Genomic DNA, 107,413 nt, shown 5'->3' on the forward strand with positions numbered 1-107,413 from the left:
TTCGCACGGGCCTACGCGCCCTCGACGTTGGGTTCGTTCCTGCGGGCGTTCACCTTCGGCCACGTCCGGCAGCTCGACGCGGTCGCATCGAGGTTCCTGATCGCGGTGGCCGGACTCACCCGACTGCCGGTCGTCCGTGCCTGTCCGGGCGCGTCCTTGGGCATCCACCGCGAGGGCCCGCCGGCGAGTTGACCCAGTGCGAGCGCCTCCGATGCCGCCGGGCCCGAGGGAGCGTCGGCCCGCACAACGATGCCCCTGTTCGCCTGGTCGAGTTTGTTCGAGCGCGATCGCCCAGGTGCGCCCAGTGAGGTGCCCGAGGTGCCCTGGTCTGCGCCGGTGCGCTCGACCAGCGCGTCGACGCAGCGGCCGGAAGAAGTTCGGCTCCAGATGTCCGATCCACCCACCGGTTGGTTGCCTCTTCGGTCATCAGAACATCCGCATTCACAAACCACCAGGAAAGGAGGTCGGACGATGACCATCGCTCCGATCGAAATCCCCGCTGGGTGGGACGACAACGACATCGTCCTCTTCGAGGAGTTCTGCTCCTTGATCCGCACTCCCCAGCGAACGGTCAGGTGTTGGCGCGTCCAGGAGCACGGCCCACAGTGGCGGCGCTTCAACGGGACCGGGCGCCTCTACACGACCGTCGCCGACATCAGGCGCTTCATCCGGGCCGGTGAGTGACATGAGCTCTGTCCACCCGCAGACGCCCGGCACTGAGACCAACTGGATGACCCTCCAGCAGGCCGCCGTCTACGTCGCCGCGTCGGTCAAGACGATCCGCAGGCTGATCGCCGCAGGCGACCTGCCGGCGTACTTGTGCGGCAAGCGGGGCCTGCGCGTACGCCGCGAGGACCTCGACAACCTGATGAGGCCACTCTGATCGGCAGCGTCTTCCCCCACCAATTCTCGTGACAGCGTCACGACAATCCGGACTGTGGTTGGCGTGGCGCTGTCGCCCTGCACAATCCGTTCGCCCCTGGCGACCACGCGATGCGATCGTGCTGGGCCACCCATACAGCCCACCAGGGCGACGTTATGCCCGATCAGCCCATCCCCGGCAGCTTCGACGGCTGCGCCACCACCTCGAGAGCCTGCCCCTGCCGTGCCTGCTGACGCGCTGGGTGACGCCGACACTGGGCAGTCTGCGGCGGGCAACGTGCGCAAGGTCCATCTGCGCTCCTGCCACCACCGCCAGAAATGCACCTGCGGCAGCCGCGGCACGCACACCAAGCCCTGCTCGAAGGCGATCCGCTGTCGCTGCGACGGCCGCTCGCACCCCGGGCGGCGAGCATCTCGCGCAGCTCGACGGGGATACTGAGGATACCTGGGCGAAGATATCCCGATTCACCCCGGACCTCGTGAGTCAGGCGGTGGGCACTCGGTCGGCCCAATAGCCCGGGCGACGGTTCTGATGGGCGTAGGCCAGGATGACGATCTCGGTCTCGCGGAGCAGGTAGGCGATCCGATACGGATACCCCTTGACCAGCACGCACCGGACGGTCTCGTCGCCTGTCCAGCCTGGGAATGCTGGTGCGGCCTCCGGCCAGGCGCTGATGTCAGCGCGCGACGCTTCCGCCCGGTCGAGCAGGGCCAGACCAAGACCCTTCTCGCGGTCCTCGTACCAGCGCAGGGCCGCGTCGAACTCCGCGGCCGCCTCCGGGTGCTCGCGTTGCGGAAGACTCACGCGGGCCGAGCGGCCAGTTCGCTGCGGAGCCGTGCGTAGTGCTCGTCAGCGTCGATCAGCTCGACACGATCGGCCAGCACGTCGTCAACGCGCCGCGCGATCTCAGTCGCCCAGGCGCTATCGATCGCTGTGTGGTCCTCGGCCGATTCCGGCAGACTGGCCAGCAGGGCGCGCGCAACAGCGGCTCGATCGTCCAGATCGAGCGCAAGACCCGCCTTGATGATCGCGGCTGCGTCCGGTGCCATGCCTCCCAGTGTACGGCGCGCCCGGAGTCGCGGGCTCTGACATTCTCCCCGTCAATCTGGCACCAATCTGGCACCGAGGCTCCGTTCTGGCACCACCGACCGCCCACCACAAACGACAGAAACCGCAGGCTGACCTGCGGTTTCTTGTGGTGGAGCCTAGGGGACTCGAACCCCTAACCCCCTGCTTGCAAAGCAGGTGCGCTACCAATTGCGCCAAGGCCCCGTGTCTCGAGTCGGTCGCAGCGCGACCTCCTCGACAACCGCAGCTCAGGACTCCGGCAGCTGGTCGGTGGCCTCGGCCCAGAGGGCCTGCTCCGCCTTGCTTTCCTGCAGCTTCTTGACTGCGAATGCGACGCCAGCCGCCGCGAGTGCTGAGAGCACGAGCTTCTTGATCACGCTGCCTCCATCGGTGGGCGTGGGAGTGGGCCTAACAGGACTTGAACCTGTGACCTCTTCCTTATCAGGGAAGCGCTCTAACCGTCTGAGCTATAGGCCCGAGTGGCCTGCGGCAAGGTGGAAGCCCCGACCGCAGACCGGAGGGAACGGTACCCGACCGGAGCCGGGGCGAACAAAACGGGGCCGGTCGGCTCAGGCGTCCTCGGCGAGGGTGACCTCGATGCCGCCGAGAAGGGCTGCGGCCATGTTGTAGAGGAAGGCCGTGAGCGTCGCGCTCGCGGTGATCAGGATGACGTCGATCGCGGCGACGAGCATCGTGAATCCGAGGACCCGGCTGGTGCCGACGTAGTCCTGCACCTGGAAGCTGGAGACGTCCTCGCCGCCGATGCCTTCCTGGATGGTGCTGTTGATCGACTCCCACACGCCGGCGGCGCCGAGCACCTGCCACACCATGGCGACCGACACCACGGTGACGACCGCGAACGCGATCGACAGCAGGAACGCGGTCTTCATGACCGACCAGGGATCGATGCGGGTCAGCCGGAGCCGGGCCCGGCGCGGACCGCGCTGACGAGCGGTGGGCGTCTCAGCGGTCGGGGTGACCGCGGTGGGACCGGCGGGTGCGGACGGCGTGGGTGCGCCGGCGGGGCGCGGCGGCAGGCCGGGCAGCGGCTGCACCGGGGCGTTGGCGTCCGTCGGACGGGCCCCGGACTCCGTGCTCACGGGCCCGGCCGGGGGTGCAGGCACGGTGGTCGGCTCCTTGGTGCGGTCCGACATCTACCCTCACTCTCCCCCGGGGCTCTCGGCGTCCCCGCTGTCGCCCGACTCGACGGGCTCTTCACCCTCGATTGTTGCATCCGGGCCTGAAACGGGCGATTCGTCCGTCTCGTCGTCGTCGGTGGGAGCGGTGCCGGCCGACTCGTCCTCGTCGACCTTCGACTCGACCGAGCGGGCCACGACCGCGACCGCGTCGCCGGACTTGGGCGACACGAACCTCACACCCTGGGTGGACCGGCCGACCGACGGCTTGAAGTTGTCGTCGATGGGGCTGCGGACCACCTGGCCACCCTGCGTGATCGACAGGATCTCGTCGCCGTCCTCGACGATGAAGGCGCCGACCAGGCCGCCTCGCTCCTCGTTGGTGAGCTTCATGGTGGTGATGCCGAGGCCACCCCGGCCGGTGAGGCGGTACTCGTTGATCCGGGTCCGCTTGGCGTAGCCGGCGTCGGTCATCGTGAAGACGTACTGCGCCTTCACCTCGCTGACCTGCTCGGCGGTCGCCTCCACAGGAGCCGCTTCGTCGTCGTGCTCGGCGAGCCCGGCCGCCTCCTCGGCGGCCACCTGGGCGGCGCGGATGACGGACATCGACAGCACCGAGTCGTCGTCGTACTTGAACCGCATGCCGGTGACACCCGACGTCGCGCGGCCCATCGGCCGCAGCTGGTCGTCGCTGGCGCGGAACCGGATCGCCTGACCCTTGCGCGACGCCAGCAGGATGTCGTCCTCGCCGTTGACCAGCTCGGCGCCGATCAGCTCGTCGTCGTCCTCGCGGAAGTTGATCGCGATGACGCCGGCCTGGCGGGGACTGTTGTAGTCACCGAGCCGGGTCTTCTTGACCAGGCCGTTGCGCGTCGCGAGGACGAGGTACGGCGCCTGCTCGTAGTCACGGATCGCCAGCACCTGGGCGATCGACTCGTCGGGCTGGAAGCTGAGCAGACCGGCGACGTGACCGCCCTTGGCGTCGCGCTGCGCCTCCGGCAGGTTGTAGGCCTTGGTGCGGTAGACGCGACCGGCGGTCGTGAAGAACAGCAGCCAGTGGTGGTTGGTGGTCGCGATGAAGTGCTCGACCACGTCGTCGCCCCGCAGGGCCGCGCCGCGCACGCCCTTGCCGCCGCGCTTCTGGGTGCGGTACTGGGTCGCGAGCGTCCGCTTGGCGTAGCCGCCGCGGGTGATCGAGACGACCAGCTCCTCGTCGGGGATCAGGTCCTCCATCGAGAGGTCGCCGTCGGCCGCGATGATCTGCGTGCGCCGGTCGTCGCCGTACTTCTCGACGATGGCGGCGAGCTCCTCCGACACGATCGACCGCTGCCGGGCCTCGTTGGCGAGGATGTCCTTGAGGTCGGCGATCTCGAGCTCGATCTTGGCGAGGTCGTCGATGATCTTCTGGCGCTCGAGGGCGGCCAGGCGACGCAGCTGCATGTCGAGGATCGCGTTGGCCTGGATCTCGTCGATGTCGAGCAGCTCGATCAGGCCCTGGCGCGCGTCGTCGACCTCGGGCGAGCGCCGGATCAGCGCGATCACCTCGTCGAGCATGTCGAGCGCCTTGACCAGACCTCGCAGGATGTGGGCCCGCTTCTCCGCCTCGGACAGGCGGTAGCGGGTCCGGCGCTGGATGACGTCGACCTGGTGGGCGATCCAGTTGCTGATGAACTGGTCGATGCTCAGGGTGCGGGGCACACCGTCGACCAGCGCCAGCATGTTGGCGGAGAAGTTGGTCTGCAGCTCGGTGTGCTTCAGCAGGTTGTTGAGTACGACGCGCGCGACCGCGTCCCGCTTCAGCACGACCACCAGCCGCTGGCCGGTGCGGCCGGAGGAGTCGTCGCGCACGTCGGCGATGCCCTGGACCTTGCCGGAGTCGGCGAGCTCGGCGATCTTCAGCGCCAGGTTGTCCGGGTTGACCATGTAGGGCAGCTCGGTGATCGACAGGCAGGTGCGTCCGCGGGAGTCCTCGTCGATCTCGATCACCGCGCGCTGGGTGACCGAGCCGCGGCCGGTGCGGTAGGCCTGCTCGATGCCCTCGCGGCCGACGATGAGCGCGCCGTTGGGGAAGTCGGGGCCCTTGATCCGCTCGATGAGCGCGTCCTGCAGCTCCTCGCGGGTCGCGTCGGGGTGCTCGAGCGCCCACTGGGCGCCGTCCGCCACCTCGCGCAGGTTGTGCGGCGGGATGTTGGTGGCCATGCCGACCGCGATGCCGGCCGAGCCGTTGACCAGCAGGTTCGGGTAGCGCGCCGGCAGGACCGTCGGCTCCTCCGAGCGGCCGTCGTAGTTGGGCTGGAAGTCGACGGTCTCCTGCTCGATGTCGCGAACCATCTCCAGCGCCAGCGGCGCCATCCGGCACTCGGTGTACCGCATCGCGGCAGCGGAGTCGTTGCCCGGCGAGCCGAAGTTGCCCTGGCCCTGCACCAGCGGCGCGCGCATCACCCACGGCTGCGCCAGGCGGACCAAGGTGTCGTAGATGGCGGTGTCGCCGTGCGGGTGGTACTGACCCATCACGTCACCGACGACGCGCGAGCACTTGGAGAAGCCGCGGTCGGGGCGGTAGCCCCCGTCGTACATCGCGTAGAGCACGCGGCGGTGCACCGGCTTGAGCCCATCGCGTACGTCGGGCAGCGCGCGGCCGACGATGACCGCCATCGCGTAGTCGATGTAGGCGCGCTGCATGGACGTCTGCAGCTCGATCGGCTCGATCCGACCGCCGGGGCCGGGTCCCTCGCCGCCGCCGAGGTTGGTGGGCGTCTCAGTCATGTTCGATCTTCCTGTTTCTACCGATGTCTAAGTTCTGGGCTAGATACTCAGATATCGAGGAATCGGACGTCCTTGGCGTTGCGCTGGATGAAGGACCGCCGCTGCTCGACGTCCTCCCCCATCAGGATCGAGAAGATCTCGTCGGCCTGGGCGGCGTCGTCGAGCGTCACCTGGAGCATGAGGCGCTGGTCGGGGTTCATCGTGGTCTCCCACAGCTCCTCGGCGTTCATCTCGCCGAGACCCTTGTAGCGCTGGACCGGGTTCTCCTTGGGGAGCTTCTTGCCGGACTCCAGGCCGTCGCGCATCAGCGCGTCGCGCTCGGAGTCCGAATAGACGAACTCGTGCTCGGCCGGCTTGTTCCACCGGATCCGGTAGAGCGGCGGCTGGGCCATGTAGACGTAGCCGTGCTCGATGAGCGGCTTCATGAAGCGGAACAGCAACGTCAGCAGCAGGGTGTTGATGTGGTGGCCGTCGACGTCGGCGTCCGCCATCAGCACGACCTTGTGGTAGCGCAGCTTCTCGAGGCTGAACTCCTCGTGGATGCCGGTGCCCAGCGCGGAGATGATCGCCTGGACCTCCGTGTTGGCCAGCACCTTGTCGATGCGCGCCTTCTCGACGTTGAGGATCTTGCCGCGGATCGGGAGGATCGCCTGCACCCGCGGGTCGCGACCCTGACGGGCGGAGCCACCGGCCGAGTCACCCTCGACGATGAAGACCTCGCACTCCGCAGGGTTCGTGGACTGGCAGTCCGACAGCTTGCCGGGCAGGCCGCCCCCGCCGAGCAGGCCCTTGCGGTTGCGCGCCAGGTCGCGCGCCTTGCGCGCGGCGATCCGGGCCGACGCCGCGGCCTGCGCCTTGCGCACGATGTCGCGACCCTCGGCCGGGTTCTTCTCGAGCCAGTCCCCGAGCTGGTCGTTGACCAGGCGCTGGACGAAGCCCTTGGCCTCGGTGTTGCCGAGCTTGGTCTTGGTCTGGCCCTCGAACTGCGGCTCGCCGAGCTTGATCGAGATGATCGCGGTCAGGCCCTCGCGGATGTCGTCGCCCGAGACCCGGTCCTCGCGCTTCTTGATCAGGCCCCACTCCTCGCCCCAGTGGTTGATCAGCGAGGTGAGGGCGGACCGGAAGCCCTCTTCGTGCGTGCCGCCCTCGTGGGTGTTGATCGTGTTGGCGAAGGTGTGGACCGACTCGGTGTAGGAGGTGTTCCACTGCATGGCCAGCTCGAGGCTCATGTGGTTGGCGTCGTCGCCGCTGACCTTGGACGCGAACGCGTCGGAGTCGGCCTCGAACGCGATCACCGTCGGGTTCGCCTTGTCCTTGCGGCGGTTGAGGTGCTCGACGTAGTCGATCAGCCCGCGGTCGTACTTGAACTTGCGCTCGATGCCGCCGCTCTCGCCGCGGTGGATCGCGTCCGCCCCGGTCTGGTCGATGTCGTTGCTGATCGTGTCGTCCTCGACGGCCTCGGCGACCTCCTCGGCGGAGGGCCGCTCGTCGCGGACCACGATCTCGAGGCCCTTGTTGAGGAAGGCCATCTCGCGGAAGCGGTTGGTGATCGTCTCGAAGGAGTACGTCGTGGTCTCGAAGATGTCCTCCGAGGCCCAGTAGGTGACCGTGGTCCCGGTGCGCTCGTCCGGCTCCATCGGCCGGACCTGCTCGAGCTCGCCGTCGGGCACGCCGATGGTGAACGACTGGCGCCACACGTGGCCGCGGTTCTTCACCTCGACGATCAGGTGGGAGGACAGCGCGTTGACGACCGAGACGCCGACGCCGTGCAGACCGCCGGAGACCTTGTAGCCGCCGCCGCCGAACTTGCCGCCGGCGTGCAGCATCGTCAGCGCCATCGTGACCGCCGGCATGTCCTGGCCCGGCGCCGTGTCGGTCGGGATGCCGCGGCCGTTGTCCTCGACCCGGATGCCGCCGTCGGCCTGGAGCGTCACCACGATCCGGTCGCAGAAGCCGGCCAGGGCCTCGTCGACCGCGTTGTCCACGATCTCCCAGATGAGGTGGTGGAGGCCGCGCTCGCCGGTGGAGCCGATGTACATGCCGGGCCGCTTGCGGACCGCCTCGAGGCCCTCGAGGACCTGGATCGCGGAGGCGTCGTACTCACCGGTCGGGGCCGATGACGGTGTCGCGTTGGTCGAGTTCGTGGTCGGCTCTTCGACGGTCACGGCACCTCTTCGGGTCAGGGAGCGGGCAAGCAGAAGGCCGATGCTCACGCTTGTGGGGCGTGCGCCCGGCCTCGCGTCCATAATACCGTCCGGAGTGGCTCTGAACACGTTCCGCCCCTCGGGGGCGGGGGGTCTGTGGACGAAAGACGGTCCTGAGCGCCCCGGAAAGGCCATTTGCAGCGCCGAACAGGGGTGCCACCAGCCCCCGGTACGACGGCCGGCCCGTTACGACCGCCTCCGCGGCGCCCTGGCGACCTAGCCGTAGGTGTCGCGCGGACCGCGCCCGTCGCGGAGTCCGCGGTGGCCGTGCTTCCAGCTCGGCGCGTGCGGACCGAGCACCTCGACCACCGTCACCGTGCCGGTGCCCAGCTCGGTGTTGAGCCGCTTGACCAGGGTGGGCGCGAGCAGCTTCAGCTGGGTGGCCCAGGCGCTGGAGTCGGTGCGGACCACGAGGGTGCCGTCGGTCAGCGACTCCGGGGTGGAGTGGGCGCCGATCTCCTCGCCGACCACCTCGGTCCAGCGCGCGAAGACCCCGCGCACCTGGAGGTCGAGGCCCCAGCCCCGCTGGCTGACGAGCCGGCCGATCTCCCCACCGAGCAGCTGCGGGTCCCGCTCGTCGGGGTAGGCGCCACTCAGCCCGCCCTCGTTGCCCCGGCGCGCCCGCCGGGTCTTCGCACCGGGCCGGCGGAGCGGCTTCCGCGCGGCCGGCGACCCTGGCGCCACGGCGCCCCGCATCATCGCGCGGGCGAGGTCGAGGCCGTCGGTGCGGTGGTCGCCGTCGGTCTCGTCGGCGCCCCCGTCAGTCGGGGTCGGGTCCTCGGTCGACACGGGTCACCTCCCCTCCCGCGACCGTGAAGGTCGCTCCGGCCAGCATGGCAGGCACGTCCGCCAGGACCGCCGCGGTGACGAGCACCTGCTCGGCACCGGCGACCAGCCCGGCGAGCTGGTTGCGCCGTTCGGCGTCGAGCTCGGCGAACACGTCGTCGAGGATCAGGATCGGGTCGTCGCCGTCGGAGCGCAACAGGTCGTACGACGCCAGCCGCAGCGCGAGCGCGAAGGACCACGACTCGCCGTGGGACGCATAGCCCTTCACCGGCAGCCGGCTGTCCTCCCCCGGTCCGAGGGTCAGCTGCAGGTCGTCGCGGTGCGGGCCGACCAGGGTGAGTCCCCGGCCGATCTCCTCGTCCTGCCGCCGCGCCAGCTCCGCGCGGAAGGCCACGCCGAGCAGGTCGCGGGATGGGGTGTCGCCGCGACCGCCCTCCTCCTCGATCAGCGACATCCGCGTGCTGTAGGCGATCCGGGCGTCGTCGCGCGTGGCGCCGCGGGCCACCGCCTCATAGGCCTTCCCGACGTACGGCGCCAGGTCGGCCACCAGCGCCGTCCTGGCCTCCAGCAGCTCGGAGCCGGTCGCGACCAGGTGGTCGTCCCAGACCGCCAGGGTGGCGAGCGCCGCGTCGCGACTGCTGCCGCGCGCGGCGTAGATCGTCTTGAGCAGGCTGTTGCGCTGCTTGAGCACCCGGTCGTAGTCGGCGCGCACGCCCGCGAGCCGCGGCGTCCGCAGCACCAGCAGGTCGTCGAGGAAGCGCCGGCGCTCCGACGGGTCGCCCTTGACCAGGGCCAGGTCCTCCGGGCTGAAGACCACGGTCCGGAGCACGCCGACGAGGTCGCGAGCCCGGGACAGCGGGGACTTGTTGATCCGCGCGCGGTTGGCGCGGCCCGGGTTGAGCTCCACCTCCAGTACGGCGGTCCGCCCGTCCCGCACGACCGCGGCCCGCACCAGCGCCTGCTCCGCACCAGCGCGGATGAGCGGTGCGTCGGTCGCCACACGGTGCGAGGTGAGCCGGGAGAGGTAGTCGATCGCCTCGACGAGGTTGGTCTTGCCCTGCCCGTTGCGCCCGACGAACGACGTAACTCCGGGGTCGAGCGGCACGTCCACGTCGCCGTACGACCGGAAGTCGTGGAGAGTCAGGTGCGAGACATGCACCGTCCCATCATCCCTTGCCACGCGCCCGCAGCGCGGGCGGAGGCACCCCAAAAGGGAATGCGTCCGGGGGAATGATGTTTGAAGGGTGCCCCGGGGACCTAGGCTGCTCCCCATGACTCAACCTCCAGTTCCCCCGCCCCCGGGCGGCTACGGCGCCCAGCCGCCCGCCATGAACCCCGGCGGCCCCTTCTACGTCTCGGTGCTCGGCCAGGAGCAGGGCCCGCTCGACTTCAACACGCTTGCGCAGATGGCGGTGTCGAACCAGATCAAGTCCGACACCCCGGTCCGCAGCGCCGACAGCCAGCAGTACGTCGCGGCCAAGGACGTCCCCGGCCTCTACTCCGACAAGGAGTGGCTGACCGTCGTCCTGCTGTCGTGGCTGCTCGGCACCTTCGGCGTCGACCGCTTCTACCTCGGCCAGACCGGTCTCGGTCTCGGCAAGCTGTTCACCTGCGGTGGCTGCGGCATCTGGGCGATCTACGACCTGATCATGTTCGCGCTGCGCAAGCAGCACGACGTCGACGGCCGGCCGTTCCGCTGATCGCGACCCGCTAGTCCCAGCATGACCACGACGACCCCGTCCGCCCACGAGGAGCCCCGGCTCCTCCGACGCCTCCGCATCTCTGGTGCGGAGGCCGTCGCGGCGGGCGGGGTCGCTGCCATCGGGGCGTCGTTCCTGCTGTCCCCCGAGCACATCGAGGACGGGCCGGTCATCTGCCCGTTCCGCGCCCTCACCGGGCTGCCGTGCCCCGGCTGCGGCCTGACCCGTTCCTGGGTCTACGCCGCGCACGGCTGGTGGAGCGAGTCCGTCGCCGCCAACGCCTTCGGGCTGGTCGTCGTCGCGGCGATCCTCGCGCTGGCCGTCACCGTCGTCGTCCGACGGGTACGACGTACGCCGCCCCCCGAGCTCGACAAGTTCCTGCGCCACCCGATCTTCATCGGCACCGGCGCGATCTGGCTGGTCTACGCGCTCGTCCGGCTGGCCTACGCGCTGTAGCGCTGCGTCAGCCCTTCTTGACGGCGTGGCCGCCGAAGCCGTTGCGCATCGCGGCGATCGCCTTCATCGCCACGTCGTCCTCCTGACGGGACACGAACCGGGCGAACAGGCTGGCGGAGATCGCCGGCATCGGCACCGCGTTCTCGATCGCGGCCTCGACGGTCCACCGACCCTCACCGGAGTCCTCGGCGTAGCCCTTGAGCGCATCGAGGTGCTCGTCGGCCCGCAGCTGGTCGACCAGCAGGTCGAGGAGCCACGACCGGACGACGGTGCCGGTGCGCCAGGAGGCGAAGATCTCGGGCACGTTCTCGACGATGTCGACCTTGTCGAGCAGCTCCCAGCCCTCGGCGTACGCCTGCATCATGGCGTACTCGATGCCGTTGTGAACCATCTTCGCGAAGTGGCCGGCGCCGGGCTTGGTGCCGCAGTGGACCAGGCCGTCGGTGGTGTCGGCGGGCTTGAGGGCCTGGAACGCGGGCATCACCTTCGCGGTGTCCTCGGCCGAGCCGCCGTACATCAGCGCGTAGCCGTTCTGGAGACCCCACACGCCGCCGGAGACGCCGCAGTCGACGAAGCCGATGCCCTTCTCGGCGAGCGACGCGGCGTTGAGGGGGTCGTCGGTGTACTTGGAGTTGCCGCCGTCGACCACCAGGTCGCCCTCGCCGAGCAGCTCCTTGAGCTGGGCGATCGTCGTCCGGGTGGGCTCGCCCGCGGGGATCATCACCCAGACCACCTTCGGGGCGGGCAGCGCCTCGACGAGCGCCTCGAGACTGTCGACGTCGGAGACCTCGGGATCACGGGAGTAGCCCACGACCGTGAGGCCGGCGTTGCGCATCCGGGTGCGCATGTTGCCGCCCATCTTGCCGAGGCCGATGAGTCCGATGTGCATCGAGGTGTCCTATCCCAGGAGGCGGCGGGGCATCAACAGGTAGCGGAACGAGCCAGCGGTGTCGGAGGCGGACTCGTCGGCGGTGCCCGTGATCACGACCGGCTTCGACGCCTGCGTGAACGCGAGCTCGACCACGGACTCGTCGATGGCGCCGAGGCCGTCGAGCAGGAACTGCGGGTTGAAGCCGGTCACGAGGTCGTCGCCCTCGATCTGCGCCTCGACCGACTCCGACGCCTGCGCCTCGTCACCCGAGCCGGCGTCAAGGGTGAGGACGCCGTCCTTGAACGCGAGCTGGACGGCCGTGTTGCGCTCCGCGACGAGGGAGACCCGCTTGAGGGACTCGATCAGGGTCGCCTTGTCGAGCTTGGCGACGGTGAGCCGCTCGCTGGGGAACAGGCTGCGGACCTTGGGGAACTCGCCGTCCAGGAGGCGCGTCGTCGTACGCCTGTATCCAATCCTGTCGCCGCCCGGACCGATGACACTGCCCTCGAAGCCGATGAGGCCGTCACCGCTGCCGCTGGCCGACAGCGCGATGGTCACCTCGGGGCCGGCGGTGAGGGACTTGGCGGTGTCACCCAGCACCTTGGCCGGGACCAGCGCAGCGAGGCTGGCGTCCGGCTGGCCGGGCGTCCACGAGAGCTCGCGCTGCGCGAGGCGGAACCGGTCGGTCGCGAGCAGCGCGATCGTGTCGCCCTCGATCTCGACCCGGACACCCGTGAGCACGGGGAGCATGTCGTCGCGGCCCGCGGCGGTGACCGCCTGGGCGACAGCGTGCGCGAACGCGTCGCTCGACACGGTGCCGGTCGCCGCCGGCATCGAGGGGATCGACGGGTAGTCCTCGACCGGCATCGTCTGCAGGGAGAAGCGGGCCGAGCCGCAGGTGAGCGAGACGCGGGCACCGTCGATCATCACGTCGATCGGCTTGGCCGGGAGGCTGCGACAGATGTCGGCCAGCAGTCGACCGCTGACGAGCGCGGATCCTTCGTCGCTCACCTCTGCGGTGAGCGTGGCGCGGCACGAGGTCTCGTAGTCGAACGTGGAGAGGACCAGGCCGCCATTCGTACCGTCCCCCGCCTCGATCAACAAGCCGGCCAGGACCGGGGCGCTCGGGCGGACGGGGAGGCTGCGGGCAGCCCAGGCGACGGCGTCGGCGAAGACATCGCGGTCGACACGGAACTTCACGGTGGCGTCCTAACGCGTTGCAGAGGTGCGGGGTGTGTGCAGGTAACGAGACGTCGCGTGGGGAATTACACGGTTGTGCCCCCCGTTGTCATCGTGGTTCATCCTGCCATGGCGGGGGGTTGTCCACAGATGAGCGGCCTGGAGTTCGTTGACGTCGAATCGAACCAGTTGGAATTCAGGAGTAGTCATAGCGTCGGTGGAATCTGTGGAGAAGTCGTGTCTGTGCAGGTGAGAGGTCGATCCGGGGTGTGCACGAGCGTGTGGAGTTTCGCGTGCGCCCGCAGGCGCCGGTGTGGACGGCGACGGCCTGTGGAACCGGCCGCCCCGTCGAACCACAGAATCCTCCCCGTGTAGTTCGTACCCTCCGGGGCGTGTCGTCCACAGGCGTCGGCGCACCAGGGGTCAGCTCTGACGGGCTGTCATCTTCACCCGGTTGGTCAGCTCGCTGACCTGGTTGAAGACGGCGCGGCGCTCACCGAGCAGCTGGTTGATCTTGCGCTCGGCGTACATGACGGTCGTGTGGTCGCGGTTGCCGAACTGGGCGCCGATCTTGGGCAGCGAGAGTCCGGTGAGCTCGCGACACAGGTACATCGCGATCTGGCGGGCCATCACCAGGTGCCGGCCGCGGCTGGGCCCGGTGAGCTCCTCGATGGACAGGCCGAAGTACGCCGCGGTCTGGGCGATGATCAGCGGCGCGGTGATCTCGGGCTCGCCGCCCTCGGGGATCAGGTCCTTGAGGACGATCTCGGCGAGGGTGAGGTCGACGTCCTGCCGGTTGAGGTTGGCGAACGCGGTGACCCGGATCAGCGCCCCCTCAAGCTCGCGGATGTTGGTCTGGATCTTGCTCGCGATGAACTCGAGCACGTCCGGCGGCGCGGTGAGACGGTCCATCGCCGCCTTCTTGCGGAGGATCGCGATCCGGGTCTCGAGGTCAGGCGGCTGGACGTCGGTGATGAGACCCCACTCGAACCGGTTGCGCAGCCGGTCCTCCAGCGCCTCCAGCCGCTTGGGCGCCTGGTCGGACGTGAGGACGATCTGCTTCTGCGCGTTGTGCAGGTAGTTGAAGGTGTGGAAGAACTCCTCCTGGGTCTGGGTCTTGCCCTGGAGGAACTGGATGTCGTCGATGAGGAGTACGTCGACCTCGCGGTAGCGCTTCTTGAACCGGTCCTGCCGGTCGTCGCGGATCGAGTTGATGAACTCGTTGGTGAACTCCTCGGAGCTGACGTAGCGCACCTTCGCCCCGGCGTAGAGGCTGCGGACGTAGTGGCCGATCGCGTGGAGCAGGTGGGTCTTGCCGAGTCCGGAGTCCCCGTAGACGAGCAGCGGGTTGTACGACTTGCCCGGCGCCTCGGACACCGCAACGGCTGCCGCGTGCGGGAACCGGTTGGACGAGCCGATGACGAACGTCTCGAACGTGTACTTGGGGTTGAGGCGCGACTCGGCGGTGTGCGGGACCTGGCCGGTGATGCTCGGCGGCGGGGAGGGGAACTTGTTCCGGATCGCGTCGAACGTGGGGGTCGAGTCGTCGTCGTACGCCGATTGATCGACAAGTCGATTTGTCGACAAGTCGCCGAATCCGTTCGGCTCCACGGGCTCGACCGCGAGGGGCGCCGGACCTGCGGGCTCGGGGTGGCCGGTGTCGACACCGTCAGGGCGCAGGGTGGGGTCGACGGTGACGGCCAGCTGGACGTCGTGGCCGAACCGGTCGGTGAGCGCGTCCTCCAGGTGACCCCGCACCCGGCCCTCGAGCCGCTTGCGGGTGAAGTCGTCGGGGACGGCGACGATCGCCGTGGTGCCGTGGAGGGTCACCGGCCGGCTGGCCTGCAGCCATGCCCGCTGCGGCGCCTGCAGGTCGTCGATGACCGCGTGCCAGGCCTCCTCGAGCCGGGCCAGTGCGGGATCGGCCTCCGGGCTCTCGGACCGCATCTCCACGTGCTCGTCGTTCCCGCTCACGGCTTCCTCTCCCAGATCTGTCGTCCGGCCTGCTCCACAACTTTGTCCACAGGCTGTGAACTCGTGGTCGGCGCCGTTCCCGACGCCCTGCCGAGGCCGTCCCGGTCGCTGTCGACTCCGCGTTTGCGCAGGTCAGACGCCAGTTCTTGGATTGGCGGCCGACGATTGCGGCAACGCGTGGGTCCTCTGCAACCCGAACCGGCGGGGAATCCCGGAACCACCGAACCTAACCGGGCTGCGGCCTTCGATCAACCCGTTCTCCACAGGATCTCAGGATGGATTCCACAGAGGTGCGGCGGGGTGCGCGCGAACCGGCCGGCGATCGGCGTAGGGTCGGCTGTTTCGCCGGTTTGACCCGCCAGATGCCCGCCGCGTACCGTTGTGCGGTCATCCGGTGTCGACCGGTGCCGCATGTCCGTGGCCAGCTTGCCGGGGGTCATCTCCTGCTCGAGGTCCACGGACGCGCGGTGCCAGCCGAAGCTGCCACCACCGCATCGGGCCGAGTGCGCAAGCCTGCACTCTGCTGCCGGGCCGCGCCGGATGGCCTGCCCGAAATATAGGCAGCCCAAGACGTTCCATCTGAGAGGTCGATCGTGAGCAAGCGGACGTACCAGCCGAACAACCGTCGTCGCCACAAGACGCACGGGTTCCGACTGCGGATGCGCACCCGCGCCGGTCGCGCCATCCTGGCGAACCGTCGCCGGAAGGGTCGCAAGAGCCTGGCCGTCTGAGGCTGCGGGCCATGCCCCAGCTCTCTGACCGGGCCCCCTGGAGGGCTCAGTGCTTCCTGCCGATCACCGGCTGACGCGCCCCGAGCAGTTCCGACGCGCCGTCAAGGCGGGCCGTCGGTCGGGAGCGCGCACCCTGGTGACGCACCTGGCGGTGGGCGATGACGCTGCGGCAGGCAGAGCCCGGATCGGCTTCGTCGTGAGCAAGGCGGTCGGTCCGGCCGTCGTCCGCAACAAGGTGAAGCGGCGGCTGCGGCACGCGGCTCGGGCCCGGACTGCGCTGCTTCCTGGCGGGGCGCTCCTCGTCGTACGCGCTCAGCCGGCAGCGGCCGCGGCGTCGTACGAGGAACTCGTCGCCGACCTGGACCGTTGCCTGGACAGGAGCCTGAGAACCCCTGAGCGTCGGGACGCTGCCGGTTCCGGACAGGTGGAGCGGTGAAGTGGCTGCTGGTCGCGCTGCTGCGCGGCTACCGCGCGGTGATCAGCCCGTTGTACGGCGAGGTCTGCCGCTACTACCCCTCCTGCTCGGCGTACGCGCTCGAGGCGGTGCAGACGCACGGCAGCATCAAGGGCAGCTGGTTGGCTGCTCGACGCTTGGCCCGGTGCCACCCGTGGGCGGCCGGCGGCGTTGACCACGTACCACCCCGAACCCCACGCGGCGGCGCGATCGCCGCGGACGTGACGACCCGACAAGGAGCCTGAGTGGGCATCATCGGCGACATCGGCCACTTCATCATGGTGCCGCTGTACTACATCATCTCGGCGGTACTGATCGGCTGGCACAAGCTGTTCGAGCTGTGCGGTCTGGACCCCGAGGGCGGGCTCTCGTGGACGCTCTCGATCATCGGGCTGACGCTCGTGATCCGCGCGGCGCTGATCCCGCTCTTCGTGAAGCAGATCAAGTCCAGCCGGAACATGCAGCTGATCCAGCCGAAGGTGCGGGAGCTGCAGAAGAAGTACGGCCACGACCGGCAGCGGCTCGCCGAAGAGACGATGAAGCTCTACAAGGACGCGGGCACGAACCCGTTCGCGTCGTGCCTGCCGATCCTGCTGCAGATGCCGATCTTCTTCGCGTTGTTCCGGCTGCTCGACCAGGCGGCCAAGCACAACAAGGCGCACGGCTTCCTCACCACGGATCTGGCCAAGAACTTCGGCGAGTCCAAGGTCTTCGGCGAGATCCCGCTCGCGGACTCGTTCTGGGGCGCCAGGACCTGGGGCACCGAGCCCAACGGCCTGGTCATGATGGTGTCGCTGGTGCTGGTGCTCGCGATGACCGCGACCACCTTCTTCACCCAGCGTCAGCTGATGGCCAAGAACATGCCGGCCGACGCGCTCACCGGCCCCTACGCCCAGCAGCAGAAGATGCTGCTCTACATCCTGCCCGTGGCCTTCGGCCTCGGCGGTGTGGCGTTCCCGATCGGCGTCCTCCTCTACTGGACGACGTCGAACCTGTGGACGATGGGCCAGCAGTTCTACGTCATCCGCAACAACCCCGCACCCGGCACGCCCGCAGCCAAGGCGAAGCAGGAGCGGGACAAGGCCAAGGCCGCGAGGCACCCCGAGAAGTACGCCGCTTACGAGCCGGCCGCCGAGGGTGACGAGGTCTCCGAGGCCACGACGAATCGTCCTGCGCAGCGGCAGCAGCCCAAGCGGCAGACCCGTGCGCAGCGCAAGTCCGGAAAGCCGGGCACTGGATCCAACCCGAGCAAGGGAGGCAGCAAGTGAGCACCGAGACCGACGTTGACGAGACCGTGACCGACGAGGCGGCAGTAGCGGAGAACGAGGCGGAGGACACCGACGCCGGCGAGTTCGAGGCGGAGGAGAACGACGCCGAGGAGAACGAGGCGGAGGACGAGGTCGAGGACTCCGACGCCGAGGACACCGACGCCCCTGTGGGCGAGGACCTGGTGGCCCGCCTCGAGCGTGAGGGCGACATCGCCGCGGACTACCTCGAGGAGCTGCTGGACATCGCAGACCTCGACGGCGACCTGGACATGGACGTCGAGGCGGACCGCGCCGCGGTCTCCATCGTCGGCGCCGATCTGTCGCAGCTCGTGGGCCCGGACGGCAAGGTTCTGGAGGCGCTCCAGGAGCTGACCCGGCTGGCCGTCTACCGCGAGACCGGCGACCGTTCGCGGCTGATGCTGGACATCTCCGGCTTCCGCGCGGACAAGCGGTCCCGGCTGACCAAGCTCGGCGAGGACGCCGCGGCGGAGGTCAAGGCGTCGGGTGAGCCGATGTCGCTGGACCCGATGTCGCCGTTCGAGCGCAAGATCGTGCACGACGCGGTGGCCGCGGCCGGCCTGCGTTCGGAGTCCGAGGGCGTGGAGCCGCGGCGGTACGTCGTCGTGCTTCCGGCTGACTGATTCCGGACGTTTCACGTGAAACATCCCGCCGGCGACCCCGCCGGCGCAGGGCCCGCACCTGAACTGGTGCGGGCCCTCTTCCCTTCCGATCGCCTTCCGCTCGTGGAGCAGTACGGCGAGCTCCTGGCGACTGACGGCGTCGTCCGGGGCTTGATCGGTCCGCGCGAGGTCCCGCGCCTGTGGGACCGGCACGTGGTGAACTGCGCTCTCCTGGCCACCGCACTCCCCCGCGATGCCACGGTCGCCGACATCGGTTCTGGCGCCGGGCTCCCCGGCCTCGTCGTTGCTCTGGCCCGGCCGGACCTGCGGGTGACGCTCGTGGAACCGCTGCTGCGCCGGACCACGTTCCTCGACGAGGTGGTCGTGGCCCTGGGCCTCGACAACGTCGTCGTACGCCGCGACCGGGCCGACGCACTCCACGGCAAGGAGACGTTCGACGTGGTGACCGCACGCGCTGTCGCCCCCCTGGAGCGGCTGCTCGGTTGGTGCATGCCGCTGGTCGCGCCGTCCGGTTCGCTCGTCGCCATGAAGGGCGACTCGGCAGAGGAGGAGGTGGCAGCTGCCGCTTCCGTCCTCAAGAAGCTGGGCTGCGCGACCCCCACGATCGACGTGATCGAGGCCCCTCAGCCAGGGGACGGCGACGATGCCACTCCTTCTCCACAGACCCGCGTGGTACGGGTTACGTGGGCCGATCCTGCACGAGTATCGTTGCCGACTTCCGGGGCTCGCGGCAGCAGCCGGTCCGTCCAGGGCCGACCGCCGCGTCGGAAGAGGAGACCTTCGTGACGGATCCATGGCAGGGACGAGTGCCCGCCGGCGAAGGTCCGCATTCTGAGTTTTCCACCGGTTCCGAGCGGCCCTCTGAGCCTGAGGTTCCACAGTCCGCCCCTAGTTATCCACAGGAGGCCCCGGTGTCGGGTGACCCGACCGACTCGCCCAATGAAGCCCCGAGGGGCGACGTTTCACGTGAAACCAACGCGTCGAACGTTTCACGTGAAACACGATTCGCAGTGAAGACGGCGGGCGACCTCGCGGCGTACGACACCGACTTCGACAACAGCCAGACGCCGCTCGCGGCCGAGGTCCAGCAGTCCGTGTTGATCCGCCAGAGCATCCATCGCGAGCCGGCCCCCCGGCCGCAGGCGACCCGGGTGTTCGTCGTGGCGAACCAGAAGGGCGGCGTCGGCAAGACCACGTCGGCCGTGAACATCGCGGCCGCGCTGTCCGAGCTCGGTCAGCGGGTGCTGGTGGTCGACCTCGACCCGCAGGGCAACGCGTCGACCGCGCTCAACGTCGAGCACCGTCAGGGCACGCCCGGGACGTATGAGGTCCTGGTCGACGGGCTCACCCTCGCTGAGGTCATCCAGTCCTGCCCCGACTGCGAGTCGCTGGACGTCGTACCGGCCACGATCGACCTGGCCGGTGCCGAGATCGAACTGGTCAGTGTCGTGGCGCGTGAGGGCCGGCTGAAGAAGGCGATCCTCGCCCACCCGTGGGTCGGCACCGCCGCCTCGGCCGGCGAGGACCGCTACGACTACGTCCTGATCGACTGCCCGCCGTCCCTCGGCCTGCTGACGCTCAACGCCCTCGTCGCGGGAGCGGAGATGCTGATCCCGATCCAGGCGGAGTACTACGCCCTGGAGGGGCTCGGCCAGCTGCTCTCCACCGTCGACATGGTCCGGGCGCACCTCAACCCCGAGCTGGCGGTCTCTACGATCGTCCTCACGATGTACGACGCCCGCACCCGTCTCGCGGCCGGCGTCGCGCAGGAGGTCCGTGAGCACTTCGGCGACCAGGTCCTGAAGACCGCGATCCCCCGCTCGGTCCGGGTGTCGGAGGCCCCGTCGTACGGCCAGACGGTGATGACCTACGATCCGGGCTCGCCGGGTGCGCTGAGCTACCTGGAGGCCGCTCGGGAGATCGCGACCAAGGGGAGTCTGAGTTGAGCAGCAACACGCCGCGCCGCGGCCTCGGCAGGGGGCTCGGGTCACTGATCCCCACCGCTCCCCCGGACGCCGCGACGTCCACCGCGACGCTCACGGCCTCCCCGACGTCGGGCGAGTCGGTGTCCGACGGGTCCAGCACCTCCCCCACGCCGTCCGGGTCATCGGACGCGACCGCGTCCACGACGGACGGACGACCGCTGGTCACGGTCGACGGCGCCTACTTCGCCGAGCTCGAGCCCACGTCGATCACGCCGAACCGCGTCCAGCCGCGCCAGGTCTTCGAAGAGGAGGCGATGGAAGAGCTGGTCCACAGCGTGCGGGAGATCGGGCTCCTGCAGCCGATCGTGGTCCGCGAGCTCGAGCCGGGCTCGTTCGAGCTGATCATGGGCGAGCGCCGGTGGCGGGCGGCCCAGCAGGCGGGGCTGGACAAGATCCCCGCCATCGTCCGGCAGACCGACGACTCTGACATGCTCCGCGACGCGCTGCTGGAGAACCTCCACCGCGCCCAGCTCAACCCGCTCGAGGAGGCGTCGGCGTACGCCCAGCTCCTCGAGGACTTCGGCTGCACCCACGACGAGCTCGCCCAGCGGATCGGCCGCTCGCGCCCGCAGATCAGCAACACCCTCCGGCTCCTGAAGCTGAGCCCGGCCGTCCAGCGGCGGGTCGCCGCCGGTGTCCTGTCCGCGGGTCACGCCCGCGCCCTGCTCGCGGTGGTCGACGGGGAGGTCCAGGACCGGCTGGCCCAGCGGGTCATCTCCGAAGGCATCAGCGTCCGCGGCCTGGAGGAGATCGTCGCCGTCGGCGACACCGGTACGACGAAGCCCCGTGCCAACCACGCCCGGCCCTTCGCTCCCGGCCTGGTGGAGATCTCCGACCGGCTGGCCGACCGGCTCGAGACCCGGGTCAAGATCGACCTGGGGAAGGCCAAGGGCAAGATCACCGTCGAGTTCGCGACCCTCGACGACCTGCGCCGGATCGTCGACATCATGGATCCGCGCAACCGCGACGACCGCCCGATCTAAGGCCGACCGGCGCTCCCACCACGCGCGATGGGGCCTCCGACCTGCACGAACGCTGACATGTCGACAAAGCGACATCTCGACTTGTCGAGAAGTCGACCTGTCGATGAGTCGCCCTAGCGACGGGTGGCGAGGAACTCGGCGATCCGCCCGATCGCCTCTTCGAGGACGTCGACGTCGGGCAGCGTGACCAGCCGGAAGTGATCGGGCGCCGGCCAGTTGAAGCCGGAGCCGTGGGTGACCAGGATCTTCTTGGCGCGGAGCAGGTCGATCACGAACTGCTCGTCGTTGTCGATGGGGTAGACCTCGGGGTCCAGTCGCGGGAAGCAGTAGAGCGCACCCCGTGGGCGGACCGAGGTGACACCGGGGATCTCGTTGAGGAGCCGGTGGGCGAGCATGCTCTGCTCGTAGAACCGGCCACCGGGCACGATCAGCTCGTTGATCGACTGGTAGCCGCCCAAGGCCGTCTGGATCGCGTGCTGCGCGGGGACGTTGGCGCACATCCGCATGTTCGCGATCAGGGTGAGCCCCTCGAGGAACTCCTCCGCGATCTCCTTGGGGCCGGAGATCATCACCCAGCCGGCGCGGTAGCCGCACACCCGGTAGGCCTTCGAGAGGCCGCTGAACGTCAGGCAGAGGACGTCGTGGCCGGCCGCAGCAGCGGCGTGGTGGTGGACGGCGTCGTCGAAGAGGATCTTCTCGTAGATCTCGTCGGCGAAGACGACCAGCTGGTGCCGACGCGCGATGTCGACCAGCCCCTCGACCATCTCCTTGCTGTAGACGGCTCCCGTGGGGTTGTTGGGGTTGATGATGACGATGGCGTGGGTGTTGCTGGTGATCTTGGACTCGATGTCCTCGAGGTCCGGCATCCAGTCGTTGTCCTCGTCGCACCGGTAGTGCACCGGGGTGCCGCCCGAGAGCGTCACGGCGCCGGTCCACAGCGGGTAGTCCGGGGCGGGGATCAGGATCTCGTTGCCGTCGTCGACGAACGCCTGCAGCACCATCGAGATCAGCTCGGAGACGCCGTTGCCGATGAAGACGTCCTCGACGTCGGTCTCGCGCAGCCCGCGGGCCTGGTAGTACTGCGCGACCGCCGTGCGCGCGGAGTAGATGCCCTGGGAGTCGCTGTAGCCCTGCGACTCCGGCAGGTGGTGCATGACGTCCGCCAGGATCGCCTCCGGTGCCTCGAAGCCGAACGGAGCCGGGTTGCCGATGTTCAGCTTCAGGATGCGGTGGCCCTCGGCCTCGAGGCGCTGCGCCTCGACGAGGATGGGACCGCGGACGTCGTACCGGACGTTGCGGAGCTTCTGGCTCTGGCGGATCTTGCGCACCGGCCCATCCTCGCAGGCCGGGTTCCGCAGCCGCAGGTCGATATCGCCCGCTGGCGCCTACTCTGGTGACGTGGCTCGCACGACGGTCCCGTTCACGCTCGACCACCTCGACGCCCTCGATGAGCTCGGGGTGCCGTGCCGCAGCTGCCTGTTCTGGGAGCTCGACCCGGTCCGGCGCGGCCGGCTCGCCGACGCCGAGACCCGGGCCGGGGTCAAGGAGTCCTGGATGTCCGAGGTGCTGCGCGAGTGGGGTTCCTGCGGGCGGGTGGCGCTCGTCGACGGGCAGGCCGTCGGCTACCTGACCTACGCGCCGCCGTCGTACGTCCCGGGCGCCGCCCAGTTCCCGACCGCGCCGGCGTCCCCGGACTCCGTGCTGCTGATCACCGCCCACGTCTCCGACGGGTACGACGACGGCGGGATCGGGCGGCTGCTGGTCCAGGGCATGGCCCGCGACCTCGTCGGCCGCGGCGGGATCAAGGCCGTCGAGGCGTTCGCGCACCGCAGGCGCCGGCTGTCCCCCGAGTCGGGATGCCTGCTGCCGGCGGAGTTCCTCGCGCGGGTGGGGTTCAAGACCCACCGGCAGCACCCGTTCACCCCCCGGATGCGGATGGAGCTGCGCTCGCTGGTGACGTGGCGGGACGAGGTCGAGGCAGCGTTCGAGCGCCTGGTCGGCGTCGTCCACCCCACCAAGCGGCCCACCCCCGCCCACCGCGACCTCAACTGAGCGCGCTGCGGGCCCAAAAGGTGGGTAGTCCCTGACGTTTCTGTCGTCAGAACCGGAGTTCGACGACAGTTTCGTCAGGGACTATCGCGCGTGCGTCAGGCGATGTAGTCGGCCAGCTCGTTGAGGATCGCGGCCTTCGGGCGGGCGCCGACGATGGTCTTCACGACCTCGCCGTTCTGGTAGACGTTGATCGTCGGGATGCCGGTGACGCGGTACGACGCGGGGGTGACCGGGTTCTCGTCGACATTCATCTTCAGGAAGGTGATCTTGTCGCCGTGAGCGGCGTTGATCTCGTCGAGGATCGGGGCGACCTGGCGGCACGGGCCGCACCACTCGGCCCAGAAGTCCACCAGCACGGGCTTGTCGGACTTGAGGACCTGCGTGTCGAACTCGGCGTCGGTCACGGCGGGGATGTTGCCCACGGTTCTTCCCTTCGATGGATCAGCTGGGGTTGTCGGTTCTCAGTGAACACGAGACGGCTGGGGGTTTGTTCCCTGATCAGACCGGCTGGCCGACGGTGGACGAGACCTCGGCCTCGGTCTCCTCCGCGGAGCCGGCCGAGGACGCGGCGTGGTCGAGCATCGCGATGTAACGCTCGGCGTCGAGCGCGGCGGCGCAGCCGGTGCCGGCCGCGGTGATCGCCTGCCGGTAGTGGTGGTCGACCAGGTCGCCCGACGCGAAGACGCCCGGGAGGTTGGTCGCGGTGCTCGGGTGCTTGACGAGGACGTAGCCGTTGTCGTCGAGGTCGACCTGGCCCTTGAGCAGCTCCGAGCGCGGCTCGTGGCCGATCGCGATGAACAGCCCGGTGGCGGCGAGGTCGCGGGTCTCGCCCGTGACGGTGTCGCGCAGAGTGATCGACTCGAGCGACTCGGCGCCGTTGATCGAGGCGACGTCGGCGTTCCAGATGATCTCGAGCTTCGGGTCCGCGAACGCACGCTCCTGCATGATCTTCGAGGCGCGGAGGGTGTCGCGGCGGTGGATCAACGAGACCTTCGAGCCGAACCGGGTCAGGAACGTCGCCTCCTCGACCGCGGAGTCGCCGCCGCCGATGACCGCGATGTGCTGCTCGCGGAAGAAGAACCCGTCGCAGGTCGCGCAGTACGAGACACCGCGCCCAGCAAGGGTTTCCTCCTCAGGGAGCCCCAGCTTCCGGTAGCCCGAGCCGGTCGCGAGGATCACCGATCGCGCGGTGTAGGTGTCGGTGGCCGTCTTGACGATCTTGATGTCGCCGGTGAGGTCGACCTCGACCACGTCGTCGGCGATCAGCTCGGCGCCGAACCGCTCGGCCTGCGCCTTCATCTCGTCCATCAGCTCGGGACCCTGGATGCCCTCCCGGAAGCCCGGGAAGTTCTCGACCTCGGTGGTGTTCATGAGGGCGCCACCGGCGGTGACCGAGCCCTCGAAGACCAGCGGCGCCAGCTGGGCGCGGGCCGCGTAGATCGCGGCGGTGTAGCCGGCCGGCCCGGAGCCGATCACGATGACGTTGCGCGGCTCGGTGGGCTGCTCGATCGACTGGGTGTCGGACATAGGGGCCTCAATGCTCGGGTTCGCCTGACAGGGATGCAAACCCGATCGTAAGGGGCCGCATTCCCTGGGTCTCGCGGACGGCCGCAGACCGACCGCCTCGACCTACGGAGGCTAGCTCGGAACGGGCAGGGTCGTGGAGCGCAGGACGTCACCGGTGCCGCACTGCAGCACCTCGACCACCTGCGACTCCCCCATCGGCTCACGGAACGCCACATAGGCCGGATCACCGTCGTACCGCACGCCGACGAGGATGCCGCGTCCCCACGACGCGTTCTGACAGGCGAAGCTCTTGGGGGCGTGGATCAGCCCCTTCTGGTAGTCGGCGACGGCCGTGTCCGCGAGCACGTCGGTCTGGATCCGGGCCAGGTCACGGGTCAGGTGCCGCGAGTGGACGGGGTAGGCCCGGTCGCCGACGAGCTCGCGACCCATCTCCGGCGACTCGTCCGGGCTGTTCTCGCTGAGCGCGTCGTCGCTGGTGGCCGCCGCGGAGGGTGCATCGGCGGCCGCGTCATCGTCGCCGCGGTCGACCTGGGACTCCGCCGAACCCGCGTCGTTCGCGCCCTCCGGATCACGCTCGAGCACGGCGCCGACGCCGAGCCCGAGCACTGCCACCGCGGCTGCCGCGCCGAGGAGCGCCGCGACCCGGTGCCGGCGCGAGCGGGTGATGGGGTGCACGCTCGCGCCGTACCCGGTCGCCTCGGTCAGCTGTGCCTCGTCGACCTGGCGCTCCGCAGCGAGCCCGGCCAGCGCGTCGTCGAGCCGTGCGACGACGGCGGCCGGCATCGGGGCGGTCTCACGCGCGTCGGACAGCAGCGCGCGGATCCGCGTCTCGTCCTCGGGGGAGGCAGGAACGAGCTGCTCGTCGGGCTCGTCGGTGGTCATCGGGGTCCTTGCGTCGGGTCGCGGGGGTCAAGCAGTGTCAACGGCGGGGTCGGCGGTGGGGTCGCCGGGTGGTCCCCGGCGGGACAAGGATCCGACGTCCGGGCTCGTGTCGGGGTTCCCGGTGGCGAGTGTGGGGCTCGCCTCGTCGGCGTCCGCGTCGAGCAACGGCCGCAGGAGTACGGCGAGCTTGGCCCGCCCGCGCGCACAGCGACTCTTCACCGTGCCCTCGGCACAGTCCAGGATCTGCGCGACCTCGGCGACCGGGTAGCCCTCCATGTCGACCAGCACCAGGGCGGCCCGCTGCTCGGCCGGGAGCTCCTTGAGCGCGGCGAGGACGTGCGCCCGCCGCTCGCTGCGCAGGCCGTGCTCCGCAGGGTCGAGCAGCTCGTCGGTCGCGTCGTTGGCGGTGACGACGGATCCGCGCCCGGCCTCGTCCAGGTCGTCGGGCAAGGGCTCGACGCGCCGTACCTTCGCCGCACGCAGCCGGTCGAGGCAGGCGTTGACGATCACCCGGTGCAGCCAGGTCGTCACGGCAGCGTCGCCGCGGAAGCTGCCGGCCCGGCGGAACGCCGCGATCAAGCCGTCCTGGAGGCCGTCGGCGGCTGACTCCGGATCGCCCGTGGTGCGGAGCGCAACGGCCCACAGCCGGTCGCGGTGGCGGGCGAAGAGCAGCCCGAAGGCCTCGGCGTCGCCGGCGACGTGGGCGGCGAGCAGGTCGGCGTCCGTGCGCGCAGCACCGGGCATGGCATCAGCGTCCACGCACGACCACCTCCGAGAGCCCGGCTCGGAAGCCGTCCGAGACCGCCGGAAGCGAAGTGAACCACACGATGACGTAGCGACCCGTGACGGCTGCCGCCGCGCCGTCGGGTGAGACGGGCTCGAGCGTGATCTCGGGGCCGGAGGCCGTCTCGTCCGCGAGCGGTCCGCCGGTCGGGGCCTCGCTCGGCTGGTCGTCGGTGACGTAGAGCTCGACCTCGGTCGGCGAACCCACCAGCTCGAGCTCGACGGCGGCCACCTCGCGGACGACACCGAGGTCGAGGTAGACGCCGACGCCGGACTTCAGCGCGGGTGCGACCGGGCCGAGCTGGTCGGAGTAGGTCGACGTCGACCAGGTGGTCGCAGGGTCGCCATCGACCACCAGGGGGACGTCGGAGTCGTTCTCGTCGCCGGCGCCGAGCGGGTCGAAGGCGAAGGCGACCACGTCCGCCAGCGGGCTGGGCGTCGGCTCCGCGGGCGTCGTCAGTGTCGGCGCAGTCGTGGGGTCGTCGCGCTCGGCGCCCAGCGGCGTCCGGCCACGGCCGAGGTTGAACGCCACGGCCACACCGAGCAGCAGGGCGAGGGCCGCCGCGACGACCATCGCCAGCCGCAGCCAGTTGCGGCCCGGGACCGCGTCGTTCTCGGCGGTCTGCTCCCCGGAGTCCGGACCGTCACCGACGTCCCAGGGCCAGAAGCCCGCGGCTGCGAGCGAGGCGTCACTGACCTGCAGCGGCTTCGGTACGTCGTCGCGGGGCCGCCGTACCGGGGAGCCCTCGGGCGGCTCGGGCGCGAAGAGCGGGCGCTCGGGTGGCTCGTCGAACGGCGGCGGGGGCGGGGGCGGCGTACTCCGGGCGCGCAGCCAGGCGACCTCGTCGTCCTCGTCGCCGAAGACCGGCATGCCGGCCTCCGTCGGGAGGTCGACGATGTCGGCGACAGAGGGGATCGGCGGGTCCTCGGGTACGGCGACGGTCGGGGGCCCGACGTCCTCGGCCTCCTCGACGCGTTCTTCCGCGAGATCGATCGGTGCCTCGGCCGGCGGCTCGGGCCGCGGCTGGGCCCGTTGGAAGTCGTGGGGCGTCATCTCCGGGACCTGCGGCAGTACGACGGGCCGGATCTCGTTGATCGGCGGGATCGAGTCCGCCAGCGCCTCGGTCAGGCCGGCCGGGTCGCCGAGGAACTCGAGCAGCCGGTCGCGCACCGCGCTCGCGGTCGACACGTCGAGCTCGTGGTGGACCGGCCACCGCCGCTTGTGGTGAGCCGCCTCGGTGATGTCGGTCCACAGTGCGTCGAGGGGGCGCGGTACGCCGGCCCGGACCCGCCGGGGCGACAGCACCGAGTCGTGGTGGTGGGGCGCGGCGGGGACGATCGAGTCCGACGGACCGGGCCAGGTCGCGGTGAGGGCGCAGTAGAGGAGCCCGCCGAGGTCCTGCCGGTCGTGGTCGAGCCGCCCGGCCGGCAGCCCGTGGAGTGCGGCGTCGACGCAGAGCCCGATCAGCCGGACCGCGCCGAGCCGGTCGATGAGCACGTTCTCCGGGTTGAGCCGGCCGTGGGCCACCCCGCGTGAGTGGGCGGTCGCGATCGCGCCGGCGACCTCCGCCGCCAGCCACGCCGACCGACGCGGCCCGAGCGGGCCCCCGTGGGTCACCAGGATGTCGAGGGAGGTGCCGGTGCCCCACTCGTTGACGACGAAGCACCTGCCGTCACGCATCTCGGCGTCCAGCACCCGCAGGATCCGCGCGTCGAGCACGGTCGCGGACTCGCGCGCGGCCGCCAGCAGCAGTGGCGCTCGGGGGTCCGCCTCGGGGATCACGTGCAGCGCGACGAACCGCTCCAGGACATGGTCGTGCGCACGCCAGAACCGCCCGCCGCCGCTCTCGGTCAACAGGTCGATCAACCGGTAGCGGCCGGCCAGCACCTCGCCTGGCCGCGTCGACGTCGTCAACCCCAGTCCTTCTCGTTCGGGCTCGTTCGGGACAGTCCTCGTTCGCGTAGAGCACGCTGCTGATCCATCGTAGGGTGCCGTGCCCCGCGCCGAGGGGATCTGGGCAGAGACCCCGCGAGCTCGACGCGGATCCGCCGAACGCGAGCCGGCCGGGCGGGTCGTCAGCCGCGGCGCAGCCGGGCCGTCACCGTGTCGATGACCGAGGTGACCTCCCGCAGCTGGAGCGGCCGGGACAGCGCGATCAGGACCCCGAGCGCCACCAGGCCGAGCACGCCGGCATGCACCGCGGCCCACCACCAGCCGTCCGGGGCAGGCGCCTGGGCGAGCACCTCGTCCAGGCCCAGGCCGACGATCCAGGCGGCGGCAGCGCCGAGACCGCCGGCCACCAGCAACCGCGCAGCGAAACCGAGCAGCGACCCGACCGGCAGCCCACCGAGCCGCCGCGCCAGCACGGTGAACGAGAGGAGGGAGCCGACGCCGTACGCCGCCGTGTAGGCCAGGACCAGCATCGGCGAGGTGTGCTCGGGGTCGGCCCGGCCGACGAGCACGATCGCCACCGTGATGTTGACGGCCGAGATGACGCATTGGATCAGGAAGACGGTGCGGTTGAGCTCGAGCGCGTAGAACCCGCGCAGCGTCAGGTAGTGGAGGGTGAAGAAGACCAGGCCACCGCCGAAGAGCGCGATCGTCGTCTCGAACCGCGGGTAGATGGCTGCACCGGCGCCGTGGCCCCACAGCACCTGGGCCATCGACAGCGCGATGAACGGCAGCAGCAGCGCGAACGGTACGACGACGACCAGTGCGGTGCGGATCGTGCTGACGAGGGTCCGGCCCAGGGCGGCGGCGTCGTGCGCCGCGGCGGAGGCCGAGAGGCGCGGCAGGATCGCCGTCGCCAGCGAGACGGTGATGATCGAGTGCGGCACCATCACCGCCAGCTGCGCCGACGAGTAGATCGTGATGCCGGTGCCCTCCGCGTCGGACGCGGTGCCGTGGGAGGCGAGCCGGACCACGACGACGTACGCGGCCTGGTTGACGACCACGAAGAGCACCGTCCAGATGGCGAGGCGCATCGTGTGACCGAGGCCGACGCCGCGGAAGTCGAACCGCGGCCGGAGCCGCACGCCGGCCGCCCGCAGGTAGGGCACGAGGATCAGGAACTGGGCGACGATGCCGAGCGTCGAGCCGATGCCGAGCAGCAGCTCCTGCGACATCGTGAACGCGCCGTACTGCTCGGCCGTCGTCGCCGCACCGAACGCGAACAGGTAGACGACGAGCACGCCGACCGCGATCACGTTGTTGGCGATCGGCGCCCACATCATCGGGCCGAACCGCCCACGCGCGTTGAGGATCTGGCCCACCAGCACGAACACGCCGTAGAAGAACACCTGCGGCAGGCAGAAGCGCGCGAAGTCGATGGCCGACTGGCGTTGCGCTGCGAGCTCCGGCTCGCCGAACTTGGGATCGAGGAGCAGGTCCATCACCCACGGCGCGGCGACGACCAGCAGCGCCGTGACCGCGCCGAGGAACAGGACGGCGAGGGTGACGACGCGGTCGACGTACGCCGTGCCGCCGTCGGGGTCGTTCTTCATCGACCGCACCAGCTGCGGCACCAGCACGGCGTTGAAGACGCCGCCCGCCAGCAGGATGTAGAGCATGTTGGGGACCGTGTTCGCGATGGTGAACAGATCCGCGTGCAGGCCGCCGCCGAGCGCGGCCAGCAGCAGGGTGGAGCGGATGAACCCGCTGAAACGCGACACCACGGTGCCGGCCGCCATCACCGCGCTGTTGGCGAGGATGCCGCGCTGCTCGCCGCTGGCGTCTGTCGGGTCGACCGGGTCTGTCGGGTCCGCCGGGTTGGGTGTCTCCGTCATGCCTCACCTGTGGTGGGTGCGCCCGAGCCCCGCCGGTGGTCGCGGATCCGCCGGTAGAGCCGCAGCGCGATCGCCACGAACAGGATGGTCCCGCCCGCGCCGAGGATCACCCAGATCACCTCGCTCACCTGGCCGGACCGGATCGGCACCTCGACCGACGACCCGAGCGGGGTCCCGTCGAGGTCGGTGACCGACAGGGTCACGTTGTGCACGCCGGTGCCCCTCGTGTGCGTCTCGAGCTGGACCGTGGTGCGGCTGTCCGCGGCGAGCACGATCGGCTCGCCCACCTCGACCTCGATCTCGTCGTCGACGCTCTCCGCCGCGAGCCGCACGGTGACCGTGCGCTCCAGGTCGTTGGTGACGGTGACCGCGAACGTGCCGTCGGCACTCGACAGGGTCACGGCCGGTGGGCCGTCGATCCCGACCTTCCGGAACTGGCGCTCGATCCACCGTCGCGACCGGGCGAGCCGGGACGCGGCGCCCTCCGGGTCGGTGCGGAGGTGGTACGACGCTCCGGCGAACGCCTCTGCGCGGACGTCGGCAGCCACCGAGCCGGCGTCGGGGTAGAGGTTCTGCAGGGTGCTGCCCGCCTCGATCAGCTGCTCCGCCTCGGTGAAGACGGCCGAGTCGAGCTCGTCGGTCTCCTGGGCGAGCGGGTAGGACAGGCTGGTCGGGTCGATCACCGTCGGCGTCTTGGCGGTCGCGTCGGCGACCGTGGTGAGGTTCAGCCAGGCGGGGTCCATCCCGCCCCAGAAGGTCGAGCCGGCCTCACCGTCGACGGTCCGCGGGACGACCACGATCAACGGGTGCCGCCGGCCGGGGGCGATCAGCCGCAGCGCCGCCTCCGCGAGCACCCGCTGCCGGAAGGACACCGCTCCGTGGCGGGGCTCGGGGCCGGGCCCGCCGGACGCGGCGCCGTACGACGTCACGGCGATCGTGTGGGCGTCGTACTCACCGACGACCGGAGGGCCGCGGCGGTAGTCGCCCGGGTCGAACATCCGGTCGGTGACCAGCAACGTGCTGTCGTCGTCGATCCCCGCGATCGCGGACGGGTCGAGGAAGCCACCCGGCGACGCGATCGCCGGCGTGGTCGGCGTCTCCCACGCGGAGATCAGGTCGCCCGGCCGTTCGCGGGCCAGTGGGTAGAGCGCGGGCAGCCGCTCCGGCGTGGCCGACATGTCGAGGTCGCCGTACGGCAGCGCGAGCACCTCCTCGCCGCGGAGCTGCACCTCGAGGGAGTCCAGCCAGTCGCCCGCGGCCCGTGCGACCGCGTCGTCGTCGGCGGTCTCGGTGTCGTCGGTCGCGTCGTCGCCCGCCTCGTCCGCCGGGTTTCCGGCGTCGGTCTCGTCCGGGCCGAGGTCGCGCGGCGGGTTGCCGCGGCGCAGCCGGCGGGCCGCGTCGGGTACGGCGGGGTCGATCAGCCAGGTCACCGGCCGGCCGACGGCCGCGGCACCGAACGCGAGCGGCCCGCCCAGCTCGCCGTCGGACTCGAACGCCGACTCCCAGTCCTGCTTCCTGGCGAGGCGGCCGCTGGCCAGGTAGCGGATCCGGTGACGCAGGGGCACCACGACCGCGGTGTCGATCTTGCCGCGCACGCCGTCCCTGCCGCGCGGGATGTAGGGGAGGAAGGTGCGCGCGCGACCGTCGGCGACGGAGTCGTCCGAGGTGCTCGCGCTGGCACCGAGGGCGTGCACGCCGAACCAGTAGACGCCCGGGGTGGGCACCTCGAGCAGGCTGCGCGGGATGCGGATGGAGTACGGCTGCACCTCGCCCGGCTCCAGCTCGTCGATGTCGTAGCTGACCCGGGCGTCAGTGATCCGGTTGCCGACGACCGCCTCGGGGTCGGCCTCCGCGGCCTCGGCCAGCTCGGCCGCGGTCGTGATCGGCGGCGGGCAGCCGTCGCACTGGGAGCCGGCGTTGATGACGGGATAGACGGCGATCCCGGTCCAGGCCTCCACGTCGCGGTTGACCACGGTTCCCGACACGACCACCGGGCCCCGTCGCGGCAGCTCGCCCGGGGTGAGCTCGTCGATGGTGACGAGCAGGGGGGCGTCGTACGACGCGGGGACGGGATAGAGGTGGTCGTCCTCGGCCGCCGACGCCCCTGCCGACGCCCCCGCCGGCACCGCCGCGGCCGCCGACGGCGTGATCGCCACTCCGGTCGCCAGCGCCGTCGCCGCCCCCAGGGCAGCACGCAGCAGGAGAGGGCGGAGGACCACGCCCCGAGGGTAGTGCGACCGGCTGTGAGCGACGGGGAGGGGCGCTCCGTAGACTCCCGCCCGTGTCCGAGCCCCCTGCTGAGCCGATCCGGCTCGTCGACGTCCAGCAGTCGGTGGCGGCGGAGCTGGCCCGGATCGGGCCCGTGATCGACGAGCTGGGTGAGCGCTTCGCCGCGGCGGGGCACGAGCTGGCGCTGGTCGGCGGGCCGGTGCGGGACGCGATGCTCGGTCGGCACTCCAACGACCTCGACTTCACGACGTCTGCCCGGCCGGAGCAGACGGACCGGATCCTCAAGTCCTGGGGCGACGCCTGGTGGGACATGGGGCGCGACTTCGGGACGATCGGCTGCCGCAAGGGCGACTGGGTGGTCGAGGTGACGACGTACCGCTCGGAGGCCTACGACCCGGCCTCGCGCAAGCCCGAGGTGAAGTACGGCGACACCCTGGCCGGTGACCTGGGCCGGCGCGACTTCACCGTCAACGCGATGGCGGTGCGGGTGCCGGGCCAGGACATCGAGGACCCGTACGGCGGCGTGCTCGACCTCGCCAACCGGGTGCTGCGCACGCCGGGACGGCCCGAGGACTCCTTCTCCGACGACCCGCTGCGGATGATGCGGGCCGCCCGGTTCGCCGCGCAGCTCGGGTTCACGGTCGACGACGCGGTGATCGCCGCGATGCGCGACATGGCCGACCGGATCACGATCGTGTCCGCCGAGCGGGTGCGCGACGAGCTGGTGAAGCTGGTGTGCGCCCCCTACCCCCGGCGCGGCCTCACCCTGCTCGTCGACACCGGTCTGGCCGACCACGTGCTGCCCGAGCTGGTGGCGCTCAAGCTCGAGCGCGACGAGCACCACCGGCACAAGGACGTCTACGAGCACACGCTGACCGTGCTCGAGCAGGCCATCGACCTCGAGGACCGGCTGGGCGGGAAGCCTGATTTCGTCTCGCGGTTCGCGGCCCTGATGCACGACGTCGGCAAGCCCAAGACCCGCAAGTTCCTCGACGACGGCACCGTGACCTTCCACCACCACGACGTCGTGGGCGCCAAGATCACCCGCAAGCGGATGCAGGCCCTGCGCTTCTCCGGCGACCAGATCGACGCGGTCTGCCACCTGGTCGAGCTGCACCTGCGGTTCCACGGCTACGGCTCCGGGGAGTGGACCGACTCGGCCGTACGACGCTACGTCCGCGACGCCGGCGACCAGCTGGCCCGGCTGCACGTGCTCACCCGCGCCGACTGCACGACCCGCAACGCGCGCAAGGCCGACCGGCTTCGTCGTACCTATGACGACCTGGAGGCCCGGATCGCGCGGCTGTCCGAGGAGGAGGAGCTCGCCGCGATCCGGCCCGACCTCGACGGCAACCAGATCATGGAGATCCTCGGCATCCCGCCGGGCCGCGAGGTCGGCGAGGCCTACAAGTTCCTCCTCGAGCTGCGTCTCGACAACGGGCCGATGACCGAGGAGGACGCGACCGCCGCGCTGCGGGAGTGGTGGAATACCCGCGCCTGACCGGAACCGGTGTCACCATCGACGCATGCGCACGATCCTCTCGGGTCTCGTCACCACTGGATCGACGTCGACGGCGACGGGTGCAGCACCCGGTACGAGGTCCTCGACCTCGAGTCCGAGACCTCGGTGACGTGCAGCAACGTCTCCGGTGGCCGCTGGTTCTCCTACTACGACCGGGTCTCGTGGACCGACCCGGGACGGATCGACATCGACCACGTGGTGCCGCTCGCCGAGGCCTGGGACTCCGGCGCGCGCAACTGGACCAGCAGCCAGCGGCAGTCCTACGCCAACGACCTCGGTGACTACCGCTCGCTCGTGGGCGTCACCGACAGCGTCAACCAGGCCAAGGGCGACAAGGACCCGGCCGAGTGGCTCCCGACGTACGACAAGTGCCGCTACCTGCGGGAGTTCGTCGCCGTGAAGATCCGGTGGCGGCTCACGGTCAACAGCGGCGAGAAGACCGCGATGCAGAACCTCGCCGCCGGCTGCAGCAACGTCACCATCACCGTGACCCGCGCAATCTGACCCGGATCGTGATGCCTACCACGGTCGGATGACCCAGCCCGTGGCCCGCACCTAGGGTCGCGGGCATGACGACGATCGAGGCGAAGACGCTCGAAGCGACGCTCGAAATTGCGGCGACCCCCGAGGAGATCTGGCCGCTGGTGTCGGACCTCCCGCGGATGGCGTCCTGGAGCCCGCAGGTGGTGAAGACCATCTAGCGCGGCCCGGGCGGGCTCGGCACGAAGACCCTCAACATCAACCGCAGCGGCTGGAAGGTGTGGCCGACCCGGTCGAAGGTGATCCGGTTCGAGCCGCCCCGCGAGCTCGCGTTCCGCGTGAAGGACAACTTCACGATCTGGTCCTACACGCTGGAGCCGCTCGCGGACGGCGGCACCCGGGTCGCCGTACGGCGGGAGGCGCCGGAGGGCCTGGCGCCCATGTCGGCCAAGCTCCAGGGCGTCGTCATGGGCGGGCTCGACCGGTTCGACGAGGAGATCCTCGCCGGCATGCACAAGACCCTCGAACGGCTCAAGGCCGAGGTCGAGGCCTGACGGTCAGCGCTCGGCGCGCTTGTCGAGCAGGGACTGCACGGCTGCGGGGCTGAGCACCTGGTCCAGCGCCATCGCGGCGCACCCGACGAGGCCGGCACGGTCGCCGAACGTCGACGGGAGTATGCGCAGCTCGCGGGTCGCGATCGCGGACGCCCGGGCGTAGACGCTCTCGCGGACGCCGGCCGCATAGACGTCGAATGCCGCGGCCATGTCGCCGCCGATCACGACGGCCTGCGGGTTGAGCAGATTGATGGCGACCGCGAGGGGTTCCCCGAGCCGGCGGCCGCTCTCGCGCAACAGGTGCTTGGCGTCGGGGTCGCCGGCGACCGCCATCGCGGTCAGCTCCCGGACGTGGTGGATCGGGCGACCGGCCTCGACCATCTGGTTCACCAGGGACCACCCCCCGGCGACGGTCTCGAGGCAGCCGCTGTCACCGCACCGGCAGGGCCGCCCCGCGGCCACGTCGACCTTCGTGTGCCCGATCTCCCCCGCCGCGCCGAGGTGTCCCGACACGACCCGTCCCTCGGCGATGATGCCCAACCCCAGCCCGGTCGAGGCCTTGACCACGATCAGGTCGTCGTACTGGGCGGCATGGCCCATCCGCTCGGAGCGGGCCAGCACGTCGGCGTCGTTGCCAACGTAGGTCGGCACGGCACCCAGCTCGGCGAAGGCGGGCGCGAGATCGACGCCGGCCCAGGCGGCGAGCACCGGTGAGTCGACGCTGATCCCGTCCGTGGTGTCGATCGCGCCCGGGACGCTGACGCCGACGCCGAGCAGCGGCCGACCCGCGGCCTCGAGGAGGGCCTGCAGGCGCTCGGTCACCGCCGGCATCACGACATCGGGGCCGGCGCCCAGCTCGTGGTCGAAGGACGCCGTCGCGAGCTCCCCTCCGGCCAGGTCGAAGACGGCCACCTGGGAGCGGGAGCGCCCGATCGCCGCGGCGAGCACGACCGCGGCGTCCTTGTTGAAGACCAGACCCCCTGGCCGGCGGCCGCCGGTCGACTCGAGCTCGGCGCCGAGGAGGAGCAGGCCGGCGTCGGCCAGGGCGTCGACCCGCGCCACGACGGCGGTGCGGGAGAGCCCGGTCAGCCGGCGCAGCTCCGAGCGGGTGTGCGCGCGACCGGTGCGCACCAGCTCCAGCAGATGTCCTGCACTGTCCGACACAAGGCGCACCCTACTTTGGTTTTCAAAATACCGAAGTATGTATTGCGAAACACCCACTTCGGTCCGTACCGTAACCCAACGTGACCGTTCCCGCCGTCGAGCACCTCGCCGACCTGCCCGAGTGCGACATCACCGTCTTCGGCGGCACGGGCGACCTGGCGCTCCGCAAGCTGCTCCCCGCGCTCTACCACCGCGAGCTCGAGCACCAGCTTCCCGAGGCGACGAGGATCGTCGGCGTCTCTCGCTCCGACCTCGACGCCTCCGCCTACCGCTCGCTGGTGGCCGACGCACTGTCCGAGCACGTCGACCAGGTCGACCCGGGCGCCGTACGGCGACTGCTCGCCCGCCTTCACCACCTGACCCTGGACGCGTCCCGGCCCGATGACTGGCACCTGCTGCACGGGTTGCTCAAGGAGGACCGGCCCCGGGACGTGGTGCGGGTCTTCTACCTCGCGGTCTCCCCGGTGCTCTTCGGACCGATCTGCCGCCGGCTCGGGGAGATCGGCGTGGTCGACCCGACCTCCCGCGTCATCCTCGAGAAGCCCATCGGGCACGACCTCGCCTCGGCCAGGGCCATCAACCAGGCGGTGGGCGAGGTCTTCAGCGAGCAGCAGATCTTCCGGATCGACCACTTCCTGGGCAAGGAGAGCGTCCAGAACCTGCTGGTGACCCGCTTCGCCAACACCTTCCTCGAGCCGCTCTGGAACTCCCGCTGGGTCGACCACGTCCAGATCACCGTTGCCGAGACGCTCGGCGTCGGCGACCGGGGGGAGTACTACGACCAGTCCGGTGCGCTGCGCGACATGCTGCAGAACCACCTGCTCCAGCTGTTGTGCCTGGTGGCGATGGAGCCCCCGACGTACGTCGGGAAGGAGACGGTCCGCGACGAGAAGCTCAAGGTCCTCCAGGCGCTGAAGCCGATGACGCCGGACCAGGTCGACCGCGACACCGTCCGGGGCAGGTACGGGGAGGGCGTGGCTGACGGGGCGGTCGTGCCGTCGTACACCGAGGACGTCGGCCGGCCCCACAGCACGACCGAGACGTTCGTGGCGATCAAGGCCGAGGTGCAGAACTGGCGCTGGGCCGGCGTGCCGTTCTACCTGCGCACCGGCAAGCGGCTGGATCGCAAGATCTCCGAGATCGTCGTGGTGTTCAAGGAGCCGCCGCACGCGATGTTCCCGCACAGCCAGGGAGTGTCGGCGCCCAACCGGCTGCACATCCGGGTGCAGCCCGACGAGGGCATGCACCTGCACCTCACGGCCAAGGAACCCGGTCCCGGCGGCATCCGGCTGCGCCCGGTGTCGCTCGACCTCAGCTATGCGACGGCGTTCGGACAGCGCTCGCCCGACGCCTACGAGCGGCTGCTGATGGACGTGATGCGCGGCAATCCGACGCTGTTCATGCGCCGGGACGAGGTAGAGGCCGCGTGGGCGTGGGTCGAGCCGATCCTGCGGCAGTGGGCGGCCTCGCCCCACCGACCCCGGCGCTACGCCGCCGGTACCAGCGGGCCGACCGCGGCCACCACGCTGATCGAACGTGACGGCCGGACCTGGCAGGAGGAGGACGAATGAGCACGCACCCCGTCGTCGCGGAGGTGACCGCGCGGATCACCGCGCGCAGCGCACCCGGTCGCACCGAGTACCTCGCGCGGATCCGCGCGGCCGCAGGTCGCGGGCCGGCACGGGGCCGGCTGGGCTGCGCGAACCTGGCCCACGGCTTCGCCGCCGCGGAGGGAGCGGAGAAGGAGTCGTTGCGTCGCGGCGGCAAGCCGAACCTGGCGATCGTCACCAGCTACAACGACCTGCTCTCCGCGCACCAGCCGTACGGCGACTACCCGCCGCTCCTCAAGGACGCCGTGATCAGGGCCGGGGGGATCGCCCAGGTGGCGGGCGGGGTGCCCGCGATGTGCGACGGCATCACCCAGGGCCGCGACGGCATGCAGCTGTCGCTCTTCAGCCGCGACGTGATCGCGATGTCCACGGCGATCGCGCTCAGCCACGACATGTTCGACGGTGCCCTGATGCTCGGCGTGTGCGACAAGATCGTGCCGGGCCTGCTCATCGGGGCGCTGGCGTTCGGGCACCTCCCGACGGTGTTCGTCCCGGCCGGCCCGATGGCGTCCGGCCTGCCGAACGGCGAGAAGTCCAGGGTCCGCCAGCTGCACGCCGAGGGAAAGGTCGGCCGCGACGAGCTGCTCGCGGCAGAGGCGGCGTCGTACCACTCCCGCGGCACGTGCACCTTCTACGGCACCGCCAACTCCAACCAGCTGCTGATGGAGGTGCTCGGCCTCCACCTCCCCGGGTCGTCCTTCGTCAATCCGGGCACCCCCCTGCGGGAGGAGCTCACCCGCGCCGCTGCGGCCCGGGCGGTGGCGATCACCGAGCAGGGTGGCGAGCCCACTCCTATCGGAGAGCTCGTCGACGAGAAGGCGATCGTGAACGCCTGCGTGGCACTGCTCGCCAGCGGTGGTTCGACCAACCACACCCTGCACCTGGTCGCCATCGCCCGCGCTGCGGGCATCACGCTGACCTGGGGCGACCTCGCCGACCTCTCCGCAGTGGTGCCGCTGCTCGCGCGGATCTACCCCAACGGCTCTGCCGACGTGAACCACTTCCACGCCGCGGGAGGCGTCGGCTTCCTCATCCGCACCCTCCTCGAGTCGGGTCTGCTCCACGACGACGTCCGGACCGTCATGGGGAATGGCCTGTCGCGCTACCCGGCCGAGCCGCGGCTGCGCGACGGCGTGCTGACGTGGGAGGCCGGACCCCGCGACTCCCTCGACCGTGCGGTGCTCCGGCCGGCGACCGATCCCTTCGCGGCCGACGGCGGCGTCAAGGTCCTGCACGGTCCGTTGGGCACCGGCGTGGTCAAGGTGTCCGCGGTCGAGCCCGAGCACCGGGTCGTCATCGCTCCGGCGCTGGTCTTCGACGACCAGGCCGACTTCCTGACCGCGTTCCAGGACGGCCGACTCGACGGCCGCGACCTGGTCGCGGTGATCCGGTTCCAGGGCCCCGCCGCCAACGGCATGCCCGAGCTGCACAAGCTCACCCCGGCGCTCGGGGTGCTGCAGGACCGCGGCCAGCGGGTCGCGATCGTGACCGACGGCCGGATGTCGGGTGCGTCCGGCAAGGTCGCGGCCGCCATCCACGTCACCCCGGAGGCCGCCCTCGGCGGACCGCTCGCCCGGGTGCGCGACGGCGACGTGATCACCGTCGACGCCGAGCGCGGCGTGCTCGCCGTCGCGGATGCCGAGGCGCTGCGCGACCGGCAGCCGGCCGACAGTGCGGTCTCGTCGTCGTGGGCGGGCACGGGCCGCGAGCTCTTCGGCGCGTTCCGGGCGGCGGTCGGTCCGGCCGACGCGGGCGCGAGCGTCTTCCCGTCGTACGACGCGGCTGCCGCGCGCGTCCCGGAGGTCGGCCATGTCCGGTGAGCTGCTGGACGTCGTCCCCGTGATGCCGGTCGTCGTGCTCGAGCGGCTTGCGGACGCGGTGCCGGTCGCCAGGGCGCTGGTGGCCGGCGGACTCCCCGCGATCGAGCTGACCCTCCGCACCGACGTGGCGCTCGACGCCATCCGGGCCATCGCCGACGAGGTGCCCGAGATCCTCATCGGTGCCGGGACGATCGTCCGTCCAGAGCAGGCCGGGCAGGCCGCAGCCGCCGGCGCGCGGTTCCTCGTCTCGCCGGGCACCACGCCCGCCCTCCTGGCGGCGATGGCCGACACGGGGCTGCCGTTCCTCCCGGGCACGGCCAGCGTGTCGGAGGTGCTGGCCGTCCTGGAGGCCGGGTTCACCGAGATGAAGTTCTTCCCGGCCGAGGCGGCCGGCGGTGCGGCGTACCTCCGTTCGATCGCGTCGCCCGTTCCCGAAGCGCGGTTCTGCCCCACCGGAGGGGTCACGCCCGCGACGGCCGCGGACTACCTGGCGCTCCCCAACGTCGGATGCGTCGGAGGCTCCTGGCTCACTCCCGCCGCCGCTCTCGCTGCCGGCGACTACGCGCGGATCGAGGCCCTCGCCCGCGCCGCCGCAGCCCGGTAGCCAACGCGCCTGTGGGCGTGCCTGAACGACAGAACCGCCGGCCCTGAGAGGGCCGGCGGTTCTTGCTGGAGCAGGAGTGCTGAGGTCACTCGCCCTTGATGAAGGCCTCGAGCTGGGCGCGGCCCTCGGTGTCCTCGATCTGCACCGGCGGCGACTTCATCAGGTACGCCGACGCGGGGATGATCGGGCCTCCGACGCCACGGTCCTTCGCGATCTTCGCGGCCCGGACGGCGTCGATGATGATGCCGGCGGAGTTGGGGGAGTCCCAGACCTCGAGCTTGTACTCCAGGTTGAGCGGGACGTCACCGAACGCGCGGCCCTCGAGCCGGACGTAGGCCCACTTGCGGTCGTCGAGCCACGCGACGTAGTCGGACGGCCCGATGTGGACGTTGCGGGAGTCGGTCAGGCCGGACAGCTCGCCGGTGAGGTTCGACGTGACGGCTTGCGTCTTCGAGACCTTCTTGGACTCCAGGCGCTCACGCTCGAGCATGTTCTTGAAGTCCATGTTGCCGCCGACGTTGAGCTGGTAGGTGCGGTCGAGGGCGACGCCGCGGTCCTCGAACAGCTTCGCCATGACCCGGTGGGTGATGGTCGCGCCGACCTGGGACTTGATGTCGTCGCCGACGATCGGGACGCCCGCGTCCTCGAACTTCTTGGCCCACACGGGGTCGGAGGCGATGAAGACGGGGAGCGCGTTGACGAAGGCCACGCCGGCGTCGATCGCGCACTGGGCGTAGAACTTGTCGGCCTCCTCGGAGCCCACCGGGAGGTAGGAGACGAGGACGTCGGCGCCGGTGTCCTTGAGGACCTGCACGACGTCGACCGGGTGGGCCGTCGACTCGTCGATGGTCATCCGGTAGTACTTGCCGAGACCGTCCATGGTCGGGCCGCGCTGCACCTCGACGCCGAGCGTCGGGACGTCGGCGATCTTGATGGTGTTGTTCTCCGAGGCGTTGATCGCCTCGGACAGGTCCTTGCCGACCTTCTTGTCGTCGACGTCGAACGCCGCGACGAACTCCACGTCGCTGACGTGGTAGTCACCGAACTGGACGTGCATGAGACCGGGGACCGTGCCGTTGGGGTCGGCGTCCCGGTAGTAGTGCACGCCCTGGATGAGCGACGTGGCGCAGTTGCCGACGCCGGCGATCGCTACTCGTACCGAACCCATGGGATCCCTCTCCTTGGCTTTCTTGCTTCAGTCGTTGTCAGTTGCTGCGGCTGCAGGCGGCAGGGGGGTGCCGCGCTCAGCGTTGATGAGGTCCGACAGCCACCGGACCTCGCGTTCGACGGACTCGACGCCGTGCCGTTGCAGCTCGGTGGCGTAGCGGTCGACTTCCTTCTGGGTCATCGCGAGCTCCCGCTGCACCCGGTCGAGCCGCTCCTGGAGCCGCGAGCGGCGTCCCTCCAGCACTCGCAGCCGGATCTCCATGTCGGTCGACGAGAAGAACCGGAACCGGATGTCGAAGTTGCCGTCCTCCCACGCGGTGGGGCCGACCTCCGACATCAGCCGGTGGAACTCGGCGGTGCCCCGCTCGGTCACCTGGTAGGTGATCCGCGGCCGGCGGGAGGCCGTGGACCCCGGCGTCGAAGTTGCGGCGACCTCTTCGATGAGGTTGCCTCGGAGCATCTTCTTCAGCGCCGGGTAGAGCGAGCCGTAGGAGAGCAGGCGACCCCACCCGAGCATCAGGTTGAGTCGCTTGCGGAGCTCGTAGCCGTGCATGGGTCCCTCGTGCAGCAGTCCGAGGACTGCGAGCTCGATGGTGTCTCCACGGCGCGTCACCCGACCTATCGTAGCGATATATCCGCGGAATCTGAACATCCGATGGATCGGCAGTGGCGAATCGGTGCGCCGTACGCCGGGTGCGTACCCTGATCTGCGGCATGTCGGGTACCACCGACGCACCCCCCGTTGCACATGAGTGAGGCAGGACGTTGGCCGACGGCAAGCGCAAGGCAGGCACGACTTCTGAACCGACCACGTGGAAGCGACGGCTGCGGAAGGTGGCCAAGTGGGGGTCGATCAGCGGTCTCGTGATGGTGCTGATCTTCAGCGTGCTCTTCTTCGTCGCCTACCGGTCGATCGACATCCCCAGCCCGAACTCGGACTTCACCACCCAGACGACGCACGTCTACTACTCCGACGGCAAGACCGACCTCGGCCAGTTCGCCATCCAGGACCGGACCCCGATCGACCTCGAGGAGATGCCGGAGACGCTGAAGGACGCGGTCGTCGCGGCCGAGGACCAGTCGTTCTGGACCAACGAGGGCATCGACCCCAAGGGCATCCTGCGCGCGGCGTTCAGCAACGCCTCCGGCGGGGTCACCCAGGGCGCGTCCACCATCACCCAGCAGTACGTCAAGGTCCTCTACCTCACCCAGGAGCGCTCCTGGAAGCGGAAGGCCAAGGAAGCGATCCTGTCGCTCAAGGTCGAGAACCAGCTCTCCAAGGAGGAGGTCCTCGAGGGCTACCTCAACACCATCTACTTCGGGCGGGGGGCGTACGGCGTACAAGCGGCCTCGCAGGCGTACTTCGACGTCGACGCCAAGGACCTCGACCTCAAGCAGAGCGCCGTGCTCGCCGCGGTCCTCAACAACCCCAACAACCTCGACCCCGCCAACGGCAAGGCCGCCAAGCAGGAGCTCAAGGAGCGATACCAGTACGTCATCAACGCGATGGTCGACATGGATGAGATCGACAGCGACCAGGGCAACCGCGCCTACCGCAGGCTCCCGCAGTTCCCCCCGGTCGAGTCCGAGGACTCGTACGGCGGTCAGCGGGGTCACGTGCTCCAGATGGTCAAGAAGGAGCTCATCCGCCTCGGCTTCAGCGAGCAGGAGATCAGCGGCGGCGGGCTCGAGGTGACGACCACGTTCACCGAGAAGGCGATGAAGGCGGCCGAGAACGGCATGAAGGCGGTCCGGCCCGACGGCTACGGCTACAAGGAGCTCCACGTCGGCATCGCCACCGTCGAGCCCGGCACCGGAGCGGTGCGCGGCATCTACGGCGGCCAGGACTACCTCGAGTCGCAGCTGAACTGGGCCGTCGCTGGTGGCCAGGCCGGCTCGACGTTCAAGCCGTTCGCGCTGGCGGCGGGCATCAAGGACGGCTTCTCCCTCAAGGACACCTTCGACGGGAACTCGCCCTTCACGGTGGACGCCAGCTACGCACCCGAGAACCAGGGCGACGAGGACTACGGCCGGGTCAACCTGATCACGGCGACCGAGCTCTCCGTCAACACCGCCTTCATCGACCTCACGACCTCGATGGAGGACGGCCCGCAGAAGATCGTCGACACCGCGGTCGACATGGGGATCCCGCCCGCCGAGACGCCCAACGACCCGTGGGGCTTCCCGACGTACTCGAACGGTCTCCAGGCCAACGTCCAGGTCCCGCTCGGCTCGCAGACGGTGAGCCCGATCAACATGGCCAACGGCTACGCGACCATCGCCAACGGCGGGGTGGCGGCCGAGCCGTTCATCATCGAGAAGGTCGTCGACCAGAACGGCGTCGAGCGCTACGACCACAAGGTCCAGGACCACCGGGCTCTCACTGAGGACATCGCAGCGGATGTCTCCTACGCGATGCAGCAGGTCGTCGCGACCGGCACCGGCGCGGACGCGATGAGTGGCTTCGCCTGGCCCGCTGCGGGCAAGACCGGGACGGCGACGAAGACCGGCGGAGCGGTGTCGTCGGCCTGGTACGCCGGCTTCACGGCTCAGTTCGCGACCGCCGTGGTCTATCTCCGCGGCGACGGCACCGGCCAGCTCGACGGCTGGCTGCCGACGTTCTACGGCGGTGACTACCCGGCCGACACCTGGCGCGCGGTCATGGACCAGGTGATGGAGGGCGAGGAGCCGATCGAGTTCCCCGAGCCGGCGTACGTCGACGGCGAGGCGCCGGAGACCGGCCACGAGCCGTACACCCCGCCCCCGCCGCCTCCGACGAAGACCAAGGAGACCGAGGAGCCGGAGACCTCGGAGCCGACGGACGAGCCGACGACCTCGGAGCCTCCGACGACGCAGCCCCCGACCACGGACCCGACGCAACCGACGGGTCCCACGCTTCCGACGGACCCGACGGACCCGACGGACCCGACGGGTCCGACCGACCCCGAGACCACCCGATCGGGCCAGGGCGGCGGCGGACGCCCTCGCTCGGCAGGCCGGCGCGCCCCGCGCGGATGACGGTCGGATGACCCACGTCCACCCGACCCGGGACGACCGGGTCGTCGCCGCCGTCAGCGAGTCCGTCGGCGGACCGGTGGGCGAGCACGCGCGGCCGCACCCGTGGTGGACCCCGGCCCGGGTGCTGCTCCTGCTGACCGCGATCGTGTTCGTGCTCGGCATGGTGCAGAAGGCGCCGTGCTCGCTGGCCGAGGGCAAGGACCAGCAGTGGGTCTACTCCCACATGTGCTACACCGACCTCCGGCCGCTCTACGTGCCGCGCGGCCTGGCCGAGCTGTCGTGGCCCTACTCCGATGACGAGGAGACCCGCGACCGTTACGAGGTGATGGAGTACCCGGTCGGCATCTCCTACTGGGCCTACGGCACGGCTTGGCTGACCCAGACCCTCAACGGCAGCCCGGACCGCGACGAGCGCTCCGACCAGCCCGTCAGCGACCTCCATGCGTCCGACGAGGTCGACGACGAGCTCACCATCTTCGTGCTGGTCAACGCGGTCGGCTTCGCCGCGCTCGCCCTGCTGTCGGTGTGGCTGCTGTCGAAGGTCGATCGCCAGCGGCCGTGGGACGCGGCCGCGTTCGCGCTGTCCCCGACCCTGATCCTGACCGGGCTCATCAACTGGGACCTGATCGCGGTCGCGCTCGTCGCCGGCGCGCTCTTCGCGTGGTCCCGCGACAGACCGGTGCTGACCGGCGTGCTGATCGGTCTCGGTACGGCGGCCAAGCTCTACCCGCTGTTCCTCCTCGGCGGCCTGCTCATCATCTGCATCCGGCAGCGGAGGTACGGCGCGTTCGCGCTGGCCACCGTCTGGGCGGCGGTCGTCTGGGCGGTGGTCAACCTGCCCGCCTACCTCAGCGGACCCGACGAGTGGAAGGTCTTCTGGTCGTTCAACGCCGACCGCGGCGCCGACCTCGGGTCGGTGTGGCTGATCGTCGACCAGCTCTGCGACAAGGGCGTCGCGGTCGACACGATCAACGACGTGTCGTGGCTCTTCTTCGGCGCTTGGTGCGCGGCCGTCCTGGTGATCGGGCTGCTGGCCGGTCGCCGTACCGGCCACGTCCCGCGGCTGGCCCAGCTCGGCTTCCTGGTCGTGGTCGGGTTCCTGCTCGTCAACAAGGTCTACTCGCCGCAGTACGTCCTGTGGCTGCTGCCGCTCGCGGTGCTGGCGCGGCCGCGCTGGCGCGACCAGATCATCTGGCAGGCCGGCGAGGTCTTCTACTTCTGCACGGTGTGGTGGTACCTCGGCGGTTACCTGCAGCCGGCGGGCGGCGGTGACGTCGGCTTCTACTGGGTCGGCATCGTGGTGCGGATCCTCTGCGAGCTCTACCTGGTGGTGCTGGTGGTCCGCGACCTGTTCCTGCCGCGCCACGACCCGGCGGGCGAGCGCCCCGAGCTAGCTGATGTCGATCCGGTCGAAGGTGGTCGCGGTGTAGCGGACCCGGACGTCGATCCGGTCGCCCACGGCCGGCACGCGGGCGCCGTTCGGTAGGAACAGCATCGACGCCTGCATGTGCGGCGGCTCGGCGAAGAGCCGCTGCTTGCCGTCGATGGAGTACGGCGACCGCACGAAGCCGACCGCGTCCAGGCCGCCCCTCGCCAGCGTGGCGGCCCGGGCCTTGATCGACTGGTCCCCGGTCGGCGCCTCGAGCCCGATCCCGTGCGCGGTGCCGCCGCTGACGACGAGCAGGTGGCCGGACTTCGGGGCGGTGCGGGCCCGGTAGCCGAAGATGTCGCCGCGCTCGACGGGGTGCACGTCGAGGACCGTCGCCGTCACGTGGAGCGCGCCCCGGTCGCCGAGCCAGAGCTGGGTGCCGATGCGGGGGCGGACGGTGAAGTCGCCGTACTGCTCGCACAGGCTGGTGAGCTCGCCGTCGGTCAGGTGGCTGACCCAGACGGTGTCCTTGCCCTGCTTGGGGACCGCGGCGGCGACGTAGTCGTTGAGCAGCCGGCCGACCTCGCCGAGGTGGTTGCCCTGCGCGAGCGGGAGGTGGAGGGCGACGCCCTCGAGCCGGCCGTCGGGGTGGCGGCGCAGCACCTCGCCGGCCTCCCACAGCTCACGGCCCGACATGCCGTGGCGCTGCATGCTGGTCATGCGCTCGAGGACGATCCGCGCCGTCGGGGCCAGGGCGAGCAGCTGCTCGAGGTCGACCAGGCGGCTGACGGTGTGGATGACCCGGTTCGTCAGCTTGGGGTCGAACGGCGGGACGAACGGGCGCCACGGCGTCAGCACCAGGATGTCGCCGTCCCAGCGCGAGGCGACCTCGGGGATCTCGTCGTACGTGCCGACCGCGAGGGTGGTCACGTCGTGGCCGCGGTCGCGCAGCCACTGGGCCTTGCGGGCCAGCCGGCCGAGCGTGAACCCGTAGCCGTTGCCCTTGGCGACCGGCACGATGCCCGGGTGGCCGTCGGCGACGGACTCCAGGTGAGCCCGCCAGCGCGGGCCGTCGACGCTCAGGGTCAGGCTCATCTGCCAGCCTCCGTCAGCGCCGCGCGAGGTAGATCTGGAAGGCCTTGTAGAGCACCCGGTTGATCGGCAGGTCCCACTCCCCGGCGTACTCGACGGCCTCGCCGCCGGTGCCGACCTTGAACTGGATCAGCCCGACATGGGAGTCGTCGGCGTCGAGGGTGTCGGTGATGCCCCGCAGGTCGTAGACGGTGGCGCCGGCGGCGAGGGCGTCGCGGATCATCGCCCACTGCACCGCGTTGGAGCCGCGCACGTCGCGCTTCTCGGTCGAGGAGGCGCCGTAGGAGTACCACGAGTGCTGGCCGACGCGGACCGCGAGCGTCGCGGCGACCAGGTCGCCCTGGTGGCGGGCCAGCCACACCTTGAGCTCACTGACGGGCTCGGCGGATCCTTCGGGGTTGAGCGCGTCGTACATGACCTCGAAGTAGTGCAGCGGGCGCGGCGTGAAGTGGTCGCGCTCAGCGGTGTGGACGTAGAGGTCGTGGAAGGCCTTGAGGTCGTCCTTGGTGCCGACCGAGACCTCGACGCCCTCCTTGGCGGCCTTCTTGATGTTGCGGCGCCAGAGCTGGTTCATGGTCTTGAGGAGGGACTCCTCGGTGTGCCCATGTGTCCCAGTGCCGTCGGTCCAGGTCAACGGGATCTGGTAGACGAACTGCGGCTGGCCCGCGGCGAAGCCGCCCTCGGCCGCCTGGTGGCGCCAGCCGAGCTCGTGCAGCTGCGCGACGACCCGGGCACCCGCAGCGGAGCGGTCGAGCGGCGGCACCTGGCCGAGACGTCGTACGTCGGGGTCGGCGATGCCGTCCTTGATCTGGGCCGCCGACCAGCGACGGGTGACGACCGGAGGCCCGATCCGTACGGCGAACGCGCCCTGTCCCTTGACGTGGCGCGCCAGCGGGCCGAGCCAGTCGCCCAGCCGGTCGGTCGACCAGTCGATGACCGGCCCCTCGGGCAGGTAGGCGAGATAGCGGTTCAGCTTCGGCAGCTTGCGGTAGAGCACCAGCGCCGCGCCGACGGTCTGGCCGGAGTCGTCGACCCACGCGAGGTGCTCGGCCCGCCACTCGGCCTTGACCTTCGCCCAACCGGGCGTCTGGAGGAAGCTGGCCGTCGGGAGGGTGGCGAGGTAGTCGCGGTGCTCGTCGGCTGAGATCACCCGCATGCTCGGCATGACGTCAGGCTAGCGGGGGTGCAGGTTCGGGCTACACCCGCTCGCGGAGCCAGGCGGTGTCGGCGACGTGTGCTGCGGCCGGGCCCGGCGTCTCGAGGACCACCGGCGCACCGGCGTCGCGGACGATCTGCGCCAGCAGGTCGGGGTCGACCTGGCCATGGCCGAGGTTGGCGTGACGGTCGGCACCGGAATCGAACGCGTCGCGGCTGTCGTTGCAGTGGACCAGGTCGATCCGGCCGGTGATCTTGCGGACGTCTTCGACGATCGTCTCCAGCGGGTTGCCGCCGGCGTGGGCGTGGCAGGTGTCGAGGCAGAAGCCCACCATGTCGGCGCCCTCGGTGCCGTCGATGGCCGCCCACACCCCCGCGATCCGGTCGAGGTAGCGGGTCATCGCGTTGGTGCCGCCCGCGGTGTTCTCGATGAGCAGCGGGATCTTGATGTCGGTCGCCGCGACCGCCTTGCGCCAGTTGTCGAAGCCCTTGGCCGGGTCGTCGTCGTCCTGCACGTGGCCGCCGTGGACGATCAGGCCCTTGGCCCCGATCTCGGCAGCGGCGTCCATGTGCTGCTGGAGCAGCTTGCGGCCGGGGATCCGCTGACGGTTGTTGGTGGTGGCGACGTTGATCAGGTAGGGCGCGTGCACGTAGAGGTCGATCCCGGCGGCCTCGGCGTCGGCGCGCAACCCCTCGGCGCCGCCCTCGTAGGCCACGACCGGCCCCTTGAACGACTGCGGGTTGCCGAGGAAGAACTGCACCAGGGGCGCGTTGCGGGCCTTGGCCTCGGCGATCGGGTCGGTCTGCTCGACGTGGGCGCCGATCCTGATGGCACTGGTCTCGCTCATGGCTCCACCCTAGGAGCCGGCACCGACGATTGGGCCGGCGCCGTACCTCGTTGTTAGCCTGTCTCGTCGCGCTGCTTCCATAGGGGGAGCTGATCGCGATTGCAGAGCCCTCCTGCCACGGAGAGTCCGTGGCCGCCTAGTCCAGAGGAGGTGGAGACCGCTTTGCGTGCATACGAAGTCATGGTCATCCTCGACCCGAGCCTCGACGAGCGCACTGTTGAGCCGTCGCTCGACAAGTACCTCAACGTCGTCCGCAAGGACGGAGGCACCGTCGACAACGTCGACATCTGGGGCCGCCGGCGCCTTGCCTACGAGATCAAGAAGAACGCCGAGGGCATCTACGCCGTCATCAACCTGACGGCCACGCCCGCGACGGTCGCCGAGTTCGACCGCCAGCTCGGTCTCAACGAGGCGATCCTGCGCACGAAGGTCCTGCGTCCCGCTTAGTGAGCCGAGGGCGCTCGCCTGTGGACGAGACCTATCCAATGTCGGTAGGTCAGGACACGATGAGCGCCGACGCACGTCTTACTCACTGATCACGAACGCTAGGGAGACCTGAAATGGCAGGCGAGACCGTCATCACCGTCGTCGGCAACCTTGTCGACGACCCGGAGCTGCGCTTCACCCCGTCGGGTGCGGCCGTGGCGAACTTCCGGATCGCGTCGACGCCGCGCACCTTCGACAAGCAGTCCAACGAGTGGAAGGACGGCGACGCGCTGTTCCTCTCCTGCTCGGTGTGGCGGCAGGCCGCCGAGAACGTCGCGGAGTCCCTCCAGAAGGGGATGCGCGTCGTTGTCCAGGGCCGGCTGAAGTCGCGGCAGTACGAGACGCGCGAGGGTGAGAAGCGCACCGTGTTCGAGATCGAGGTCGAGGAAGTCGGCCCGTCCCTCAAGTACGCGACGGCCAAGGTCACCCGCGCTGCCCGCTCCGGCGGCGGCGGTGGTTACAGCGGCAACCAGGGCGGCGGTTACAGCAACCAGGGCGGCGGCGGCGCACCCGCTGCCGACCCGTGGGCCTCGTCCGGCCCGGCCGGCAGCCCGCAGGGCGCCGGCCAGGGCGGTGGCGCTCCTGCAGGCGACCCGTGGGGAGCCCCGGGCGTCGGCAGCGACGAACCGCCCTTCTGATACATCAACCAACAACCATTCCGCCCCCGTTCGACTGACGCGGGCGGGCTCTGAGGAGGAGCACCACAATGGCTAAGCCAGTCATCCGCAAGCCGAAGAAGAAGGTTTGCCAGTTCTGCAAGGAGAAGGCGACCGGTGTCGACTACAAGGACACCACCCTGCTCCGCAAGTTCATCTCCGACCGCGGCAAGATCCGCGCGCGTCGCGTGACCGGCAACTGCGTCCAGCACCAGCGCGACGTCGCCATCGCCGTCAAGAACGCCCGCGAGGTCGCCCTGCTGCCCTACACGGCCACCGGCCGCTGACGCTGCAGGCTGAGAAGGAGAGAGCAGACATGAAGATCATCCTGACCCAGGAGGTCGAGGGTCTCGGCGCCGCCGGTGACGTGCTCGAGGTCAAGGACGGTTACGGCCGCAACTACCTTTTGCCGCAGGGCCACGCGATCCGCTGGACCCGCGGTGCCCAGAGCCAGGCCGACGCGATCAAGGCGGCCCGCTCCGCCCGCGCCGTCCGCGACGAGGCGCACGCCGCCGAGATCAAGACCAAGCTCGAGAAGAGCCCGGTCGACGTCAAGGTCAAGGCCGGCGAGGGCGGTCGCCTGTTCGGCGCCGTCACCGCCGGTGACCTCGCGGTGGCCATCGGTGAGGTCGTCGGCGAGTCGATCGACAAGCGGACGATCATCCTCGGCAACCCGATCAAGACCCTCGGTTCCCACCAGGTCTCGATCAAGCTGCACGACGAGGTCTCCGCGGCGGTCGCGCTCAACGTGATCCCCGCCTGAACGAACCACACAGAAGAACGGCCGGTCCCGATGGGGCCGGCCGTTCGCGTTTTGGGTGTGGCGCGGGCCGGTGAAGTGCGTCGTACCTGAGCTTTCGGCCCTGAATTCGGCCGAAATGGGGCCGGAACCTCAGGTACGACGCGCTTCTGCCGGCGAGTTGCGCAAGGATCGGCCGCATGGCTTCCCTGCGCCCGTTCCTGCCGGCCATCGCCGTACTGCTCCTCGCACCCGTCCTGGCCGCGTGTGGCGACGACGGCGACGAGCAGGACAACACCCCGCCCAGCTCGTCCTCGCCGTCGCCGCCGGAGTCGTCGGAGCCGACCGAGAAGACCGACGCCACGAGCATCGCGCCGCCGACGGCCACGTCGGCCACGGCCGGCGCCGAGCTGCCGGCCCCGTGCGATGTACTGACGCCGGCGGACGTGGAGGCGGCGTTCGGCGTGGCGTTCGGCGAGCCCTCCCAGGGCGGCGGTGGCTACACCCAGCAGGACCTCGTGTGGCAGAGCGAGGACTGCAACTTCGAGGCCGAGGACCTGGTCGAGGTCGACTTCGCGCTCACCGGCCCGGACGACTTCCGGCAGGGGGAGTTCCAGTGCCCGAAGCCGACCGAGATCGTCGCGACGGTGACCCGGGTCCGGGGCCTGGACGCGGTGGAGGCGTGGTGGAAGCGCGACGAGAACCCGCCGCTCGAGGCCACGTTGCGCGTGTGCACCGAGAGCTACAACTTCGACATCGAGCTCGATTACGAGGACGGTGTGGACTTCCAGGGTGACCCGAAGCAGCAGAGCATCGCGCTCGCGGAGACGGTGCTGACGAACATCGGCTAGGTCGAGTCGCCCTCGGGCTCCGAAGCAGTGGCCGGCTCGGCCTCGGGCGGGGCGCCCGCCCAGGCCTGGCCGGCGAAGACGAAGCACAGGATGACGAGCGCGAGCTGGACGACCTGGGCCGCCACCTCGCCCGCGGGGCCGACCCCGTCCCAGCCGGCGCCGAACGCGAGCGGCGGCGCGGCGAGCACGAAGATCAGCACCATCGCGCAGATGCTGAACGTGCTGGCTCCGGACGTGTGCCGCGCCCTCAGCGCTGCCTGGCTCAGCTGGTGGCAGAGGACGGCGAAGAACGCGAACCGCGGTACGTCGGCCGACCAGCCGAGCGACGGGTCGCTGGCGAACCACCGCGCCACGTCCGGCACCACCAGCGCAATGGACAGGACGAGCGCGAGAGCGCCCAGCACGCGGAGCACCGGGACCCGCCGGTCGTCGAGCGCGCCGCTGAGGCCGTGCAGGCCGATCAGGACGAAGACCCAGCCGAGCGGGTCGGGAAGCGGGTCGAAGGTCCCAGGGTCCGCATCGGTGGGTCCGAGTGCCAGCAGGACGAGCCCGAGGGCGATGGCCTGGAGCGGCTTCATCGGCCGGCCCCGGTCACCAGCCAGCGGTCGCCGGCAGCGCGGCGGGTGAGGGTCAGGAAGCGGCCGCCCATGAACACCAGGGCGAAGACGGCCCACAGCCAGGGCAGGCCACCGCCCACCCAGTCGTCGGTCACCACCGCTGCACCCAGCACGACGGGAGCGTAGCCGCCGAGGACGGCGAGTCCGGCCCAGGCCAGGTACCGTCCGTCCCCGGCGCCGATCAGGACACCGTCGAGCACGAACACCACGCCGGCCACCGGTTGGGCGAGCGCCGCGACGAGCAGCACAGGCACGAGCGCGCGCCGTACGTCGTCGTCCGTCGTGAACAGGACGCCCAGCACCGGGCTCGCCGCCGCCAGGCCGAGGCCGGTGACCACGCCGGTGACGACGCCCCAGCCGACCATTCGCCGGGTGACCCCGCGGGCCGCCTCGGCGTCACCGGCCCCGAGGTGCCGTCCGGTGAGCGCCTGGGCGGCGATCGCGATCGCGTCGAGCACGAACGCGAGGAAGCCCCAGATGGTCATCGCCAGCTGGTGCGTGGCGATGGGGACCGCCTCGTCCGTGGCCGTCTGCGCCGAGAGGACGACGGCGTACGTCGTGACCAGCAGCGAGGCGCGCAGGGTCAGCGTCCGCACGAGCAGGGGTACGCCGGCGCGGGCTGCGGTCCGGATGCCCGGTGCGTCGGGGCGGAGCGAGGCGCCCTCGCGGCGGGCGGCCCGGACCACGACGAGCACCAGTGCCGCGGCACTGGCCACCTGGGCGAGGACCGAGCCGAGCGCGGAGCCCGCGATGCCGAGGTGCGGGAGGGGGCCGACGCCGTACACGAGGAGCACGTTGAGGATCAGGTTGAGCGCGTTGCCGGCCACGGCGACGACCAGCGGGGTCCGGGTGTCCTGGAGGCCGCGCAGGACGCCGGTCGCGGCCAGCATGAGCAGGAGCGGCGTCACGCCGAGCAGGGCGACCCGGAGGTAGGTCTCGGCCTGATCGGCGACCGCCGCGCCGGGACCGAGAGCGGCGACCATCGGGCCCGTGAGCAGGATCCCGGCGACTGTCGTCGGGACCCCGATCGCCACCGCGAGCCACAGGCCGTCGACCCCCTGGGCCAGCGCCGCGTCCCGGCGGCCCGCGCCGAGCTGCCGGGCGACCCCGGCGGTGGTCCCGTAGGCGAGGAAGACGCAGAGGCCGACCAGCGTCTGCAGCACGGTGCCGGCGATCCCGAGGCCGGCCAGCTCGCGGGTGCCGAGGTGGCCGACCACCGCTGCGTCGCCGAGGAGGAACAGCGGCTCGGCGACCAGCGCCAGGAACGCGGGGACCGCGAGCCGCCCGATCTGCCGGTCGTCGGGGGTCAGCCGCGGTCGACGCACCGCTCGCCCCTTGACTGTGGATATCTCTGGGTGATACCGAATCCGGTGATGTCGGGCTGGCTACCAGCAGATGTCGTCTTGGTGAACGAGATCGTCACGGACAAATTTTCGTTCCACAGGTGTGGAATCGCGTTTCCGCAGGTCAGGTGGGGTGTCGATACCGTTTCCGGTCCCAATTCCACAGTCTCCTCCCCAGCCGGTGCACACGGCTGATGCGTGTCGTCCACCCCGCTGCGGTAGTTATCCCCAGTTGCAACGCCACCCTGTGGGCAAGCCTCGATCGAGGACTTCACAGTTGGGCCGAGCACTGCGTAGTTTCAGGGGTCGAGTCTCTCGCACGGCTCATCGATCGCAGTCCGGGACCCTTTGTGGCGGACCCCGGCGCAAGCATGCCCACGCACAGTATTCGACGATCAGTTCGAGATCGAAGGGGGAAGCCGGGTGAGCCTCGCAGAGGTGCCGCCGCCGGACGACGAGTGGGGCGACGGGCCCGCGGCGTATGCGCCGGGCGACGCGCCCTCCTCCAACTACTCGGGGGGCGGCCGGACGCCTCCGCAGGACATGGCGGCCGAGCAGTCCGTGCTCGGCGCGATGCTCATCTCCAAGGACGCGATCGCCGACGTCCTCGAGGAGGTGCGCGGCCTCGACTACTACCGGCCGGCGCACGAGTCGATCCACGACGCGATCATCGACCTCTACGGCCGGGGCGAGCCCGCCGACATGGTGACGGTCGCCGGCGAGCTGCAGCGGCGGGGAGAGCTGCAGAAGATCGGCGGGGCGCCGTACCTCCACACGCTGGCGGCCAACGTGCCGATCGCCGCCAACGCCGGCTACTACGCCGAGATCGTCCGCGAAAAGGCGATCCTGCGCCGGCTGGTCGACGCCGGCACCAAGATCGTCCAGATCGGGTACGCCGGTGAGGGCGAGGTCGACCACATCGTCGACGCCGCGCAGGCCGAGGTCTACGGCGTCACGGAGCGCCGCAAGTCCGAGGACTACGCGCCGCTGAGCGACATCATGGACAGCGTCCTCGACGAGATCGAGGCGATCGAGAACCGTGAGGCCGGCATCTACGGCGTCCCCACCGGGTTCGCCGACCTCGACGACCTGACGAACGGTCTGCACAAGGGCCAGATGATCGTCGTCGCGGCCCGTCCCGCGATGGGCAAGTCAACGCTGGCTCTCGACCTGTGCCGAGCGGCGTCGGTCCACAACAACCTGACCAGCGCTTTCTTCAGCCTGGAGATGACGCGCTCCGAGATCACGATGCGGCTGCTGTCGGCCGAGGGCCGGATCCCGCTCAACCACATCCGCAACGGCAAGATGTCGACGGAGGAGTGGGACCGGCTGGCCCGCCATGTGGCGAAGGTGTCGTCGGCGCCGATGTTCATCGACGACAGCCCCAACATGACGATGATGGAGATCCGGGCCAAGGCCCGGCGGCTGAAGCAGAAGCACGACCTCAAGCTCGTCGTCATCGACTACCTGCAGCTGATGACGTCCGGCAAGAAGGTCGAGTCCCGCCAGCTCGAGGTTTCCGAGTTCTCGCGCCAGATCAAGCTATTGGCAAAAGAACTGGAAGTCCCGATTATCGCGCTTTCGCAGCTTAATCGTGGCCCAGAACAAAGAGCCGATAAACGCCCAATGATGAGCGATCTTCGTGAATCCGGCAGCATTGAACAAGATGCGGATATGGTAATTCTTTTGCATCGGGATGATGTATTCGAAAAGGAATCCACCCGTCCCGGCGAGGCCGACCTGATCGTCGCCAAGCACCGCAACGGCGCCACCCGCGACATCGTCGTGGCCTTCCAGGGCCACTACTCGCGCTTCGTCGACATGGCCCACTGACAGGCAGGCCTGTCGTCGAGATCGCGAACCGAGAGCTCACACCACGGGCGTGCCCTCGGTGGCGGTTCGGGCCGCGTAGGCGGCGGCGAGCTTGGCGACGTACGTCCCGGGGCGTCCGCCACCGATGGTGCGACCGTCGAGGGTCAGGACGGGCGTCACACCACCCATGGTGCCGGTCACGAACACCTCGTCGGCGGAGTAGAGCTGGGTCAGGGAGAAGTCGCCGACCTCGACCGCGATGCCCGACGCCGCGCAGATCTCGAGGATCGTCTCGCGGGTGATGCCCTCCGGGCAGGCCCGGGTGGTGGAAGTGCGGACGACGTCGTCCTTGACGTGGAAGACGTGCGTGGCGTTGGTCTCGGCGACGAACCCGTTGTCGTCGAGCATGAGCGCGTCGTCGGCACCTGCGACGTTGGCCTCGATCTTGGCGAGGATCGAGGTGAGCAGGTTGTTGTGGTGGATCTTCGGGTCGAGCGAGTCCGGACGGTGGCGCCGGACCGAGGAGGTGACCAGCGAGATCCCGCGGTCGTCGTACACCGGCGGCTTGAACTCCGCGAGCACGATCAGCGTCGGCCCGAGCTGGTTGAGCCGCGGGTCCATGCCGCTGGTGATCTTCACGCCGCGCGTCAGCGTGAGCCGGATGTGCACGTCGTCGCTCATCGCGTTGGCGGCCAGGACGGCACGGATCCGCTCGGTGATCTCCTCCTCGGACGGGATTGTTGCGAAGGCGAGCGCCTGGGCCGACCGCCTCAGCCGCGCCAGGTGCGCGGCGAGCTTGAAGATCCGGCCGCCGTGCAGCCGTAGCCCCTCCCACACCGCGTCTCCGCCCTGGACGACCGAATCGAACGGGCTGATGCCGGCCCGGTCCCGGTGGACCAACCGGTCGTCGATCCCGACGACCAGGTCGCGGTTGCGCTCGTCGAAGGTCTGCAGCATCAGGACTCCTAGGCAGAGAGACGGTAGGGCGTCAGTGCGTCGTAGTACGGGCGACACCGTTCGAGCAACGGGGCGAGACGGTCGGGCAGTGGGTCGCCCGAGCCCGGAGAGTACGGCGAAAAGCCGGTCGATGCCTCGACACCGCCGTACCAGTGCGGCGCCCACACGCCGTCAGTGTCCCGCGGTCCGGCAGGCCAGGAGAGCATCGCCTCGTCGAAGCCGATACCGAGCGCGTCGCACAGCAAGGTGAGCGTCCCCCGAGGGTCGCGCAGGACGTCGGCCGCATCGACCACCGGCCCGCCGAAGGTCTCGAACAGCTCCAGCTGCTGAGGGAGACCGAGGTCGTCCACCGTCGGCTCGTGGCGGACCTTGGCGTAGGACGTCAGCACCCGCTCGGGGTCGCGGACCAGGAACGCGTGCCGCAGCGAGGCCAGCGGCTGGCGCGGGAACGCCGGAAGCAGGTGGTGGGTCATGTGCTTCTGGTACTGCATCGGCGTCGGCACCGACCCGCCAGTGAGGTCGGCGAGGACGATGGCGGGATCGGTCGGCTGAGAGGCAATGACGTCGTCCCGGCCTGGATGGTCAAGACCGGTCGCGGCGAGGTACGCGGCGTACAGCGGCTCGTCGACCACAGAGCAGTCAGCGCGGTTCTCGAAGCTGCGCATCAATGCGGTGGAGAGGTTCCGCGGGCCCGACCACATCGCGATCCGCACCGATCGCCGTTGGTCCTCGCTCAGGTCCTCGCTCATCGGCAGAGTGTGCCTCATTCTCCCTGTGTCGGGCAGTCCGGGGAGCCGCCGCCCGCAGCCCGGCCACACGGAAACCCGGCGAGCTTGACCTCGGTCGAGGTGGGTGCCGCAACGGATGACGTTTGGCTTCTGGCAGAGGGGAGAGAAGCGCGAGCATGGGTCGGGACGACGGCGGCGGCTACAACACGCCCTACATCGATGTCGACGTCACGTCGATGCGCGACGCCGCCGAGGAGCTGGCGGGTACGGCGAACCGGCTCGTCGACCATGTCGACGAGCTGATGGACAAGGCGGCTCTGCCGCTGGGGACGTTCGCCCCGGACGCCGACGTCTACCGCGCGTACGCGTTCTGGTGGGGCCGCTGGTCGGCGCTGCTCGAGACTGCAGAGCCGGCGATCCGCGGTGCGGCGACCACGACCGCCAAGGCCGCCGACGGCTTCGCCACGGTCGACGCCAGCGGGCACATCGACATCACCCTCCCCGGGGGCGGGTGAGCCCGATGGACTCCGAGACCGAGGCGATCGTCCTCTCGCGCATCAACCATGCGGACGGAGACGGCCTGATCCGTGCCGCGGACGGGATGGACACCGCCTACAAGCAGTTCTGGAACGCGCGCGGCCGGGTGGCCGGCGTTCGCGTCGACCTCGTCAACCAGTGGGACAGCGCGAGCGGTCGCACCATGCTCGACTACCTCGAGACCGTCGACGGCGCACTGGCGCAGGTGGGAGGCCAGCTCTCGATCATGCCCGAGAAGCTGCGCGCCCACGGACGCCTCATCAACACCACGCGCGCCTCCCTCCGCGACCTGATCGTGCAGGGCTACCAAGACCCCCTGTCCGTCAGCGGCTCAGACATCGACGTCCTGCTTCAGGGCTTCCTCGACTCCGAGCGGGCTCTCACCAGTGACCTGTGGACGTACGGCGCCCTCGCCCCGGGCGGCATCCCGCTGCCCGAGCCGCCGCCGCGACCACCGGGGAACTGGAAGACCTTCCTCTTCGGCGACGGCTACCCGGCCGGCTGGTACTGGCTCGGCGCTGACGGCAAGTCGCCCGACCCCGACGACTACGGCTTTGGTGAGGACTTCGATCCCGGCGCGTTCGACCCCGAGCACCCGCGGTACGGCTACGACGAGTGGGGAAACCTGGTCCCGGCGTACCAGGCCGCGATGCCGGTGCCCATGCACATCCAGGAAGCCAGCATCGGGGGCGGGCTGCTCAAGCTGCTCGGCAAGGCCGCCAAAGGTGCCGGTGTCACCTCCAGCGGTGCTCGTGCGATCGCCCAGAACGCCGACGACCTCGCTGCGCTGGTCCGCGGCAGCTACGGCTGGCGCCCCAGCCACATCGACCGACACATCCGCGAGTGGTACCGGCTGGCGGACGACGCCCCGGTCCAGCCGTGGATGCGCGACGAGTACCTCGATCTGGTCGTCCAGGCCGGCATCAAGCAGGGCAAGGTGTTCCAGTGGAGCCTGCGGGGCGAGTCCGGGGCGCAGTCGACGTACTCGGTGCTGCGCTACACCAACGGCCGGTGGCTGGTCTCGCAGTACTACGCCAACGGCGCCCGTGCCGGTGAGTTCGCCACGGCCTTCGAGCCGACCGCACGACAGCTCGCGCGGATGCTGCAGCAGGCCGCGATCCGGTGAGGCGCGGACCGACCCTGACCTGCGTGCTGTTCGACCCGGCGCGGGGCACCGCAGCACTGCGCGCCGCCACCGAGGACGCCGCTACTCGTTCAGGGCTGCCGACGTCGATCGAGGATGGCGCCGAAGAGGGGCTCGTGCAGCTGCACGTGTGGGTAGGCGGCCTCGGGCTCGGGCTGCCCGACGACCGGCCGGAGGCATGGGCCGAGCTCGGCCTCGCGCTCGGAGCGGTGGTCGTCACCGTCGACCCGGCGCTCGCACTCGCGGCCCCCGAGTGGGGGGCGGGCTCTCTCGCGGACCCCGACCCTGACGAGCTAGCGCCCGGGCTGCGTTCGGGCCGTGCCCGACGCCGCCGCGCCGACACCGCCCGCGCCGAGCGATTCACCCACCTCGCCGACCGAGAGGTTGTGCGGGCGGACGACGACGGCTGGGTGTGGGCAGCGACCGGTGCCGTGCCGCTGTGGGCCGCACCCCCGGTCGAGGCGGACCGGCTCGTGCCGGCTGTGTTCCACGCCTGGTGGGGCCGCCGTCCCGACCAGGCAGCGCCGGTGGGGCCGCGGCTCCGCCTCGCCTCGCGGGATCCCGACCCGGACCTGGCGACCGCGCTCGCGGCCGCGCTCCCCGCGGGTTGGTCGAGCGAGCCCACGGCCCCTGACGCGGCGGTCGCCACCCCGCCGGAATGGGCGGACCCGGCGTCGTTGCGTGAGGTCCTCGCCGAGGTCGCCCTGCTCATCGAGCCGCGTTGGGCGCTCCTGCGCGATCCCGACGTCCTGTGGCTCTCCGCCGCGCCCGACCAGACCGGCGGCCTGCAGATCACCCCGCTGGCCGGGTACGGCGTCCTCGTCGAGGGCCCCTACCCTCGACTCGAGCGCCTGCTCGATGTCCCACCGCCGGGGAGGATCTGACCATGCGCGGACCCGTCGCTTCGGTGACCTGTCACGACGCCGATCGCGCCGACCTGGCCGCACGGCTGCGCGCCGCCGCATCGGACGCGGGACTCACCGGTTGGGTGACCGACGCCGCCGGCACCGACGGCTCCGTCGCCGTCCTCGAGGTCGCGGTGGGGGACCTCGGCCTCGGCCCGGTCGACCGCGCCGAGGGTTGGACGGCGCTGTCGCGGCAGCTCGGAGGCGTGCTCGACGAGGTCGTGCCGACGATCGCGCTCGGCGGGTTCAGTCCCGTGCTGGATCTCGACGAGCCGGCCTGGCAGGTCGACCGGCTGCAGTGGTGCAGCGGCCGCGTCGACGTCGCCCGGCTCGACGCCGACCAGATCGCGAGGTTCAACGCGCTGGCCGGCGAGCGGCTCGTGGAGGTGCGCGACGGCGCCGTCCGCTGGGCGACGCCGCCGGGGGTGCCGCTGGGCGTCGACCTGCTCGACGTGGCACCGCTCGGGCTCGCCGCAGCGACCTACGAGGCCTGGACCGGCGAAGCCGCCGACCTCGAACCACCCGCCGGCGACGTCGACGACGTGAATGACCCGGTGCTCTGGTGCTGGACCGACGGTGACCCTGCCCAGCTGGCCGCCGCGGTCGTCGCCGTACTGCCCGAACACGAGGTCGACGCCGAGCAGGAGTACGGCGGCGCGCTGTCGCCGGTCGTCGTCCGACCACCAGCGGGTCGCATCGACCAGGCCGACCTCCTGGACGACCTGCGGACGGTGGCCGCGGCCGGTGAGCCCGGGTGGGTGGGACTGCTCCCGCGCGGCGGCTTCCTACCGCCGGGGGTCGCGCCGGAGCTCCCCGAGTCGGGCGTGATCGACCACCTCTGGCTCCGCCGCGAGTGGGCCGGCGACCTGCTCACGGCCGTCGCCGACGCCCTGGCGGATGCGCCGACCGAGGACGTCGCCGGCGGCGTGCTGTTCATCACCGGACCCGATCCGCGCGGACCCGGCACCGCCGACCTCGTATGGACCCCGATGGTGCGTTACCAGCGCCTGGTGGCGGCCGCCGCCCTGCTCGGCGAGCGACTGCGCGCCGACACCGCGGGGCCCGAGATCGTGATCTGACTCATCCGGCGGCCAGGTCAGCCCACCAGGCTTCGATGGCGTTGCTGAACTCCGCCGGTGCGTCGGACTGGCCGAAGTGGCCGACTCCATGAAGCACGGTCGTGGTGTGGTGGGGGAAGGTCGCTTCGAGGCGTTCGCGGTACTTGTCGGTGAAGATCGGATCTGAGTCGGACCACAGGATCAGTGTCGGCAGGTCCTTGCGGGCGCCGAGCTGCTCCGCGAGATCGGTGAAGAACGCGCGAGCACCGACGAGCTCGCCGGGAAGTACGGCGGCGGCGTGGCGACGAGCCGATGTACGCATGGGCTCGCGGTAGTGCGCCATCTCGGCCTCGGACAGCTTCCGGCGCTTGTGGGCTGCTGGGATGAAGTACTTGCCGAGCAGGTCGAGCCGCTTGACCAGCGCGCGTCCGACCGGGTTCCCCATGCCGCGGGAGAACAGCTCGCTGGACGGGTCGCCGTTCAGCGGCCATGCCCAGGTGTTGCTCAGCACGAGGCGCTCGAACATCTCGGGCCGCTGCTGGGCGGCGTACAGGCCGAACGGTCCACCCCAGTTGTGGGCGACCAGGGTCAGCCGCGACAGACCCAGGTGGTCGAGGAAGGAGACGAGCAGCTCGGTGTGGTCCTGGGCCAGGTACCGGTAGTCCGGGGCGCCCGTGGAGAGGCCGAACCCCGGAAAGTCCATGGCGATGCACCGGAACCGGTCCCGCAGGGAGGCGATGACCTCGCGATACACGAACGACCAGACCGGGTTGCCGTGCAGCATCAACAGGATCGGTCCCGATCCCTCGTCGACGTAGTGCACGACGTTGCCATCCAGCTCGACGAAGCGGCTCTCGAACGGGAAGAGCTCGTCGTCGACCCACGCCGGACGTGTGCCGGGGGCCTGCTGTTGCGTCATGCGGGGATCTCCTTCGTGATAGCGGTGTCGATGCCCGTCGCCCTCGGGCCGTCGTACCGCAGCCTCTTCAGTGGCGCGGTCGACCCTTCGGTCTCCAGTCCCAGCTCGCGAGCGAGTGGCAGCTCGAGCTGCCCGGTGAGGACGCCGAGCACGAGCTGTGCAGCGCCGGCGAGGACGAGGTCGGCTTCGCGTGGTGCGGTGAGAGTCGTCCGTACCTGGCCCCCTGCCAGCTCGATGAAGACCGGTCGGTCCCCCGTACGGGTCTCGATGACGGCCGGCGGTCCATCCGGGTCCGTGTCGTCAAGGAGCTCGGAGACCGGGAGTGCCAGCCAGTGGCCGCGGAACTGCTCATCGTCGCTGGTGGGGTCGGCCATGTAGCGGGCCCCGAAACGCACGAGCTCGCGGACGACCGGCTCGAGCTCTCGCCCGACGTCGGTGAGGTGGTACAGCGTCGTAGCCACCGGCGGTGGCGCCTGTTCCCGCCGTACCAGCCCCTTGGCCTCGAGCTGCTTGAGCCGGTCGCCGAGCAGGTTGGTGGAGATGCCGGGCATTCCGTTGAGCAGGTCGGTGTAGCGGCTGCCGCCCTGGAGGAGAAGCTCGCGAACGACCAGGAGCGTCCAGCGGTCGCCGACGACGTCGAGAGCCTTCGCGACGGAGCAGTACTGGTCGTAGGAGCGCACCTTCCGAACGCTAGCCGTGCGGTACTTGAGTTTCAATAGTTTGTACTTGAGTTATTGAGGCAGTGCTCCGGGAGTGACAGCGCGGTCGCTACCGGTGGAGACGCCGGTCCACGGCGACCCAGTTCGTCTCCCACGTCGCGCCGCCGTCGTCGGAGTACGCCTGCTCGAACCGGGCCTTGACCGGTCCCGGGCGGAAGATCAGGAAGCGCACCTCGATCGGTCGTCCGTCGAGCTGGTCCTTCCCGTAGAACTCGCCCACCCCGTCATGGAACCCGCCGTACACCGAGGACGTGAGCAGGCCGTCGCGCAGGTTGACGAACGTCGAGCTCCACCGATCGGCCTGGGCCTCGTAGAGCCGGAAGTTGAGCGCCTCGATCCGACCCGCCTCGCCGGAGACGTCGAGCTCGACGACGTTCGCGCGCCCGTCCATCAGCGGCTTCACCACGCTCGTGCCACGAAACCGCAGCCACTCCTCCGATCCGGAGAGCGGGTCGGCCAGCACCCGCACGTCGGACCGCCAGACGCCGAGCTCCCAGTCGAAGTCGTGCTGTCCGTCGGCGGAGTCGGCCGGGTCGGCAGGGTTGGGCGCCGAGGCCTCGACGGTGCTGGCCGTCACCGTCAGCAGGACGGCCGCAAGGCAGGCGACCAGGATCCGCTTGTGTGTCAGGGTTCTTGCCGGAGAGAGGTTCATAGAGCGAGCATCCGAACGAAAGCGACCCATGGACAAGAAGGCACCTTCAGGTAACCCCCCGACGTCGCGCTCCAACCCGCTGCCCGGCTGCCCGATGGCTGCGGCGTTCGCGGCGGTCGGCGGGAAGTGGAAGCTGACCCTGATCTACTGGCTGGCCCATGGCGAGTCGCACTTCGCCGGTCTCCGTCGCCGTGCCGCGCCGATCACGCCCAAGGTGCTCGCTCAGCAGCTGCGCGAGCTGGAGGCGGACGGACTGGTCGAGCGGACGGAGACCGGACCGGTGCCGGCGCCGGTCATCTACCGCCTGACGCCGTACGGCGAAACGGTGCTGCCGGTGGTGGAGAGCGTCCGGCTGTGGGGCGAGGCCCACCTCGAGCGCACCCACGGGCAGGTCGCACCGAGCGACCGGATGTCCTGCGGTCGAGCGGTCGCCTAGGGCTTCTGATGCGCAACGTGACCTACTCGATGACCGTGTCGCTCGACGGCTACATCGTCGGACCGGACGGTGGCTTCGACTGGGGGGCGCCCGAGGAGGAGGTCTTCCGCCTCGCCACCCACGAGGTGCGCGGGGCCGGCGTCCACCTGTTGGGGCGACGTCTGTACGAGACGATGCTCTACTGGGAGACCGCCGAGCAGAACCCGATCCTCGACTTCTCGACGGTCGAGTTCGCCGCGATCTGGAAGGCGCTCCCGAAGGTGGTGTTCTCCACCACGTTGTCGGAGGTGCAGGGCAATGCTCGCCTGGCGTCGGGCAGCCTGGTGGAGGAGATCGAGCGCCTGCGAGCCGAACCGGCTGAGAGCGACATCGCGATCGGCGGGGCGACCCTCGCCGCCGAGGCGGCCGCGTCGGGCCTGATCGACGAGTACCGGATCCGGGTCTACCCACTCCTGGTCGGCGGCGGCATCCCGTTCTTCCCCCAGAGCGAGCGCCGGGTGGACCTCGACCTCGTCGAGACCCGTACCGTCGGCTCGCGAGTCGCCTACCTCCGCTACCGCGTGAAGCGCTAGCGCGCACCGCCCAACGCCTGGACCGATTTCCGCCAGAACCTTCGGCTGAAAGGCGGTGAACTGTTCGGTGTCAGCAACCGCATCGAACGGAAGGCCGCACCCATGAAGGTCGCCCTTGTCACCGGAGCCAGCCGCGGAATCGGCCAGGCCACAGCCCGACGGCTCGCACGGGACTGCGGGCACGTCATCGTCGCCGCCCGGGACGTCAGCACGGCCGAGGAGACGGCAGACCGGCTCCGGCGCGAAGGGCTTTCCGCTTCGGCGCTGCAGCTCGACGTCACCGATGACACCAGCGTGCGCGCCGCGGCCGAGGAGGTGGCAGCGTCGTACGGACACCTCGACGTGCTCGTCAACAACGCCGGCGTCCTTCCCGAGGCCACCCATCCCGAGCCGGCGGAGGCCGTCGACCTGGCCATGTTCCGGAGGACCTTCGACACCAACCTGTTCGGCGCCGTCGCCGTGCTCGAGGCGTTCCTGCCGCTGCTCCGGAAGAGCGAGTCAGGCCGGATCGTGAACGTCAGCTCGACGATGGGCTCCCTCGCCGATCAGACCAACCACGATTCGCCGTACTACGAGCTGGCGGTGCCGGCCTACCAGTCGTCCAAGGCCGCGTTGAACAACGTGACCATCGCGCTCGCCAAGGCGCTCGCCGATACGCCCATCAAGGTCACGTCGGTCTGTCCGGGGTGGGTGCAGACGGACCTGGCACCGGGCAACCGCGAGCAGGCACCGCTGACCAGTGACCAGGCTGCTGACGTGGTCCATCGGGCGGCCACGCTGCCCGACGACGCCGTCTCGGGAACCTTCGTCGACGCCGCCGGCACTGTGCCCTGGTGACGCCCTCCCCGATGGGGACGGGGTCAGGCCGGTGCCGGCAGGACGCAGAACTCGTTGCCCGAGGCGTCGACGTACGACCGCCACGGCAGCGTGCCCCAGTCGTGGACGAGCTCGCTACCGCCGCGCTCGACGATCCCGCGGGCGACCTGGTCGGGGTCGTCGCCGCGCTCGAGCCGGACGTCGAGGTGCCGCCGGTTCTTGCCGGGACCCTTCGGCTCCGCCTCGCGATGGAGCTCGAGCACCGGTCCGCGCCGGGAGGGGTGGCGCAGGCTGACCGGAGCCGTGCCCGGCACCGGTGTCCAGCCGGTCAGCCACTCCCAGAGCGCGCCGTCACGGTCGGGGTCGGCGGAGTCGAGCCGCAGCGCCACGAGCGGGCCGGTGTCGGCGTACTCCTCCTGCTCCACCGCGACCAAGACGGGGTTGCCCTCCGTGTCGGCGAGCGCCTGCGGAGCCGCGGACTGGGCGAGGACGAGGTGGAGCCGGAGTGGCTCCGACGGCGGGTCGGGCACCGGCTGGAAGCACAGGTCGAGAACCGGCCCGTCCGGGTGGTGGAGCCGGGTCTCGAAGCCGGCCGGCTCGTCGGTCAGTGTCTCCGTGTCGAGAGCCGCCTCCCAGAACCGGCCGAGCTGGTTCGGGTCGAGCGCGTCGAAGACGACGTTCTCCAGGAACATGCCAGCACCTTAGGCACCGCCACCAACACCCGCGAGCGATTACTGCTGCATCCTCGGGTCCTCCGTGGGGTCGGCGTAGCGGGGCGGGCACCCGTCCTCGACGGCGTCGGGTCGCAGCTCGTAGTGCCAGGGCTCGTTGTCGTAGATCTGGCACAGCCCGTACGCGGCGCCGTACTCCGACAGCCACGCCGTGGCCGCCGAGGGCCCGAGGTCGATGGCGTCCCCCGACACGTGTGCCGACGTCTCCGGGGACGCGACCCACCGGGCGGCCTCCTCCTCCGACCCGTACTCCGAGACCGCCTCCCGGAGCAGCTGCTCCTGGTAGTCCGCGGAGCGCCAGCCGCTGTTGACGACGAGCTGGACCCCGATGGTCGCGGCGTCCGCCGCAGCCTCGCGAACGGCGTCGAGGAGCGCGGGGTCGAGGTTGGCCACGGCCGGGACGTCGTCGTCGAAGACCGAGGTGCCGTCGGGTACGGCGCCGTCGGCCTCGCCGAGCGCACCGCCGTGCTCCCCGCGCAGGAAGTCGAGGGGTGATGCGGACGTCGAGGACGTCGTCGTCGACTGCCAGGTGAGGACGCCGACAACAGCGGCGCCGACGACAAGGGCAGCGAGGACGGTCGATCGGGTACGGCGAACTCGGGTCGGTGCTGGTTCGCGGTAGGACATGCCCGCAGTCAAGAAGGGATCGTGTTGCCGGCACGTATGACGATTTCGATACGCCGGCGATATGCGCCAGGTCGCTAGCGTCGGCGCATGCGTGTGTTGATCGTCGAGGACGAGCCCTACCTGGCGGAGGCCATCCGCGACGGCTGCGGCTGGAGGCGATCGCCTCGGACATCGCCGGTGACGGCGACACCGCGCTGGAGCTGCTGAGCATCAACGCCTACGACCTGGCCGTCCTCGACCGCGACATTCCCGGACCCAGCGGTGACGAGGTCGCCCAGCGGATCGTCGCCTCCGGGAGCGGCATGCCGATCCTGATGCTGACCGCGGCCGACCGGCTCGACGACAAGGCGTCGGGTTTCGGGCTCGGGGCCGACGACTACCTGACGAAGCCGTTCGAGCTCCGGGAGCTGGTGCTGCGGCTCAGAGCACTCGACCGCAGGCGTGCCCACAACCGGCCGCCCGTGCGGGAGATCGCGGGTCTGCGGCTGGACCCGTTCCGCAGGGAGGTCTACCGCGACGGCCAGTACGTCGCGCTCACCCGCAAGCAGTTCGCCGTGCTCGAGGTGCTCGTCGGTGCGGACGGCGGCGTCGTCAGTGCCGAGGAGCTCCTCGAGCGGGCCTGGGACGAGAACGCCGACCCGTTCACGAACGCCGTGCGGATCACCGTCTCCGCCCTGCGCAAACGGCTCGGTGAACCCTGGGTCATCGCCACGGTTCCCGGCGTCGGCTACCGCATCGATGACCAACCGACCGCCCGCGAAGGGGACGGCCGTGGATAGGGCGCCCGGCTTGAGCGTTCGCCTCAAGCTCACCCTCAGCTATGCCGGCTTCCTCATGGTCGCGAGCGCCCTGCTGCTCGCCGCGGTGTGGGTGTTCCTCCTGCGCTACGTGCCCGACGGCACCAACACGCCGGGGATGTTCGGACCCAGCCGTTCCGACCTCGAGCGTGCCTTCGTCCCGAAGGCGGCGGCGGGGTTGGCGTTCCTGCTGGTGTTCGGCCTCGTGGGCGGGTGGATGCTCGCCGGCCGGATGCTCGCACCCCTGACGCGGATCACCCACGCCACCCGCCTCGCCACCAACGGCTCGCTCTCGCACCGCATCGACCTGGAAGGCCGCAAGGACGAGTTCCGCGAGCTCGCCGACGCCTTCGACACCATGCTCGCCAAGCTCGAAGCACAGGTCGCCGAGCAGCAGCGGTTCGCCGCCAACGCCTCCCACGAGCTGCGCACCCCACTGGCGATCACGCAGACCCTCCTCGACGTCGCCCGCAACGACCCGGACGGCGACACCCGCGAGCTCGTCGACCGCCTGCACCACGTCAACACCCGAGCGATCGACCTGACGGAGGCACTGCTCCTGCTCAGCCGCGCCGACCGACGGTCGTTCATCCGGGAGGCGGTCGACCTGTCCCTGATGGCGGAAGAGGCTACGGAGACGCTGCTCCCGCTGGCAGAGGAACGCGGCGTCACCATCGAGACCTCCGGCGACATCACCCCCACCATCGGCTCCGACACGCTCCTGCTGCAGCTGACGACGAACCTCGTCCACAACGCGATCGTCCACAACCTGCCCGACCAGGGCACCGTGTGGGTCACGACCGGTGTGCACGAAAGAACCGCCGTGCTCTCGGTCGAGAACACGGGCCGGGCGCTCTCCCCGCAGCTGATCTCCACGCTCGTGGAGCCGTTCCAGCGTGGCGGCAACCGCACCCGCAGCGAGCACACCGGGGTCGGCCTCGGGCTGGCGATCGTCAAGAGCATCACCGAGGCACACGGCGGGACCCTCACCCTCGCTCCGCGCCCCTCCGGCGGACTCCGGGTCGACGTGCGGCTGCCCGCCGTACCACCGCGGGCTGGCTAGAGCGAGACTCGGCGCAGACCGCCGGGGAGCATGCCGACGAGCCGGTCGAGCGCGGCTTGGGCAACGCCGTCCTCCGGGAGCAGGACGACGAGGGTCAGCCCGTCGCCGGCCAGCAGCACCTGCGGTGCCATCCGGACCAGGCCGACCTCGGGGTGCACGACGGCGCGCAGGCCGAGGTCGGGCGTGCCCGTCGGCCGGCTCTCCCACCGCGACGTGAACTCCGCGCCGAGCGTCGCCGAGAGCTCCTCCACGGTGGCTCCTGTGTCGGGTCCGCTGTGCAGGTGCAGCCAGGTCACCAGCGCATCCGCCAGCACCGCCCAGTCGGCGACCGCGTCACGAGCGCGGCTGTCGGTGAACGCGTAGCGGACCAGCTCGGGCTGCTCTCCGTCGAGGATGCCGAGAGGCTGCGCCAGCCGGTCGAACGCGTCGGTCCACGCGATCAGCTCGGTACGCCGTCCGACAAGTACGGCGGGCGTCGGCTCGAGCCGGTCCAGCAGCGCCACCAGGCCGGGTGGCACCTCCTGCTCGCCGGCACAGCCGGCGGCACAGACCAGCTCGGTGCCCTGGCTGAGCGCCACCAGGTGGTGGAGGTGCAGCCGGTCGTCGGCGTCGAGCCGGAGCGCATCGGCGATCGCGGCCACCACCTGCGTCGAAGGACGCCGGTCGCGGCCCTGCTCGAGCCCGGGTCAGGTACTCGACACTGATGCCGGACAGCGTCGCCAGCTCCGAGCGACGGAGCCCGGGCGTCCGGCGCCGTTCGCCCCGCGGCAGGCCGACGGCCTCGGGTTGCACCGCCTCCCGACGGGCCCGCAGGAAGCTGCCCAGCTCACCTTCGATCACCCCGCCATTCTCCACCGCCGGCAAGGCGACAGCGTGGCCCTGCGGGGGCCACCCTCAGCACGGCCTCCCCGTCGTCGACGAAGCGCGCCAGGTTGGTGCCATGACCAACGAACACAGCAACCTCCGGATCGCGATCATCGTCGGCAGCACCCGACCCGGCCGGCGCGGCGCCGACGTGGCCACCTGGGTGCATGAGGCCGCCGCTCGCCGTACGGACGCGACGTACGAGGTCGTCGACCTCGCCGACCACCCGCTCCCGCACCTCGACGAGGCGATGCCGCCGATCCTCGGGGCCTACGCCGAGCCGCACACCCGCGCGTGGGCGGCGACCATCGCGTCGTACGACGCGTTCATCGTCGTCACGCCGGAGTACAACCACTCCGTCCCCGGCGTCCTGAAGAACGCCATCGACTACCTGTTCGCGGAGTGGAACCACAAGGCCGCCGGCGTGGTCGCCTACGGCGCCGAGAACGGCTCCCGCGCAGCGGAGCACCTCCGCCAGATCTTCGGTGAGCTCAAGGTGCCGGTCGTGCGGCAGTACGTCGGCCTGTCGCTCTACCTCGACTTCGAGGACTTCGAGCGACTTGCTCCCCGCCCACAGCACGCCGGCAACCTCGAGACGCTCTTCGACGAGGTGAACCTCTGGGGCCACGCGCTCCGGCAGGTGCGCGCCGACCGGGTGGTGGCCGCAACGCCCGGGTAGTCGCGGAGCCGGTTCACTGGCCGGGTGGTGGGGGTGCTCCCTCGGCGTTGTTACTGGTCACAGCACCGCGGTAGCGACCGAAACTCCGTTGTAGCCGGTCGACTACCGCGCGGCCGCCTCGACCAGGATGCCGGCCAGGCACTCTCGTGCGCCGCGATGCCTCCGCGCGCCCTCGACGAGGCGCGCGCGACGCGGACGTCGACGCGACCTGCGCCGACGCCGAACAGCTCGGCGGCACGGTGGTCAGCAAGCACCTCGACCCGGTCCGGGAGCGCCGGCGTTCGCCTACCTCCGGGACCCGTCCGGCAACCAGTTCGGCGTCTTCAGCCCGCCGGCGGCCTGATGGCACGAGCAGCCAACAACACGTCCCCGCCGGAGTCCTCCGGCGGGGACGAGGCTCGGGCGCTCGACGTCAGGCCTGCTTCCAGCTCGGCTGGTCGGCGCGCTCCCGCACCGTGACGTTGATCCGGTTGAACAGGTTGATGGTCGAGATCTGGAGGATCAGCGCCGAGACCTGCTTCTCGTCGTAGTGCTTCGTCACCTCGCGCCAGAGCTCGTCGGGGACGGCGTCGTGGCTGTCGGCGAGGCGGGTGAGGGCGTCGGTCAGCGCGAGCGCGGCCCGCTCCGCCTCGTCGAAGTACGGCGACTCGCCCCAGGCGCTGACGCCGACGATCCGGTCGACGGACTCGCCGGAATTCTGCAACGTCTCGAGGTGGCTCTGGACGCAGGCGCTGCAGCCGTTGAGCTGGCTCGCACGCAGCGCCACCAGCTCGAGGGTGGCCACGGGCAGGCCGCCCTTGGAGACGGCGGCCATCAGGTGGCCGATGCCCTTGAAGGAGTCGGGCAGGATCTGGGCGGGGTTGGCCATGCGCGGCTCGACGTTCATCTCGTTCTCCTCAGGTTGTCGTTTGTTGCTCTCGACCTCCCTGACCCGCACGGAGATCGAGGTGTGACCGGCTGGACCAGAAAATCCCGGATGGTCACATCAAGCGCCCGGCCCGGGTCATCACGGTGACCCACCCCGACCGAAAGGGAACGACGTGAACGACGACCTCGCCCTGGCCGCGCGCTTCGAGGAGCACCGCCGGCACCTGCACGCCGTCGCCTACCGGGTGCTCGGCTCCGCGACCGACGCGGAGGACGCCGTCCAGGAGGCGTGGCTGCGGCTGCACCGCACCGACGCGGCGGAGATCGACAACCTGGGCGGCTGGCTGACCACGGTGGTCGGCAGGATCGCGCTGAACACGCTGCGCTCCCGCTCGACGCGGCGCGAGGACTCCCTCGAGGAGCGGATCGAGCGGCTGCCCGACCCGGTCGTCACCCTCGACGACGGCTCGCAGCCGGAGGACCAGGCACTGCTGGCCGACTCGGTCGGGCTCGCGCTGCTCGCCGTACTGGACCAGCTGTCGCCGGCCGAGCGGCTCGCGTTCGTGCTCCACGACCTGTTCGCGGTGCCGTTCGAGGAGATCGCGCCGGTCGTCGACCGGTCCGCCGCGGCCACCCGTCAGCTCGCGAGCCGGGCCCGCCGCCGGATCCGTGGCACCGGGCTGTCCCCGACCGACAGCGCCGCCCGCCAGCGGGAGATCGTCGACGCGTTCTTCGCCGCCGCGCACGGCGGCGACTTCTCCCGCCTGGTCAGCATCCTCGACCCGGAGGTCGTGCTCCGCTCCGACCTGGGGGTGCTGCGCGGCGGCGTCGTGGAGTACGACGGCGCCGAGACCGTCGCTCGCAACGCCCTCATGTTCGCCAGCCCCGACCGCATCGTCCACCCCGCGCTCGTCGACGGCCGGGCCGGAGTCGTCATCACCCTCCACGGCGAGCTCTTCAGCGTCATGGCGTTCACGGTGGCCGGCGGGCGGATCGTCGAGATCGAGGTGCACGCCGACCCCGAGCAGCTGGCGCGCGTGGCGCCCTCGCTCCCTTCGGTCGGGTAGCCGCTGCAGTCGGCGGGACTAGCCTGCGGTTGATGGCCTACGCCTCCGCCCGCGACCTGGCCGACCAGTGGGTCGCCCGGGCCGCCGACGACCCCATCGCCCGGAGGCAGCTGATGATCCGTCTCTACAACGGCCCGCGGGGCGCAGGGCCGACGCACCTTCCCTTCCGGCGGGCGGCGCTGGCGTTCCTCGACTGGCAGGTCCGACGAGGGGTCCTGGCGCCGGGGACGGGCAGCCCGTGGTGGCGGGCGATGAACGCGTCGCTCCTGCACGACGGCTGCGAGGCGTTCGCGATCAGCGCAGGCGTGGCCGGGGAGCCGAGCACGAGCGCCGTCGCCGCCGCGCTCGACTTCATCCACCGCCCCGACGCGGTGACCTGGTATCGCGCACACAACCTCAGCATCGTCGGCGCCTACCTGGCGCACCGCGACCTGGCCGAGACCGAGAACCGGGTCGAGCGGTTCTTCCTCAACCTGGTCCTGCTCCGCGTCCTCTACGCGCACGCGATGGTCGCGCATCCCCGTCTCGCGCTCGGCCGGCTGGCGTTCCTCGCGCCGCGGCTGGGCGATCCGCGGCTCGGCATGACCAGCGTCTTCCTGTCGCTGTCGCGGACCCTGCCGGACTCCTACCCGCTCGCCGGCGGGCTCGAGGCCTACGTCCGCCGCGAGCACACCGTCGGACGGGTTCTCGACATCGGGGTGATCCAGCCACGGATGCGTGCGGTCTACGACTGGGCCGCCGTCGAGCTCGACGAGCCGCGTGTCGCATCCTTGCTGAGCGACACCGGGATCCCGTCGTACGCCTGGGACCCCGCGGATGCCGAGCACTGGCAGCCGGCCCCCACCCGGCTGGCGCGGCTGGCCCGGTGGGCGGTGCCATCGTGAGCTACGACGTGCACCGCGTCGACCTGGTGCGAGCTCACTGAGCGGAAGTCGGTTGAGACCACTCCGCGGGTCGCGCACGTCTTTATGGTGAACCGACGGAGGAGGACCATTGCGACGCAGCGCGCGCGACGACGCGGAGTTCACGGAGTTCGTGGCCGCACGGTCCGACCAGCTCTACCGCAGCGCCTACCTGCTCACCACGACGCCGCACGCCGCCGAGGACCTGCTGCAGACCACCCTCACCAAGGCGTACGTCGGATGGCGCCGGCTGCGCGCGGCGGACGACCCGGTCGGCTACGCCCACGGCATCCTGGTGAAGTCGTTCCTCAGCGAGCGACGGCTGCGGCGCAGCGGGGAGCTGCCGGTCGCGGAGACCCCCGAGCCGCCGCCGCGGGAGGCGACGGACCTCGTCGAGCGGCTGACCCTGATGGCGGCGCTCGCCGAGCTGGCGCCTCTCGACCGGGCTGCCGTCGTGCTGCGCTACTGGAACGACCAGAGCGTCTCCGCGACCGCCGCCGACCTCGGCCTCACCGAGGCCGCCGTCAAGAACCGCTGCCTGCGCGGGCTGCGCCAGCTGCGCGACCTGCTCGGCACCGACGCACCACTTCGAGGAGAAGACCATGCTCGACACTGACGACACGATCGGCCTGCGCGACCGGATGCAGCGCGCCGTCGGCGGGCTCCACGCCCCCGACGTGATGAGCCAGGTCCTGGCGGCCGGTCACCGGCACCGCAGCCAGCGGCGGATCAAGTACGCCGCCGGCGGGGTGGCTGCCGTCGCAGCCGCGGGCGCGATCGGGTATCCGCTGACGCAGGGCACCCCGAGGGAGTCCGGCGACCCCGACAGGGCGCCCGGCTACGCGACCGATCCCAGCTCCTCGGAGCAGGTCTCACCCAGCACCCCGGCGACGGACGAGAACGGGTGCCCCGTGCGTCCGGACGGCTGGTGGAACATGCCCGGCGACCAGATCCCTACGACGCTGGCCGGGCTGCTGCCCGAAGGCGTGACCATCGGCTGGTCCGAGGACACGTCGGCCGGCGCCTGGAGCGGCAACCTGGCCGAGACGGGAGACCGGGACTTCGTGGGGGTGTCGCTGCTGCCGCCTCCGGGCCAGGGCAACGCGCCCGAGCCTCGCGAGGACGGGGGCTCCATCACGTTGTGCGGCACCTGGGAGCCCGCGCAGAAGGTCGAGCCGTGCGCTCCCGGGGAGGCCTGCGAGGAGATCCGGGACGACGCCGGCGCCCTGGTCGGGGTCGTCAGGGAGAAGACCGAGTCGACGATCGAGAACGGCGTCGAGGTGCCGACGGACAAGTCGTACTTCCTGGCGACGCTGGTCGGCCCCGGCGGCGGTCACGTCGAGATCTACGCCGCCGAGGGCACCCGCGACGACCGGCCGGACACGGTGCACGACCCCGCCGACCAGCCGCCGTTCACCATGGACGAGGTCGTCGAGCTCGTGACGAACCCGGTGTGGACCAGCTACGACGGCTGAGGGCTCGCGCCCACCTGGGTCGTGTTCGTCAGGAATCGAGAAGCAGTCGGTCGGATGCTCGACAGCATCGTCGGCTGAGCCTCGCGTCAGTCGCCCAGCGGAGCCAGCAGCGCCAGCTTGTTCTCGAACGCGAAGACCAGCAGGTCGGCCATCCGGAACCGGTCGGCCACCGGCCCGATCCGCGGCCGCCACGCGCTGTTGCGGACGATCGAGTTCCGGCTGCCCTCCATCGCCCGGTGGAAGGTCTCGGCGACCAGGCGGCCGCCGACCCCGGTGAGCCGGCCGTTGTTGAGCTCGGCCTCGCGGAGCACGTAGAACCAGAGCGGTGTGTCGGTGAGGAACGCGGACAGCTGCGCGGGGGTGAGGTCCGAGAGGTCGGCGCCGTTCAGGCCGTCGCGGATCTGGTCCGTGGTGAGCTTGGTGAGCTGCACGCCACGAGCGGTCATGAGATCCGCCATCTGCTGACCACTGGCGAGGTGGAGCATCGCCGCCCGGGTGAGGTTGCGGAACGCGAGGTTCGCACGCATCGTCCCGGCGTCGCCGTCGACACCGCCGAACGAGCCGAGCGGCAGGTTGGCGAGCGGGTCGACCAGCGCGGTGTCGATGCGCCGGGCGTGGTTGAACTCCCCGGCGGGCGGGTCGAGGTCCGGACGGTCGATCTGCTTGAAGCGGTAGAGGCGCCGCCAGTCGGCGATCCAGTTGCTGGGCAGGGTCGGGGACCCGCCCAGGGTCCCGCTGGTCCGCGAGAAGTCGAACAGGAAGAACAACGACCCGGCGCCGTCCGGGAACTCCGCGTTCCAGTCGTAGGCCTCCCGGATCATCGAGTGCCCCAGCCGGAACGCACCCACGGAGAACTCCACCGGCATCGTGGGCATCGAGAGCGGGTCGGCCCCGACCTCGAACACCTTCCGGCCGTCGGTGAACACGTCCGAGACGATCGCGGGATCGACGATCCGCGGCAGGTAGTCGGTCTTCAACATCCACTGGTAGTGGAGTACGACGACCCGGCGCGCCTTCGTGAACCGAGCGGCGGCCGGCACCGACGAAGGCAGCTTGTCGACGACCCGGTTGTGGAACCGGATGAACGCGGCGTGGTGCTGCGCCACGGCGAGGTTCTCGTCGTTGCGCAGGTCGGGGATGTTCGCGCGTCGGGGCCGGGTGCCCGTCCCGACCCGGGGGACGTCGAAGCCGGCGCGGGCGATCAGGTTGTCGATCCTCGTCGTGGTGCCCACCTTGAGGCGGGTCCGGTCGTCCTCGTAGAACCGCTGCGAGACCTCGTCGTCGGGACCGAAGCCGTAGAGGCTGTCGAGGTCGAGGGTCGGTGACCGGCCCTGGAGCAGGTCGGCCGGCGAGATGTCCTCGCCGAACGCCACCGTGGTGGCGTCGAAGGTCAGGTCGTGGTCGACGAACTGGCCGAGGTAGGTGTAGCCGGCCGGGATCCGCCCGTCCCGCTGCCGCCCGCCCGACATCGCCCGGGCCACCTTGCTCCGGACCTTGGCGTCGAGGCGCTTGCCGCGCGGCCCGACCCGCGAGAACCGGAACGGTGGTGCCGCCTCCGCGGCGGTCGCGGCGCGGTGGGTCTCGTACGACCCCTCACCCTCGATGACGTAGAGCTCTCGCCCATGGGCCTGCTCCCTCGCGGCCCCGGCCTGGTCCGGCATGTCGTGCTCCTCCCGATACGGATGTCGTTGCCTGGTACGACGCGCGCACCCACCGCCAGGTTGCTGCGAACCTAGAGTCGGGACATGACCGTGACCTTGGCCCGGCTCCTCGCCGCCGCCGTGGGGCTGCTCGCCGCGATCGTCGAGATCGCGTCCGGCACCGACTACGAGCGCTACCTGGCCGACCACCTGTTCGAGCCGGCCGGCATGGCGGACACCGGCTACGTCCTGCCGGACTGGTCGGCCGACCAGGTCGCCATCGAGTACGACGAGCGCGGGGCCGCCCAGGGCCGCCCGTTCGAGCATCCGTGGGCTGACGACGGGCCGTACTGGAACCTCCGCGGCAACGGGGGGATCCTCTCGACCGCCCACGACCTGTTCCGCTGGTACGACGCGCTCGACAGTGGCGTGGTGCTCGACGCGGACGCCACCGAGCAGTTCTTCGAGCCGCGGGTCCGCGAGGAGCCGGGCGGCGACGCGTACGCCGCCTACGGCTGGGTGGTGCAGGAGACCAGCCTCGGCCCCGTCCGGTGGCACAACGGCGGCAACGGCTGGTCGTACGGCGAGATCACCCTGGTCCCCGACGACGGGCTGATGACGTTCTGGGTCAGCAACCGGGCGTTCGGGGAAGGCTGGAACCTCGAGCGGAGCGGAGCGCGCATCACCCAGGGCCTGGTGGAGTGGCTGCTCGCGCAGGACTGATCCGGCGGGCGTCGCACCAAACCGGTTGAGGCGCCGTTGCCAGCGGCCTAGCGTCGACGGATGCCCGTCCAGCTGTACGCGCTCAGCTTCGACGCCCACGACCCCGAGCGCCTCGCGGGGTTCTGGTCCGGGCTCCTCGGCTGGGAGACCGTGGCCGAGCCCGACGGCGGCTTCGCCCTGCTGCCGGCCGACGACACCGGGTTCCGCATCGAGTTCTACCCGAGCGAGGAGCCGATGGTCGTCCCGAACCAGATCCACTTCGACCTGACCAGCAACCTCGAGGACCAGCAGGCGATCGTGGCGCGAGCGCTCCGGCTCGGTGGCCGGCACATCGACGTCGGCCAGCCCGGAGGAGGAGCACGTCGTCCTCGCCGACCCCGACGGCAACGAGTTCTGCGTGCTGACGCCCCGCTGATCCCGCACCTCTAGTCGGTACGGCGGAAGGCGCGGGCCGCCGCCTCGACCCGGGCCCGGTGCTCCGCCCAACCCGCGTTGTCGCGGTGGGCCACCATCCCGTCGCCCGGCGCCTGGCCGATCGCGCCGTCGATGAGCTCCCGGACGATGTCGACGTGCCCGGCGTGCCGAGCCGTCTCGACGCTCATGTGGACGAGGATCCGGTGCAGCGTCACGCTGCGCCGGCCCTCCGACCACCACGGCACCTCGCCCGGGGCGTCCAGCGCCAGCTCGGTGATCGTCGCGTCCGCTGCGTCGGCTGCGAACCGGTAGAGGTCGACGATGTCCTCCCGGGCCTCCTCCGGGGTGGCGAAGAAGTCCGCGTCCGGCTCGGCGCCGTCAGCGAACCACGGCAGGTCGCGCCCGCGCGGCCGGCCGAACACGACCGTGAAGTAGTCGAGACCCACGCTCGCCACGTGCTTGACCACGCCCAGCAGGTTGGTGCCGGTCGGCGTGAGCGGCCGGCGTACGTCGTACTCCTCCAGGCCGTCGAGCTTGCTCAACAGGCCGTCCCGTTCCTCGCGGAGGTAGCGGTGCAGGACCTGCTTCTGCCCGTCTGCTGCGTCCATACGCCCGACTGTGCCACGCGCCGGCTCACTCCTCGGGGCGCTCCTGGAGTGCGCGCACCTCGACCCGGCTCTGCAGCGCGGCGGAGGCCTGCTTGGCCCACTCGACGGCGGCCTCGTTGCTCGCGGCCTCGACGATCCAGAAGCCGCCCAGGTACTCCTTGGCCTCGACGAACGGGCCGTCGGTGAGGACGGGGGCGTCGCCGGTGTTGTCGACCGTCGTGGCGGTCGACGGCGGGTTGAGGCCGCCGGCGAAGACCCAGGCGCCCTGCTCCTGGAGGTCGGTGTTGAACTGGTCGACCGCCTCGAACACTGCCTGCAGCTCGGTGGGGTCCATCTCCGCCATGGTCGGCTCCTCGGCGGAGTCGTGCGGGAGGCTGAGGAAGTACTGCGTCATTGGTCTCTCCTTGGTTCTGGCCTGCCCTTGTTGGCAGCGCTCACCCGATCTACGAACAGTCGGAGCCCGATACGACAACGCTCGACAATTTGCCTTCGACGGAGCACTCTGACAACTGACAGCCCCACGCGTCGGAGGTGCGTTGTGACGACAACCGTCAGCCGCTTCGAGACCGGGCTCGCGCCATGTGGCAAGAAGCGCGACGGTGAGAGCGTGATGACCGAGGACCACCAGGGTCTCTTCACCGAGGATCGCCGCTACTCCTGCGGGTGCCGGACCACGAAGGAGGAGTACCACGACGGCAGCGTCCATTTCATGGTGGTGAACCACCACGGGAAGGTGCTTCTGGACGAGGAGCTGCGGGGTGAGTGACGGCCTGATACGCGCCGCCCACGACGTACTCATCGTGGGCGGCGGCGGAGCAGGCCTGCGAGCGGCGATCGCGATCGCCGAGACGAACCCGCAGCTCGACGTGGCTGTGATCTCCAAGGTGTACCCGATGCGCAGCCACACGGTGTCCGCCGAGGGAGGCGCGGCCGGCGTCATCGCCGACGACGACAGCATCGACGAGCACATCTACGACACCATCTCCGGCAGCGACTGGCTCGGCGACCAGGACGCGATCGAGGCCTTCGTCAACGAGGCGCCCCGCGAGCTGCTGCAGCTCGAGCACTGGGGCTGCCCCTGGAGCCGGCAGCCGAACGGCCACGTCGCGGTCCGCGCGTTCGGCGGCATGAAGAAGAAGCGCACCTGGTTCGCAGCCGACAAGACCGGCTTCCACATGCTGCACTCGCTGTTCCAGACGACCTTGAAGTACCGCGAGGTCACCCGGCACGACGAGTGGTTCGTCACCAAGCTGCTGGTCGATGACGGTCGCGTGCACGGGGTCGTCGCCGTCGACCTGTTCAGCGGGAAGATCCAGGCGATCACCGCCAAGTCGGTCGTCCTGTGCACCGGTGGCTGCGGCAAGGTCTTCCCGTTCACGACGAACGCCAACATCAACACCGGCGACGGGATGTCGCTCGCCTACCGCGCGGGCGCGCCGCTCAAGGACATGGAGTTCGTCCAGTACCACCCGACCGGACTGCCGTTCACGGGCATCCTGATCACCGAGGCAACGCGGGCCGAGGGCGGCTGGCTGCTGAACAAGGACGGCTACCGCTACCTCCAGGACTACGACCTCGGCAAGCCCACCCCAACACCGGAGCTGCGCAGCATGGAGCTCGGCCCTCGCGACCGGCTATCGCAGGCCTTCGTCCACGAGGTCGAGAAGGGCCGTACGGCGGACTCCCCGTGGGGTCCGATCGTCCACCTCGACCTGCGTCACCTCGGCGCGGACCTCATCGACACCAAGCTCCCCTTCGTGCGCGAGCTGTGCCTGAAGTACGAGCGGATCGACCCGGTGCACGAGCTGATCCCGGTCCGGCCCGTCGTGCACTACATGATGGGCGGCGTCCACACCGACATCGACGGGGCGACGCCGCTCGCCGGTCTGTACGCCGCCGGCGAGACCGCCTGCGTCAGCATCAACGGCGCCAACCGGCTCGGGTCCAACTCGTTGCCGGAGTGCCTGGTCTTCGGCGCTCGCGCCGGCAGGGCGGCAGCGGAGTTCGCCACCACCGCGGGTCCGGTGCCGGCTGCGATCGAGGCGCAGGCCGCCGACGAGGTACGCCGCCTCGAACGGGACCTGCTGGGCAAGGACTCGGAGGGCGAGAGCACCTCGGCGATCCGGGACGAGATGCAGGCGACGATGGAGGACGCGGCCGGCATCTACCGGACCGGACCTGCCATCGCCAAGGGCCTGGACACGCTCCGTGAGCTGCAGGAGCGGATCGGGAAGGTCGGGATCGCGGACACGAGCCGGTCGTTCAACACCGAGCTGCTCGCCGCCCTGGAGCTGGCCAACATGCTCGACATCGGCGAGTGCATGCTCCAGTCGGCGCTGCAGCGCGAGGAGTCCCGAGGCGCGCACCAGCGGACGGACTTCCCGGACCGTGACGACCAGCGCTTCCTGACCCACCAGCTGGTCCACCGCAATGACGACGGGACGCCGCGCGTCGAGTCCCTGCCGGTGACCATCACCCGCTGGCCACCGGGCGAGCGGGTCTACGGGAGGTAGCCATGCCCAGCAACCCAGGCAGCAACCCAGGCAGCAACTCAGGCAGCATCCGGCTCCAGGTCACGCGGTACCGGCCCGAGAGCGACTCCGAACCGCGGTTCCAGGAGTACGACGTACCCCTGCGCAAGGAGTGGACGGTCCTCGACGGGCTCAACCACGTCAAGAACGAGGTGGACACGACCCTGTCGTTCCGTTGGTCCTGCCGGATGGGCATCTGTGGCAGCTGCGGGATGAACGTCAACGGCGATCCCAAGCTGACCTGCGCGGCGTTCCTGGACGACTATGCGCCCGGCCCGATCCGGGTCGAGCCGCTGGCCAACTTCCCGGTCGTGCGGGACCTGGTCGTCGACATCAACGACTTCATGGAGAAGCTCCCCCGGGTCAAGCCGTGGATCATCCGCGACGACGACGCTCTGCTGGACGGGGATGGGGAGATCGACGGTGAGTACCTCCAGACGCCGGAAGAGCTCGACGCCTACAAGCAGTTCAGCATGTGCATCAACTGCATGCTCTGCTACGCGGCGTGCCCCGTCTACGGACTCGATCCCGAGTTCATGGGACCGGCGGCGATCGCGCTGGCCGAGCGTTACGACCTCGACTCGCGCGACCACGGGGCGAGGGAGCGGCTCGACGTGCTCATCGAGCACGAGGGCGTGTGGGGCTGCACGTTCGTCGGAGAGTGCACGCGGGTGTGCCCGAACCACGTCGACCCAGCCGGCGCCATCCAGAGATACAAGGTGAAGGCGGCGAAGGAGAACGTCATGGCGTTCCTGTTGCCGAGGGGCGCGCGATGAGCACCCCGAGGGCGACCGAGGTGCGCGTCTACAACCGTCCGATGTCGACCTGGTGGTGGACGCGGAGACGGACCTACTTCGTGTTCGTGATGCGCGAGCTGAGCAGCATCTTCGTGGCCTGGTTCGTCGGCTTTCTGCTGGCGTTCGTGTACTCCGTCGGGCGGAGCGAGGCGGCGTACCAGGACTTCCTCGACTGGGCGGCGACGCCGTGGGTGGTCGTCATCAACGTGATCGCGGCAGCGTTCCTCGCGCTGCACGTCGTCACCTGGTTCAGCCTCACCCCGCAGGCGATGGACGTGCGGATCGGCGGCCAGAAGGCGCCTGCCGCCGCGATCATCGCCTCCCAGTACGTCGGCCTGGCGGTCGTGTCCGCCTTCGTGCTCTGGCTGGTGACCCGATGAGCAGGCCGCGGGTCGAGCCGCTCGTCTGGCTGATGTTCAGCGGAGGCGGCGTCATGGCCGCCGTGTTCCTACCGGTCCTCGTCTTCATGTTCGCGTTCGCGTTCCCCCTCGAGTGGATATCGCCACCCGACCACGACCACCTGAGCGCTGTCGTCGGCCATCCGCTGACCCTGCTCTTCCTGCTGGGCATGTTCGTCGTCCTGCTGGTCCACAGCGCTCACCGCTTCCGCTACACCTTGTACGACGGCCTCCAGATCAAGGCGAAGCGGACCGTCGCGGTGCTCTGCTACGGGACGGCCGCCGTGGGCGCGATCACCACGGTCGTCGTCCTCCTGTCGGCAGCCTGAGACCGCTCGCTTCAGTCGGGCGCGTAGCCCAGCCCGATGTCGGCCATCGCCGCGGCCAACCGGTCGAGGGCGATCGGGCCGACGCCGTGCAGCGCGGCGAGGTCGCTGCGGGTCCACGAGCACACGGCCTCCAGCGTGTGCAGGTCGACCGCGCGCAGGGCGCGGGTCGCGGGGGCGCCGATGGAACGCGGCAGCGGCGTGCCCGTACGACGAGGCGCCCGCTCCCGCGGACCGTCCTCGTGATCGACAACCGCCTCACCGCGCGGTGACAGGCGGTAGCCGATCGCGAGCGACTCGGTCAGCCCGCGCTCCTTGAGCTTGCGGACGTCGCGCTTGAACTCCGGCGTCGGCCGTCCCAGCTGAGCTGCGAGCTCGGGTGCCCGAACCTCCGGGTTGGCGTCGATGATCCGCAGCGTGGCGCGGGTCCAGGGACCGATCGGTGATGCGGCGTCGAGGCGGTCGAGCCCGGCGCGGATCTCGGTCAGCTCCTCGGCCGTCGGCACCGCCTCGCGCAGGATCTCGCGCGGGTCGGGCCCGGCGTACCGGAGGCCCACCCGGAACACCTGCCCGCTCGAGCGGACGGTCAGTGCCTCCTTGAGCGCGGCCAGTGACGCGGCCCCGCACCGCCGGGCGTCGTCGGCCCGGAGCGCCGACAGCGGGACGGCGTCGACGCTGGTCACCTCGAGCAGCCCGACGCCCGTCCGGAGCCGGGTGCCCACCTTCACCCGCGCCCGGTTCCATCGCCGGAAGGCGAGATCGATCTCGCCGTCGCGGATCGCCTCGAGCTCCGCCGGTCGAATCATCACGCTCCGGAGGATAGGCAGGTCACAGGTCCGATGAGTACTGCGGGCCGGGCCGGTCACCACCGCCATGCAGACGCTGTTCCCGGCACTCCGGGTCACTGACCTCGACGCGGCACTCGCGTTCTACACGACGTTCGGCTACGACCTGGTCGGGAGCGTGGACGTCGGGGGCGGCACGTCTCTGGCCATGCTGGCCTTCCCGGAGGAGGCCGAGGTGACCCTCGAGCTGGTGCACCGTCCCGCGGACGGACCGGTCACCCCGGGCGGCCTCGACCACCTCGCGGTGCAGGTCGACGACCTGGAGGCCACCCGGGAACGGCTTCGCGTCGCCGGCCTCCGTCCCGGTGAGGTGGAGCTGCCCGGTGGATCGGAAGGTCCCCGCATCGCGTGGCTCGTCGACCCCGACTGCTACCGCATCGAGCTGGTGCAGTGGCCGGCCGGTCACCCGGACGGCATGACCCGTGCCGACTTCCCCGACAACGCGTCCTGACTGAGGAGCAAGCGATGACCACGATCCGCCTGTACATGTCCATGTCCATCGACGGCTACATCGCCGGCCCCGACGACCGCCCCGGCCAGGAGCTGGGCGAGGGCGGCGGCCGGTTGTTCAACTGGCTCGACGACCGCAACGGGCCGGGGATCAACGGCGAGGTGTACGCCGAGGCCATGGCCACCGGGGCGGTGATCTCGGGTCGTCGTACGTTCGAGCTGGCCGGCCGGTGGGGCGGCGACCACCACGACGGTGTGCCGATCAACGTGCTCACCCATCACGTCGACGAGGGCGACGAGCCTCCCGGCAGTGCCCGCTTCTACACCGACGTCGCCGCGTGCGCGGCGGACGCCCGGGCAGCGGCGGGCGACCGCGCGGTGATGGTCCATGGCGCGGGTGCCGCCCAGGCCCTGCTCCGCGCCGGCGAGCTCGACGAGCTGGAGCTGCACGTCGTACCGGTCCTGCTGGGCGCGGGCCGGAGGCTGTTCGACAACCTCGACGGCACCCGCACCGAGCTCGAGCTCGTCCGCCACCTCGAGGGACGCGACGCCACCCACCAGCGGTACCGAGTCCGCCACTAGTGCCAGTCGTGCCACTCGTTAGCTCGCGCTGCGTCGGCAGTATTCGCCGGCGGAGCGCGAGCTTGCGGCTGTGCGCCGTACTTCGCACGGTGATCCACAGGCCCGGCAGGCGCAGGTGTTCGCGGTCGGCGGCCGGGAGACCGATCTCTCCATGGCGATCGACACCCGAACCCTCGACCACCTCAGCTGGCTGCAGCACGGCGTGCTGGCCCGTCGGCAGTTCCTGGACGCTGGGGTGACGGACAACGACATCGAGAGATGGGTACGACGACGCCGGCTCGTCGCCGCCCGGCCCGGCGTGTACGTCAACCACACCGGACCGTTGACACCCGCCCAGCGGGAGTGGGTCGCGGTCCTCGCCGCGTGGCCGGCGGCGCTCAGCCACGAGTCCGCGATCCCGGGTCTCCGCAGCGACCGGGTCCAGGTCGCCATCGACGTCCGCCGCACGATCGAGCTGCCCGGCGTCCAGGTGCATCGGATGGCGCACTTCGCGGAGCGGACGGACTGGCGGGCGGCGCCGCCGCGGATCAAGGTCGCCGACGCGGTCATCGACGTGATGTCGGGACGGATCTCGAACGACGACGTCGCCGGCGCGTACGCCGCCCTCGCCACTGCGACTCATGCGGCCACCCAGCCGGATCGGATCGCTCGCGCCTTGGCGCGGCGGGAACGGGTCGCCGGCCGCGGTCTGATCGCAGGGATGGTCGCGGACGTCGAGGCCGGCGCGTGCTCAGTGCTCGAGCGCGGCTACCTGCATCGAGTGGAGCGGCCGCACGGCCTGCCTCGTGGCCGGCGCCAACCCGGCAGTCTCGCGACCGGGAAGCGCACGATGAAGGACGTTCGCTACGACAAGTACGGCCTGATCGTCGAGCTCAACGGCCGGATGATCCACGACCGCCCCCAAGCCTGGGACGCCGACGCCGAGCGAGACCTCGCCGAGCTCGCGGTCGCCGAGGCTGTTACCGCCCGGGTCACCTACGGCCTCGTCTTCCGCCACCAATGCCGGACGGCCGCGTGGATCGGTCGGATCCTCCACCGGCGCGGCTGGACGGGGATGTTGTTCGCCTGTCCGTCCTGCCCGACCGGTTAGTTCGCGCTGCGTCGGCAGTATTCGCCGACGGAGCGCGAGCTAGTGCCAGTTGCTGACCTTGCGATGCCTCTCTCTTGGGTCACTTCTTGTTGCGCTGGATCGTCTCGGCGATCCGCTTGATCCGGGCGAGGCGGGCGTCCCAGGCCTCGCCGACGGCCGACAGCTGCGCGACGGCGCGGGCGAGCTGGGCCTCGTCGACGTGGTAGAGCCGCTCCCGGCCGGAGGGCGTGACCCGGGTCAGGCCGACGCGCTCCAGGACGGCGAGGTGCTTGGCCACCGCCTGCCGGGACACGGGCAGCTGCTCGCTCAGCGACGTCGACGTACCGCTGCCGGAGGCCAGCAGCAGGTCGAGCATCCGGCGCCGGGTCGGGTCGCCGACCGCAGACCAGAGGTCGTCGTCGATGGCGGCGTTCGTGACCGGACTCACGGCTGTACCGATGGCTGGGCCACCAGCCGGTCGACGTAGGTCACGAGGCGCGGCAGGAAGTGGTCCCAGCCGGCGCTGTGGTCGCGGTAGGCCTCCTCGAGGACCGCGGCCTCCCAGCCGCGTTCGCGGAAGCCGACCTCCTTGAAGCGGAGCAGCGTCCCGCTGCCCGAAGGGACCAGGTCGAAGGTGACCAGGAGCGAGTTGCCGGGCGCGGGGGGCGTGCCCTCGTCGTACACCCAACGGAACGAGAACCGCCGCGGCGGGTCCGCCTCCACGACGGTCACCTGCTCGACATGGGCGGGGCTCTCGCCGGGGTTGCCGAACGAGATCACGCCGGTGCCGCCGGGGACCGGGTCGAGCTCGGCCTCGTCCGGCCACCACTCCCGCAGGTGCTCCGGGGTGCTGATGACCTCGTAGACCACCTCGGGGGTGGCCTCGATGTGGATCTCCCGCTCGATGGTGCCGTACTCCATGTCCTGCTCCTCTGTCGCGCAACCGTTGGTTGCGGATGAGGTTAGCCCACCGCGGAGCCATGCGCAACCATTGGTTGCACATCGTTGGCGCGGCCGTAGCATCGTCGCCATGCAGCAGGTCAGGGCCGTCGTCGCCCGCGCCCAGGGAGCCCCCGTCGAGATCGCCATGATCAACGTCCCGGACCCGGGCCCGGGCGAGGCGGTGGTGAAGGTGCTGACCTGCGGGGTCTGCCACACCGACCTGCACTACCGGGAGGGCGGGATCAACGACGAGTTCCCGTTCCTGCTGGGTCACGAGGCCTCGGGGATCGTCGAGTCGGTGGGTCCCGATGTCACCGGCGTCGCTCCGGGCGACTTCGTCGTCCTCAACTGGCGAGCAGTCTGCGGCGAGTGTCGCGCGTGCAAGCGAGGCGACCTCCACTACTGCTTCGCGACCCACAACGCGAAGCAGAAAATGACGCTGGCCGACGGACCGGACGCCGGCACCGAGCTGTCGCCGGCGCTGGGCATCGGCGCCTTCGCGGAGAAGACCCTCGTGGCGGCAGGGCAGTGCACCAAGGTCGATCCGGCGGCCCGGCCGGCGGCCGTGGGCCTGCTGGGCTGCGGCGTGATGGCCGGCATCGGTGCCGCGATCAACACCGGGGCGGTCGGCCGTGGTCGGAGCATCGCGGTCATCGGCTGCGGTGGCGTGGGTGTCGCGGCGGTCGCCGGGGCCGCGCTGGCCGGGGCGAGCCCGATCATCGCGGTCGACATCGACGCCCGGAAGCTGGAGCGGGCGAAGGCCATGGGAGCCACCCACACCGTGGACTCCTCGGTCACGGACCCGGTCGAGGAGATCAAGCGCATCTGCGCCGAGACGTACGACGGCGCCGACGGGGCCGACGTGGTCGTCGAGGCGGTCGGGCGCCCGGAGACCTGGAAGCAGGCGTTCTACGCCCGCGACCTGGCCGGCACGCTGGTCCTCGTCGGCGTACCCACGCCGGACATGAAGGTGCCCGACATCCCGCTCATCGACGTGTTCGGTCGCGGCGGGGCGCTGAAGTCCAGCTGGTACGGCGACTGCCTGCCCAGCCGCGACTTCCCCATGCTCGTCGATCTCTACCTGCAGGGGCGGCTCGACCTCGACGCGTTCGTCAGCGAGGAGATCGGGCTCGGCGACGTGGAGGCCGCGTTCGCGCGGATGCACGGAGGCGACGTGCTGCGGTCGGTCGTCGTCCTGTGAGCGCCGTCCGCGTCGACCACGCCGTCAGCAGCGGCACGTTCAGCCTCGACGGCGAGACCTTCGAGGTCGACAACAACATCTGGGTCGTCGGCGATGACACCGAGTGCGTCGTCATCGACGCGCCGCACTCGGTCGACGACATCCGCGCCGTCGTGGGGGACCGACGGGTCAGGGCCATCGCGTGCACCCATGCCCACGACGACCACGTCCGCGTGGCCCCCGCGCTGCGGGACCGCGTGACCGCGCCGATCCTCCTGCACCCCGACGACCGCCCACTGTGGGAGCTGACGCACGGTGGTCCCGACGATGTCGACGGCTACCTGTGGGACGTCGACCTCGCCGACGGCATGACCATCGAGGTGGCCGGCACGACCCTGAGGGTGCTGCACACGCCGGGCCACGCACCGGGTGCGGTCTGCTTCTACGCCCCGGACCTGGGTTGCGTGTTCACCGGCGACACCCTCTTCCAGGGCGGGCCGGGCGCGACCGGCCGGTCCTACAGCGACCGGCCGACCCTGGAGGCGTCGATCCGCTCACAGCTGTTCGCGCTGCCCGACGACACGGTCGTCCACACCGGCCACGGCGACGACACGACCATCGCCGCCGAGCGTCAGCGGAGCGAGTAGGTCACCACGGACACGGCGACGTACTGGGAGACGAACGCCAGCACCGTGCAGAGGTGGAAGACCTCGTGGAAGCCGAACCAGGTCGGTGACGGGTTCGGCTTCTTGGCGGCGTAGACCAGCCCGCCGATCGTGTAGAGGATCCCGCCGGCCGCCACCAGGCTGATCGCGGTGACGTTGACCGCGGTCGGGAACTTGTCCGACCCGGCGTGGAACTGGGGCAGGAAGAAGACGACGACCCACCCGAGCGCGATGTAGAGCGGCGTCAGCAGCCAGCGCGGGGCATCGGTCCACGCGATCCGGAAGACCATGCCGACCGCCGCGCAGCCCCACACGATCCCGAACAGCAACCAGCGGGTCGCGCCGTCGAGGTAGAGGAACGCGAACGGCGTGTACGTGCCGGCGATCAGGGCGTAGATGTTGGCGTGGTCGAACCGCCGCCAGAACGCCCACACCCGCGGCTGCCAGGTGCCCCGGTGATAGATCCCGGAGACGGTGAACAGCAGCACCGAGCTGGCGGCGAAGATCGACGAGCCCACCCGGGTGAGCGTCGTGGGCGACAGCACGATGAGCACGGCGAACGCCGCAGTCACGAACGGAACCAGGCCGGCGTGCAGCCAGCCGCGCAGCTTGGGCTTGACCTCGGCGATCTTGTCGGCCATCACCTCGACGGCGCGATCGACCGCACTCTCAGTACGGCGGCGCGCGGTGGTCATGCGGACAAAGTAGAGGGAAGGATCGATCGAGCAGGAATCGAGAAGTGCCGGAGGTGCCCCCGCGCCTAGCGTCTCTTTCATGAACTCCATCGACACCCTCACCCTCGAAGTGGCCGACCCGCAGGCTGCCCAGAACTTCTACAAGACCGTCTTCGGCGACAACCTGCCGATCCGGTTCCGCGCGTCGGAGGCCCCGACCAGCGGGTTCCGCGGCTTCACGATCTCGCTGGTCGTATCCCAGCCCAGCACCGTCAGCACCCTCATGGACGACGCGGTCGAGGCCGGCGCCACGGTGCTCAAGCCGGCCGCCAAGTCCTTCTGGGGCGTCGGCGGCGTGATCCAGGCGCCGGACGGGACGATCTGGAAGATCGCCACCTCCGCCAAGAAGGACACCGGCCCGGCCACGCGTGACATCGACGAGGTCGTGCTGCTGCTCGGCGTCGACGACGTCAAGGCGACCAAGCGCTTCTACGTCGACCACGGGCTGGAGGTGGCGAAGAGCTTCGGCGGCAAGTACGCCGAGTTCGCCAGCCCGGCAGGCTCGATCAAGCTGGCCCTCTACTCGCGGAAGTTCGCGGCGAAGGACGCCGGGGTCCCGCCCGAGGGGTCCGGCTCCCACCGCGTCGTGATCGGCAGTGCCGCGGGCTCGTTCACCGACCCCGACGGCTTCGTCTGGGAGAGCTGAATCACCGCACCGCAGCGGCCTGGTGGCTCGTCCAGGCGGCGAAGGTGGTCTCCGCGATCGTGGCGCCGGGACCGGGCACCAGCTCAGCGCCGCGCAGCACTGCCCCGAAGTAGCGGGCGTCCGGGTCCGTCACGACCGCGCGCTGGTCGCCCCGCTCTGCCAGGACGTTGCGGATGAACTCGTCGAACCGGACCCGCTCGGGGCCGCCGGTCTCGACGACACCGTGGAGCGGCGACCCTGCGGCGGTGCGGGCGACCAGGGTGGCCACGTCCTCGGCGGCGACGGGCTGGAACGAGACGGGCGCGATGTGGACGCTGCCGTCGACGGTGCCCGCATCGGCGATCGCGCCGACGAACTCGAAGAACTGCGTGGCGTGCACCAGCGAGAAGGGGACGCCGGACTCCTTGATCAGCTGCTCCTGGGCGACCTTGGCCCGCAGGTATCCGCTGTCCGGCACCTTCTCGCTGCCGACGACCGACAGCGCGACGTGGTGGCCGACCCCGGCGACGGTCTCGGCCGCCAGCAGGTTGCCGGTCGACGTACGGAAGAAGTGCAGGACGTCGTCGTCCGCGAACGACGGCGAGTTGGAGACGTCGACGACGACGTCCGCCCCGACCAGGGCGTCGGCGAGCCCCTCGCCGGTGAGGGTGTTCACTCCCGAGTCGGGCGAGGCAGGGACCGCCTCGTGCCCGTGGGCGTTGAGCTTGGCGACGACCTTCGAGCCGATCAGCCCGGTGCCTCCGATGACCACTACCTTCATGTCCGTGCCTTCCTGGTGCGTGGGTGTGTTCACCAGGAATGACCGGAGCGGGCCGGTCACTGTGACAGTTCGCCGCCGGCGATGTGGGCGAGCTTGTCGGGGACCATCACCCACAGGACCTGCTCGATGCCCGCGGCAGAGGCGTCGATGCCCAGCATCGCCAACGGCTCGCCGGCCCGGGCCACCAGGAGGGACGGTCGTCCGTTGGCCTCGATCCAGGTGACGGTCGTGCCGGCCCAGAAGTCGCCGGCGAAACCGGCGACCAGACGCGCCACCCGGTCGCGTCCGACGACCGGCCGGCGCGCGGCCCGCGGGGCGACGCCGGCGCCGTCCGACCGGCTCACCACGCCTTCGGCGAGGACTGCCTCGAGTCCGCGCAGGTCACCCTCCTGGGCGGCCCGGACGAACGCCTCGAGCAGCCGGCGGTGCTCGGCGGCGTCGACGGGCTGACGGCGGCCGGCGCGCAGGTGCTTGCGGGCGCGGGTCACGACCTGGCGGACGTTCGCCTCGGAGATCTCGAGCATCTCGGCGATCTGCGGGTAGGGGTAGTCGAACGCCTCACGCAGCACGTACGCCGCGCGCTCCCGCGGCGGCACCTTCTCCAGCAGCAGCAGTACGGCGCTCTCGAGCGCCTCGCCGTGCTCGGCTCCCAGGGTGGGGTCGGCGCCGGTGGCGACCGGCTCGGGCAGCCACGGGCCGACGTACTGCTCGCGCTTGGCGCGTGCCGACTCGGCCGAGTTGATGGCCAGCCGGGTGGTCACCGTGGTGAGGAAGCCGCCCGGGTTGCGGACGACGGTCCGGTCGGTCTGCTGCCAGCGCAGCCACGCCTCCTGGACGATGTCCTCCGCCTCGGCGACGCTGCCCAGCATCCGGTAGGCGATGCCGAACAGCCGCGGACGCGAGGAGTCGAAGAACTCGAGCGCAGGCTCGAGGACGCCGCTGTTGATCGCCTCGATCTCGGTCGTCATCCTCCGTCGTCCTTCCGGGTCCGGCGATCCTGCCACGACTTCCGGGCAGGGGAACACGGTCCCCCGACACCTGGCCGGACAACGCCGCCGCCTGTGACACCTCCCACGGCCGCGGAACCTTCCCTTGATCTCAAGTGTGGTTGAAGTTCTACCGTCGTGTGCAACGACGAGAGGAGATCAACGGTGACGACCCTGGTGACAGGTGCGACGGGCAGCTCCGGCCGCCACGTGGTGGCAGAGCTGGTACGACGGGGCGAGCGGGTGCGGGCGCTGACGCGGGCCCCCGCCGGTGCGGCCGAATTGCTCCCGCGCGACGTGGAGCTCGTCGCCGGCACCCACACGGCGCCGGCAACCCTGGACGCTGCGCTCGACGGTGTCAGCCGGCTGCACCTCACGGTGACCGCGGGCGTCGCCGAGACCGGACCCGAGCTGGTACGGCGCGCGGTCACCGCCGGCGTACGGCGGATCACCGTGCTGTGGGGCGGCTGGGTCGGCCCGGCGGAGCAGGCGGTGGCCGACTCCGGGGTGGAGTGGACCCGGCTGGAGCCACAGGAGTTCATGTCGAACACGCTGACCTGGAGCGAGTCGATCAGGGCCGACGGCGTGGTGCGCGAGCCCTACGACTTCCCGTCCGCGCTGGTCCATCCGGCCGACATCGGAGCCGTTGCCGCGACCGCGTTGCTCGAGGACGGACACGCCGGCTGGGCCTACAACCTGACCGGGCCCGAGGCACTCACCTCCCGCGACCGGATCAGGATCCTGTCCGAGGCGCTCGGGCGGGCCATCGCCTTCGCCTCCCTCACGCACGAGCAGGCCGTCGAGCGCCTGATGGCGACCGGGGTCTCCCGCGCGGACGCCGACTACGTCATCGGGTGGTACGCCGATCCGCCGGTCGAGGCGCGCACCGCCGACGACACCGTCGAGCGGGTGCTCGGACGTCCGGCGCTGACGTTCGACGCGTGGGTGGCCGAGCACGTCGACCGGTTCCGGGAGCCCCGCGTTTCCGTCGCCTGACCGCCACCCGACCGCCGGTGGCCGGTGTGCCATCGTGAGGCCACCATGGAGACTCACCACCGGCTCCGGCGCGTCGTACTGATCGTCGCGGCGCTCAACTTCGGCTACTTCTTCGTCGAGTTCACCGTCGCCCTGGTCGCCGGGTCGGTCTCGCTCCTCGCCGACAGCGTCGACTTCCTCGAGGACACGGCGATCAACCTGCTGATCTTCGTCGCCCTCGGCTGGCCGCTCGCGAAGCGGGCGATGATCGGCAAGGCGATGACCCTGGTGATCCTCGGCCCGGCGGCGGTCGCGGGCTGGCAGGCGGTACGACGCTTCGCCGACCCCGTCGCACCCGACGTACTCCCACTGGTGGCGGTGTCGGTCGGCGCGATCGCGATCAACGGGACCAGCGCCTGGCTGCTGGCCCGGGTGCACCACCACGGCGGCTCGCTCAGCCGGGCCGCGTTCCTGTCCGCCCGCAACGACGTCCTCGTCAACGTCGCGATCATCCTGATGGGCGTCGTGACGGTGTGGACCGGTTCCGGATGGCCGGACCTGGTGCTCGGCTGCTTCATCATCCTGATCGCGTTCCACGCGGCCTACGAGGTCTGGGAGGTCAGCGAGGAGGAGCGGCTGGCGGCCAGGGCGCTCGCCGGCGAGAAGATCGACTGACTGGGCAGGGCTGAGGTGGGCCGGGCTTGAATTCCGTACCCAGGTCCGGGTTTATCCTCGACGCATGTCCGTGAACGCAACCGACGAGTGGGCCGCCGAGGCCTGCACCCTTCCCACGGTCGAGCAGCCGCTGCGGCGTGCCGAGTTCGACGACCTGTTCGCCCACGACGTGGTCGGCGTCCGTCCGACGTCGCCACGTGAGCTCACGCTCGAGCTGCGCCCGGTGCCGGAGGTCGCGGCACGCGCCGCCGACCTGGCGGTCAGGGAGACCGGCTGCTGCTCCTTCTTCACCTTCGCGCTGACGATGACCGAGGGCCGGGTCGAGCTCGCGATCTCGACCGCCCCCGCGCACGAGGCCGTCCTGGTGGCGCTGCAGGCCAGGGCCGAGGAGCGCGTCGGAGCAGGGACATGAGCGGCCTGCGGGCCGGCCAGGTCGCCGACGCGGTCGGCGTCAACGTCGAGACCCTGCGCTACTACGAGCGTCGCGGGATCATCGCCGAGCCCCAGCGGAGCCTCGGTGGGCACCGCCTCTACTCCGAGGAGACGGTCACGACCCTCCGCGTCATCAAGGCCGCGCAGCGGCTCGGCTTCACCCTCGACGAGGTCGCCGACCTGCTTGAGGCCGGTCGCCACCACCACGGAGCGCCGGCCGGCCTGCAGGCCCGCACCGAGGCCAAGCTCGCGGAGGTCGACCAGAAGATCGCCGACCTCCAGGTGATCCGCGCCAGTCTGGTCGCCGCCCGCGACGCCGGCTGCGACGACCTCGTCCGGTGCGCGGAGACCGACGGCTGCCCGATCCCGTTCGTGCAGATCGCGACGCGTGCGGGAGCTCCCGAGTAGGTTCGCGTCGTGGGTGTCGACGTACTCGTGGAGACGACGATCGCGCGGCCGGTGGCCGAGGTGGCGGCGTACGCCGGCGACCCGGGCAACGCCCCGGAGTGGTACGCCAACATCGCCTCGGTGAAGTGGCGCACCGAGCCGCCGGTGACCGTCGGCTCGGAGATGGACTTCGTCGCCCGGTTCCTCGGGCGGACGCTGGCCTACACGTACCGCGTCACCGACCTCGTGCCCGGAGAGCGGCTCACGATGGAGACGGCCCAGGGGCCGTTCCCGATGCGCACCACCTACACCTGGGAGGCTGCCGGCGACGGCACCCGGATGACGCTGCGCAACACCGGCTCGCCGTCCGGCTTCAGCCGGGTCGCGGCGCCGGTGATGGAGGCCGCCATGCGTCGGGCCACGACCAAGGACCTGGCCCGGCTCAAGGGCATCCTCGAGCGCCGCGGTTGACCTCGGGTCAGCCGGCCTTCTTGACGGCGCGCACCAGGCCGCCGAGCAGGCTGGTCGCGATCGCCTTGGTCACGGCCTTCTCGACGAGCGGCACCCGCTGGTCGGCCACCACCGTGTAGCTGATCGCGGTGCCGTCACCGGCCGCCTCGAGTACGACGTCGCCGTGGTAGTTGCGGAGCGGGACGCCCGCCACTGCCTTGTAGGACAGGCGGCGGCCGGGCTCGAACGCGGTGACCTCCTCGACGATGGCCGGGAGGGGGAGCGGCGTCGTGATCCGGCGGACGGCGCCGACGCCGTTGGGGTCGGTCGCGCCGGTGCTGGTGACCTTCGCCGAGATCCCGGGGCCCCAGTTGTGCATCCCCTCGTGGTCGGCGAGGACGCCCCACACGACGTCGATCGGTGCGGAGACGGTCTTTCGAGCGGTCGACTGCATGCGGGGAACGTAACGCACGGGACGGCCGCGGAACCCCGGGCCCGCCGTGTGATCAGCCCCACGTCGCTGCGTTCCGTCCGGGTCAGGCCGCCTCGAGGACCGGCTCCGGCTCGGGCGTGGGGTCGTCGGTCACGACCTCGGGCGCGCTCTCACGGGTGAGCGCGAGCCCGAGGATCGCGACCAGCGCACCCGCCGCGGCGACCGCGCCGGCGAACACCAGTCCCGGGCGGAACGCGTCGAGCGCCTCGGTCGGGGTGGTGACCGGGCTGCCCGACGTGATCATCGCGGTGGTGACCGCGAGGACCAGGGCGGGTCCGACCTGCATCGACGTCTGCAGCACGCCGGCCGCGAGCCCCTGCTCGTGGTCGTCGATGCCGCTGGTGGCCTGGATGTTGACCGCCGGGAACCCGATCCAGCCGATGCCGATGAGCAGCACCGCCGGCAGGATGACGGCGAGGTACGACGGAGCGGTGTCGATCCGGAGGAACGCGAAGTAGCCGATCGCCATCACGCTCAGGGTCACCGCGATCACCGGCCCGGTGCCGAACCGCTCGACCAGCCGGTCGGAGAAGAACGCCGACGCGGTGACCATCAGCCCGACCGGCAGCAGCGCCAGCGCGAGCTCGAGCGGGCTCCAGCCCAGGGTGTCCTGGAAGAACAGGGTCGCGATGAACTGGAAGCTGAAGTACGAGCCGCCCATCGCGACGATCGCCAGGCTGGCCCGCACCAGCGACACCTTGCGCAGGATGCCGAGCCGGATCAGCGGGTGCTTCACCCGAGCCTCGGTCGCGACGAACGCCGCGAGCAGCGCCGCCGTACCGACGAAGGACAGGACCGTCCGGGCCGACGTCCACCCGGCCTCGGGCGCGCTGACGACCGTGTAGACGAGCAGCAGCATCGCGCTGGTGGAGAAGGCGGCGCCGAGCAGGTCGTGCCCGCCGTCCTCGGCGGGCTTGTCCTTCGGGAGCAGGAGGTACGCCGCCACCAGCGCGGCGAGCGCGATCGGGACCGGCAGCAGGAAGGTCCAGCGCCAGCCGACACCGGTCATCAGCCCGCCGAACACCAGGCCGAAGGAGTAGCCGCCGGCACCGAACACGGTGTAGATCGACAGCGCCTTGTTGCGCGCCGGGCCCTCGGCGAAGTTCGTCGTGATGATGGAGAGGCCGGTCGGCGCGGTGAACGCCGCCGCGAGGCCCTTGATGAACCGGGTCAGGATCAGCAGCGGGCCGCTGGAGACCAGCCCGCCGGCGAGCGAGGCGATGGCGAAGACGGCCAGCGCGATGAGGAACACCCGACGGCGACCGAGCAGGTCGGCGGTGCGGCCGCCCAGGAGCAGGAGGCCGCCGTACCCGAGGATGTAGCCGCTGATCAGCCACTGCAGGGACGAGGTCGACAGGTCCAGCTCGGCGCCGATGGACGGGAGCGCGACGCCGATCATGGAGACGTCGAGCCCGTCGAGGAACAGCACGATGCAGAGGGTGATGAGCATCGCCCAGACGCGGAGGGACCAGCCGGTGGTGGTGATGGCTCCGCCGAGGGTGGGGGGAGCCGGGGGAGAGGTCGTGGTCATGACAGAGAACACTTTCATGCACATGCATTGAATGCAAGAGCAATTAATGTGTTTGCATGATCGTAACCTCGCGGCTAGGATGCGAGCCATGCCCACCCGTGCGACGTCGAAGGCCACCAAGGCCTCCTCCGCGGCAGCGGGCGCGGTCGTCGACGAGTGGCGGACCCTCCTCGACCGGCACGCGAAGGTCAGCTGCGCGCTCGAGAAGACGCTGCAGAACGAGCACGGCATCGGGCTCAGCGAGTTCGAGATCCTCGACCGCCTGGTCGACGCCACCGACGCGTCCGCCGACTCGTCCACCGACCAGGGCAGCTACCGGATGAGCGACCTGACGTCGGACATCTACCTCAGCCAGAGCGCGTTGTCCCGCGCGGTCGCGCGGCTCGAGAGCGACGGGCTGGTCCACCGCAGCATGTGCACCGACGACCGGCGCGCGATCTTCGTGTGTCTCACCGATGCCGGCCGCAAGGTGCACGCCGAGGCCAAGCCCACGCACCGCGAGGTGCTCGGCGAGACCTGGGAGTAGCCGCCCTCCGCCGCCCTACGCGGCCGGGCGCTCCACGCCCGGCGCGAGGAGCGGCGCTGCCAGCTCCCACACGTCGTCGCCGATCGGCGCCGGCCGGAGGGTCTGCCCGTCGAGGTTGACCACGACCCGCTGTCCGTCGGCGTGGAGCACGGTGTGGTCGGCCGAGAGCACCTGGAACCGGTAGGTCACGCTGGTGCGCCCCGCCCGCTCGACCCAGAAGTGCACGTCGACCTCGGAGATGCCGATGACGGGCTGGTGGTAGGTCATCGTCAGCTCCCGGATGACCAGCACCGACCTGGTCGGGTCGAGCTCCCACCCGGCGTCCGCCCAGAAGTCGATGACCGCGTTGTCGAAGAGCAGCGCGTAACGCGCGTGGTGGAGCATCCCGAACCCGTCGAGGTCGTCGAGGTAGACCCGCTTCCGGACGAGGACGCCGGCACTGGTGTCGATCATGGGAGACTCCCCTTCTTTACGTTCGATCGGTCGTATTGTTCCAATGTACGCCGCCGCGATCTTTACGTCCAGTCGGACCTATTGTTGGCCTATAGTGGGTCCATGCCGACCGATGCCCCTGTCACCGACGGACGCCGCGCACGCGGGGACGTGACCCGCCGCCGGGTGGCGCGGGAGGCGTCGATGATCGCCACGATCAGCGGCCTCGACTCGATCACGGTCGGCTCGCTGGCCGAGCGGACCGGCGTCAGCAAGAGCGGCATCCTGACCGTGTTCGGAAGCCGGGAGGCGATCCAGGTCGCCGCGGTGGCCGAGGCGCGACGGATCTACCAGGAGGTCGTGCTGGCGCCGATCTGGTCCGAGCCCGCGGGCAGCCCGCGACTGCGCGCCCTGCTCACGTCGTGGGTCGCCTACCTCCACGCCGGCGTCTTCCCGGGCGGCTGCTTCATCGCCGCGACCTCGGTGGAGTACGGCCACCGGACCGGCCCCGTCGCGGACGCCGTACGACGTCTCAAGCGCGAGTGGCTCGACCTGCTCGAGTCCGAGCTCACCGCGGCCGGTTCGACGAGCCCCGAGGACGACGCGTTCCGGATCGACGCCTACCTCAGCGCCGGCAACACCCAGGACCAGCTCGAGGGCATCGGGGACTGGTCCGGCACCGAACGGGCTGCGAGGCTGGCGCTCGAGGTCATCCCCTGACCTTGGTCGCACGCCGCTGGTGAGGAGCTCGGGACATGGACACGGTTCTCACCACGGTGGCCCTGCCGCTGGCGCTCGGCATCATCATGTTCGGGCTCGGCCTGGACCTGACCGTCGAGGACTTCAAACGGGTCGGCCGGAGCCCGAAGGCGGTCATCATCGCGCTGACCTGCCAGCTGCTGGTGCTGCCGGCCGTGTGCTTCGGCCTGGTGCTCCTCTTCGACCTGCCGCCGCTGCTGGGGATCGGCATGCTGCTGCTGGCGTCGTCGCCGGGCGGCACGTCGGCGAACCTGTTCAGCCACCTGTTCCGCGGGGATGTCGCGCTGAACATCTCGCTGACCGCGATCAACTCCGTGCTGTCGCTGGTCACGCTGCCGGTCATCACGAACCTCGCGATCAGCTACTACGACGAGAGCGACTCGGTGTCGCTGCCGTTCGGCGAGGTCCTCAAGGTGTTCGCGATCGTGCTGGTGCCCGTTGCGATCGGGATGTGGGTCCACCGACGCTCGCCGGCCTTCTCCGGCCGGATGGAGAAGCCGGTGCGGGTCGGGTCGGCCGTCATCCTGGCCGCGCTGGTGGTCGCGATCCTGGTCGACCAGCGCGACAACGTGACCGGCTACCTCGCCGACGTCGGGCTGGTGGCCGCGCTGTTCTGCGCGACCAGCCTGCTGGTCGGGTACGTCGTCCCGCGGGCGCTCGGCGTCACGGAGAAGCAGGCGATCGCGTCGTCGATGGAGATCGGCGTGCACAACGGCACGCTGGCGATCTACGTCGCGGTGGAGGTCCTCGACCAGACCGAGGCGTCGATCCCGGCGGCGGTCTACTCGATCATCATGTTCGTCTTCGCCGCCGCGTGGGGCTACGCGATCTCCCGCCGGGTCACGGCGGCGCCGGCTCCGGCGTAGCAGCCTGCTCAGTGCTGGGCGCGCCACCCGTCGATCGTGGCGAACGCGGCCGCGGCAGGGTCCGCGCCCGCGGGGAGCTGGCCGGCGATCATCAGGGAGGCCAGTCCGTGGACCTGCGCCCAGAGCGAGGTGACGACGGTCGCCTCGTCGGCCGGCCGGAAGGCGCCGGAGGCCTGCGCACGCCGCACGGCGTCGTGGACGCACGCGAAAGCGCGAGCGCCCGCCGCGTCGAGCTCCGGGGTCGACGCGATCCGGGAGGCGGTCTCGCCGAACATCGCCTCGTACAGACGCGGGTGGTCGACCGCCCACTGGATGTAGGAAGCTCCGGTCCAGGCGATGTCCATCACGGGGTCGTCCGTGGCCGGGATCGCTTCCTGGGCGGCGGCGAAGTCGTTGAAGGCGCTGGCGAGCACGGCGGCCTGGAGCGCGTCCTTGCTCCCGAACAGGGCGTAGACCGCGGTCGTGGAGGTGCCGGCGCTCTCCGCGAGGGAGCGCAGCGCGAGCGCGCCGATGCCCTCGTCGCGGGCGACCTCGAGTGCCCGCGCCACCAGCCGCTCGCGGACCTCAGGCGTGTGGGTCTTCGGCCTGGCCATGCGCCCAGGCTACGGTCACGGCGTTACGAAACGCGGCACCGAGCCGACCGGCGGTCCTGCGGCGGGTGCAACCAAAACCGCCACGTGCGCGTCCCCGGGGTGGACACTCATCTCGGAGGACTCCATGTTCCGCTCACTCGTCGCACTTCTCCTGGCCGGGATCGTCCTGGCCGCCTCCCCGCCCGTGCCGGCCGGCGCTGCGCCGGCCGTCGAGCGTGCCCAACGCCGGCTCAACCACCTCGGCTGCAAGTCGGGGCCGGTCGACGGGGTGATGGGCGAGTGGACCAGGTCGGCGATCATCCGCTTCCAGTCCCGGCACCGCCTCTCCCAGAGCGGTCGTCTCACCGCTGCGACCACCCGCAGGCTGTACGGCGACCGCGCCCGCCGCTGCGACGTACGCCCGGTGCCGCGGCACAGCGGGACCGGCCGCCGGATCGTCATCAGCCAGCGCCAGAACTGGGTGTGGGTGGTCGCGCGCGGCGGGCGGGTCGTCGCGCAGAGCGGCATGATCGACAACCCCGGTGAGCTCGGCACCGGGTGGAAGCGGGTCGGCTCCTACTGCGGCCGGACCGCCAAGATCCGGCACAACACCTCCGGCAGCCTGTGGCTCGACAATTTCACCCGGTTCGCCGCGTGCGGCATCGGCTTCCACCGGATCCCGCGTTACATGTCGAACGGCAACCAGATCCACCCCGACTGGATGGTCGGCACCAACCTGCGCCAGTCCCACGGCTGCATCCGGCTGCCCAAGCCGTTCTCCGCCCGGCTCTGGGACTTCGGCCGGATCGGCACCCGGGTCCGAGTCGTCAAAGGCTGACGGTGCCGTCGATCGTGGTCACCGTCGCGCCGCCGACCCAGATCGTGCCGTCGTCGGTGTCGATGTGGACCCGGCCGGCACGGCCGAGCGCGGTGCCCTGGGACGCGACGTACGACGACGGCAGGGTGCCGTCGTCCGTGAGCCACTGCGCGAGGCCGGCGTTGAGCGAGCCGGTGACTGGGTCCTCGGGGATGCCGAAGAGCGGTGCGAAGCCGCGTACCTCGGCCCGCGTTTCAGCGCCCGCCGGGTGCAGCCCGACCACGCCGATGTCGAACGGCTCGAACGCGGTGAAGTCCGGGTCGAGCGCGAGCACCGCGTCGGCGTCCCGGAGCCGGACCGCGACCCACCCGGCGCCGTTGTCGACCCACTGGCTGTCGACCACGTCGGCCTGGTCGATCCGCAGCGCCGTGGCGATCCGGTCGAGGTCCTTGTCGTCGACGGCTCCGGACCGGATCAACGGCGGCGCCGCGAAGGCGAGCCGGTCGGTCCGGCGCAGCCGCACCAGCCCGACGCCGCACTCCTGGACCACGTGCTCACGACCCGCCTTGCCGCCGGCCTCGAGCCACGCGTGCGCCGACCCCAGCGTCGGGTGGCCGGCGAACGGCAGCTCCCCGCCGGGCGTGAAGATCCGCAGCCGGTAATCGGCCTGGTCCGACGTCGGCCGGAGCAGGAACGTCGTCTCCGACAGGTTGGTCCACCGCGCGAACGCCGCCATCTGCTCGTCGGTCAGCCCGTCCGCGTCGTGCACCACCGCCACCGGGTTGCCGAGCACCGGATCGGTGCTGAAGACGTTGACCTGGCGGAAGGGCAGCGGCATGCGCCGAGGCTACGTCCAGCGAGCTTGTCAGCCGCCGACGGGACCGGTGAACGGCAGCACCACCATGCACGGCACCGGCTTCCTGTGCGCCGGGTCGAGCGTGTTGAGGACGATCTGCGCGGCGACCGGGTCCGCGGCGATCTCGAAGTGCTCGCCGTAGTCGGTCGCGCACTTGTCCTGGACGACGATGTTGCGCATCCCGGGCTCGCGACCGCTGGTGTAGGGCAGCACCGCCTGGTCGTACTTGGTCATGATGTTGGTGTACTTGACGTTGCCGACGAGCAGGCCGCCCCTGCGGAGCCCGGCGAGGAACGGCGAGCCGGCTGCCATCTGCGGGCACGCCTGGCAGACCGGGATGTCCTGCTCGCGCACGCCGAAGACCCGGGCGAGGAGGGCGAACGGGACGGTGGCGTTGGTGCCGTGCCAGAGGGGGGCGAGCGAGACGTAGTTCTTGACGTGCTTCGCGCCGCCGAGGAACTTCACGTAGTACTGCGGCATGAACGTGCCCTGCGAGTGGCCGATCAGGTCGACCTTGCGGGCGCCGGTCGCCCGCAGCACCCGCGCCACGAACGTCTTGAGCTGCTGCGCACTGTCCTGCATCCGCATCATGCCGCCGAGCTGGTTGGCGGGCAGCGGCGTGCCCGGGGCGACGCCGTACGTCAGGGAGAACACGCAGTAGCCGTTGTTGGCGAGCAGCGGAGAGTACGCCTGCCAGTTGGTGTTCTTGTTGCCGAGCGTGCCGTGCACGAGTACGACGGGCCGCGGGTGCGCCGCGGTCGGCCGGCACGACCAGTCGTTCCCACCCGGCGGGTCCGCGTCGACGTGTGCGCCGGCGGCGATGGCGCCGACGAGGAAGTTGTAGTTGACCGGCAGGTCGCCGTCCTTCGCCAGCCCGGACGGAGCGGCGGCGACACCGGCGACCAGCGCGAGCAGGGTCAGCGCGGCGGTGGCGAGGGCGCGGCGGGCGCGCGGCGTGGTGTGCGACATCTTCCCCCCAGAGGTTCCGTCAGGAATGTAACGCGTTCTAGCGGGGGGAGGTCACGCCGTCTCAGCAGCGTCAGCGCTTCCGGTACGCCGGCGCCCGGGCGTCGCGCTCCTCGGCCGACCGCTCCAGCAGCGGCAGCACCCGGGGCGCGACGACGGTGCCGAGGACGACCACGCTCGTCGTACGGACGACCGACGGAGACCGGTTGAGGTCGAGCAGGGTCTCCTGGAGGTCGGCGTGCGAGGTCGCCGCGACCTTGCAGAGCACGTCCGCGGTCCCGGTGGTGACGTAGGCCTCGAGGATCGTCGGCATCGCCGCGAGCTCGGGGGCGAGCTGGTCGAGCGCGCCCTGGGCGATCTCGAGGGTGACGAACGCCGACACGTGCTGGCCGGCCGCCTCGAGGTCGATGTCGGGGCCGTAGCCGGTCACGACGCCCGTCGACTCGAGCCGCTGGAGCCGTGCCTGGACCGTCGCCCGGGCGACCTGGGTGATACGGGAGAGCTCGAGCACGCCGGCGCGCGGATGGTCGCGCAGCGCGGTCAGCAGGGCGAGGTCGAGCCGGTCGAGGTGCATGGTAGGCAGAAAGACTAGTCCAGGGGCCGCCAACTGCACAGGAATAGGCAGATTGGGTACCTCCTGCTGGCACGGTTGAACAGCAAACGCCGCTCCGGTTGGCTTGCGACATGACCCTCGAGCAGCTCACCGACACCGAGCGCCTCGCGCACCTCAGCCTCGAGCAGCTCCACCAGCTGGTCGGCCTGGTGGAGTACGACGCGAGCCACGACCCGTTCCCCGTCACCGGCTGGGACGCGGTGGTCTGGGCCGTCGGCAACGCGACCCAGACCTCGCACTTCTTCATGTCCGCGTTCGGGATGGACCTGGTCGCGTACTCGGGCCCCGAGACCGGCAACCGGGACCGCAAGTCCTACGTGCTCGAGAGCGGAGCCGTGCGGTTCGTCATCGAGGGCGGCGTCCACCCCGACAGCGAGGTGATCCGGCACCACGCCCAGCACGGCGACGGCATCGTCGACATCGCGCTCGAGGTGCCCGACGTCGACCGCTGCATCGCGCACGCCGCATCCCAGGCCGCGACCGTGCTGGAGGAGCCGCACGACGTCACCGACGAGCACGGCACGGTCCGCCGGGCCACGATCGCGACGTACGGCGAGACCCGGCACACGCTCATCGACCGGAGCCGCTACCACGGCCCCTACCTGCCCGGGTACGTCGAGCGGCGGTCGTCGTACGTCCGCCCCGCCGGTGCACCGCGCCGCCTGTTCCAGGCGCTCGACCACGTGGTCGGCAACGTCGAGCTCGGCCGGATGGACGACTGGGTCGCGTTCTACCGACGGGTCATGGGCTTCACCAACATGGCGGAGTTCATCGGCGACGACATCGCCACCGACTACTCCGCCCTGATGAGCAAGGTCGTGGCGAGCGGCAACCACCGGGTGAAGTTCCCGCTCAACGAGCCGGCGATCGCCCGCAAGCGCAGCCAGATCGACGAGTACCTCGAGTTCTACCGCGGCCCCGGCGCCCAGCACCTCGCACTCGCGACCAACGACATCCTGACCGCGGTCGACCACCTGCGCGCGGCCGGCGTCGAGTTCCTCAACACCCCGGACAGCTACTACGAGGACCCCGAGCTCCGCGCCCGCATCGGCAACGTGCGGGTGCCGATCGACGAGCTGCAGAAGCGGGGGATCCTGGTCGACCGCGACGAGGACGGCTACCTGCTGCAGATCTTCACCCAACCGATCGGCGACCGGCCGACGGTGTTCTTCGAGCTGATCGAGCGGCATGGTTCGCTGGGGTTCGGCAAGGGCAACTTCAAGGCCCTGTTCGAGGCGATCGAGCGCGAGCAGGACCGCCGCGGCAACCTTTAGGAGGGCCCATGGCGCACTACCAGCGGGTCGGCGACGTACCGCCGAAGCGGCACACCCAGCACCGCGACCCAAGAGAGGGAGCCGGCAACGCGCTTCTGTACGAAGAGCTGATGGGCGAGGAGGGCTTCTCCTCCGACTCCTCGCTGCTCTACCACCGGCACGTCCCCTCGGCGATGGTCGACGCCCGCACCTGGGACCTGCCCGACCAGAAGACCGAGCCCAACCATCCGCTGACCCCCCGGCACCTCACCCTGCACGAGCTGTTCCCCGGCGCCGCCTGGAAGGCGATCGACGCGGTCACCGGCCGGCGGCTGGTCCTCGGCAACGGCGACGTGCGGATCAGCTATGCCGTGGTCGGCTCGACGTCCCCCTTCTACCGCAACGCCGTCGGCGACGAGGTCGCCTTCGTCGAGAGCGGTACGGCGAGCGTGGAGACGGTGTTCGGTCACCTCGAGGTCGGCAGCGGCGACTACGTCGTGATCCCGCGGGCCACGACGCACCGCTGGGTCCCCACCGGGGACGATCCACTGCGCCTCTACATCATCGAGGCCAACAGCCACATCGCGCCGCCGAAGCGCTACCTCTCCCGCTACGGCCAGCTCCTCGAGCACGCGCCGTACTGCGAGCGTGACCTGCGGCTGCCGACGTACGCCGAACCTGTCGAGGAGAGCGACGGGGTGGAGGTCTACCTCAAGCACCGCGGCCATGGCGCCGGCGGGCTGGCGGGCTCGGTCCACGTCGTACCGAACCATCCGTTCGACGTCGTCGGCTGGGACGGCTGCCTCTACCCGTACGTGCTCAACGTCGCCGACTTCGAGCCGATCACCGGGCGGATCCACCAGCCGCCGCCGGTGCACCAGGTCTTCGAGGGCTACAACTTCGTGGTCTGCAACTTCGTGCCGCGCAAGGTCGACTACCACCCGCTCGCGGTGCCGGTGCCGTACTACCACTCCAACGTCGACAGCGACGAGGTGATGTTCTACGTGGCCGGCGACTACGAGGCCCGCAAGGGCTCCGGCATCGGGATCGGGTCGATCACCCTGCACCCGGGCGGACACGCGCACGGCCCGCAGCCGAGCGCGATCGAGGCCAGCCTCGGCGCCGAGCGGTTCGACGAACTCGCCGTCATGGTCGACACGTTCCGCCCGCTGGAGATCGGCGAGGCCGGCCGCGAGAGCGACGACGGCGCCTACGCGTGGACCTGGGCCGGAGGGCGTCGGTGACCCATCTCTACGGCGCTTTCGAGCCCCGAGGGTCCGACGGCGTCGCCCGCGTCGGCGTGCGGTACGGCGACCGGGTGCTCGACCTCGCTGCCGCCCTCGACCCGGCCCTCGCCGCGCGCGTGGCCGGGCCGAACCTCGGCGCACTGCTCGCCGCCGGGCGGGTGGTGTGGACCGAGGTGGTCGCGGCGGTCGCCGTGCTGGAGCCGCCGGAGGAGCACCTGCACGCGCTGGCCGACGTACGGCTGCTGATGCCGTTCACGGTGGCGGACTACGTCGACTTCTACTCCTCCGAGCACCACGCCCGGAACCTCGGCAAGATCCTGCGGCCGGGCCAGCCGGAGCTGCCGCCGAACTGGCTGCACCTGCCGGTCGGCTACCACGGCCGCGCCGGCACGGTGGTGGTGTCGGGCACCGACGTCGTCCGGCCCCATGGCCAGCGCCGCCAATCGAATTCCGGACCAGACGGCGAGGTGGTCTTCGGCCCGACCACGCGCCTCGACATCGAGGCGGAGGTCGGGTACGTCGTCGGCGTCCCCTCCGAGCTCGGCAGCCCGGTGCCGCTCGGCGACTTCGCGGACCACGTCTTCGGCGTCTGCCTGGTCAACGACTGGTCGGCGCGGGACATCCAGGGCTGGGAGTACCAGCCGCTGGGCCCGTTCCTAGGCAAGTCGTTCGCGACCTCGGTCTCGGCCTGGGTGACGCCCCTCGCCGCGCTCGAGGCGGCCTGGGTCGCGCCGCCGGCCCGCGACCCGCAGCCCTTGCCGTACCTCGACGACGCGGGTCGGGCGCCGGGAGGGCTGGACCTGCGGCTGGAGGTCCGCCTCAACGGGCACCTGGTGGCGACGCCGCCGTTCGCGCAGATGTACTGGACCGGTGCCCAGCAGCTCGCGCACCTGACGGTCAACGGGGCGTCGCTGCGCACCGGCGACCTGTTCGCCTCCGGCACGGTGAGCGGACCGGAGCCGGACCAGCGAGGCTCGTTCATCGAGATCTCGTGGAACGGCGCGGAGCCGATCACCCTCCCCGACGGCCAGGTCCGGACGTTCCTCGAGGACGGCGACGAGGTCGTGATCACCGCGACCGCGCCGGCGCCCGGCGGCGGCACGATCGAGCTGGGCGAGGTGCGGGGGCGGATCCAGCCGGCGCGCTGACTCCGTCAGTGTTCGTCGGAGAACCTCACGGTGCCGAGCGTCAGGCCCGACGCGGCGTAGTGGTGCCGGCTCACCTGGGCGATCACGTCACGGACGCGTTCCCGGTCCCGGGGTTCGCACTCGACCGTCAGGTACTCGTCACCGCCGACGATCTCGAGTGCGTGCGGGAAGCCTGCGCCGGCGAGCGCGGTGGTCAACACCGCCGCATCGACGCCGTCGGGGACCAGGTAGGCGACCTTCGGCGTACGGGTGTCGAGCAGCCGGCTCTCGATGTCCTTCTCCATGCTCGCCTCCTTCGCGACACTTCCAGGATGGACCTGTTCGGGATCGGAAACCAGGGCTGGTGTGCGGCGAATTCGCCGTACTGGTGGGGGTTCTCCGGATCGCGTGTGGCTAGACTCGAAGATCCGGCGGGGGGACGCTCGGCGGGTCGATGGAGGGTCAGTGGACGACGACACCGGGGGACGAGTGACCGAGGCAGCCCAGCAGGACGACCCCGTCGAGTCGCTGCTCGAGATGGTGGTCGTCAGCGCGGACGAGCTGAGCGGCTTCGTGGGGATCGACCCCGAGTCGGCGACCGCACCGGTCGCCCTGGGCGGCACTCCCGAGGCCCGGGAGCACGAGCCGGAGATCTCCTACGCGGAGTTCGGCGTCGCCTACATCCGGCGGGTCCTGCACAAGGACCGCATCCTCACCATGATCAACGAGCTGCTCGGAGCGGAGATCCAGCTCGGCCCGATCGGCGCGGGGCCGGGCCGCAAGGCGGCCACGGTCAGCGCGCTCGGCACGTTCCGGGCCTGCAAGGGGGAGGAGATCCCCGGCGACCTCCTGTCCTACCGGGTGTTCCTTCCGATCAGCGTGGTGTTCGACATCGACATGCGCGTCGACAAGCACCGGTTCACCGCCGACGTCGTCATCCCGATCACGCTGACCATCCACACCGTCGCGCCGCTGCGGGTCCGGATCGACATCACCGTGCCGTCCGACGACGAGGTGGCGCTGACGCTGCAGAGCGACACCCGCCGCGGCGCCGTGCTGCAGAAGCTGGCCCGGCTCGAGCCCGAGCTGCGCCGGTTCCTGGTCAAGGTGGTCCGCACCGAGCTGTCCAAGCCCTACGTGCGCCGCGCGACCGACTTCGACATGGCCGAGCTCATCGACCGCGCGTGGGACGGCATCGCCGCCGTGATCCTGCCGAGCGGACCCGAGGACCGCCTCTGACTTGGTGAATGGCGCCGGTGGTTGAGGTGCGAGGCGCGCCATCGCCGAGCATCGAAAACCACCACCCGAACCGGGGCGCCCGCGAGCAATGTCCAGAAATGAGCATTCGACGCGGGCTGTGAGTGCCTGACCTCCCGAGCAAATCAGCGGGCGAGATTTAGTACCACAAATTCATTCACATGGGCGATTCGCACTTGCGGCCTGGAGAGCAGGATCTGGTCCACGCTCGATTCTTCTCCTCCCGAAAGGCAACACCATGATGACTCGCAAAATGAAGGGTGGGATTCTCGGCATCGTAGCCGCCGGCGCGCTGCTGTCTCCCACTCTCGTCTCCGCCCATCCAGCGCCCGAAACTTCCGCAGCCTCCAGCGCGGCGCCGACGTCGCAGGTCGTCGTTCATACCGTGAAGGCCGCCGCGCAGAAGGCGGCACGCGCGTACTGGACCAAGGAACGCATGGCAAGCGCCAAACCGATGCGGATGGCGCCGAGGACCGTGTCCGACGAGGAGGGTCTGGACGCCGCAGCGACGGCCGGCGACCCGGGCGCAGTGCCGCCCGTCTCGAAGACCGGCAAGACCGCGGATCTCAGCCTGGTCCCGACGGGGGCCGAGACTCCGTCGACCCAGGGTTTCGCCTACCCGTTCCCCTTCACGCGCACCGCCGTCTCCCCGGTCTCCGACTACAACCACTCGGCGCGACGGGTCAACGGAAAGATCTTCTTCGTCCAGAACGGCGGCAACTTCGTCTGCTCGGGCACTGTGGTGGTGTCGACGAACCGCAACGAGGTGTGGACAGCCGGTCACTGCCTCAGTGATGGTACCCAGACCTTCAACAGCAGCACGATCTTCGTCCCGGCCTACAACGGGAACTCCTCCACCCCTGCTCCCTTCGGGCAGTGGACCGCCACCCAACTGGTGGTGGCCTCGGAGTGGCACAACTCGGGCAACCTCAAACGAGACCTGGGCGCCTTCAACGTCGCTCCGATCAACGGCATCCAGATCCAGAACCGCGTCGGCGCGGCGGGGTTCGCATGGAACCAGAGCCGTAACCAGCAGTTCACCGATCTTGCCTACCCCGCTGGAGCGCCCTTCAACGGCACGAGCATGCAGCTCTGCATGGCTGCCTATGGTGCAGCC

The 107,413-nt window shown here is 70.5% G+C and carries 121 protein-coding genes, 2 tRNA genes and 2 pseudogenes (1 of these 125 cut by a window edge); 70 read left to right on the plus strand and 55 right to left on the minus strand.

What is annotated here, in order from left to right:
* From D0Z08_RS13540 to D0Z08_RS13550, 3 genes and pseudogenes are all read left to right on the plus strand, one after another.
* Positions 1–192 (plus strand): annotated as a pseudogene (locus D0Z08_RS13540) (hypothetical protein); the annotation flags it as partial.
* A 279-nt stretch (positions 193–471) separates the two neighbouring features.
* A complete protein-coding gene (locus D0Z08_RS13545; RefSeq protein ID WP_118925787.1) occupies positions 472–684 on the plus strand; it encodes a hypothetical protein in 213 nt (70 codons plus the stop codon).
* Between the two features lies 1 nt (position 685).
* Positions 686–883, plus strand: a complete 198-nt coding sequence (locus tag D0Z08_RS13550; protein WP_220454171.1) for a helix-turn-helix domain-containing protein — start codon at positions 686–688, stop codon at positions 881–883.
* A gap of 483 nt (positions 884–1,366) precedes the next feature.
* On the opposite strand, the gene D0Z08_RS13555 is transcribed toward D0Z08_RS13550, so the two are convergent.
* The 10 genes from D0Z08_RS13555 to recF all read right to left on the minus strand — a co-directional run bounded on the left by D0Z08_RS13555 (position 1,367) and on the right by recF (position 10,002).
* Positions 1,367–1,687: a type II toxin-antitoxin system RelE/ParE family toxin gene (locus D0Z08_RS13555; RefSeq protein WP_118925788.1), complete on the minus strand. Its 321-nt coding sequence runs from the start codon at positions 1,685–1,687 to the stop codon at positions 1,367–1,369.
* Positions 1,684–1,932, minus strand: a complete 249-nt coding sequence (locus D0Z08_RS13560; protein WP_118925789.1) for an addiction module protein — start codon at positions 1,930–1,932, stop codon at positions 1,684–1,686. Before D0Z08_RS13560 ends, D0Z08_RS13555 begins: the two co-directional genes overlap by 4 nt.
* A 147-nt stretch (positions 1,933–2,079) precedes the next feature.
* Positions 2,080–2,155: transfer RNA gene (locus D0Z08_RS13565), tRNA-Ala, on the minus strand.
* A 44-nt stretch (positions 2,156–2,199) separates the two neighbouring features.
* A complete protein-coding gene (locus D0Z08_RS32655; RefSeq protein ID WP_220454172.1) occupies positions 2,200–2,328 on the minus strand; it encodes a DLW-39 family protein in 129 nt (42 codons plus the stop codon).
* Between the two features lie 26 nt (positions 2,329–2,354).
* A tRNA-Ile gene (locus D0Z08_RS13570) sits at positions 2,355–2,428 on the minus strand.
* 92 nt (positions 2,429–2,520) lie between these two features.
* Positions 2,521–3,105: a DUF3566 domain-containing protein gene (locus D0Z08_RS13575; protein ID WP_118925790.1), complete on the minus strand. Its 585-nt coding sequence runs from the start codon at positions 3,103–3,105 to the stop codon at positions 2,521–2,523.
* A 6-nt stretch (positions 3,106–3,111) separates the two neighbouring features.
* Positions 3,112–5,769: a DNA gyrase subunit A gene (gene gyrA, locus D0Z08_RS13580; RefSeq protein ID WP_425454060.1), complete on the minus strand. Its 2,658-nt coding sequence runs from the start codon at positions 5,767–5,769 to the stop codon at positions 3,112–3,114.
* 131 nt (positions 5,770–5,900) lie between these two features.
* On the minus strand, positions 5,901–8,018 hold the full coding sequence (gyrB, locus tag D0Z08_RS13585; RefSeq protein WP_281271734.1) for a DNA topoisomerase (ATP-hydrolyzing) subunit B: 2,118 nt from the start codon (positions 8,016–8,018) through the stop codon (positions 5,901–5,903).
* Positions 8,019–8,273: 255 nt separating this feature from the next.
* Complete coding sequence (locus D0Z08_RS13590; protein ID WP_245993936.1) at positions 8,274–8,846, minus strand: DciA family protein; 573 nt, start codon at positions 8,844–8,846, stop codon at positions 8,274–8,276.
* Positions 8,818–10,002, minus strand: coding sequence for a DNA replication/repair protein RecF (recF, locus tag D0Z08_RS13595; protein ID WP_118925793.1), 1,185 nt, complete (start codon positions 10,000–10,002; stop codon positions 8,818–8,820). Before recF ends, D0Z08_RS13590 begins: the two co-directional genes overlap by 29 nt.
* 112 nt (positions 10,003–10,114) lie before the next feature.
* On the opposite strand from recF, the gene D0Z08_RS13600 reads away from it, so the two are divergent.
* Both D0Z08_RS13600 and D0Z08_RS13605 read left to right on the plus strand, forming a co-directional pair.
* On the plus strand, positions 10,115–10,543 hold the full coding sequence (locus D0Z08_RS13600; RefSeq protein WP_118925794.1) for an NINE protein: 429 nt from the start codon (positions 10,115–10,117) through the stop codon (positions 10,541–10,543).
* Positions 10,544–10,564: 21 nt separating this feature from the next.
* Positions 10,565–10,999 carry a DUF2752 domain-containing protein gene (locus D0Z08_RS13605; RefSeq protein WP_118925795.1) on the plus strand — a complete coding sequence of 145 codons (435 nt, stop codon included), beginning with the start codon at positions 10,565–10,567 and terminating at the stop codon, positions 10,997–10,999.
* A 7-nt stretch (positions 11,000–11,006) separates the two neighbouring features.
* Here the strand turns inward: D0Z08_RS13605 and gnd are convergent, their stop codons facing one another.
* From gnd to dnaA, 3 genes are all read right to left on the minus strand, one after another.
* Positions 11,007–11,888, minus strand: coding sequence for a phosphogluconate dehydrogenase (NAD(+)-dependent, decarboxylating) (gnd, locus tag D0Z08_RS13610; protein WP_118925796.1), 882 nt, complete (start codon positions 11,886–11,888; stop codon positions 11,007–11,009).
* A gap of 9 nt (positions 11,889–11,897) precedes the next feature.
* A complete protein-coding gene (dnaN, locus tag D0Z08_RS13615) occupies positions 11,898–13,070 on the minus strand; it encodes a DNA polymerase III subunit beta (protein WP_118925797.1) in 1,173 nt (390 codons plus the stop codon).
* Positions 13,071–13,472: 402 nt separating this feature from the next.
* Positions 13,473–14,996, minus strand: a complete 1,524-nt coding sequence (gene dnaA, locus D0Z08_RS13620; RefSeq protein ID WP_118925964.1) for a chromosomal replication initiator protein DnaA — start codon at positions 14,994–14,996, stop codon at positions 13,473–13,475.
* Between the two features lie 620 nt (positions 14,997–15,616).
* Between dnaA and rpmH the strand changes: the two genes are divergently transcribed.
* From rpmH to D0Z08_RS13665, 8 genes are all read left to right on the plus strand, one after another.
* Entirely contained in the window at positions 15,617–15,754 is a 138-nt protein-coding gene (rpmH, locus tag D0Z08_RS13625; RefSeq protein WP_109694204.1) for a 50S ribosomal protein L34, read from the plus strand.
* Positions 15,755–15,803: 49 nt separating this feature from the next.
* Complete coding sequence (rnpA, locus tag D0Z08_RS13630; RefSeq protein WP_118925798.1) at positions 15,804–16,190, plus strand: ribonuclease P protein component; 387 nt, start codon at positions 15,804–15,806, stop codon at positions 16,188–16,190.
* A complete protein-coding gene (yidD, locus tag D0Z08_RS13635) occupies positions 16,187–16,453 on the plus strand; it encodes a membrane protein insertion efficiency factor YidD (RefSeq protein ID WP_118925799.1) in 267 nt (88 codons plus the stop codon). Before rnpA ends, yidD begins: the two co-directional genes overlap by 4 nt.
* Positions 16,454–16,486: 33 nt before the next feature.
* A complete protein-coding gene (yidC, locus tag D0Z08_RS13640) occupies positions 16,487–17,476 on the plus strand; it encodes a membrane protein insertase YidC (RefSeq protein ID WP_245993965.1) in 990 nt (329 codons plus the stop codon).
* A gap of 26 nt (positions 17,477–17,502) precedes the next feature.
* A complete protein-coding gene (locus tag D0Z08_RS13650; protein WP_220454181.1) occupies positions 17,503–18,117 on the plus strand; it encodes a Jag family protein in 615 nt (204 codons plus the stop codon).
* A gap of 102 nt (positions 18,118–18,219) precedes the next feature.
* Complete coding sequence (gene rsmG / locus D0Z08_RS13655; RefSeq protein WP_245993937.1) at positions 18,220–18,903, plus strand: 16S rRNA (guanine(527)-N(7))-methyltransferase RsmG; 684 nt, start codon at positions 18,220–18,222, stop codon at positions 18,901–18,903.
* A gap of 224 nt (positions 18,904–19,127) precedes the next feature.
* Positions 19,128–20,063 (plus strand): ParA family protein, encoded by a 936-nt coding sequence (locus D0Z08_RS13660; protein ID WP_220454173.1) that lies wholly within the window; start codon positions 19,128–19,130, stop codon positions 20,061–20,063.
* Positions 20,060–21,085 carry a ParB/RepB/Spo0J family partition protein gene (locus D0Z08_RS13665; RefSeq protein WP_118925803.1) on the plus strand — a complete coding sequence of 342 codons (1,026 nt, stop codon included), beginning with the start codon at positions 20,060–20,062 and terminating at the stop codon, positions 21,083–21,085. The genes D0Z08_RS13660 and D0Z08_RS13665 overlap by 4 nt, the downstream gene beginning before the upstream one ends.
* Before the next feature lie 113 nt (positions 21,086–21,198).
* On the opposite strand, the gene D0Z08_RS13670 is transcribed toward D0Z08_RS13665, so the two are convergent.
* Entirely contained in the window at positions 21,199–22,413 is a 1,215-nt protein-coding gene (locus D0Z08_RS13670; protein WP_118925804.1) for a pyridoxal phosphate-dependent aminotransferase, read from the minus strand.
* A 70-nt stretch (positions 22,414–22,483) separates the two neighbouring features.
* Between D0Z08_RS13670 and D0Z08_RS13675 the strand changes: the two genes are divergently transcribed.
* Entirely contained in the window at positions 22,484–23,137 is a 654-nt protein-coding gene (locus D0Z08_RS13675; RefSeq protein ID WP_118925805.1) for a GNAT family N-acetyltransferase, read from the plus strand.
* 95 nt (positions 23,138–23,232) lie between these two features.
* On the opposite strand, the gene trxA is transcribed toward D0Z08_RS13675, so the two are convergent.
* The 7 genes from trxA to D0Z08_RS13710 form a co-directional block, all read right to left on the minus strand.
* Positions 23,233–23,559, minus strand: a complete 327-nt coding sequence (trxA, locus tag D0Z08_RS13680) for a thioredoxin (RefSeq protein WP_118925806.1) — start codon at positions 23,557–23,559, stop codon at positions 23,233–23,235.
* Between the two features lie 76 nt (positions 23,560–23,635).
* A complete protein-coding gene (trxB, locus tag D0Z08_RS13685; protein WP_118925807.1) occupies positions 23,636–24,664 on the minus strand; it encodes a thioredoxin-disulfide reductase in 1,029 nt (342 codons plus the stop codon).
* 111 nt (positions 24,665–24,775) lie between these two features.
* Positions 24,776–25,546: a hypothetical protein gene (locus tag D0Z08_RS13690; RefSeq protein WP_118925808.1), complete on the minus strand. Its 771-nt coding sequence runs from the start codon at positions 25,544–25,546 to the stop codon at positions 24,776–24,778.
* A gap of 27 nt (positions 25,547–25,573) precedes the next feature.
* Positions 25,574–26,305, minus strand: a complete 732-nt coding sequence (gene sigM, locus D0Z08_RS13695) for an RNA polymerase sigma factor SigM (protein WP_245993938.1) — start codon at positions 26,303–26,305, stop codon at positions 25,574–25,576.
* Complete coding sequence (locus D0Z08_RS13700) at positions 26,295–28,244, minus strand: protein kinase family protein (RefSeq protein WP_118925809.1); 1,950 nt, start codon at positions 28,242–28,244, stop codon at positions 26,295–26,297. Before D0Z08_RS13700 ends, sigM begins: the two co-directional genes overlap by 11 nt.
* A gap of 161 nt (positions 28,245–28,405) precedes the next feature.
* Entirely contained in the window at positions 28,406–30,115 is a 1,710-nt protein-coding gene (gene murJ, locus D0Z08_RS13705) for a murein biosynthesis integral membrane protein MurJ (protein ID WP_118925810.1), read from the minus strand.
* Positions 30,112–32,334 carry a DUF6049 family protein gene (locus D0Z08_RS13710; RefSeq protein ID WP_118925811.1) on the minus strand — a complete coding sequence of 741 codons (2,223 nt, stop codon included), beginning with the start codon at positions 32,332–32,334 and terminating at the stop codon, positions 30,112–30,114. The genes murJ and D0Z08_RS13710 overlap by 4 nt, the downstream gene beginning before the upstream one ends.
* Before the next feature lie 86 nt (positions 32,335–32,420).
* On the opposite strand from D0Z08_RS13710, the gene D0Z08_RS13715 reads away from it, so the two are divergent.
* The 4 genes from D0Z08_RS13715 to D0Z08_RS32980 all read left to right on the plus strand — a co-directional run bounded on the left by D0Z08_RS13715 (position 32,421) and on the right by D0Z08_RS32980 (position 34,900).
* Entirely contained in the window at positions 32,421–33,845 is a 1,425-nt protein-coding gene (locus tag D0Z08_RS13715; RefSeq protein WP_118925967.1) for a CCA tRNA nucleotidyltransferase, read from the plus strand.
* 9 nt (positions 33,846–33,854) lie between these two features.
* Entirely contained in the window at positions 33,855–34,370 is a 516-nt protein-coding gene (locus D0Z08_RS13720; protein ID WP_118925812.1) for an HNH endonuclease family protein, read from the plus strand.
* Positions 34,371–34,435: 65 nt separating this feature from the next.
* Positions 34,436–34,567 (plus strand): SRPBCC family protein, encoded by a 132-nt coding sequence (locus D0Z08_RS32975; RefSeq protein WP_245993939.1) that lies wholly within the window; start codon positions 34,436–34,438, stop codon positions 34,565–34,567.
* A gap of 78 nt (positions 34,568–34,645) precedes the next feature.
* Positions 34,646–34,900 (plus strand): hypothetical protein, encoded by a 255-nt coding sequence (locus tag D0Z08_RS32980; RefSeq protein WP_245993940.1) that lies wholly within the window; start codon positions 34,646–34,648, stop codon positions 34,898–34,900.
* A gap of 3 nt (positions 34,901–34,903) precedes the next feature.
* Here the strand turns inward: D0Z08_RS32980 and D0Z08_RS13730 are convergent, their stop codons facing one another.
* Positions 34,904–36,064 carry an ROK family protein gene (locus D0Z08_RS13730; protein ID WP_118925813.1) on the minus strand — a complete coding sequence of 387 codons (1,161 nt, stop codon included), beginning with the start codon at positions 36,062–36,064 and terminating at the stop codon, positions 34,904–34,906.
* An 80-nt stretch (positions 36,065–36,144) separates the two neighbouring features.
* Between D0Z08_RS13730 and zwf the strand changes: the two genes are divergently transcribed.
* From zwf to eda, 3 genes are read left to right on the plus strand one after another with little or no spacing between them, the layout of a single operon-like run.
* The gene (gene zwf / locus D0Z08_RS13735; protein WP_245993941.1) at positions 36,145–37,635 is read left to right on the plus strand and encodes a glucose-6-phosphate dehydrogenase; all 1,491 of its coding nucleotides are present in this window, start codon (positions 36,145–36,147) and stop codon (positions 37,633–37,635) included.
* Positions 37,632–39,494: a phosphogluconate dehydratase gene (gene edd / locus D0Z08_RS13740; protein ID WP_118925814.1), complete on the plus strand. Its 1,863-nt coding sequence runs from the start codon at positions 37,632–37,634 to the stop codon at positions 39,492–39,494. The genes zwf and edd overlap by 4 nt, the downstream gene beginning before the upstream one ends.
* Entirely contained in the window at positions 39,484–40,098 is a 615-nt protein-coding gene (gene eda, locus D0Z08_RS13745; RefSeq protein WP_118925815.1) for a bifunctional 4-hydroxy-2-oxoglutarate aldolase/2-dehydro-3-deoxy-phosphogluconate aldolase, read from the plus strand. Before edd ends, eda begins: the two co-directional genes overlap by 11 nt.
* 85 nt (positions 40,099–40,183) lie before the next feature.
* Here eda and D0Z08_RS13750 read toward each other — a convergent pair whose 3' ends face one another.
* Positions 40,184–41,266: an inositol-3-phosphate synthase gene (locus D0Z08_RS13750; RefSeq protein ID WP_118925816.1), complete on the minus strand. Its 1,083-nt coding sequence runs from the start codon at positions 41,264–41,266 to the stop codon at positions 40,184–40,186.
* Positions 41,267–41,293: 27 nt separating this feature from the next.
* Positions 41,294–41,878 carry a PadR family transcriptional regulator gene (locus D0Z08_RS13755; RefSeq protein ID WP_118925817.1) on the minus strand — a complete coding sequence of 195 codons (585 nt, stop codon included), beginning with the start codon at positions 41,876–41,878 and terminating at the stop codon, positions 41,294–41,296.
* Positions 41,879–42,099: 221 nt separating this feature from the next.
* Here D0Z08_RS13755 and D0Z08_RS13760 point away from each other — a divergent pair, with 221 nt between their 5' ends.
* The gene (locus D0Z08_RS13760; RefSeq protein ID WP_147381428.1) at positions 42,100–44,283 is read left to right on the plus strand and encodes a transglycosylase domain-containing protein; all 2,184 of its coding nucleotides are present in this window, start codon (positions 42,100–42,102) and stop codon (positions 44,281–44,283) included.
* Between the two features lie 7 nt (positions 44,284–44,290).
* Entirely contained in the window at positions 44,291–45,769 is a 1,479-nt protein-coding gene (locus D0Z08_RS13765; protein WP_118925819.1) for a glycosyltransferase family 87 protein, read from the plus strand.
* Here the strand turns inward: D0Z08_RS13765 and D0Z08_RS13770 are convergent.
* The 3 genes from D0Z08_RS13770 to D0Z08_RS13780 are packed head-to-tail and all read right to left on the minus strand — an operon-like array spanning position 45,674 to position 48,747.
* Entirely contained in the window at positions 45,674–46,747 is a 1,074-nt protein-coding gene (locus tag D0Z08_RS13770; RefSeq protein WP_118925820.1) for an alanine racemase, read from the minus strand. The two genes, D0Z08_RS13765 and D0Z08_RS13770, sit on opposite strands and share 96 nt — an antisense overlap.
* Positions 46,748–46,760: 13 nt before the next feature.
* The gene (locus D0Z08_RS13775) at positions 46,761–47,909 is read right to left on the minus strand and encodes a lipid II:glycine glycyltransferase FemX (protein WP_118925821.1); all 1,149 of its coding nucleotides are present in this window, start codon (positions 47,907–47,909) and stop codon (positions 46,761–46,763) included.
* Positions 47,910–47,940: 31 nt separating this feature from the next.
* Complete coding sequence (locus tag D0Z08_RS13780) at positions 47,941–48,747, minus strand: deoxyribonuclease IV (RefSeq protein ID WP_118925822.1); 807 nt, start codon at positions 48,745–48,747, stop codon at positions 47,941–47,943.
* 162 nt (positions 48,748–48,909) lie between these two features.
* Between D0Z08_RS13780 and rpsF the strand changes: the two genes are divergently transcribed.
* The 5 genes from rpsF to D0Z08_RS13805 all read left to right on the plus strand — a co-directional run bounded on the left by rpsF (position 48,910) and on the right by D0Z08_RS13805 (position 51,479).
* Positions 48,910–49,194, plus strand: coding sequence for a 30S ribosomal protein S6 (rpsF, locus tag D0Z08_RS13785; protein ID WP_118925969.1), 285 nt, complete (start codon positions 48,910–48,912; stop codon positions 49,192–49,194).
* Between the two features lie 113 nt (positions 49,195–49,307).
* The gene (locus D0Z08_RS13790) at positions 49,308–49,871 is read left to right on the plus strand and encodes a single-stranded DNA-binding protein (RefSeq protein WP_118925823.1); all 564 of its coding nucleotides are present in this window, start codon (positions 49,308–49,310) and stop codon (positions 49,869–49,871) included.
* A gap of 68 nt (positions 49,872–49,939) precedes the next feature.
* Positions 49,940–50,176: a 30S ribosomal protein S18 gene (gene rpsR / locus D0Z08_RS13795; protein WP_118925824.1), complete on the plus strand. Its 237-nt coding sequence runs from the start codon at positions 49,940–49,942 to the stop codon at positions 50,174–50,176.
* Between the two features lie 29 nt (positions 50,177–50,205).
* Positions 50,206–50,652, plus strand: coding sequence for a 50S ribosomal protein L9 (gene rplI / locus D0Z08_RS13800; RefSeq protein WP_118925825.1), 447 nt, complete (start codon positions 50,206–50,208; stop codon positions 50,650–50,652).
* Between the two features lie 176 nt (positions 50,653–50,828).
* The gene (locus tag D0Z08_RS13805; RefSeq protein ID WP_118925826.1) at positions 50,829–51,479 is read left to right on the plus strand and encodes a hypothetical protein; all 651 of its coding nucleotides are present in this window, start codon (positions 50,829–50,831) and stop codon (positions 51,477–51,479) included.
* Here the strand turns inward: D0Z08_RS13805 and D0Z08_RS13810 are convergent.
* On the minus strand, positions 51,476–52,057 hold the full coding sequence (locus D0Z08_RS13810; protein WP_118925827.1) for a hypothetical protein: 582 nt from the start codon (positions 52,055–52,057) through the stop codon (positions 51,476–51,478). The two genes, D0Z08_RS13805 and D0Z08_RS13810, sit on opposite strands and share 4 nt — an antisense overlap.
* Positions 52,054–53,421 carry an MATE family efflux transporter gene (locus tag D0Z08_RS13815; protein ID WP_245993942.1) on the minus strand — a complete coding sequence of 456 codons (1,368 nt, stop codon included), beginning with the start codon at positions 53,419–53,421 and terminating at the stop codon, positions 52,054–52,056. Before D0Z08_RS13815 ends, D0Z08_RS13810 begins: the two co-directional genes overlap by 4 nt.
* 456 nt (positions 53,422–53,877) lie before the next feature.
* On the opposite strand from D0Z08_RS13815, the gene dnaB reads away from it, so the two are divergent.
* Positions 53,878–55,272, plus strand: a complete 1,395-nt coding sequence (gene dnaB / locus D0Z08_RS13820; protein ID WP_425454061.1) for a replicative DNA helicase — start codon at positions 53,878–53,880, stop codon at positions 55,270–55,272.
* Positions 55,273–55,308: 36 nt separating this feature from the next.
* Here the strand turns inward: dnaB and D0Z08_RS13825 are convergent, their stop codons facing one another.
* Positions 55,309–56,208, minus strand: a complete 900-nt coding sequence (locus D0Z08_RS13825) for an aminotransferase class IV (protein ID WP_118925829.1) — start codon at positions 56,206–56,208, stop codon at positions 55,309–55,311.
* 8 nt (positions 56,209–56,216) lie between these two features.
* Positions 56,217–56,957: a sulfotransferase-like domain-containing protein gene (locus D0Z08_RS13830; RefSeq protein WP_118925830.1), complete on the minus strand. Its 741-nt coding sequence runs from the start codon at positions 56,955–56,957 to the stop codon at positions 56,217–56,219.
* 155 nt (positions 56,958–57,112) lie between these two features.
* On the opposite strand from D0Z08_RS13830, the gene D0Z08_RS13835 reads away from it, so the two are divergent.
* Genes D0Z08_RS13835 through D0Z08_RS13850 form a run of 4 tightly spaced genes read left to right on the plus strand, consistent with a single transcriptional unit; the run spans position 57,113 to position 60,601 of the window.
* Positions 57,113–57,451, plus strand: coding sequence for a hypothetical protein (locus tag D0Z08_RS13835; protein ID WP_118925831.1), 339 nt, complete (start codon positions 57,113–57,115; stop codon positions 57,449–57,451).
* A gap of 5 nt (positions 57,452–57,456) precedes the next feature.
* Positions 57,457–58,599 (plus strand): hypothetical protein, encoded by a 1,143-nt coding sequence (locus tag D0Z08_RS13840; RefSeq protein WP_118925832.1) that lies wholly within the window; start codon positions 57,457–57,459, stop codon positions 58,597–58,599.
* Positions 58,600–58,622: 23 nt separating this feature from the next.
* Positions 58,623–59,501 carry a serine/threonine-protein kinase gene (locus tag D0Z08_RS13845; RefSeq protein ID WP_147381429.1) on the plus strand — a complete coding sequence of 293 codons (879 nt, stop codon included), beginning with the start codon at positions 58,623–58,625 and terminating at the stop codon, positions 59,499–59,501.
* Between the two features lie 2 nt (positions 59,502–59,503).
* Positions 59,504–60,601: a hypothetical protein gene (locus D0Z08_RS13850; RefSeq protein ID WP_118925834.1), complete on the plus strand. Its 1,098-nt coding sequence runs from the start codon at positions 59,504–59,506 to the stop codon at positions 60,599–60,601.
* Between the two features lies 1 nt (position 60,602).
* Here the strand turns inward: D0Z08_RS13850 and D0Z08_RS13855 are convergent, their stop codons facing one another.
* From D0Z08_RS13855 to D0Z08_RS13865, 3 genes are all read right to left on the minus strand, one after another.
* Positions 60,603–61,499 (minus strand): alpha/beta fold hydrolase, encoded by an 897-nt coding sequence (locus tag D0Z08_RS13855; RefSeq protein WP_118925835.1) that lies wholly within the window; start codon positions 61,497–61,499, stop codon positions 60,603–60,605.
* On the minus strand, positions 61,496–62,179 hold the full coding sequence (locus D0Z08_RS13860; RefSeq protein WP_118925836.1) for a winged helix-turn-helix transcriptional regulator: 684 nt from the start codon (positions 62,177–62,179) through the stop codon (positions 61,496–61,498). Before D0Z08_RS13860 ends, D0Z08_RS13855 begins: the two co-directional genes overlap by 4 nt.
* 88 nt (positions 62,180–62,267) lie before the next feature.
* Entirely contained in the window at positions 62,268–62,870 is a 603-nt protein-coding gene (locus tag D0Z08_RS13865) for a hypothetical protein (RefSeq protein WP_182481293.1), read from the minus strand.
* Positions 62,871–62,898: 28 nt separating this feature from the next.
* Here D0Z08_RS13865 and D0Z08_RS13870 point away from each other — a divergent pair, with 28 nt between their 5' ends.
* The 3 genes from D0Z08_RS13870 to D0Z08_RS13880 all read left to right on the plus strand — a co-directional run bounded on the left by D0Z08_RS13870 (position 62,899) and on the right by D0Z08_RS13880 (position 64,715).
* Positions 62,899–63,306 carry a winged helix-turn-helix transcriptional regulator gene (locus D0Z08_RS13870; RefSeq protein ID WP_182481294.1) on the plus strand — a complete coding sequence of 136 codons (408 nt, stop codon included), beginning with the start codon at positions 62,899–62,901 and terminating at the stop codon, positions 63,304–63,306.
* Between the two features lie 8 nt (positions 63,307–63,314).
* A complete protein-coding gene (locus tag D0Z08_RS13875; RefSeq protein ID WP_118925837.1) occupies positions 63,315–63,878 on the plus strand; it encodes a dihydrofolate reductase family protein in 564 nt (187 codons plus the stop codon).
* A 102-nt stretch (positions 63,879–63,980) separates the two neighbouring features.
* Complete coding sequence (locus D0Z08_RS13880) at positions 63,981–64,715, plus strand: SDR family NAD(P)-dependent oxidoreductase (protein ID WP_118925838.1); 735 nt, start codon at positions 63,981–63,983, stop codon at positions 64,713–64,715.
* A 23-nt stretch (positions 64,716–64,738) separates the two neighbouring features.
* On the opposite strand, the gene D0Z08_RS13885 is transcribed toward D0Z08_RS13880, so the two are convergent.
* Together D0Z08_RS13885 and D0Z08_RS13890 are read right to left on the minus strand one after the other, a co-directional pair.
* Entirely contained in the window at positions 64,739–65,386 is a 648-nt protein-coding gene (locus tag D0Z08_RS13885; protein WP_118925839.1) for a VOC family protein, read from the minus strand.
* 39 nt (positions 65,387–65,425) lie between these two features.
* Positions 65,426–66,052, minus strand: coding sequence for a M15 family metallopeptidase (locus D0Z08_RS13890; RefSeq protein ID WP_118925840.1), 627 nt, complete (start codon positions 66,050–66,052; stop codon positions 65,426–65,428).
* Between the two features lie 87 nt (positions 66,053–66,139).
* Here D0Z08_RS13890 and D0Z08_RS13895 point away from each other — a divergent pair.
* Positions 66,140–66,831, plus strand: a pseudogene (locus D0Z08_RS13895) (response regulator transcription factor).
* Positions 66,832–66,841: 10 nt separating this feature from the next.
* A complete protein-coding gene (locus D0Z08_RS13900) occupies positions 66,842–67,912 on the plus strand; it encodes a sensor histidine kinase (RefSeq protein ID WP_281271735.1) in 1,071 nt (356 codons plus the stop codon).
* Here D0Z08_RS13900 and D0Z08_RS13905 read toward each other — a convergent pair.
* Positions 67,909–68,553, minus strand: a complete 645-nt coding sequence (locus tag D0Z08_RS13905; protein ID WP_220454174.1) for an MmyB family transcriptional regulator — start codon at positions 68,551–68,553, stop codon at positions 67,909–67,911. The genes D0Z08_RS13900 and D0Z08_RS13905 overlap by 4 nt on opposite strands.
* 299 nt (positions 68,554–68,852) lie before the next feature.
* Here D0Z08_RS13905 and D0Z08_RS13910 point away from each other — a divergent pair, with 299 nt between their 5' ends.
* Positions 68,853–69,455 carry an NADPH-dependent FMN reductase gene (locus D0Z08_RS13910; RefSeq protein WP_118925841.1) on the plus strand — a complete coding sequence of 201 codons (603 nt, stop codon included), beginning with the start codon at positions 68,853–68,855 and terminating at the stop codon, positions 69,453–69,455.
* Between the two features lie 412 nt (positions 69,456–69,867).
* Here the strand turns inward: D0Z08_RS13910 and D0Z08_RS13915 are convergent, their stop codons facing one another.
* On the minus strand, positions 69,868–70,341 hold the full coding sequence (locus tag D0Z08_RS13915) for a carboxymuconolactone decarboxylase family protein (protein WP_245993943.1): 474 nt from the start codon (positions 70,339–70,341) through the stop codon (positions 69,868–69,870).
* A 154-nt stretch (positions 70,342–70,495) separates the two neighbouring features.
* Here D0Z08_RS13915 and D0Z08_RS13920 point away from each other — a divergent pair, with 154 nt between their 5' ends.
* From D0Z08_RS13920 to D0Z08_RS13935, 4 genes are all read left to right on the plus strand, one after another.
* Positions 70,496–71,389 carry a sigma-70 family RNA polymerase sigma factor gene (locus D0Z08_RS13920; protein ID WP_118925842.1) on the plus strand — a complete coding sequence of 298 codons (894 nt, stop codon included), beginning with the start codon at positions 70,496–70,498 and terminating at the stop codon, positions 71,387–71,389.
* A gap of 32 nt (positions 71,390–71,421) precedes the next feature.
* On the plus strand, positions 71,422–72,273 hold the full coding sequence (locus D0Z08_RS13925) for a hypothetical protein (protein ID WP_118925843.1): 852 nt from the start codon (positions 71,422–71,424) through the stop codon (positions 72,271–72,273).
* 109 nt (positions 72,274–72,382) lie between these two features.
* The gene (locus D0Z08_RS13930) at positions 72,383–72,907 is read left to right on the plus strand and encodes a SigE family RNA polymerase sigma factor (RefSeq protein ID WP_118925844.1); all 525 of its coding nucleotides are present in this window, start codon (positions 72,383–72,385) and stop codon (positions 72,905–72,907) included.
* The gene (locus D0Z08_RS13935) at positions 72,894–73,766 is read left to right on the plus strand and encodes a hypothetical protein (RefSeq protein WP_118925845.1); all 873 of its coding nucleotides are present in this window, start codon (positions 72,894–72,896) and stop codon (positions 73,764–73,766) included. The genes D0Z08_RS13930 and D0Z08_RS13935 overlap by 14 nt, the downstream gene beginning before the upstream one ends.
* Before the next feature lie 86 nt (positions 73,767–73,852).
* On the opposite strand, the gene D0Z08_RS13940 is transcribed toward D0Z08_RS13935, so the two are convergent.
* Entirely contained in the window at positions 73,853–75,427 is a 1,575-nt protein-coding gene (locus D0Z08_RS13940; RefSeq protein WP_118925846.1) for a peroxidase family protein, read from the minus strand.
* 84 nt (positions 75,428–75,511) lie between these two features.
* Here D0Z08_RS13940 and D0Z08_RS13945 point away from each other — a divergent pair, with 84 nt between their 5' ends.
* The gene (locus tag D0Z08_RS13945) at positions 75,512–76,129 is read left to right on the plus strand and encodes a serine hydrolase domain-containing protein (RefSeq protein WP_118925847.1); all 618 of its coding nucleotides are present in this window, start codon (positions 75,512–75,514) and stop codon (positions 76,127–76,129) included.
* 60 nt (positions 76,130–76,189) lie between these two features.
* A complete protein-coding gene (locus D0Z08_RS13950; protein ID WP_118925848.1) occupies positions 76,190–76,558 on the plus strand; it encodes a VOC family protein in 369 nt (122 codons plus the stop codon).
* On the opposite strand, the gene D0Z08_RS13955 is transcribed toward D0Z08_RS13950, so the two are convergent.
* Together D0Z08_RS13955 and D0Z08_RS13960 are read right to left on the minus strand one after the other, a co-directional pair.
* A complete protein-coding gene (locus D0Z08_RS13955; RefSeq protein WP_118925849.1) occupies positions 76,555–77,151 on the minus strand; it encodes a DinB family protein in 597 nt (198 codons plus the stop codon). The genes D0Z08_RS13950 and D0Z08_RS13955 overlap by 4 nt on opposite strands.
* A 25-nt stretch (positions 77,152–77,176) precedes the next feature.
* Positions 77,177–77,545: a YciI family protein gene (locus tag D0Z08_RS13960; RefSeq protein ID WP_118925850.1), complete on the minus strand. Its 369-nt coding sequence runs from the start codon at positions 77,543–77,545 to the stop codon at positions 77,177–77,179.
* 144 nt (positions 77,546–77,689) lie between these two features.
* On the opposite strand from D0Z08_RS13960, the gene D0Z08_RS13965 reads away from it, so the two are divergent.
* Genes D0Z08_RS13965 through frdD form a run of 5 tightly spaced genes read left to right on the plus strand, consistent with a single transcriptional unit; the run spans position 77,690 to position 81,206 of the window.
* Entirely contained in the window at positions 77,690–77,917 is a 228-nt protein-coding gene (locus tag D0Z08_RS13965) for a hypothetical protein (RefSeq protein ID WP_118925851.1), read from the plus strand.
* Complete coding sequence (gene frdA / locus D0Z08_RS13970; protein ID WP_245993944.1) at positions 77,910–79,664, plus strand: fumarate reductase (quinol) flavoprotein subunit; 1,755 nt, start codon at positions 77,910–77,912, stop codon at positions 79,662–79,664. Before D0Z08_RS13965 ends, frdA begins: the two co-directional genes overlap by 8 nt.
* 2 nt (positions 79,665–79,666) lie before the next feature.
* Complete coding sequence (locus D0Z08_RS13975) at positions 79,667–80,458, plus strand: succinate dehydrogenase/fumarate reductase iron-sulfur subunit (RefSeq protein ID WP_118925852.1); 792 nt, start codon at positions 79,667–79,669, stop codon at positions 80,456–80,458.
* Entirely contained in the window at positions 80,455–80,859 is a 405-nt protein-coding gene (locus D0Z08_RS13980; RefSeq protein ID WP_118925853.1) for a fumarate reductase subunit C, read from the plus strand. The genes D0Z08_RS13975 and D0Z08_RS13980 overlap by 4 nt, the downstream gene beginning before the upstream one ends.
* Positions 80,856–81,206, plus strand: a complete 351-nt coding sequence (gene frdD / locus D0Z08_RS13985) for a fumarate reductase subunit FrdD (protein ID WP_118925854.1) — start codon at positions 80,856–80,858, stop codon at positions 81,204–81,206. The genes D0Z08_RS13980 and frdD overlap by 4 nt, the downstream gene beginning before the upstream one ends.
* Before the next feature lie 11 nt (positions 81,207–81,217).
* Here frdD and D0Z08_RS13990 read toward each other — a convergent pair whose 3' ends face one another.
* Positions 81,218–82,012 (minus strand): hypothetical protein, encoded by a 795-nt coding sequence (locus D0Z08_RS13990; protein ID WP_182481295.1) that lies wholly within the window; start codon positions 82,010–82,012, stop codon positions 81,218–81,220.
* Between the two features lie 64 nt (positions 82,013–82,076).
* Here D0Z08_RS13990 and D0Z08_RS13995 point away from each other — a divergent pair, with 64 nt between their 5' ends.
* From D0Z08_RS13995 to D0Z08_RS14005, 3 genes are all read left to right on the plus strand, one after another.
* Positions 82,077–82,499: a VOC family protein gene (locus D0Z08_RS13995; RefSeq protein WP_118925856.1), complete on the plus strand. Its 423-nt coding sequence runs from the start codon at positions 82,077–82,079 to the stop codon at positions 82,497–82,499.
* Between the two features lie 14 nt (positions 82,500–82,513).
* The gene (locus tag D0Z08_RS14000) at positions 82,514–83,080 is read left to right on the plus strand and encodes a dihydrofolate reductase family protein (protein WP_118925857.1); all 567 of its coding nucleotides are present in this window, start codon (positions 82,514–82,516) and stop codon (positions 83,078–83,080) included.
* Positions 83,081–83,150: 70 nt separating this feature from the next.
* Positions 83,151–84,170 carry a hypothetical protein gene (locus D0Z08_RS14005; protein WP_220454175.1) on the plus strand — a complete coding sequence of 340 codons (1,020 nt, stop codon included), beginning with the start codon at positions 83,151–83,153 and terminating at the stop codon, positions 84,168–84,170.
* A 79-nt stretch (positions 84,171–84,249) separates the two neighbouring features.
* Here the strand turns inward: D0Z08_RS14005 and D0Z08_RS14010 are convergent, their stop codons facing one another.
* Positions 84,250–84,597 (minus strand): ArsR/SmtB family transcription factor, encoded by a 348-nt coding sequence (locus tag D0Z08_RS14010; protein ID WP_245993945.1) that lies wholly within the window; start codon positions 84,595–84,597, stop codon positions 84,250–84,252.
* A complete protein-coding gene (locus D0Z08_RS14015) occupies positions 84,594–85,070 on the minus strand; it encodes an SRPBCC family protein (protein ID WP_118925858.1) in 477 nt (158 codons plus the stop codon). The genes D0Z08_RS14010 and D0Z08_RS14015 overlap by 4 nt, the downstream gene beginning before the upstream one ends.
* A 109-nt stretch (positions 85,071–85,179) precedes the next feature.
* Between D0Z08_RS14015 and D0Z08_RS14020 the strand changes: the two genes are divergently transcribed.
* A complete protein-coding gene (locus tag D0Z08_RS14020; RefSeq protein WP_118925859.1) occupies positions 85,180–86,292 on the plus strand; it encodes an S-(hydroxymethyl)mycothiol dehydrogenase in 1,113 nt (370 codons plus the stop codon).
* Positions 86,289–86,918: an MBL fold metallo-hydrolase gene (locus D0Z08_RS14025; RefSeq protein ID WP_118925860.1), complete on the plus strand. Its 630-nt coding sequence runs from the start codon at positions 86,289–86,291 to the stop codon at positions 86,916–86,918. Before D0Z08_RS14020 ends, D0Z08_RS14025 begins: the two co-directional genes overlap by 4 nt.
* On the opposite strand, the gene trhA is transcribed toward D0Z08_RS14025, so the two are convergent.
* Positions 86,903–87,631: a PAQR family membrane homeostasis protein TrhA gene (gene trhA / locus D0Z08_RS14030; RefSeq protein WP_182481296.1), complete on the minus strand. Its 729-nt coding sequence runs from the start codon at positions 87,629–87,631 to the stop codon at positions 86,903–86,905. The two genes, D0Z08_RS14025 and trhA, sit on opposite strands and share 16 nt — an antisense overlap.
* Positions 87,632–87,710: 79 nt before the next feature.
* Between trhA and D0Z08_RS14035 the strand changes: the two genes are divergently transcribed.
* Entirely contained in the window at positions 87,711–88,316 is a 606-nt protein-coding gene (locus tag D0Z08_RS14035) for a VOC family protein (protein ID WP_118925861.1), read from the plus strand.
* Between the two features lies 1 nt (position 88,317).
* Here D0Z08_RS14035 and D0Z08_RS14040 read toward each other — a convergent pair whose 3' ends face one another.
* Entirely contained in the window at positions 88,318–89,076 is a 759-nt protein-coding gene (locus D0Z08_RS14040; RefSeq protein ID WP_118925862.1) for an SDR family oxidoreductase, read from the minus strand.
* A gap of 56 nt (positions 89,077–89,132) precedes the next feature.
* On the minus strand, positions 89,133–90,044 hold the full coding sequence (locus tag D0Z08_RS14045) for an RNA polymerase sigma-70 factor (RefSeq protein ID WP_118925863.1): 912 nt from the start codon (positions 90,042–90,044) through the stop codon (positions 89,133–89,135).
* A gap of 183 nt (positions 90,045–90,227) precedes the next feature.
* On the opposite strand from D0Z08_RS14045, the gene D0Z08_RS14050 reads away from it, so the two are divergent.
* The 5 genes from D0Z08_RS14050 (at position 90,228) to D0Z08_RS14070 (ending at position 93,002) form a co-directional block, all read left to right on the plus strand.
* Positions 90,228–91,058, plus strand: coding sequence for an NmrA family NAD(P)-binding protein (locus D0Z08_RS14050; protein ID WP_118925864.1), 831 nt, complete (start codon positions 90,228–90,230; stop codon positions 91,056–91,058).
* A 45-nt stretch (positions 91,059–91,103) separates the two neighbouring features.
* The gene (locus D0Z08_RS14055; protein WP_118925865.1) at positions 91,104–91,712 is read left to right on the plus strand and encodes a cation efflux transmembrane domain-containing protein; all 609 of its coding nucleotides are present in this window, start codon (positions 91,104–91,106) and stop codon (positions 91,710–91,712) included.
* Between the two features lie 64 nt (positions 91,713–91,776).
* Positions 91,777–92,124 (plus strand): hypothetical protein, encoded by a 348-nt coding sequence (locus D0Z08_RS14060; protein WP_118925866.1) that lies wholly within the window; start codon positions 91,777–91,779, stop codon positions 92,122–92,124.
* Positions 92,121–92,552, plus strand: coding sequence for a MerR family transcriptional regulator (locus tag D0Z08_RS14065; protein ID WP_118925867.1), 432 nt, complete (start codon positions 92,121–92,123; stop codon positions 92,550–92,552). The genes D0Z08_RS14060 and D0Z08_RS14065 overlap by 4 nt, the downstream gene beginning before the upstream one ends.
* Before the next feature lie 9 nt (positions 92,553–92,561).
* Positions 92,562–93,002: an SRPBCC family protein gene (locus D0Z08_RS14070; RefSeq protein WP_118925868.1), complete on the plus strand. Its 441-nt coding sequence runs from the start codon at positions 92,562–92,564 to the stop codon at positions 93,000–93,002.
* Positions 93,003–93,009: 7 nt separating this feature from the next.
* Here D0Z08_RS14070 and D0Z08_RS14075 read toward each other — a convergent pair whose 3' ends face one another.
* Together D0Z08_RS14075 and D0Z08_RS14080 are read right to left on the minus strand one after the other, a co-directional pair.
* Positions 93,010–93,435, minus strand: coding sequence for an SRPBCC family protein (locus tag D0Z08_RS14075; protein ID WP_118925869.1), 426 nt, complete (start codon positions 93,433–93,435; stop codon positions 93,010–93,012).
* Between the two features lie 82 nt (positions 93,436–93,517).
* Positions 93,518–95,005: an MFS transporter gene (locus D0Z08_RS14080; protein WP_220454176.1), complete on the minus strand. Its 1,488-nt coding sequence runs from the start codon at positions 95,003–95,005 to the stop codon at positions 93,518–93,520.
* An 88-nt stretch (positions 95,006–95,093) separates the two neighbouring features.
* Between D0Z08_RS14080 and D0Z08_RS14085 the strand changes: the two genes are divergently transcribed.
* Positions 95,094–95,531, plus strand: a complete 438-nt coding sequence (locus D0Z08_RS14085; protein ID WP_118925870.1) for a MarR family winged helix-turn-helix transcriptional regulator — start codon at positions 95,094–95,096, stop codon at positions 95,529–95,531.
* A 15-nt stretch (positions 95,532–95,546) separates the two neighbouring features.
* Here D0Z08_RS14085 and D0Z08_RS14090 read toward each other — a convergent pair whose 3' ends face one another.
* Positions 95,547–95,984, minus strand: a complete 438-nt coding sequence (locus D0Z08_RS14090) for an acyl-CoA thioesterase (RefSeq protein WP_118925871.1) — start codon at positions 95,982–95,984, stop codon at positions 95,547–95,549.
* 102 nt (positions 95,985–96,086) lie between these two features.
* Between D0Z08_RS14090 and D0Z08_RS14095 the strand changes: the two genes are divergently transcribed.
* Positions 96,087–96,683, plus strand: coding sequence for a TetR/AcrR family transcriptional regulator (locus D0Z08_RS14095; protein WP_118925872.1), 597 nt, complete (start codon positions 96,087–96,089; stop codon positions 96,681–96,683).
* Between the two features lie 35 nt (positions 96,684–96,718).
* Entirely contained in the window at positions 96,719–97,588 is an 870-nt protein-coding gene (locus D0Z08_RS14100; protein ID WP_118925873.1) for a bile acid:sodium symporter family protein, read from the plus strand.
* Positions 97,589–97,596: 8 nt separating this feature from the next.
* On the opposite strand, the gene D0Z08_RS14105 is transcribed toward D0Z08_RS14100, so the two are convergent.
* Positions 97,597–98,181 carry a TetR/AcrR family transcriptional regulator gene (locus D0Z08_RS14105; protein ID WP_118925874.1) on the minus strand — a complete coding sequence of 195 codons (585 nt, stop codon included), beginning with the start codon at positions 98,179–98,181 and terminating at the stop codon, positions 97,597–97,599.
* Between the two features lie 124 nt (positions 98,182–98,305).
* Between D0Z08_RS14105 and D0Z08_RS14110 the strand changes: the two genes are divergently transcribed.
* Positions 98,306–98,998: a L,D-transpeptidase family protein gene (locus D0Z08_RS14110; RefSeq protein WP_182481297.1), complete on the plus strand. Its 693-nt coding sequence runs from the start codon at positions 98,306–98,308 to the stop codon at positions 98,996–98,998.
* Here D0Z08_RS14110 and D0Z08_RS14115 read toward each other — a convergent pair.
* The 3 genes from D0Z08_RS14115 to D0Z08_RS14125 all read right to left on the minus strand — a co-directional run bounded on the left by D0Z08_RS14115 (position 98,988) and on the right by D0Z08_RS14125 (position 101,373).
* A complete protein-coding gene (locus D0Z08_RS14115) occupies positions 98,988–99,815 on the minus strand; it encodes a PhzF family phenazine biosynthesis protein (RefSeq protein ID WP_118925876.1) in 828 nt (275 codons plus the stop codon). The genes D0Z08_RS14110 and D0Z08_RS14115 overlap by 11 nt on opposite strands.
* Positions 99,816–99,842: 27 nt before the next feature.
* Positions 99,843–100,802 (minus strand): esterase/lipase family protein, encoded by a 960-nt coding sequence (locus tag D0Z08_RS14120; RefSeq protein WP_118925877.1) that lies wholly within the window; start codon positions 100,800–100,802, stop codon positions 99,843–99,845.
* Positions 100,803–100,872: 70 nt separating this feature from the next.
* Positions 100,873–101,373: an Lrp/AsnC family transcriptional regulator gene (locus D0Z08_RS14125; RefSeq protein WP_118925878.1), complete on the minus strand. Its 501-nt coding sequence runs from the start codon at positions 101,371–101,373 to the stop codon at positions 100,873–100,875.
* Positions 101,374–101,483: 110 nt separating this feature from the next.
* Here D0Z08_RS14125 and hppD point away from each other — a divergent pair, with 110 nt between their 5' ends.
* The 3 genes from hppD to D0Z08_RS14140 are packed head-to-tail and all read left to right on the plus strand — an operon-like array spanning position 101,484 to position 105,060.
* On the plus strand, positions 101,484–102,686 hold the full coding sequence (gene hppD, locus D0Z08_RS14130) for a 4-hydroxyphenylpyruvate dioxygenase (RefSeq protein ID WP_118925879.1): 1,203 nt from the start codon (positions 101,484–101,486) through the stop codon (positions 102,684–102,686).
* Positions 102,687–102,694: 8 nt separating this feature from the next.
* A complete protein-coding gene (locus D0Z08_RS14135; RefSeq protein WP_118925880.1) occupies positions 102,695–103,909 on the plus strand; it encodes a homogentisate 1,2-dioxygenase in 1,215 nt (404 codons plus the stop codon).
* On the plus strand, positions 103,906–105,060 hold the full coding sequence (locus tag D0Z08_RS14140; protein ID WP_245993946.1) for a fumarylacetoacetate hydrolase family protein: 1,155 nt from the start codon (positions 103,906–103,908) through the stop codon (positions 105,058–105,060). The genes D0Z08_RS14135 and D0Z08_RS14140 overlap by 4 nt, the downstream gene beginning before the upstream one ends.
* 5 nt (positions 105,061–105,065) lie before the next feature.
* Here the strand turns inward: D0Z08_RS14140 and D0Z08_RS14145 are convergent, their stop codons facing one another.
* A complete protein-coding gene (locus tag D0Z08_RS14145) occupies positions 105,066–105,344 on the minus strand; it encodes a hypothetical protein (RefSeq protein ID WP_118925882.1) in 279 nt (92 codons plus the stop codon).
* A 160-nt stretch (positions 105,345–105,504) separates the two neighbouring features.
* On the opposite strand from D0Z08_RS14145, the gene D0Z08_RS14150 reads away from it, so the two are divergent.
* Entirely contained in the window at positions 105,505–106,278 is a 774-nt protein-coding gene (locus D0Z08_RS14150; protein ID WP_118925883.1) for a hypothetical protein, read from the plus strand.
* A gap of 454 nt (positions 106,279–106,732) precedes the next feature.
* A protein-coding gene (locus D0Z08_RS14155; RefSeq protein WP_147381430.1) for a trypsin-like serine peptidase crosses the window boundary here: on the plus strand, positions 106,733–107,413 show its 5' portion. Its footprint extends 255 nt past the window's final position; the window shows 681 of its 936 coding nt (coding positions 1–681); its start codon is at positions 106,733–106,735; its stop codon lies beyond the right edge, outside the window.

Source organism: Nocardioides immobilis (assembly GCF_003515065.1).
GTDB classification, from domain to species: Bacteria; Actinomycetota; Actinomycetes; order Propionibacteriales; family Nocardioidaceae; genus Nocardioides; species Nocardioides immobilis.

What these genes read in the sequence shown, in the direction of transcription:
- D0Z08_RS13545 (WP_118925787.1), top strand. Translation starts at nt 472, where the DNA reads ATGACCATCGCTCCGATCGAAATCCCCGCTGGGTGGGACGACAACGAC.
- D0Z08_RS13550 (WP_220454171.1), top strand. Translation starts at nt 686, where the DNA reads ATGAGCTCTGTCCACCCGCAGACGCCCGGCACTGAGACCAACTGGATG.
- D0Z08_RS13560 (WP_118925789.1), bottom strand. Translation starts at nt 1,932, where the DNA reads ATGGCACCGGACGCAGCCGCGATCATCAAGGCGGGTCTTGCGCTCGAT.
- D0Z08_RS13575 (WP_118925790.1), bottom strand. Translation starts at nt 3,105, where the DNA reads ATGTCGGACCGCACCAAGGAGCCGACCACCGTGCCTGCACCCCCGGCC.
- gyrA (WP_425454060.1), bottom strand. Translation starts at nt 5,769, where the DNA reads ATGCAGCGCGCCTACATCGACTACGCGATGGCGGTCATCGTCGGCCGC.
- D0Z08_RS13600 (WP_118925794.1), top strand. Translation starts at nt 10,115, where the DNA reads ATGACTCAACCTCCAGTTCCCCCGCCCCCGGGCGGCTACGGCGCCCAG.
- D0Z08_RS13605 (WP_118925795.1), top strand. Translation starts at nt 10,565, where the DNA reads ATGACCACGACGACCCCGTCCGCCCACGAGGAGCCCCGGCTCCTCCGA.
- gnd (WP_118925796.1), bottom strand. Translation starts at nt 11,888, where the DNA reads ATGCACATCGGACTCATCGGCCTCGGCAAGATGGGCGGCAACATGCGC.
- dnaA (WP_118925964.1), bottom strand. Translation starts at nt 14,996, where the DNA reads ATGCGGTCCGAGAGCCCGGAGGCCGATCCCGCACTGGCCCGGCTCGAG.
- yidC (WP_245993965.1), top strand. Translation starts at nt 16,487, where the DNA reads ATGGTGCCGCTGTACTACATCATCTCGGCGGTACTGATCGGCTGGCAC.
- trxB (WP_118925807.1), bottom strand. Translation starts at nt 24,664, where the DNA reads ATGTCCGACACCCAGTCGATCGAGCAGCCCACCGAGCCGCGCAACGTC.
- D0Z08_RS13690 (WP_118925808.1), bottom strand. Translation starts at nt 25,546, where the DNA reads ATGACCACCGACGAGCCCGACGAGCAGCTCGTTCCTGCCTCCCCCGAG.
- murJ (WP_118925810.1), bottom strand. Translation starts at nt 30,115, where the DNA reads ATGACGGAGACACCCAACCCGGCGGACCCGACAGACCCGGTCGACCCG.
- D0Z08_RS32975 (WP_245993939.1), top strand. Translation starts at nt 34,436, where the DNA reads ATGACGACGATCGAGGCGAAGACGCTCGAAGCGACGCTCGAAATTGCG.
- edd (WP_118925814.1), top strand. Translation starts at nt 37,632, where the DNA reads ATGAGCACGCACCCCGTCGTCGCGGAGGTGACCGCGCGGATCACCGCG.
- eda (WP_118925815.1), top strand. Translation starts at nt 39,484, where the DNA reads ATGTCCGGTGAGCTGCTGGACGTCGTCCCCGTGATGCCGGTCGTCGTG.
- D0Z08_RS13750 (WP_118925816.1), bottom strand. Translation starts at nt 41,266, where the DNA reads ATGGGTTCGGTACGAGTAGCGATCGCCGGCGTCGGCAACTGCGCCACG.
- D0Z08_RS13765 (WP_118925819.1), top strand. Translation starts at nt 44,291, where the DNA reads ATGACCCACGTCCACCCGACCCGGGACGACCGGGTCGTCGCCGCCGTC.
- D0Z08_RS13770 (WP_118925820.1), bottom strand. Translation starts at nt 46,747, where the DNA reads ATGAGCCTGACCCTGAGCGTCGACGGCCCGCGCTGGCGGGCTCACCTG.
- D0Z08_RS13775 (WP_118925821.1), bottom strand. Translation starts at nt 47,909, where the DNA reads ATGCCGAGCATGCGGGTGATCTCAGCCGACGAGCACCGCGACTACCTC.
- D0Z08_RS13780 (WP_118925822.1), bottom strand. Translation starts at nt 48,747, where the DNA reads ATGAGCGAGACCAGTGCCATCAGGATCGGCGCCCACGTCGAGCAGACC.
- D0Z08_RS13790 (WP_118925823.1), top strand. Translation starts at nt 49,308, where the DNA reads ATGGCAGGCGAGACCGTCATCACCGTCGTCGGCAACCTTGTCGACGAC.
- rpsR (WP_118925824.1), top strand. Translation starts at nt 49,940, where the DNA reads ATGGCTAAGCCAGTCATCCGCAAGCCGAAGAAGAAGGTTTGCCAGTTC.
- rplI (WP_118925825.1), top strand. Translation starts at nt 50,206, where the DNA reads ATGAAGATCATCCTGACCCAGGAGGTCGAGGGTCTCGGCGCCGCCGGT.
- D0Z08_RS13805 (WP_118925826.1), top strand. Translation starts at nt 50,829, where the DNA reads ATGGCTTCCCTGCGCCCGTTCCTGCCGGCCATCGCCGTACTGCTCCTC.
- D0Z08_RS13810 (WP_118925827.1), bottom strand. Translation starts at nt 52,057, where the DNA reads ATGAAGCCGCTCCAGGCCATCGCCCTCGGGCTCGTCCTGCTGGCACTC.
- D0Z08_RS13825 (WP_118925829.1), bottom strand. Translation starts at nt 56,208, where the DNA reads ATGCTGCAGACCTTCGACGAGCGCAACCGCGACCTGGTCGTCGGGATC.
- D0Z08_RS13830 (WP_118925830.1), bottom strand. Translation starts at nt 56,957, where the DNA reads ATGAGCGAGGACCTGAGCGAGGACCAACGGCGATCGGTGCGGATCGCG.
- D0Z08_RS13835 (WP_118925831.1), top strand. Translation starts at nt 57,113, where the DNA reads ATGGGTCGGGACGACGGCGGCGGCTACAACACGCCCTACATCGATGTC.
- D0Z08_RS13840 (WP_118925832.1), top strand. Translation starts at nt 57,457, where the DNA reads ATGGACTCCGAGACCGAGGCGATCGTCCTCTCGCGCATCAACCATGCG.
- D0Z08_RS13850 (WP_118925834.1), top strand. Translation starts at nt 59,504, where the DNA reads ATGCGCGGACCCGTCGCTTCGGTGACCTGTCACGACGCCGATCGCGCC.
- D0Z08_RS13855 (WP_118925835.1), bottom strand. Translation starts at nt 61,499, where the DNA reads ATGACGCAACAGCAGGCCCCCGGCACACGTCCGGCGTGGGTCGACGAC.
- D0Z08_RS13865 (WP_182481293.1), bottom strand. Translation starts at nt 62,870, where the DNA reads ATGAACCTCTCTCCGGCAAGAACCCTGACACACAAGCGGATCCTGGTC.
- D0Z08_RS13870 (WP_182481294.1), top strand. Translation starts at nt 62,899, where the DNA reads ATGGACAAGAAGGCACCTTCAGGTAACCCCCCGACGTCGCGCTCCAAC.
- D0Z08_RS13875 (WP_118925837.1), top strand. Translation starts at nt 63,315, where the DNA reads ATGCGCAACGTGACCTACTCGATGACCGTGTCGCTCGACGGCTACATC.
- D0Z08_RS13880 (WP_118925838.1), top strand. Translation starts at nt 63,981, where the DNA reads ATGAAGGTCGCCCTTGTCACCGGAGCCAGCCGCGGAATCGGCCAGGCC.
- D0Z08_RS13885 (WP_118925839.1), bottom strand. Translation starts at nt 65,386, where the DNA reads ATGTTCCTGGAGAACGTCGTCTTCGACGCGCTCGACCCGAACCAGCTC.
- D0Z08_RS13890 (WP_118925840.1), bottom strand. Translation starts at nt 66,052, where the DNA reads ATGTCCTACCGCGAACCAGCACCGACCCGAGTTCGCCGTACCCGATCG.
- D0Z08_RS13910 (WP_118925841.1), top strand. Translation starts at nt 68,853, where the DNA reads ATGACCAACGAACACAGCAACCTCCGGATCGCGATCATCGTCGGCAGC.
- D0Z08_RS13915 (WP_245993943.1), bottom strand. Translation starts at nt 70,341, where the DNA reads ATGAACGTCGAGCCGCGCATGGCCAACCCCGCCCAGATCCTGCCCGAC.
- D0Z08_RS13925 (WP_118925843.1), top strand. Translation starts at nt 71,422, where the DNA reads ATGGCCTACGCCTCCGCCCGCGACCTGGCCGACCAGTGGGTCGCCCGG.
- D0Z08_RS13935 (WP_118925845.1), top strand. Translation starts at nt 72,894, where the DNA reads ATGCTCGACACTGACGACACGATCGGCCTGCGCGACCGGATGCAGCGC.
- D0Z08_RS13940 (WP_118925846.1), bottom strand. Translation starts at nt 75,427, where the DNA reads ATGCCGGACCAGGCCGGGGCCGCGAGGGAGCAGGCCCATGGGCGAGAG.
- D0Z08_RS13945 (WP_118925847.1), top strand. Translation starts at nt 75,512, where the DNA reads ATGACCGTGACCTTGGCCCGGCTCCTCGCCGCCGCCGTGGGGCTGCTC.
- D0Z08_RS13950 (WP_118925848.1), top strand. Translation starts at nt 76,190, where the DNA reads ATGCCCGTCCAGCTGTACGCGCTCAGCTTCGACGCCCACGACCCCGAG.
- D0Z08_RS13955 (WP_118925849.1), bottom strand. Translation starts at nt 77,151, where the DNA reads ATGGACGCAGCAGACGGGCAGAAGCAGGTCCTGCACCGCTACCTCCGC.
- D0Z08_RS13960 (WP_118925850.1), bottom strand. Translation starts at nt 77,545, where the DNA reads ATGACGCAGTACTTCCTCAGCCTCCCGCACGACTCCGCCGAGGAGCCG.
- D0Z08_RS13975 (WP_118925852.1), top strand. Translation starts at nt 79,667, where the DNA reads ATGCCCAGCAACCCAGGCAGCAACCCAGGCAGCAACTCAGGCAGCATC.
- D0Z08_RS13980 (WP_118925853.1), top strand. Translation starts at nt 80,455, where the DNA reads ATGAGCACCCCGAGGGCGACCGAGGTGCGCGTCTACAACCGTCCGATG.
- frdD (WP_118925854.1), top strand. Translation starts at nt 80,856, where the DNA reads ATGAGCAGGCCGCGGGTCGAGCCGCTCGTCTGGCTGATGTTCAGCGGA.
- D0Z08_RS13995 (WP_118925856.1), top strand. Translation starts at nt 82,077, where the DNA reads ATGCAGACGCTGTTCCCGGCACTCCGGGTCACTGACCTCGACGCGGCA.
- D0Z08_RS14000 (WP_118925857.1), top strand. Translation starts at nt 82,514, where the DNA reads ATGACCACGATCCGCCTGTACATGTCCATGTCCATCGACGGCTACATC.
- D0Z08_RS14015 (WP_118925858.1), bottom strand. Translation starts at nt 85,070, where the DNA reads ATGGAGTACGGCACCATCGAGCGGGAGATCCACATCGAGGCCACCCCC.
- D0Z08_RS14020 (WP_118925859.1), top strand. Translation starts at nt 85,180, where the DNA reads ATGCAGCAGGTCAGGGCCGTCGTCGCCCGCGCCCAGGGAGCCCCCGTC.
- trhA (WP_182481296.1), bottom strand. Translation starts at nt 87,631, where the DNA reads ATGACCACCGCGCGCCGCCGTACTGAGAGTGCGGTCGATCGCGCCGTC.
- D0Z08_RS14035 (WP_118925861.1), top strand. Translation starts at nt 87,711, where the DNA reads ATGAACTCCATCGACACCCTCACCCTCGAAGTGGCCGACCCGCAGGCT.
- D0Z08_RS14040 (WP_118925862.1), bottom strand. Translation starts at nt 89,076, where the DNA reads ATGAAGGTAGTGGTCATCGGAGGCACCGGGCTGATCGGCTCGAAGGTC.
- D0Z08_RS14045 (WP_118925863.1), bottom strand. Translation starts at nt 90,044, where the DNA reads ATGACGACCGAGATCGAGGCGATCAACAGCGGCGTCCTCGAGCCTGCG.
- D0Z08_RS14055 (WP_118925865.1), top strand. Translation starts at nt 91,104, where the DNA reads ATGGAGACTCACCACCGGCTCCGGCGCGTCGTACTGATCGTCGCGGCG.
- D0Z08_RS14060 (WP_118925866.1), top strand. Translation starts at nt 91,777, where the DNA reads ATGTCCGTGAACGCAACCGACGAGTGGGCCGCCGAGGCCTGCACCCTT.
- D0Z08_RS14065 (WP_118925867.1), top strand. Translation starts at nt 92,121, where the DNA reads ATGAGCGGCCTGCGGGCCGGCCAGGTCGCCGACGCGGTCGGCGTCAAC.
- D0Z08_RS14075 (WP_118925869.1), bottom strand. Translation starts at nt 93,435, where the DNA reads ATGCAGTCGACCGCTCGAAAGACCGTCTCCGCACCGATCGACGTCGTG.
- D0Z08_RS14080 (WP_220454176.1), bottom strand. Translation starts at nt 95,005, where the DNA reads ATGACCACGACCTCTCCCCCGGCTCCCCCCACCCTCGGCGGAGCCATC.
- D0Z08_RS14085 (WP_118925870.1), top strand. Translation starts at nt 95,094, where the DNA reads ATGCCCACCCGTGCGACGTCGAAGGCCACCAAGGCCTCCTCCGCGGCA.
- D0Z08_RS14090 (WP_118925871.1), bottom strand. Translation starts at nt 95,984, where the DNA reads ATGATCGACACCAGTGCCGGCGTCCTCGTCCGGAAGCGGGTCTACCTC.
- D0Z08_RS14095 (WP_118925872.1), top strand. Translation starts at nt 96,087, where the DNA reads ATGCCGACCGATGCCCCTGTCACCGACGGACGCCGCGCACGCGGGGAC.
- D0Z08_RS14100 (WP_118925873.1), top strand. Translation starts at nt 96,719, where the DNA reads ATGGACACGGTTCTCACCACGGTGGCCCTGCCGCTGGCGCTCGGCATC.
- D0Z08_RS14105 (WP_118925874.1), bottom strand. Translation starts at nt 98,181, where the DNA reads ATGGCCAGGCCGAAGACCCACACGCCTGAGGTCCGCGAGCGGCTGGTG.
- D0Z08_RS14110 (WP_182481297.1), top strand. Translation starts at nt 98,306, where the DNA reads ATGTTCCGCTCACTCGTCGCACTTCTCCTGGCCGGGATCGTCCTGGCC.
- D0Z08_RS14115 (WP_118925876.1), bottom strand. Translation starts at nt 99,815, where the DNA reads ATGCCGCTGCCCTTCCGCCAGGTCAACGTCTTCAGCACCGATCCGGTG.
- D0Z08_RS14120 (WP_118925877.1), bottom strand. Translation starts at nt 100,802, where the DNA reads ATGTCGCACACCACGCCGCGCGCCCGCCGCGCCCTCGCCACCGCCGCG.
- D0Z08_RS14125 (WP_118925878.1), bottom strand. Translation starts at nt 101,373, where the DNA reads ATGCACCTCGACCGGCTCGACCTCGCCCTGCTGACCGCGCTGCGCGAC.
- hppD (WP_118925879.1), top strand. Translation starts at nt 101,484, where the DNA reads ATGACCCTCGAGCAGCTCACCGACACCGAGCGCCTCGCGCACCTCAGC.
- D0Z08_RS14135 (WP_118925880.1), top strand. Translation starts at nt 102,695, where the DNA reads ATGGCGCACTACCAGCGGGTCGGCGACGTACCGCCGAAGCGGCACACC.
- D0Z08_RS14145 (WP_118925882.1), bottom strand. Translation starts at nt 105,344, where the DNA reads ATGGAGAAGGACATCGAGAGCCGGCTGCTCGACACCCGTACGCCGAAG.